The organism is Pseudomonas sp. Sample_20 (assembly GCF_004307585.1).
GTDB lineage: Bacteria > Pseudomonadota > Gammaproteobacteria > Pseudomonadales > Pseudomonadaceae > Aquipseudomonas > Aquipseudomonas atacamensis.
In genome coordinates, this window is the sequence record NZ_RCOA01000122.1 from 1 (window position 1) to 103,047 (window position 103,047).

The window sequence follows — 103,047 nt, forward strand, 5'->3', positions numbered from 1 at the left end:
GCTGAGGCGAGGGTTTCGCAGGCGTTGGCCAGCAGGTCTTCGTTTTTGGTGTCGGCGGTGACGGCGTACATGGCGCGGGGGCTGAACGGCGGTGGGGTTGAGCCGGGTGGGCAGAGGTAGTGGTCGAGGGCGCGGTCGGCGGCTTGGTGAAGTTTTTTTGAGTCGAGGGATTCGTAAGGTGAGATAGGGTCGGATTCGGGTGGGTTGGGTGTTGGTTTGATCATGGTGAAGCTCCTAGAGTCGACGGAGCTGCCAACTTTCGCTGCGATACGAAATGGTTGGTGGCAGCTGTACGCGGGTCGCAGACCGGGACTCTAGAACCGGCAGACCCTAAGGTCTCCCACGTACAGCCGCCATAAAAACAGCGGGTGTTGTGCGTCCAGAGATCGACGGGCTGCGAGACCCGATCGCTGATTCGTCAGCGACCGCACCACAATAGAATCCGCCCCCTAGGCGTACAAGCCGGCGGATTCTGGCGTAGCTGTAGGCAATGGCGCAAGAATTTGTAGCCTGGAAGGCGTGTCTGGAGGTGTCTTTTAAACAGCGGCGTTTAAAAGGCAAAAATTGGCGACAGCACGGTAGAGCCGGAAAGCAGGTGCTGGCTGTGAGGTCGCTTTCGCGAGCAGGCTCGCTCCCAAAATTACATCTCGCCAGATTCCAGATCAGCGGTTTAGAGTGACCAGCCACACGCTGATCACGGACCGATCCCATGTCAGACCCAACCTCCACGATCCATCTCGAACGCTCCAACGAATCCCACCTCGAAGGTATCACTGCGCTTTACAACGACCCCGTCGTTGCACGGCAAGTGCTGCAAATGCCGTTTCAATCCACCGAGGTCTGGCGCCAGCGACTTCAGGCTGATAACGAACGTGCGCTGAAACTGGTGGCCCTGCACCAAGGCGTGGTGATCGGCAATCTGGGCCTGGAAGCTTATTCACGCATGCGCCGCGCCCACGCCGGCAGTTTCGGCATGGCGGTCGCGGTAGCCTGGCAGGGCAAAGGCGTGGGATCGATGTTGTTGGCAGCGGCGCTGGACGTGGCCGACAACTGGATGAATCTGCACCGCGTCGAACTCACGGTTTACGCCGACAACGAGGCGGCCATCGGCCTTTACCGCAAGTTCGGTTTCGAGGCCGAAGGGCTGTTGCGTGACTACGCGGTGCGCGACGGGCAGTGGGTCGATACGTTGAGCATGGCCCGTCTACGCAATAGCCCGAAACCCTGAGTCATTCGCCCAGTGCAAACGCCACCGCCGACTGCGCATGCAGCTCGGTGGTGTCAAGCAGGGGCAGGGCGCTGTGTTCGGGTTTGATCAGCAGGCCGATTTCGGTGCAGCCGAGGATGATTGCCTGGGCGCCACGGGCGGTCAGGGATTCGATGACGCCTTGGTAGATTTCTCGCGATTGTTCGCTGATCACGCCCACGCAGAGTTCGTCGTAGATGATCCGGTGCACCTCTTTGCGCTCGGCATCATCCGGCACCAGTACGGTCAGGCCTTGGGCGATCAGACGCTGCTTGAGGAAGTCCTGCTCCATGGTGAACGCGGTGCCGAGCAACCCGACCGTGCGCGCGTCGATTTCCAATGCAGCTTGGGCGGCGGGTTCGGCGATGTGCAGGAACGGAATGCTGATCGCGGCCTGAATCTGCTCGGCGACCTTGTGCATGGTGTTGGTACACAGCACCACGCAATCGGCGCCGCCAGCTTCAAGCCTGCGTGCGGCATCCACCAGAATCGCCGCTGCATCGTCCCAGCGCCCGGCGTGCTGGGCCTGTTCGACCGGGCCGAAGTCGACGCTGAACATCAGCAACTGCGCCGAACGCAAAGGGCCGAGGCGCTCGCGGACCTGTTGGTTGATCAGGCGATAGTATTCGGCGCTGGACTCCCAGCTCATGCCGCCGATAAGGCCGATGGTGCGCATTGGATTTCCTCAAGCAAATGTCAGTGTCGAGCATTCAGGTCTGCCCGAAGTTACCTTCTGTTCGAGACTCGACGCCAGTACCGACTGACTGTACCGCCGATCTTTCGCGCAACTGTGCATCTGCAAGAACTAAACGTACGCCGCGCCGGGGATCTGCCACTATCACCCTTCGCAGGTCCTTTCCGAGGAACACCGCAATGAACGACGTACAGCAACTGGGCGAGATGCTTCGCCACTATGCCGAAAGCGAAGCGCACAAGAAGCAACTGTTCACTACGCAATCAGCTGAATGGGCAAGACGGATTGGCGCGCTGTTCGACCAGATCGAGCAATGGCTTGAACCGGTCAAGGCGCCGAATCTGCTGGAGGTGAGTCGCGAGGCGTATGTCGCGTTCGGGCCGAGCGTGCCGGTGGAGACCTCGACGTTCAAGACTGAGAAGTTGAGCATTGTGATTGCCGGCAAACCGGTGGAGTTTGTGCCGGATGTGATGGGCAGCGGCGGGCAGATTTCCCTGGCAGTGATGGGGCTGACGGCAGCGCGGTACGGGAGTATTTCCCTGGTTGGCCTGGCGGATGGTGCGTGGCAGTGGCGCAAGACCAATGGCTTGAAGGATCCGGATACGTTTGCGTTTGATGCGGATTTTCTGGCGCAGCAACTGCAGAGCCTGATTCCTCGCGATCGCACCTAGATTGGGACGCAGAGCGTCCCGGGCTGCATTCCCACGCAGAGCGTGGGAACGATCAAACACCGCTATCGCGAGCAGGCTCGCTCCTTGGGGGGGTGAGGCGAGTACCGGGGAAACCCTTAGGTCCGGTGCCAATCCGGCATTTTCCCTTGGGTCACTGATGGCCTTTTGGTAGAGTCGCCGTCGCCAGCGGGTTTTCGGCTGGACGATGGAACCGAAGAAGGGAGTCTTATCAGTGAGTCCGGGCAAAAAAATCCTCGGTCTCACGGCGTCGCTTTTGCTGCTGACGCTGTGGGCCAGTTACTTTTATGTATTCAAGGAAAACCGCGACGGCCAGCTCGGCGGCGTCGGCGAAAGCACCGCATGGTGCGGCACGCCACCGACCACGGAAGCGGCGTTGCTGGGCAAGGATCAACTGACCTTGCGCGTCACCAACAACCTGCGCGGCGAGTTCATGGTCGGCGGTTCGCTGGTGGTTTCCGAACGCACCTTCAACCGCTACGACCTGGGCCGCAACGAACTGCGCCTGCGTCTGGAACCGTTGCAGTGGTCTTTCGGCGTGACGCCGATCTTCCTCGAGCAGGTCAAGGTGCAGCCGCTGAGCCGCAACCTCTCGTCGACCAATAAAAGCGCCTTCGCCGAACTTGAGCCTCGCGCAATCGGCGTGCACGCTCAGACTGCCGCGTTCCCCTTCGATACCTATCGCTACGGCTACAAACCGGTGCTGTATTACCTCAAGGGCAGCGAGCGCATCGACTTGCGCTTCAAGAACATCACCACGCTGATGGAGATGTCCAACACCTTCACGCCGATCCAGAAGTACAACCGCGCCGACTACATCAACGAGAAAAACTCGATGATTCGCGATGAGGACTACAAGCCTTACGGCGCGCATGAGTGCGCGTTCAGCGTCGAGCGCAAAGGCTCGTTCAAGGTGGTGGTGCTGTTGCTTCTGCTGGTGCTGTGCCTGCCGCTGATGCTGGTGTTCTACCGCGATGAACCGGGGATCGACTTTCTCGCGACGCTGGTGGGGATTGCGGTGGTGCGCACATTGCTGATCGGGCCGGTGGAAGATTTCCAGCTGTACAACATCGACTTTTTGTTTGGTGCGGCGATTCTGCTGGTGGGAACGGTATCACTGATCAAGGCGATGCGCGCCAATAGCCGGCGAGAGATGGCGTTGCGCAGTGGCGAGACATCGTCCTGGTAATACCGGTTGGCGAGGCACACGCGCTGTCGGATGTGAACTTTGCAATTGGCCATCGCATTTGCCGGGGTTTTGGCTATACCTGTATCTCCCCTATGCAAAATGTCTTGGCCTTCTCAAAGGAATTACAGCATGAAGCTAGCCGTCGTGATGGGCACGCTGTGCATTGCCACCCTTGGCGTGGTGGGTTGTTCCAGCAAAACCGTCGAGCCTGACCAGTATTCCGGCTTTCTCAAGGATTACAGCCAGTTGAAGGAGGCCAAGTCACCCTCTGGTGCCGAGGTGATGCGCTGGATGGACCCGAAACTCGACATCAATAAATTCACCAGCGTTTACGTAGAGCCAAGCCAGCTCTACCCGAAGCCGCAAGCCACCGAGAAAATCCCCCAGCAGACTCTCAATGGCATCACCAGCTATTACGATCAGGCGCTCAAGCGCGAACTCGGCAAATCGCTGCCGTTGGCCGCAGGTCCCGGGCCGGGCGTAATTGTGGTGCGTCCGGCGATTACCGCAGTCAGCAGCAAGACCGAAGGCCTGCAAGTCTATGAAGTGATCCCGATCGCACTGGTCGCCGCAGCGGTAAGTACGGCCTCTGGCATCCGCGACCAGGAAACCACGCTGGCCACCGAAGCGGTATTCATGGACGGCGCGACCAATCATGTCATCGCGCAGGTAGTGCGCAAAGGTACCGGCAAACCGCTGGAAAACTCTTCCCAGGTGATGAAAGCCGACGACATGAAAGCGGTGATCGATGGCTGGGCAAGCGATCTGCATCAGTCGTATCTGAAACTCAAATCTGAAGCCAAATGATGCAGTAAGGCCGGTTGCCTTTTCGCGAGCAGGCTCGCTGCCACACTGGACTCGTATTCAGTATGGGAGTGAGCCTGCTCGCATTTCGCTGTATCAGTTTCGAATGTGCTGCCTGACACAACGCTTTTGCTAGCGGGCTCACCCCCTACAGGGAAGCTGCGGTGGGTTGTATACAATGTCACCGCTCAGCACCCAACAATTTCAAACAGGGCATAGGTCGTCAGCCGATTTCGTGGTTAACTTCCGCCTCTTGCATGCTTTCCAATCAAAAAACAGAAGGACTCAAGTCATGGCTCAAGTCACCCTCAAAGGCAATCCGGTTCAAGTCAACGGCCAGTTGCCACAAGCCGGTTCCAAGGCGCCAGCCTTTTCCCTGGTAGCCGGCAATCTGTCCGACGTCACCTTGAAAGACTTCGCCGGCAAGCGCAAAGTCCTCAACATCTTCCCAAGCGTCGACACCCCGACCTGCGCCACCTCCGTGCGCAAGTTCAACGCCCAGGCCAACGACATCAGCAACACCGTGGTGCTGTGCATCTCCGCTGACCTGCCGTTCGCCCAGGCGCGCTTCTGCGGCGCCGAAGGTCTGGAAAACGTACAGAACCTGTCGACCCTGCGCGGCAGCGAGTTCATCGAAAACTACGGCGTGGCCATCGCTGACGGCCCGCTGAAAGGCCTGACCGCTCGCGCCGTTGTGGTGCTGGACGAAAACGACACCGTCCTGCACAGCGAACTGGTCAAGGAAATCGCCGAAGAGCCTAACTACGAAGCGGCACTGTCCGTTCTCAAGTAAGGCTTTTACAATTGTTAACGGCCTGGCCCTGTCCAGGCCGTTTTCATTTGTGTATCAGGGTTTTGCCTCACACCTTGAAACGTAAGTGGAAGGTAAATTGCCGGTAAAGCTGCTTTGCTTAAATCCACTCAGTGCTTATCGTTCAGCCTCCCGTAATAGAAGCCCACGCGCCCAATGGTCAATAACTCCATGCAATCGTCCCCCCGCAAATCCCGTCGCTGGCTGATCAGCCTGCTGGTCCTGTTGGTCATCGCTGTCCTGTGCTGGAAATTCTGGCCCGCCGGCTCTGCTGACAAGGCGGGCGGCGACAAAGCGGCCGCTGGGCATACCGGGCGCTCGGGAATGATGCGGCCGGGCTTCGGCGGCGGTACCGGGCCGATTCCGGTGCGTGTGGCGCCGGCGGTGAAGGGCGACTTCCCGCTGTATTACAAGGCGCTGGGCACGGTCACCGCGCTGAACACCATCAATGTTCGCAGCCGCGTGGGCGGCGAACTGATAAAGATTCATTTCGAAGAAGGGCAGATGGTCAAGGCGGGCGACCTGTTGGCCGAGATCGATCCGCGTCCTTACCAGAATGCTTTGCTCCAGGCCGAAGGCACGCTGCTGCAGAATCAGGCGCAACTGAAAAACGCCCAGGTCGACGTCGAGCGTTATCGTGGGCTGTATAAAGAAGACAGCATCGCCAAACAGACCCTCGACACCGCCGAAGCGCTGGTCGGCCAATACTTGGGCACGGTCAAGACCAATCAGGCAGCGGTCAACGATGCCAAGCTCAATCTCGAATTCACCAAGATCCGCGCGCCGATTGCCGGTCGCGTCGGTCTGCGTCAGGTCGACGTCGGCAACCTCGTCGCCGCCAACGACACCACGTTCCTCGCGGTGATCACCCAGACGCAACCGATCAGCGTGGCCTTCACCTTGCCGGAGAACAGCCTCGACACCGTGCTCGCCCGTTACCGCAGCGGCGCCAAGTTGCCTGCCGAAGCGTGGGATCGCGGCGACACCAAGCTGCAGGCCACTGGCGTGCTGCAAAGCCTCGACAACCAGATCGACGTCGCTACCGGCACTTTGAAATTCAAGGCTCGCTACGACAATCGCGACCAGTCCCTGTTTCCCAACCAGTTCGTCAACGTCCATTTGCTGGCAGACACGCTCAAAGGTGTAGTGCTGGCGCCGTCGGCTGCGATCCAGTTCGGCACCAATGGCACCTTTGTCTATGCGCTGGACGGCGACAAGAAAGTCACCATTCGCCAACTGAAAATCGGTGCCAGCGACGGTGACAACACCGTGGTCACCGAAGGTCTCGCCGCGGGTGATCGCGTGGTGCTCGAAGGCACCGATCGCCTGAAGGAGGGCAGCGAAGTCGAAGTTGTCAATGACAGCAGCGAAGTGCCGACCTCGCCGACCGAACACCTGCAAGGCAAATCTGCCGCCAATCCCGATGCGACCATCGCTGACAAGGCCAAGAAGGGCGCATGAACATTTCGCGGCTGTTCATCCTCCGTCCGGTAGCCACCACCCTGAGCATGCTGGCCATTGTCCTGGCCGGCCTGATCGCTTATCGCCTGCTGCCGGTTTCGGCCTTGCCGCAGGTCGATTACCCGACCATCCGCGTCATGACCCTGTACCCCGGCGCCAGTCCGGACGTGATGACCAGCGCCGTCACCGCGCCGCTTGAACGCCAGTTCGGGCAGATGCCGGGCCTGACGCAAATGGCCTCGACCAGCTCCGGCGGCGCTTCGGTGCTGACCCTGCGTTTCAGCCTCGACATCAACATGGACGTCGCCGAACAGCAGGTGCAGGCCGCGATCAACGCCGCGACCAACCTGCTGCCCACCGACCTGCCGGCGCCGCCGGTGTACAACAAGGTCAATCCGGCGGACACCCCGGTGCTGACCCTGGCCATCACTTCGAAAACCATGCTGCTGCCCAAGCTCAATGACTTGGTCGATACGCGCATGGCGCAGAAGATCGCCCAGATCAGCGGCGTCGGCATGGTCAGCATCGCTGGTGGCCAGCGTCAGGCCGTGAGGATCAAGGTCAACCCCGAAGCGCTCGCGGCCAACAGCCTTAACCTGTCGGACGTGCGCACGCTGATCGGCGCCTCCAACGTCAACCAGCCGAAAGGCAACTTCGATGGCCCGACCCGGGTGTCGATGCTCGATGCCAACGACCAACTGACCTCGCCCGAGGACTACGCGAATCTGATCCTGACCTACAAGAACGGCGCGCCGTTGCGGCTCAAGGACGTCGCGGAAATCGTCGATGGCGCCGAGAACGAGCGTCTGGCCGCGTGGGCCAACCAGAATCAGGCGGTGTTGCTGAATATCCAGCGTCAGCCGGGCGCCAACGTTATCGAAGTGGTCGACCGTATCAAGGCCTTGCTGCCAAGTATCACCGACAACCTGCCGGCCGGCCTCGACGTCACGGTGCTGACGGATCGCACCCAGACCATCCGTGCCTCGGTCACCGACGTGCAACACGAATTGCTGATCGCCATCGCACTGGTGGTCATGGTCACGTTCCTGTTTCTGCGTCGCGCCAGTGCGACGATCATTCCGTCCGTAGCCGTGCCGCTGTCGCTGATCGGCACCTTTGGCGTGATGTACCTCGCCGGGTTCTCGGTGAACAACCTGACGCTGATGGCGCTGACCATTGCCACCGGTTTCGTGGTCGACGACGCCATCGTCATGCTCGAGAACATTTCGCGCTTCATCGAAGAGGGTGACAGCCCGATGCAGGCCGCGCTCAAGGGCGCGAAACAGATCGGCTTCACCCTGATTTCCCTGACCCTGTCGCTGATCGCCGTCCTGATTCCGCTGCTGTTCATGGCCGACGTGGTGGGGCGCCTGTTCCGCGAATTCGCCATCACCCTGGCGGTGGCGATCCTGATTTCCCTGGTGGTGTCGCTGACCCTGACGCCGATGATGTGCGCGCGCCTGCTCAAGCGTGAACCGCAGGAGCACGAGCAAGGCCGTTTCTACCGCGCCAGCGGTGCGTTCATCGACTGGATGATCAACGAATACGGGCGGATGCTGCGCTGGGTGCTCAAGCATCAGCCGCTGACCTTGCTGGTCGCCATCGGCACGCTGGCGTTGACCGTATTCCTTTACGTCATCGTGCCGAAGGGTTTCTTTCCGGTGCAGGACACCGGCGTGATTCAGGGCATTTCCGAAGCGCCGCAGTCGATCTCCTTCGCGGCGATGGGCGAGCGGCAGCAGCAACTGGCGAAGATCATTCTCGAAGATCCGGCGGTGCAGAGCCTGTCGTCCTACATTGGCGTCGACGGCGACAACGCCACGCTCAACAGCGGCCGCTTGCTGATCAACCTCAAGCCCCACGGCGAGCGCGATCTGACGGCCAGCGAAGTGATCGCGCGCCTGCAACCGCAACTGGACAAACTGGTCGGCATTCGACTGTTCATGCAGCCGGTGCAGGACCTGACCATCGAGGATCGGGTCAGTCGCACGCAGTATCAGTTCAGCATGTCTTCGCCGGACTCCGAATTGCTCAGCCAGTGGAGCGGACGTCTGGTCGAAGCCCTGGCGCAGCGTCCGGAGTTGACCGACGTTGCCAGTGATTTGCAGGACAAGGGCTTGCAGGTCTATCTGGTGATCGACCGCGACGCCGCATCGCGCCTTGGCGTGTCGGTGGCGAATATCACCGATGCGCTATATGACGCGTTCGGCCAGCGGCAGATTTCGACCATTTATACTCAGGCCAGCCAGTATCGCGTGGTGCTGCAAGCCCAGGCCGGGGAGAAGATCGGCCCGCAGGCGCTGGATCAGATTCACGTCAAGACCACCGACGGCGCGCAGGTACGCCTGTCGAGTCTGGCGCATGTCGAAGAACGTCAGGCGCAATTGGCGATCACCCACATCGGCCAGTTTCCGGCAGTGATGATGTCGTTCAACCTCGCGCCGGGCGTGGCGTTGGGGCATGCCGTGGACATCATCGAGCAAGTGCAGCAGGACATCGGCATGCCGGTCGGCGTGCAGACCCAGTTCCAGGGCGCGGCGCAAGCGTTCCAGGCTTCGCTGTCGAGTACCTTGCTGCTGATTCTGGCGGCGGTGGTGACCATGTATATCGTGCTGGGCGTGCTCTACGAGAGCTACATCCATCCGATCACCATTCTCTCGACCTTGCCATCGGCAGCGGTCGGCGCCTTGCTGGCGTTGCTGCTCAGTGGCAACGATTTGGGCATGATCGCGATCATCGGCATCATCCTGCTGATCGGTATCGTCAAGAAGAACGCGATCATGATGATCGACTTCGCCCTCGACGCTGAACGCACCCAGGGCATGGCCCCGGCGGAGGCGATCTATCAAGCGGCGTTGCTGCGCTTCCGGCCGATTCTGATGACCACACTGGCAGCGTTGTTCGGCGCGGTACCGCTGATGCTGGCCACTGGGTCTGGTGCTGAATTGCGTCAGCCGTTGGGTCTGGTGATGGTCGGCGGTTTGCTGGTGAGCCAGGTGTTGACGCTGTTCACCACGCCGGTGATTTACCTGTACTTCGACCGCCTCGGAAGGCGCTTTGGCAAAGCCAAAGCCGAAGGTGAAGAGGTCGCGGTATGACCCCGCAATCAGCACATATCCCTTGTGGGAGCGAGCTTGCTCGCGAAAGCGGTGGGTCAGTCACTTTCAATGTTGAATGTAATACCGCATTCGCGAGCAAGCTCGCTCCCACAGGGTTCGGCGGTAGGGGCTGGAGCGCATGAATCTTTCAGGTCCCTTCATCAAACGCCCCGTGGCAACCATGCTGCTCTCGCTGGCAATCATGTTGCTCGGTGGGGTCAGTTTCGGTCTGCTACCAGTATCGCCATTGCCGCAGATGGACTTCCCGGTGATCGTGGTTCAGGCCAGTCTGCCGGGCGCCAGTCCCGAGGTGATGGCTTCGACGGTGGCGACGCCGCTGGAGCGTTCGTTCGGTGCGATTGCCGGCGTCAATACCATGAGCAGCCGCTCCAGTCAGGGTTCGACGCGGGTGATTCTGCAATTTGACCTCGACCGCGACATCAACGGCGCGGCGCGGGAAGTGCAGGCGGCGATCAACGCCTCGCGCAATCTGCTGCCGAGTGGGATGCGCAGCATGCCGACCTATAAAAAGGTCAACCCGTCGCAGGCGCCGATCATGGTGCTGTCGCTGACTTCGGATGTGCTGGAAAAAGGCCAGCTCTACGACTTGGCCTCGACCATCCTCTCGCAAAGCCTGTCGCAGGTGCAGGGCGTCGGTGAAGTGCAGATCGGTGGCAGTTCGCTGCCGGCGGTGCGCATCGAGCTCGAACCGCAGGCGCTGAACCAGTACGGCGTGGCCCTCGACGATGTGCGCAAGACCATTGCCGACGCCAACGTACGCCGGCCCAAGGGTTCGGTCGAGGACGGCGAGCGCTTGTGGCAGATCCAGGCCAACGACCAGTTGGAGAAAGCCAAGGATTATGAGTCGCTGATCATTCACTACGCCGACGGCGCCGCGTTGCGTCTCAAGGACGTGGCGAAAGTCAGCGATGGCGTCGAAGACCGTTACAACAGCGGTTTCTTCAATGACGACGCGGCGGTATTGCTGGTGATCAACCGTCAGGCCGGCGCCAACATCATCGAGACGGTCAACGAGATCAAGGCGCAGTTGCCCGCGCTGCAAGCGGTGCTGCCGGCCAGCGTCAAACTAAATCTGGCCATGGATCGCTCGCCGGTAATCAAGGCCACGCTGCACGAAGCCGAGATGACCTTGCTGATCGCCGTCGCCCTGGTGGTGCTGGTGGTTTACCTGTTTCTGGGTAACTTCCGCGCCTCGCTGATCCCGACCCTGGCGGTGCCGGTGTCGCTGGTCGGTACCTTTGCGGTGATGTACCTCTACGGGTTCTCGCTGAACAACCTGTCGCTGATGGCGCTGATTCTCGCCACCGGACTGGTGGTGGATGACGCCATCGTGGTGTTGGAGAACATTTCCCGGCATATCGACGAAGGCGTCAAGCCGATGCAGGCCGCGTACCTCGGGGCCAAGGAAGTCGGCTTTACCCTGCTGTCGATGAACGTCTCGCTGGTGGCGGTGTTCCTGTCGATCCTGTTCATGGGCGGGCTGGTCGAGAGCTTGTTTCGCGAATTTTCCATTACCCTGGCGGCGGCAATCGTGGTGTCGCTGGTGGTGTCCCTGACGCTGACACCGATGCTCTGCGCGCGCTGGCTCAAGCCGCACACCCCAGGCCAGGAAAACCGCTTGCAACGCTGGAGCCACAAGACCAACGACTGGATGGTCGGCAAATACGCCACCAGCCTCGACTGGGTATTGCGTCATCGGCGTCTGACCTTGTTCAGTCTGCTGCTCACCGTTGGTGTCAACATCGCGCTTTATGTGGTGGTGCCGAAAACCTTCCTGCCGCAGCAGGACACCGGCCAGTTGATTGGTTTCGTGCGTGGCGACGACGGTCTGTCGTTCAACGTCATGCAGCCGAAAATGGAAACCTTCCGCCGCGCCGTGCTCAAGGATGAAGCGGTGGAAAGCGTGGCCGGGTTCATCGGCGGCAACAACGGCACCAACAACGCGTTCATGATCGTGCGCCTGAAACCGATCAAGGAGCGCCAGCTGTCGGCACAGAAAGTCATCGAACGTCTGCGCAAGGAAATGCCCAAGGTGCCCGGGGCGCAGTTGATGCTCATGGCCGACCAGGATCTGCAGTTTGGTGGCGGCCGCGAGCAGACCAGTTCGCAGTACACCTACATCCTGCAAAGCGGCGACCTCGCTGAATTGCGCAAGTGGTTCCCGAAAGTGGTCACCGCGTTGCGTGCCTTGCCCGAGCTGACCGCCATCGATGCCCGCGAAGGTGCCGGGGCACAGCAGGTGACACTGATCGTCGACCGGGATCAGGCCAAGCGCCTGGGCGTCGACATGAACATGGTCACCGCGGTGCTCAATAACGCCTACAGCCAGCGGCAGATTTCGACGATCTACGACAGCCTCAACCAGTATCAGGTGGTGATGGAGGTCAATCCGAAATACGCCCAGGATCCGGTGACACTCAAGCAGGTCGAGGTGATTACCGCTGACGGTGCGCGCGTGCCGCTGTCGACGTTCGCCCATTACGAAAACAGCCTGGAAAACGACCGCGTCAGTCATGAAGGCCAGTTCGCGTCCGAAAGCATTTCATTTGATATGGCCGAAGGCGTGACCGTAGAGCAGGGCAGTGCCGCCATTGAACGGGCGATCGCCAAGGTCGGTTTGCCGGAGGATGTGATTGCGAAAATGGCCGGCACCGCTGATGCTTTCGCGGCCACACAGAAGAGCCAGCCGTTCATGATCCTCGGTGCATTGCTGGCGGTGTATCTGGTGCTCGGTGTGCTGTATGAAAGCTACATCCACCCGCTGACCATTCTCTCGACCTTGCCCTCGGCCGGGGTTGGCGCGTTGCTGTCGATTTATGCACTGGGAGGCGAGTTCAGCCTGATTTCCCTGCTGGGGATATTCCTGCTGATCGGCGTGGTGAAGAAAAACGCCATCCTGATGATCGATCTGGCGCTGCAATTGGAGCGGCATGAGGGCCTGTCGCCGCTGGAGTCGATCCGCAGCGCCTGCCTGCAACGCTTGCGGCCGATCCTGATGACCACGCTGGCGGCGATCCTCGGCGCCTTGCCCTTGCTGCTCGGCCGTGCCGAGGGTGCGGAAATGCGCCAGCCGCTGGGCCTGACCATCATTGGCGGTCTGGTGTTCAGCCAGGTCCTGACCCTCTACACCACCCCGGTGGTTTATCTCTATCTCGACAAGCTGCGCCATCGCTTCAACAAATGGCGTGGCGTGCGCACTGACGCCGCTCTGGAAACTCCGCTATGACTGACCGTTCGCTTCTCCAATTGGCCACCGTTCGCGGCTCGCGCCTGTTGAGCCTGTCACTGTGCGTGGCGCTGCTCAGCGCTTGCGCAGTCGGCCCGGACTACCAGCGCCCGCAAACTGCCGAAATCGCTCAGTTCAAGGAAGCCGAGGGCTGGCGTCAGGCCAATCCCAGCGACTCGCTGGCCCGTGGCGCCTGGTGGGAGTTGTACGGCGACCAACAGCTCAACGCCTTGATCGAAAAACTCAACAGCTCCAACCAGACCGTCGCCCAGTCCGAAGCGCAGTTTCGGCAGGCGCAGGCTTTGGTGCGCAGCGCGCGTGGGGCGTTTTACCCCAGCGTCGACCTGAGTCTGGGCAAGAACCGCTCCAGTCAGGGCACCGGCAGCAGCAGTTCGAGCCTGAGCAGTTCCTCAAGCGGTATTCGTGATACCTACACCGCGCAACTGGGCGTCAGTTGGGAAGCCGATGTCTGGGGCAAGCTGCGCCGTGGGCTGGAGGCGGATGAGGCCAACGCCCAGGCGAGTTTTGCCGATCTGGCAGCGATGCGTCTGAGTCAGCAATCGGAACTGGTGCAGAACTACCTGCAACTGCGCGTGATCGATCAGCAGAAGCGTTTGCTTGAGGCCACCGTTGCCGCTTATGAGCGTTCGCTGAAAATGACCCAGAACCAGTACCGCGCCGGGGTTTCCGGGCGCGATGCGGTGGCGCAGGCGCAAACCCAGTTGAAAAGCACCCAGGCCGATCTCGTCGACCTGATCTGGCAGCGCGCACAGTTCGAAAACGCTATTGCCGTACTGACCGGCGAAGCACCGGCCAACTTCAGCATTGCCGAAAGCCAGAGCATCCCGAATCTGCCGCAAGTACCGCTGAGCTTGCCTTCACAACTGCTGGAACGCCGTCCTGACATCGCTTCGGCAGAGCGCTCGGTGATCGCCGCCAACGCCAATATCGGCGTGGCGAAAGCCGCGTATTACCCGGACCTGACCCTGAGCCTGAGCGGCGGCTACAGCAGCAGTACCTCGAAAAACCTGATCAGCCTGCCGAACCGTTTCTGGTCGGTCGGCCCGCAGCTTTCTCTGCCGCTGTTCGACGGCGGCATTCGTTCGGCCGAGGTCGACCGCAGCGAGGCGGCCTATGACGAAACCGTCGCCCGCTACCGGCAGACCGTGCTCGACGGTTTCCGCGAGGTGGAAAACTACCTGGTCCAGCTCAAGGTGTATGAAGACGAAGCGGCGGTACGCCAGGAAGCGCTGGATGCCGCTCGCGATTCCCTGCGCCTGACGGAAAACCAGTACAAGGCCGGACTGATTGCCTATATCGATGTGGTAGTGGTGCAGGCCACGGCGCTGAGTAACGAACGTAGTGTGCTGAATATTCTGCAGAGTCGATTGATTGCCAGCGTGCAACTGATCGCCGCACTGGGCGGCGGCTGGGACGGCCAACTGGATGTCAGCGACAACACCCGATGATCATTCCCACGCTCTGCGTGGGAATGCCTCACCGGACGCTCCGCGTTCAGCTTTGAAAGGGACGCGGAGCGTCCCCGGCTGCATTCCCACGCAGAGCGTGGGAACGATCGTCATCAGCCAGTTCTGCTTAGGTTAAAGCCCGCCACAGAGTCTTGTAGGACGATCGAACAAGCGTTTCATCGGCTTGATGGCATTTTGGTTACTTTGTCAGTGCGTTATTTCGCGCAATCAGTACAATCGCCGCATTTGCCCGACCGAGAATGGAAGCAGTACGGTTTCGGCTTGTCACGAGAACGTCCATGCTCATCGGCAGCTATTCCTTCACTTTGGTTTTCATCTCGCTGTGCGTGGCCATTCTGGCTTCCTACACGGCGCTCGACCTGACTGGGCGCATCGCCACGGCGAAAGGCCGGGCCGTGCATTTCTGGACGGCGGGCGGGGCGTTGGCGATGGGCGTTGGCGTCTGGTCGATGCATTTCATCGGCATGCTCGCCTTCAAATTGCCGATCGACCTGGGCTATGACTTCGCCCTCACTGCGCTGTCGCTGCTGATCGCGGTGCTGTCCTGCGGTTTCGCCTTGTGGCTGGTCAGCCAGCCGAAGCTGCCCCTGGCGCAACTGGCCTTCGGTGCGTTGATCATGGGGGCGGGCATCAGCGCCATGCATTACACCGGTATGGCCGCGCTGCGCATGACCCCGGGCATCGATTACGACCCGACATTGTTCAGCGCCTCCCTGCTGATTGCCGTCGGCGCCTCGGCAGCGGCGTTGTGGATTGCCTTTCGCCTGCGCCAGCAATCGCCCTATGTGCGGCTGATTCGTGCCGGCGCGGCGGTGATCATGGGTGTGGCGATTGTTGGCATGCATTACACCGGCATGGCGGCGGCGCAGTTTCCTGACGGCAGTTTCTGCGGCGCGACACTCAATGGCTTGAAGGGCAATGGCCTCGACAGTCTGGTCGTGGTCACCACGCTGGCGGTGTTGTCGATTGCCCTGTTGACCTCGATTCTCGATGCCCGCCTCGAAGCGCGCACGGCTGATCTGGCGCACTCGCTGACGGTGGCCAACCGCGAGCTCACCCAACTGGCCTTGCACGATCCGCTGACCAGTCTGCCCAACCGCATGCTGCTCGACGACCGCATCAATCAGGCGATCAAAAAGGTGCAAGAGCAGGGTGGCTGCTTCGCCTTGATGTTCATCGACCTCGACGGCTTCAAACCGGTCAACGACGCATTCGGCCATCACATGGGCGACCAATTGCTGCGCGAGGTCGGCGCGCGTCTGCGTGAAGACTTGCGCAGCCAGGACACGCTGGCGCGGATCGGTGGCGATGAATTCGTTTTGCTGGTGCGCTTGAGCGAGCCCAATGACGCCTTGAGCCTGGCCGCGCGTCAGGTCGGCCTGATCGGTCGCACGTTCCGCGTCGCCGAGCATGATCTGCAGATTTCCGCCAGTGTCGGCATTGCCCTGTATCCGGGCAACGGCGCCAACGCCCAGGAACTGCTGATGAACGCCGACGCCGCGATGTACCACGCCAAGGGTGGCGGCAAGAACGGCTACAGCTTCTTCGATGCGTCGATGAACACCAACGCGCGCAAACAACTGCAACTGTTGCAGGACCTGCGCGCGGCCATCGAGCACAACCAGTTCTGCCTGCATTACCAGCCCAAATTCGACGCCGCCAACGGTCGCCCCGTCGGTGCCGAAGCGCTGCTGCGCTGGAAGCATCCGCTGCATGGCATGTTGATGCCGGACAAGTTCATTGATCTGGCGGAGAAAACCGGGCTGATCATTCCAATGGGTGAATGGGTGCTCAACGAAGCCTGCCGGCAGATGCGCGAATGGTACGTGCTCGGTTACACCGACTGGCGCATTGCCGTGAACCTCTCGGCCTTGCAGTTCTGCCATGCCGGGCTGGTGCAAAGCGTGGCCAAGGCGCTGGCGACCCACCATTTGCCGGCCAACAGCCTGACCCTGGAAATCACTGAAACCACAGCGATGAGCGACGCTGACGCGAGCATGACCGTGCTGCAAGAGCTGTCGGACATGGGCGTCGACCTGTCGATCGACGACTTCGGCACCGGTTATTCCAGCCTGATGTACCTCAAGCGCCTGCCGGCCAATGAGCTGAAGATCGACCGTGGTTTCGTCCGTGATCTGGAGCACGACAGCGATGATGCGGCGATCGTCTCGGCGATTGTTGCGCTGGGGCAGGCCCTGGATCTGCGGATTGTCGCCGAGGGTGTCGAGACCGGCGCGCAACAGGATTTTCTGACCAAACTGGGCTGTGATTCGCTGCAGGGCTATCTGCTTGGCCACCCGATGCCGGCGGAGCGTTTCATGCAGGACATCGTGCGCGGGCAACGGCTGGCGGTGGTCTGAGAGACCCTGTTGGAGCGAGCTTGCTCGCGAAGGCGCCCGAATAGGCGCCACATGCAAAACCCGCCAATCGCAGTTATTCTTCCCCCGACTGTTACGTGTGCACGTGAGGGAAGGCCAGCATGGATAAAGTCATTGTCATCACCGGTGGCGGGCGCGGAATCGGCGCGGCTACGGCATTGCTGGCAGCCGAACAGGGCTACCGGATCTGCATCAACTATCAGTCGGATGAACAGGCCGCACACAGCGTGCTCGAGCAGGTTCGCGCCTTGGGCGCCCAGGCCATCGCGGTTCGCGCCGATGTCAGCATCGAAGACGAAGTGATCGCGATGTTTCATCGCGTCGACACCGAACTGGGCCGCGTCACCGCGCTGGTCAACAACGCCGGCACCGTTGGGCAGAAATCGCGGGTCGATGAGATGTCCGAATTCCGCATCCTCAAAATCATGAAAACCAACGTGCTGGCGCCGATCCTCTGCGCCAAACACGCGATCCTGCGCATGTCGCCCAAACACGGCGGGCAGGGCGGCAGCATCGTCAACGTCTCCTCGGTCGCGGCACGCCTCGGTTCGCCGAACGAGTACGTTGATTACGCCGCATCCAAGGGTGCGCTCGACACCTTCACTATCGGTCTGTCGAAAGAGGTCGCAGGCGAGGGCATTCGCGTCAATGCCGTGCGTCCGGGCTACATCTATACCGACTTCCATGCGCTGAGCGGCGACCCGGATCGAGTCAGCAAGCTTGAGTCGGCGATTCCCATGGCCCGGGGCGGGCGGCCGGATGAAGTGGCGGAGGCGATTGTCTGGTTGCTGTCGGACAAGGCGTCGTATGCGACCGGGACGTTTGTTGATTTGGGGGGCGGGCGGTAGGGCTTTGAGCTTTTTGTCGTTAATACCGGCCTCTTCGCGAGCAAGCTCGCTCCCACAGTGGATTTGTGAATACAGACCCCATGTGGGAGCGAGCCTGCTCGCGAAGGGGCCAGTCCAGACAACATCTATCCCTCAGAACGACCGCACAATCCGCCCCAACGTCTCCATGGCCTTTTCCGATTCCTCGGTCCACGGGCTGCCGTAATTCAAGCGAATGCAATTTCTGAAGCGCTGGGTCGGTGAGAAGATCGGCCCCGGCGCGATGCTGATGCCTTGTGCCAATGCCATTTGAAATAATTTCAGCGAATCCATCTGCTCCGGCAATTCCAGCCACAGAAAGTAGCCGCCCGCCGGCTGGCTGACCCGGGTCTGCGCCGGAAAATACCGAGCAATCGCCGCGAGCATCGCGCTCTGCTGTTCTTCCAGGGCATAACGCAGTTTGCGCAGATGCCGATCGTAGCCGCCGTGTTGCAGATAATCGGCAATTGCCGCTTGCGCCGGCATCGAAGCGCACAGCGAGGTCATCAGCTTCAGTCGCTCGATCTTCTGCGCGAAACGCCCGGCCGCCACCCAGCCGATGCGATAACCGGGGGCGAGACTTTTGGCGAACGAGCCGCAATGCATGACCAATCCTTCAGTATCAAAAGCCTTGGCCGGTTTTGGCGCCTGTTGCCCGTAATAAAGCTCGGCGTAGACGTCGTCCTCGATCAGCGGCACCTGATGCTGACGCAGCAGTTCGACCAGTTCCTGTTTCTTCGCCTCGGGCACGGTCGCGCCCATCGGGTTCTGGAAACTGGTCATGCACCAGCAGGCCTTGATCGGATGGCGTTCCAGAGTCTGCGCGAGCACGCCGAGGTCGATGCCGTCACGCGGGTGCACGGGGATTTCGACAGCCTTGAGCTTCAGGCGCTCCAGCACTTGCAGGCAGGCATAAAACGCCGGGGCCTCGATGGCCACCAGATCGCCGGGCTCGGTCACTGCTTGCAGGCACAGGTTCAGCGCTTCGAGAGCGCCGTTGGTGATCAGTAGCTCTTCCATCGGCAGCATCAGCCCGCCGACCATGTAGCGCAGGGCAATCTGTCGGCGCAGTTGCGGGTTGCCCGGCGACATATCGGTGACGACCATGCGCGGATCCATCTCCCGCGCGGCGCTGGCCAGGGAGCGCGACAGGCGTTGCAGCGGGAACAGCGTCGGGCTGGGGAAGGCCGAGCCGAACGGTACGGTATTGGGATCTTTGATCGAATCGAGTACCGAGAACACCAGTTCGCTGACGTCAACCTCGGTGGATTCGTTGACCTGGCTGCTGATCACCGGCTCGGAAAATGTGCTCGGCGTATGGGCGTTGACGAAGTAACCGGAGCGCGGCCGGGCGCGGATCAGGCCGCGGCGTTCGAGCAGGTAATAGGCCTGGAACACGGTCGACGGGCTGACCCCGTAAGCCTGGCTGGCATAGCGCACCGACGGTACCCGCTGGCCAGGGCCGAGGACGCCGGAGCGGATCAGTTCAGCGATGTCGTCGGCGAATTTTTCGTAGCGTTTCATCGGTGGGCCTTGGTGGACTTGATTTTGTGGGGTGTCAGGGAAGGAGCCCTCACCCTAGCCCTCTCCCAGAGGGAGAGGGGACTGATTGGGGGATGCTGATGAAATATGCCGACCTGACAGTGCTTTGCCGAATCCATAATCGACTCGGTCTTTCAGGTCGATGCATAGCGACAGACACCTCGGTCGGCTCCCTCTCCCTCCGGGAGAGGGCTGGGGTGAGGGCAGCAATGCCAGCTCCTCAACGATTCATCGGCGCCACAAACCGGCTGTTCGCCACGCTGTATACCTGCGGCTCGTCACTGTCTTCAATCCTGAAACTCAATGTCTGCGAACTGCTCGCCGGGCGCTCGGTGGTCATCGCCACCGACACCGGCACATCGACAATCTCCCCGGGCGCCAGGCTCAATGCCGTTTTGCCCTGCAACTCAAACCCGTCGCCATCAACCAGACTCAACCGGTAATCCTGCCGTTGCTGAGTCTTGTTGATCACTTTCAGCGAATAAATATTCTCGATCTGCCCCTGGGCGTTCTCGCGGAACAGCCCGCGATCCTTGGTCACGTCCAGCGACACCATCGGCCGCTCGATGAGTGCGAGTGCCAACGCTCCGATCATCACCAGCAACACCGCCGTGTAGCCAATCAAACGCGGACGCAGCAGGTGGGTCTTGCCGCCCTGCAATTCGCGCTCGGAACTGTAGCGGATCAGGCCACGCGGGTAATGCATTTTGTCCATGATCGAATCGCAGGCGTCGATGCATGCTGCGCAGCCGATGCATTCCATTTGCAAGCCATCGCGGATATCGATGCCGGTCGGGCAGACCTGCACGCACAACTGGCAGTCGATGCAATCACCCAGGCCGGCTTCGACCGGGCGCACGTCACGCTTGCGCGGGCCGCGGTTTTCGCCGCGGGCGGCGTCGTAGGCAATGGTCAGCGTGTCTTTGTCGAACATCACACTCTGGAAGCGCGCATACGGGCACATGTGCATGCACACCGCCTCACGCAACCAACCGGCGTTGATGTACGTGGCGGCGGCGAAAAACAGCACCCAGAACAGGCTGACGCCACCGATCTGCAGGGTCAGCAGTTCTTCGGCCAGCGGCCGGATCGGGGTGAAATAGCCGACGAAGGTCAGGCCGGTGATCACGCTGATTGCCAGCCACAGCGTGTGCTTGGCGGCACGCCGCGCCAGTTTGTTCAGGCTCCACGGCGCCGCTTGCAGTTTGATGCGCTGGTTGCGCTCGCCTTCGGTGATCTTCTCGCACCACATGAAGATCCACGTCCACGAACTCTGCGGGCAGGTGTAACCGCACCAGACGCGACCGGCAAACACGGTGATGGCGAAGAGTCCGAACGCAGCAATGATCAATAGCGCCGAAAGCAGAATGAAATCCTGCGGCCAGAACGTCGCGCCAAAGATGTGGAATTTGCTTTCCGCCAGATCCCACAGCACCGCTTGCCGACCGCCCCAGTTCAGCCACACGGTGCCGAAGAACAGCACAAACAGAAGTCCGGCACCGCTCATACGCAGGTTGCGGAACAGGCCGGTGAAACTGCGAGTGTGGATCTGCTTGTCGGTGGAGCCGGCAGTCGCCTTCAGTGGGCGCGCGGGTACGCTTTTTATCGTTGGCGATGCTTCTACGGTTCGGACGGGGATTTGCTCGCTCATGTTCGTTCGCTCATCAGCCTCCATCAGGCCGATGCACTATGAGCGCCGATCTGTTTGCAGAACAGACTCAGGTTTGGCAATAAAAAGCGGATCAGATGAGGTTTGGCGCAGTGCCTGCGACAACTTGAAGCAACCTGCCAGGCGCGGCGCAAACGCCTATTGCAGGCGTCTGCGGCGGATGTTGATCGAGGTCAATCAAACCACCGAATCACTGTCATCGGCCTTCAGATGTTTGCGCCCGTCCTTGGCCCCAGCGACGGTCAAGGCATCGGCTTCTGCTTCAGTGATGTAAGTACGTTTGCCTTCGATTTCCACGAACGACATGGCTTTGTCGCTATCGGTCATGACTTCCAGGGTGTCGCAGATGCGAATTTCCTCACCATGCTCGACGGTAAAAAAACACACTTTCTGCTCGGGGTTGGATTCATCGATTCGCACGGGCATGGCGGCAGTCCTTGTTCCAGGGAGGTGTGCACATTAGGAAGCGCAGCGCGCCGATCGTTCTGCGCAACCGATTAATGGTCGCTGTTGTCCATCGCTTATCAAGCCAATAACAAGGGAGGCACGATGGAAGACTGGTGGGATGAAGTGTGGGCCACGATGCAAGCCGAGTTCGCCGATATCGGTGATGCCTCGCAAATGACCCGGATCACCGTACGCCTGGTGATGGCGGCGATTCTCGGCGGGATACTCGGTTTCGAGCGCGAGCATAAAGGCAAGGCAGCGGGCGTGCGCACGCACATGCTGGTGGCGCTGGGCGCGGCGTTGTTTGTATTGGTGCCACAGACCTCGGGAGCGGAATCCGATGCGATGAGTCGGGTCTTGCAGGGCGTGATTGCCGGGATCGGCTTTCTCGGCGCCGGCACCATACTGAAAAATCAGCAGGGCGACGAGGCGCATGTCAAAGGCCTGACCACAGCGGCGGGCTTATGGATGACGGCGGCGATCGGCGTGGCGGCGGGGCTGGGCAAGGAAGCGACGGCATTGCTCAGTACCATTCTGGCACTGGCGATCTTCAGCGTGATGCCGTACGTGGTGAGAGTGTTCGAAAAGGATGTCGACAAGAACGACCACCTCTGACTTCCCGCCGGCAGATGATCGTTCCCACGCTCTGCCGTCAACGGACGCTCCGCGTTCGGCTCTGGATGGGACGCAGAGCGTCCCGGGCTGCATTCCTTTGCTGCGCGTGGGAACGATCAGGAGGCAGGGGTCAGACGATCACCGGCGGCATCGTGCTCGGTGGCTCTTCTTTCGGCGGTGGCGTGGTGCCGGGTGGCTCTTGCTCGGGCACCGGTGGCGGTTCGGTGTCCGGCAGGGTGGGTTTGTCGATGTTCGGATCGGGCGTTTCCGCCGGGATCGGGATGCTCATCAGGTGACCTCCGTATGGCACATGGCGTGGGACGTGCTTAAGTGAGTTGACCCGGCCACGACAAATTCGATCCGCAGGTTTGTCTTGTTAATTTCATCTGAACTTTTCCCCGCGCCGGTTGCTCGGAACCTAAGTGAGTTCATGACAGGGCCGGCGCTTTGTCGCGAATACTGTTCCGGCACAAGAGCGTCCTTGGGGCGTTAAGGAGAGATGCTCAATGACTGCTGAAAGACCTTCAGAGCTGAGTTACAACCCGCACATGCCGCTGTCGCAGGCGTTGCTGCTGCCACGCATCGTCATCGAAAACACCATGCCGACTCTCGACGGCGGCCAGTTCGCCGCCAAATCGATTGCCGGGCGCGAAGTGGTGGTGACTAGCAAGGTGTTTGCCGACGGCCATGACAAGCTCGCCGTGCGCATTCGCTGGCGCGAGGAAGGCCAGGAAACCTGGCAGACCGAGGTCATGTCCGATCAGGGCAACAACACCTGGCAAGGCCAGTTCCGCCCCGAGGAACAGGGCCGCTACCTGTATTGCATCGAAGCGTGGATCGACCATTTCGCCAGCTTCCAGTACGAACTGGAAAAGAAGCACAGCGCGGCGGTGCCGGTTTCTCTGGAGCTGCAGGAAGGCCGGACGATGGTGCAACAGGCCGCCGAACGCAGCGAAGGCCAGCTCAGCGAGCAGCTCGCGGCGCTGCACCATGAATTGTCGGGCCTGCTCGAAACCGAGCAGGTCGCCCTGTTTCTGCACTCGCGCAGTGCAGAGCTGATGGCCCAGGCCGATCACCGTGCCTATCTGAGCATCAGCGCCGAATTCCCCATGGACGTCGAGCGCGAACTCGCCGAGTTCGCCAGTTGGTACGAGCTGTTTCCGCGCTCGATCACCGACGATCCCCAGCGTCACGGCACTTTCAACGATGTGCATTCGCGTCTGCCGATGATTCAGGACATGGGCTTCGACGTGCTGTACTTCACGCCGATCCATCCAATCGGCCGCGCCCACCGCAAGGGCCGCAACAATTCCCTGACTGCCGGCCCGGACGATCCCGGCAGTCCGTACGCGATCGGCAGCGAGGAGGGTGGCCACGAAGCGATTCACTCGCAACTCGGCACCCGTGAAGATTTCCGCCGTTTGGTGGCCGCCGCCGCCGATCACGGTCTGGAAATCGCTCTCGACTTCGCCATCCAGTGCTCCCAGGACCACCCGTGGCTCAAGGAGCATCCGGGCTGGTTCAACTGGCGCCCGGACGGCACGATCAAATATGCCGAAAATCCGCCGAAGAAATACCAGGACATCGTCAACGTCGACTTCTATGCGCCGGACGCGATTCCGAGCCTCTGGGTCGAGTTGCGCGACATCGTCGTCGGCTGGGTCAAGGAAGGCGTGAAAATCTTCCGCGTCGACAACCCGCACACCAAACCGCTGCCGTTCTGGCAATGGCTGATCGCCGATGTGCGCACGCTGTATCCGGAAGTGATCTTCCTCGCCGAGGCCTTCACCACGCCGGCGATGATGGCGCGTCTGGGCAAGGTCGGGTATTCGCAGAGCTACACCTATTTCACCTGGCGCAATACCAAGGCCGAGCTGGCGGAATATTTCACCGAGCTGAATCAGTCGCCGTGGCGCGAATGCTACCGGCCGAATTTCTTCGTCAATACCCCGGACATCAACCCGGCGTTTTTGCATGAGTCGGGGCGTCCCGGTTTCCTCATTCGCGCGGCGTTGGCGACTATGGGCTCGGGGCTGTGGGGCATGTATTCCGGTTTCGAATTGTGCGAATCGGCGCCGGTGCCGGGCAAAGAGGAATACCTGGATTCGGAGAAATACGAGATCCGTGTCCGCGATTTCACCGCGCCCGGCAACATCATTGCCGAGATCGCTCAGCTCAATCGCATTCGCCGGCAGAATCCGGCGCTGCACACGCATCTGGGGCTGAAAATCTACAACGCCTGGAACGACAACATTCTGTACTTCGGCAAGCGCAGCGCCGATGGCAGCAATTTCATTCTGGTCGCGGTCAGCCTCGATCCGCATAACGTGCAGGAAGCGAATTTCGAACTGCCGCTGTGGGAAATGGGCCTGCCGGACGACGCCACCACCCATGGCGAAGATTTGATGAATGGCCATCGCTGGGACTGGCACGGCAAATATCAGTTCATGCGCATCGATCCGGCGTATCAGCCGTTCGGGATTTGGCGGATCAGCGCCACGTAATGATCGTTCCCACGCTCTGCGTGGGAATGCATCCCGGGACGCTCCGCGTCCCAAAGCGGACGCAGAGCGTCCATGGCGGCATTCCCACGCAGAGCATGGGAACGATCGTCGTGGGACGCCCATAAAGTATTCAACAGGAGTTCCACATGGCGAAGAAACCCAAGGCAGCCGCCTTCATCAAAGACCCGCTCTGGTACAAGGACGCGGTGATCTATCAGGTTCACGTCAAATCGTTTTTCGACTCCAACAATGACGGGATCGGCGACTTTCCCGGGCTTATCGCCAAACTCGATTACATTGCCGACCTCGGCGTCAACACCATCTGGCTGCTGCCGTTCTATCCCTCGCCACGTCGCGACGACGGTTACGACATCGCCGAATACCGTGGCGTGCACAGCGACTACGGGACCATGGCCGACGCCAAGCGCTTCATTGCCGAAGCGCACAAGCGCGGGCTGCGGGTGATTACCGAACTGGTCATCAACCACACGTCCGACCAGCACCCGTGGTTCCAGCGTGCACGTAAAGCCAAGCCGGGTTCGGCGGCGCGGGATTTCTACGTCTGGTCCGATGACGACCAGAAATACGACGGCACGCGGATCATCTTCCTCGACACCGAGAAATCCAACTGGACTTGGGACCCGGTCGCCGGTCAGTACTTCTGGCACCGCTTCTATTCGCACCAGCCGGATCTGAACTTCGATAACCCGCAAGTCATGAAAGCCGTGTTGTCGGTGATGCGCTACTGGCTGGACATGGGCATCGACGGCCTGCGCCTTGACGCGATCCCGTACCTGATCGAGCGCGACGGCACCAACAACGAAAACCTGCCCGAGACCCACGACGTCCTCAAGCAAATCCGTGCCGAGATCGACGCCAACTACCCCGACCGGATGCTGCTGGCCGAGGCCAATCAGTGGCCGGAAGACACTCAGCTGTATTTCGGTGACACCGATGCCGCTGGCGTCAATGGCGACGAATGCCACATGGCCTTCCACTTCCCGCTGATGCCGCGCATGTACATGGCGCTGGCGCAGGAAGATCGCTTCCCGATTACCGACATTCTCCGGCAGACCCCGGAAATTCCGGCGAATTGCCAGTGGGCGATTTTCCTGCGCAACCACGATGAGCTGACCCTGGAAATGGTCACCGACCGCGAGCGCGATTACCTGTGGAACTACTACGCGGCTGACCGTCGCGCGCGGATCAACCTCGGTATTCGCCGTCGTCTCGCACCGTTGATGGAACGCGACCGTCGCCGCATCGAACTGCTCAACAGCCTGCTGCTGTCGATGCCCGGCACGCCGACCCTGTATTACGGCGACGAAATCGGCATGGGCGACAATATCTACCTCGGCGACCGCGACGGCGTGCGTACGCCGATGCAGTGGTCGATCGACCGCAACGGCGGTTTCTCCCGCGCCGATCCGGCCAGTCTGGTACTGCCGCCGATCATGGATCCGCAGTATGGCTATCAGTCGGTCAACGTCGAAACCCAGTCCGGCGATCCGCATTCGCTGTTGAACTGGACGCGGCGCCTGCTGGCCGTGCGCAAGCAATCGAAAGCGTTCGGCCGTGGCACGTTGAAAATGCTCTCGCCGGCCAACCGTCGCGTGCTGGCTTATACCCGCGAATACACCGATGTCGATGGCAAGCACGAAATCATCCTGTGCGTGGCCAACGTCTCGCGAAGTGCGCAAGCAGTGGAGCTGGATCTGTCGGCGTACGTCGGCATGGTGCCGGTGGAAATGCTCGGCGGTAACGCGTTCCCGCCGATCGGTCAGTTGAATTTCCTTCTGACCCTGGCGCCCTATGGCTTCTATTGGTTCGCACTGGCGGCGGAAAACCAGATGCCGAGCTGGCACGTCGAGCCGGCGCAGAGCCTGCCGGACTTCACCACGCTGGTACTGAAAAAACGCATGGAAGAGCTGCTCGAAGCACCGTCGCGTACGACGCTGGAGCAAAGCATCCTGCCGAGCTGGCTGCAGAACCGTCGCTGGTTCGCCGGCAAGGACGCGGCGATCGAAAAGGTCAATCTGGCCTATGGCGTGCGCTTCGGCGATGCCCAGCATCCAGTGCTGCTCAGCGAAATCGAAGTCACCAGCGGTGGCCAGACCAACCGTTATCAACTGCCGTTCGGCTTCATTGGCGAAGACCATGTCGGCCCGCCGTTGCCGCAGCAATTGGCGCTATCGCGTGTACGCCGTGTGCGTCAGGTCGGCCTGATTACCGATGCGTTCAGTCTGGAAACCTTCGTCCGCGCCGTTCTGCAAGGCATGCAGAACAACACCGTACTGGAGTCGATCGAAGGCGAAATCCGCTTCGAACAGACAGATCATCTGGAAAAGCTCGGCCTCGGCGCCGAGTCGGATGTGCGCTACCTGTCGGCCGAGCAATCGAACAGCTCCGTGGTTGTCGGCAACAGCCTGGTGCTTAAGCTGATACGCAAAGTGGCTTCTGGCGTACACCCGGAACTGGAGATGAGCGCTTACCTGACCGAGGCCGGGTTTGCCAATATCTCGCCACTGCTGGGTTCGGTGATTCGCCGCGATGCGCAGGGTGAAGACAATCTGCTGATGATCGCTCAGGGCTATCTGAGCAATCAGGGCGATGCATGGGAATGGACGCAGAACAACCTTGAACGGGCGCTGCGTGATGAACTGGCCGACGCCATGTCCGAGCAGGAGCAGCATTACAACGCCTTGGGCGAGCTGAAGGACTTCGCCGGCATGCTCGGCCAACGTCTTGGCGAGATGCATCAGGTGCTCGCTGCGCCAACCGAGAACGCCGACTTTGCGCCGCAAGTGTCGTCGAGCAAGGACATGGCCGCGACGGCCAAGGATGTCACCGCCCAGGTCGAACATGCCTTGAAACTGCTCAAGCAGCATCAAGGCGAGTTGAACGTGGCGGACCAGAAACTGGTCAAGCGTCTGCTCGACGAGAAGAAAACCATTCTTGCCCATGTGCAGGATCTGGCGAAGAAAGCCACCGGCGGCTTGCGCATCCGGGTGCATGGCGACTTGCATTTGGGTCAGGTGCTGGTGATCAAGGGCGATGCCTACTTGATTGACTTCGAGGGCGAACCGGCGCGGCCATTGAGCGAGCGTCGCGGCAAGCACAGCCCGTACAAGGATGTCAGCGGCGTACTGCGTTCGTTCGATTACGCAGCGGCGATGACCATCAATGTGCACAACGTTGATAACAGCGCCGAAGCCGAAGCGGCACGTAAACGTGTCGCCGAGCGTTATCTGCGCGAAGCACGCGAGGCATTTGTCCAGGCATACCGCGAGGCAGCAGCTAGTCTTGAGCATGCCTGGCAGGATCCTCAGGGTGCCGACGCCGCGCTGGCGTTGTTCGGCCTGGAAAAAGCCGCTTATGAAGTGGCCTACGAGGCGGAAAACCGCCCAACGTGGCTGCCCGTGCCATTGCACGGCTTGTATGGATTATTGACAGGGCTTAAACCCTTTTCCGATCTTGGTGGAGAGTAGTCATGAGTTTCTCGAACAAGGAACAGGGTGTGGTAAAGGAAGCATTGTTACCCTCGGCACGCGACATTGATGCCTTGGTACGCGCCGAACATCAGGACCCGTTTTCCATTCTCGGCCCGCACGGCGATGGCGCTGGCGGGCAGTTCATCCGCGCTTATCTGCCGGGTGCGCTGAGTGTGGCGGTGCTGGACAAGGACAGCGGCGAAGAGCTTGGCCCGCTGGAGATGACCGAGACGCCGGGGTTGTTTGTCGGCCATTTCGATCAGGCGCGACCGTACCTGTTGCGCACGCGCTGGGCTGGTGGCGAGCAGGTCGCCGAAGATCCGTACAGCTTTGGTCAGTTGCTCGGCGAAATGGATTTGTATCTGTTCGCCGAAGGCAATCACCGTGACCTCAGCGCTTGCCTCGGTGCACAGCTGAAAACCGTTGATGGCGTGGACGGCGTGCGCTTTGCCGTGTGGGCACCGAATGCCCGCCGTGTCTCGGTGGTTGGCGATTTCAACGTCTGGGACGGTCGTCGTCACCCGATGCGCCTGCGCCATCCTTCGGGCGTGTGGGAGTTGTTCATTCCGCGTTTGCAAGCGGGGGAGTTGTACAAGTACGAAATCCTCGGCGCTCACGGCATTCTGCCGCTCAAGGCCGACCCGATGGCGCTGGCCACCAGCCTGCCGCCGGATACCGCCTCGAAAGTCGCCTCGCCGTTGCAAATCGACTGGCAGGATCACGAGTGGATGAATTCCCGTCAGGATCGCCAGCAGCGCTCCAAGCCTCTGTCGATCTATGAGTTGCACGCCGGCTCCTGGCAGTGCGAGCTGGATGATCTCGGCGAAGTCGCGCGCCAGTACACCTGGCCGGAACTGGCCGAGCGGCTGATTCCTTATGTCAAAGAGCTGGGATTCACCCATATCGAATTGATGCCGATCATGGAGCACCCGTTCGGTGGTTCCTGGGGTTATCAGTTGCTTTCGCAATTCGCGCCGAGCGCGCGTTATGGCACGCCGGATCAGTTCGCCGCGTTCGTCAATGCCTGTCACCAAGCCGACATCGGTGTGATCCTCGACTGGGTACCGGCGCATTTCCCCACCGATACCCATGGTCTGGCGCAGTTCGACGGCACCGCGCTGTACGAGTACGGCAATCCGCTGGAAGGCTTCCATCAGGATTGGGACACGCTGATCTACAACCTTGGTCGCACCGAAGTGCACGGTTACATGTTGGCCTCGGCGCTGCACTGGCTGAAACACTTCCACATCGACGGCCTGCGTGTCGATGCGGTGGCCTCGATGCTGTACCGCGACTATTCACGCAAGGCTGGCGAATGGGTGCCGAACCGCCACGGTGGTCGCGAGAACCTGGAGGCCATCGACTTCCTGCGTCATTTGAACGACGTGGTTGAACTGGAAGCACCGGGTGCGCTGGTGATTGCCGAAGAATCCACCGCATGGCCGGGCGTCAGCCAGAGCACCCAGCAGGGCGGCCTGGGCTTTTCCTACAAATGGAACATGGGATGGATGCACGATTCGCTGCACTACATCCAGCAGGACCCGGTGTACCGCGCCCATCACCACAACGAGTTGAGCTTTGGTCTGGTCTACGCCTGGTCCGAGCGCTTCATCCTGCCGATTTCCCACGACGAAGTGGTGCACGGCAAGCACTCGCTGATCGACAAGATGCCCGGCGACCGCTGGCAGAAATTTGCCAACTTGCGCGCCTATCTGAGCTTCATGTGGACGCATCCGGGCAAGAAGCTGTTGTTCATGGGCTGCGAGTTTGGCCAGTGGCGCGAGTGGAACCACGATCAGCAACTGGACTGGTACCTGCTGCAGTACTCCGAGCACAAAGGCGTGCAGAAACTGGTGGGCGATCTCAATCGGCTGTATCGCGAAGAGCCGGCACTGCACGATCAGGACGACGCGCCGCAAGGCTTCCAGTGGTTGATTGGCGATGATGCGATCAACAGCGTTTACGCATGGCTACGCTGGAGCAAGGACGGCTCGCCGGTTTTGGTCGTCGCCAACTTCACACCGGTACCGCGCCAGTCGTATCGGGTCGGCGTGCCGTTTGCCGGGCGCTGGACCGAGCTGTTCAACAGTGACGCCGACATTTACGCCGGCTCCAACTATGGCAATGGCGGCGGGGCATTGACCGATGAAGTACCGAGTCACGGTCAATCCTTGTCGCTGGAACTGAATCTTCCGCCGTTGGCGGTGTTGATTCTCAAGCCGCAGGGCTGATCCAGGAACAGTAAAACTGTGGGAGCGGGCTTGCCCGCGATGAGGCCGTCATATTCAGCATTTTTGTTGACTGACACGCCGCCATCGCTGGCAAGCCAGCTCCCACAGGGTTTTCGGTAGTCTGGAGATCACCAGCGCATCCGCACGCCGAGGCTGCCGATAATGCCGTTCAGGTCATTGTCATCCACATCGCTGCTGTAGTCGGCGCTCATGTACAGGCTTACCGCCGGTGTGACCCGCGCCACCAGGCCCAAACCCAATTCCACTGTTGAAGACTTGCGGCTGCTGCTGATCTTGTCGACCTGATCGAGCGTCACCGTGCTGCCGGTGTAAACGGTGTGCCAAAGGTTGGTGCGCACGTAGGGTTCGACAGGCAACCCGTTCAAGTCATAACTGCCTTTCAATCGCGCACCGACACGGCCACTCCACGCGGTCAGGTCGGTGGAAGAGGCATTGCCCGAGCCGGCGTACGGAGCGTCGAGACTGATGCGCTGGTTGATCAGTTGTGCCTGCGGCTCGACCACCCAGTTTTCACTCAAGCCGATCGGGTAACCGCCTTCGACGGAAAAGGTCATCGCATTGCCTTCGGTGGCTTGCCGGTTACCTTGCGCGGTCCGACTGAAACCGCTGACCCGACCGCCACTGGCCGACAGGTCGACGTGCCAGCCTTGCGCACCCACCAGACTGTAATAGGCGCCGAGGCTCTGGCCTTGCAGGTTGAGGCTGTCAGTGTTGCGGTCGGCGAGAGCGCGTCGGGTCAGCGCACCATCGGCATTCAGCTGGACCTGACTGACGCCACCTATAAGACCAAGGGTCTGGGTAGTCCCGTTAGCGCTTTTCAACGTGACCACGGCCGGACCTTTGAACTCGCCACCGATCGCATAACCGGAAGACAGTGCGTCGGTCTGTGCTTGCCGGGCGCTTTTGCCGTATAGCTCGTCCCATGCGGAGGGCGCAAGATCTTCGGTGATCAGGCGCGAACTCTGCTGACTCAATGGCAGCGGTCCGGGCGTTATCACGGTCACTGGCAAGGTCATCACAGGGACATCGGCGCGATACCACGCGGGTTCATCCGCCGAAAATTCCGCATGCGCCTCCATGGACGAGCACAGCAACAGTGAACCTGACACTGTGCAAAGGGTGATTTTCAATTCATGTGGGGTCAGTGAAGTTTTCATGGAGGTCTACCTTGCAAGCGCATGCGTCATCTCGTGTTTGGCGTCTCTCCTACCCCGAACGAGGGGCGACCGAATAGAGCGGGGCGAACCGCGGCTGCTCGATTTCGCGAGTGCCGGAAGGTCAGCCCCAGTAGTGATTCCGGGGGTAGTAAGGTAGAGATAAGAAGAGTGACGCCTGCGCGTCAAGAAAATGCACGATGAATGGCGCGCTTAAATCAGCCTTTGCAAGCGTTTGTTTTTCCGCGCATAACTAAGTGTTTGTTTGCATGGAAAAACGCTTGCGAAGCAGGCGGCTGACGGTTTTTTGCCGCCGACGAAAGGTCCTCCCGAGCGTCAGTTGCCGGGAAGGCCTGTCATTTAATTGCTGTCAAAAACGCAGCTACAGGTGTACTTCAACTGCTAACGGCAAGTGATCGGAAAGATGCGTCCACGGCTTGTTGCCAAGAATCCTTGGATCGTGGCTACTGGCATTGCGCAGGTAGATCCGGTCAAGCCTCAGCAAGGGAAACCGCGCGGGATAGGTTTTCGCCGGGCGTCCATGATGGCGCTCAAAGGCTTCATGCAGATAATCGCGACGGGCGAGGGCGGCGTTGCCTTGCAACTGCCAGTCATTGAAATCGCCGGCAATAATCACTGGCGCATCGTCGGGCAGTGATTCAAGCAACTGGCAAAGCAGCTGCAACTGCAATTGCCGATGGCTTTCCAGCAGACTCAAATGCACACAGATTGCATGCACCTCGGCATGCCCAGGCACATCAAGAATGCAGTGCAACAGCCCGCGCCGTTCAGGCCCGGTGATCGACACGTCGAGGTTGCGATATTCGCGGATCGGGTATTTCGACAGCAGCGCGTTGCCGTGGTGGCCATCCGGGTAAACGGCGTTGCGCCCGTAGGCAAAATCGCTCCACATGCTGTCGGCGAGGAATTCGTACTGTGAGGTCTGCGGCCAGTCGTTGTAGCGACTGGAATGGCGTTCGTGCTCACCCACCACTTCCTGCAGGAACACCAGATCGGCCGAGGTACTGCGCATCGCTTCGCGCAGCTCCGGTAGAACGAACCGCCGATTCAGTGCGGTGAAGCCCTTGTGGGTGTTGACCGTGAGTACCCGCAGGCGATGAATGACTGGCGCGTCGACCGCTTGACGCTTGGGATCGCTGGACACGTTCACTCCTCTGAATTGGGCCATGCCTGTTCATGCGACTGGTTTGAGGGGGTGGCAGTTCCTTCCGATGATTTACTGCTGGGCCAATGTGGGAGCGAGCCTGCTCGCGAAGACTTCATCACATTCAATACATCTGACACATGACACACCGCTTTCGCGAGCAGGCTCGCTCCCACAGGTATGGTGAGCTTCCGCCGTTCAGAAGAAGACGATTTCATACGGCAAGCGCATCCGCTCCAGCAGCACCGGTGGCAGCAGCGGGGCGATGCCGATGGCCGGTTCGCCCTTGAGCTGGCTGGCGTAAGCGTGGGTGGCGTGGCTCTTGCGCGCGACTGTCCAGGTGTCGAGACGCAGCTTGCGCGCGCGTTCCCAGGGAATCATTTGCTGCTCGCGCTCCGGCCAATGCCAGGCCCACACCGGCACATCGTGGTAGGTCGCCCCGGCCTTCTGCGCCGCGTCGAAACTGGCCCGGCCAACCACTTCATGATCCGGCGGGCCATCCTTGCGCCAGGTACTGAACACCACGTCGCCCGGCCGCAGGTAACGGCCGATGAACTCGGTGAGCTGGCTTTGCTGATCACTCAGTGCGTTGTCGGTAAAGCCGCCGCGCACCCACTTCAAGCTGTGCATGGGCAGGCCGAGGCGGCGCAGGGCTTCGACGCTTTCCTGCGGACGGAATACGCTCAGGCGCTGTTCCGACCACTGCCGCGAGCCAGGGTGGCTGGCGCTACCGTCGGTAATCGAGAGCAATTGCAGGGGATGGCCAAGGCTGGAGAGCAATTGCAGCAGACCGCCGCAAGTGACCACTTCGTCGCCCGGATGCGGGGCGATGACCACGGCGCGGGCGCCGGCGGGTACCAGGCTGTGGGTGTTGATGACGGGAATATTGTCGAGTTGCGGCGCGCTGTTCCAGATCTGTGCCGGCAGGCCGTGTTCGTTGAGCAATGACGATTTCATGAGTGCGACATCCTTGTGGTATCTCGCCCTCAGTCGTGAGCAGCCAATGCTGATCGCGGCCCGTGAAGGCAAATGAATAGCAACGGTGCAGTGCTCCAACCCTTGGATTACTGCGAGGCAGAGTATTGCTCAAGACAGCCGATTCGTCGCGTCACAGATCAATCTGATCCGTAATTTTTTATTCCAGCTGTGCCAGATTGCGCAGAAAGTCACCGAACCCGCCCTTGGCCCGACTGTCGAGACGGGCGCTGGTGTGCACTTGCGGACGGTGACTCCAGGCGATATTGGCGCCGCTGCGCTCCAGTGCACGCACCAGTTGCACGTCCTCGTCACAGGTCAGCGGCTTGAAACCGCCGGCCAGACGATAAGCCTCGGCGCTGACACCGAGGTTGGCGCCATGAATGTGTCGATGGCCATCGCGAGCCTGATAGTGATGGTGATAGCGAATCTGCGCCGCTTCATCGATCGATTCGTGCCAGTGCTCGACGGTCACCGTGCCGCACACTGCGTCCGCCTCCAGTCCCAGTTGCGCCGCCAGCCAGTCATCGGCGACGCGGCTGTCGGCGTCGGTGCAGGCGATCCAGCGGGCACCACGCTCGAGCAACAGGCGCGCACCGGCGGCGCGGGCTTCGCCAACATTGCGCGCATCGATCTGCAAGCTGAGCACCGGATAAGCGCTGACGATCTGCGCCGAGCCATCGCTGCAACTGTCGAGCACCACCAGTATTTCCACCGGCTCGCCGGCCAGTTGTGCATGCTGGCTGGCGCGCAACGCTGCACGCAGGCATTCATCAAGCAGCGCCTCTTCGTTGTGCGCGGGAATCACGATACCGATCAACGCAAGCCCTCCAGGGCCGCCACCGAGCGTGGCTCGCGGCTCCACAGTTCGAGAATGAAATCCGCCTCCTGATGCAAGACTAGACGCGGCAAAGCCAATTGATCGTGGATCTGATCGTGGACCTGACGTGCATTCAGGGGGCAGCCCTCGATCGGCGGGCGCCAGTGGCAGGCCAGCAATTGGCCGTCGGCGGTCAGTGACTCACTGATCCGGCGGATCATTTCTGTCAGATCTTTTTCGTCGAGGTAGTAGCCGACTTCGCTAAACACGATCAGGTCGAATTTTTCCTCCGGCCAGTCAACTGGAAGGCGGCCCTGGCGGACTTCGGCATGCCCGAACACGCTCAAGCGCGTCCGCGCCAGCTTCACCGCCGCGCTCGCCGTGTCACAACACAACAGGTGGTCGCAGCGCGGAGCCAGTTCTGCACTCAGTTCGCCGTTGGCGCAACCCGGTTCGAACACCGACCTGTAGCGCGGACGCGGCAGGGCGGCGAGGGTGATTGCGCGCTTGCGCTGTTCGTACCAGCGCTGGCGGAACGCCCATGGGTCGTCATTGCCCGCGAACAGGCCGTCGAAATAGCGGTCATCGACGCTCACAGGAACACCACTTCAAAAGGTTGCAGCAAACGATCGAGCACATAGGGCGCGAGCACCGGCCCGAGGCCGACGTCGCGGTCGCCTTCCAACTGGCTGGCGAACGCGTGCGCGGCGTGGCGTTTACGTGCTATGTGCGTCGGTGAAAGGAGGATCTTGCGCGCCCGCTCCCATGGCACCGTGGCGTCTTCCGGGGTTGCCCAGTGCCATGTCCAGACCGGAAGTTCATGGCAGGTCGCACCAACGCGTCGCGCCGCTTCGACACTGGCGCGGCCGACGGCCTCGTGATCGCTGTGACCGTCCTGGCGCCAGGTAGTGAAAACCACATCACTGGCATGCAGATAACCGGCGATGAATTCGCTCAACTCGGTTTCCTGCGCCGCCACTTGGGTATCGGTAAAACCGCCGCGCAGCCATTTCAGACTATGCATCGGCAAGCCGAGGCGCCGCAGGGCTTCGGCTGATTCCTGCGGACGCACCACGCTCAATCGCTCGACTGTCCAGCGCTGCGAGCCGGGGTGACTGGCGCTGCCATCGGTGACCGAGATCAACTGCAACGGCCGTCCGGCTGCCGCCAGCAACTGCATGATGCCGCCGCAACCGAGCACTTCGTCATCCGGGTGCGGTGCGATGATCACCGCTCGCGAACCCAGCGGTACCAAGTCAAGAATGTCGATGGCCGGCAGCTCGGCCAGACGCCGCGAAGCCTGCCATTGCTGCAATGAAGTGCCCTGGCCAACGATCGGGTTGTCCTTCATAACGCCCAGACCTCGCAGGACTGACCAGCAATCTGCTGGCCCAATGCAGCAAGGTCGCGTTCGGCATGACTCTGGCGCAGAAACACCGGCAGGTCGGCACTCAACCTGGCGAAATGCCGATCCTGACAGAACGGCCCGGCACCCAGCGCCCGGCCGACTTCGCGCATCACCTGTTCGGCAGACTGTTCGACCACCGCGCGGGCGCGACGAGCAAGCAATTCAGCGTCGGCCTCGGGCTGCGCATCGATTTGCAGCGCGCTGAAGCGCAACACATCGGCTGCCGCTTGCAGTGCTGTGTCAGTCGCACCGAGATGGGCGAGGGCGTGCGGTTCATCGCGTTGCGCGCAATGCTGACGCAGCCCTTCGGCAATCCGCCGTGAAGCGCCATACCAGCAAGCCGCGATACCGATCCCGCCCTGCCAGAACCCCGGTCGTTGCAGGTAATCACCGGGGTTGCCAATGGCCTGCGCTTCAGCGTTGTCGAACAGCACTTCAACGCTACCGGTCGCCGCCATGCCCACCGCTTGCCAGCCTTGATCGGTGATGGTCACGCCAGGTTGATCGAGTGCGACTGCAACCAATTGCTGCTGACCGTCCGCGTCCCATGCGGTAAGCAAGGCGTGGCTGAGCACCGCAGCGCCAGAGCACCAGGCCTTGCGCCCGTTCAGCGTCACCATATGCCCGGCCGGCGTGACTTTCACCCGCGCCTGCGGCGGTTCCGCAGCCCACATGCCCCACGTGCTGCCCGGGGTTGGCGTACCGCCCAATTGCTCGATGATCGCCAGCGCATCCGTGTGGCCTTCATAGAGTTTGCACAGGCCTAAATCATGTCCGCCGACTTCCGAAAGACGCTGAAAGCGCTCCAGCGTGTGACCGCTGCCGGGTAACGGCAAGCGGTCGAGGCCGGCCTCGACCATCGCCCTCAGGCAACGGCCGAGGGCGTTGGTGTCGGCGTAATCTGGCGGACGGCGGGCCAGATAATGTTGAAAGTCCATATCAATCTTCTTCGTCACGTTGCAGTTCGAACAACAGCAACGAACGCCCGGTCACCGAATATTCATGGCCGAATTCAAAGCGCTCCTGGCCGCGAATCGACGGCTGATTGGTGTCGATCATGCAGGTCCAGAAGCCGCCATCCGGCACTTCCGGCAGGGTGAAGTTGACGATGTCGTGATGGGCGTTGACCACCAGCAGCAGGGTCGCGTCGGCACCTTTGCGGCGGATGCCGGTTTCCTGCGCGCGACCGTCGAGCAGCATGCCGAGGCAGCGATTGTGCGCATCGTGCCAGTGCTCGGTGGTCATCTCGGTGGCGTCCGGTGCCAGCCAGGTCACGTCCTTGACGCCGATGTCTTCGTTGTACTCGCCGACCAGGAAGCGTCCGCGACGCAGGATCGGATAAGTCAGGCGCAGCTTGATCAGGCGTTTGACGAACTTGAGCAGGGCCTTGCCGTCCTCGCTCAGGTCCCAGTTGACCCAACCGATCTCGCTGTCCTGGCAATAGGCGTTGTTGTTACCGTCCTGGGTGCGGGCGAACTCGTCACCGGCGACTATCATCGGCGTACCTTGGGCGAGCAGCAGAGTGGCGAAGAAATTACGCATCTGCCGGTGGCGCAGAGCGTTGATTTCCGGATCGTCGGTCGGGCCTTCGACGCCGTGGTTCCACGACAGGTTGTTGTTGCTGCCGTCCTGATTGTTTTCGTCGTTGGCTTCGTTGTGCTTGTCGTTGTACGACACCAGATCGTTGAGAGTGAAACCGTCGTGGGCGGTGATGAAGTTCACCGACGAATACGGCCGGCGCCCGCGCTGGTTGAACATCTCCCCGGAAGCGGTCATGCGGCTGGCGAAATCGGCAAGCTGAGCGTCGTCACCTTTCCAGAACGCACGCACGGTGTCGCGGAACTTGTCGTTCCACTCGACCCAGCCCGGCGGAAAGTTGCCCACCTGATAGCCGCCGGGACCGCAGTCCCACGGCTCAGCGATCATTTTCACCTGACGCAGCACCGGGTCCTGACGGCAGGCGACGAGGAAGCTGTGGCGCTCGTCGAAACCATCGTGGTAACGGCCAAGAATGGTTGCCAGGTCGAAGCGGAAGCCATCGACGTGCATCTCACTGGCCCAGTAGCGCAGAGAGTCGGTGACCATTTGCAGCACGCATGGGTGACTCAGGTCCAGCGTGTTACCGGTGCCGGAATCGTTGATGTAGTAGCGCTTGTCGTCGGGCATCAAGCGGTAGTAGGAGGCGTTGTCGATACCGCGCATCGACAGCGTCGGGCCTTGCTCGTTGCCTTCGGCGGTGTGGTTGTACACCACGTCGAGAATGACCTCGAGATTGGCATCGTGCAGATGCGCCACCATTTCCTTGAATTCGGCAATCTTGCCACTGGCCAGATAACGCGGGTCCGGGGCGAAGAACGCGATGCTGTTGTAGCCCCAGTAGTTGGTCATGCCTTTTTGCAGCAGATGCTGATCGTTGACGAAGGCGTGAATCGGCAGCAGTTCGACAGACGAAACACCGAGCTTGCGAATGTGCTCGAGCACGTCGTCGACCATCAGACCGCCGAAGGTGCCACGCAGGTTTTCCGGCACCGACGGGTGACGCATGCTGATGCCGCGCACGTGGGTTTCATAGATGATGGTCTTGTCCCACGGCACGCTGACGCGATGGTCGTTGCCCCAGGTGTGCGCCGGGTCGATGACCTTGCACTTGGGCACGAATGGCGCGCTGTCGCGCTCGTCGAAACTGAGGTCGGCGTCGGGGTGGCCGATGGTGTAGCCGAACAGCGCCTCCGACCATTTCAGCTCACCGACCAATTGCTTGGCGTACGGGTCGATCAGCAGTTTGTTGTGGTTGAAGCGGTGACCATTGGCCGGGTCATAAGGACCATAAACGCGGTAGCCGTAGATCAAGCCAGGATGCGCATCCGGCAGGTAGCCGTGGTAGATCTCATCGGTGTATTCCGGCAGCTCGATGCGTTCGAGTTCGACCTCGCCGGCATCGTCGAAAATGCACAGCTCGACCTTGGTGGCGTTGGCGGAAAACAGAGCAAAGTTCACCCCCAGACCATCCCAGGTCGCACCGAGCGGGAAGGGCAGGCCTTCACGGATTCTCGACGGCTCGGCGTGCGCAGCGGGTTCGGCTTTCTTTGGACGGGTCATGATTGCTCCTGCAAAAAAACGGGACAGTTCAGGCAATGAGATTTCCTGGTGGGAGCGAGCCTGCTCGCGAAAGCGTCGGCATATCCGACATCTTCGCGAACTGACCTAGCGCTTTCGCGAGCAAGCTCGCTCCCACAGGATCGTGTGTTTTTCCCAATAAGGGACTTTCTTCGGGGCGCAAGAACCCCTTGTGGCGAGCACGCTCGCCACACAGTCATTCAGTTCAAAAATGGATCGGGTCAGTTCGCCGGAGGCTTCTTCGCGGCTCGCGGCTTTTTCTCGGCAGCCTTTTCGCCCGGCGGGACTACTTTGGGCGTGGCCGCCGGCTTGGCTTTCGTTGCCGGTTTGGCTTTGGCGGTTGCCGGAGTCTTGCCGTCGGTGCTTTTCGCTGCTGCGGCTGTAGTCTTGCCAGCCACTTTGCTGCCCGCCGCTTTCGGTGGCTTCTTCGGTGCCAGCGCTTCGGCCTCGGCCAGCTTGCGCGCCATTTCCCAATGACGTTCTTCGTGGCCTTCAGGTTTCCCTTCCGACTCCCAGATCTGATAGGCGAATTCGCGAATGCGTTTATCGTCGGTGCTCATCGCAATGCTCCTGAACTGAACTCATGCTTGTGTTAAGTGTTGGATAAAGAGATTGACCGGGACATCCCCCAGCGCTTCGCTGACATTCAGCTCCCTGTTTTGTGTGACTACGCTGCTTGCAAAAAGTCCCTTCAGGTTTGCATCCGAAGCGGCAGACGGTAAAACCACCCGCGTATCGCCCCAGCGCAGCGCATCGACCTGCGGGATGGCACTGTTTTCCAGCAACGTCGCGCAACGCACCGGCACTACGACAATGGCCCGCACGCCTTCGTGTTCACGCGCGAATGCCAAGACGTTGTGCGCCTGACTGCCCAGCACTTCCAATGGCTGGTAATCGCCACGACGGAACAACTCGCTGTGTTCCTTGCGCAGGTTCAACACCTCACTGATCAGCGCCTGTTTGATGCGCCCGTCACGCCAATCCTTGAGCAGTTCGGTACCCGGCACGGATGCCTGCAACGCTTGCTCGCGAGCGGCGTAATCCACCGGGCGGCGGTTGTCCGGGTCGACCAGACTGAAGTCCCAGTACTCGTTGCCCTGGTACAGATCCGGCACACCCGGTACGGTCATGCGCAGCAAGGTTTGCGCCAGCCCGTTGAGCGCGCCGGCAGCGGCGATGCTGTTGACGGTCTTGCTCAGCGCCGCACGCAGCAACTCGCCTTCTTCACCGGTCAGCAGCTTTTCCGTGAACGCCTGTGCTGCGTTTTCATAAGCTTCGTTCGGCGCGCTCCAGCTGCTCTGCAGCTTGGCTTCGCGCAGGGCTTTCTGTTGCCACTGCCAGATGCGCTTGGCGTAATCGGCGAAACCGGCCTGGTCATCGTCCTGCAGGTCCAGCGGCCAACTGCCGAGCAATGCCTGATAGAGGATCAGTTCGTCGCCAGCGGAAGGCGCGTCATCTTCGATGCGCACCGGGCGGGCGAGGGCGCGCCACAGTTCGACCTGATCGGCGTACCAATGGCTGCGCTCGCTGAGTACGGCCAACCGGGCGCGGGTGTCTTCGCCGCGCTTGTGGTCATGGGTGGCAGTCGCGAGCAGGTTGTCAGGAAACTCGGCCATGCGCTGTTGATTGACTTCGTGGAACTCGCTGACCGGCGCGCTGAACTGCTCGGTGTTGTAACCGACATCATTGCGCGACAGCAGCACCGCCGAGCGATACAGCGCGGTATCTTCCACGGCCTTGGCCGCCGCCGGCGAAGTCAGTTGCTGGAAACGCACGCAGGCATGCTTGAGGATCTTGCGCGAGCGCCCACGCGGCTTGCGGCGCCATGGCGTGCCGCCGAGCCAGCTGGCGACCGAGTCGAGCACCGGCCAGTCGGCTTCGCTGAAGGTTTGCCGCGCACCGTCCATGGCATGCTGAAAAATCGCTTCGTCCTGCTCGGACCGGCCCATGGCGCTGATGTAAGTGCGATAAACCGGGAAGTGCACGATCAGCGCATGCAGCACGCGGCGAATCGCGCCCAAGGTCAGGTCGCGGGTCATCAAGTCATCCCGTGCGACTTGATGCAGGGCTTGCGCGACACTTTCAAAGTCGCTGGCCAGCGAGCCGTTGAGGATCTGCTGACGGGCCAGTTGCGCTTCTTCCATGAACGCAGCCGGGCGCTCAGTGCGGCGCTGCCAGAGTTCGCCGAGCACGTGTTCGCCGTCCGGGTCGTGTTGCAGCAGCGACAGCTGATTCATGAACTCGTAGCCGGTGGTGCCGTCGACGCTCCAGTCGCGGCGCAGGGTTTCGCCCTCGCCGAGGATCTTCTCGACATAGATCGGCAGATGACGCCCCGGCGCCAAGTGATCAAGGCGACGGCGCAATTTGCGGCAGTAGCCACGCGGGTCGGCGAGGCCGTCGATGTGGTCGATGCGCAAGCCGTCGACCAGACCTTCTTCGACTAATTGGAAGATTTTGCCGTGGGTCGCTTCGAACACCGCCGGACGCTCGACGCGCAGGCCGCCAAGCTCGTTGATATCGAAGAAGCGCCGCCAGTTGATGTCGTCCGCCGCCGTGCGCCAACTGGCCAGGCGATAGCTTTGCCGCTCGAGCAACTCATGGAGCTTGTGGAAGCCCTCGTCGGTGGTCGAATCGTATTGAGCAACATTGCTTTCGATGGTGGCCAAAACACGCGGATCGCTTGCCAGCTCGCGCAGCTCCTGCTTGAGCGGCATCGCCAGCGAATGTGCGTCGGTCTGGTAGCTGAGTGTGCTGAAGCGATCTGCCAGAGACTTCAGCGTGTCGTCGGACTTGAGCAGCTCGCCATAGTTGTTCGGGCAGATCGGGAAATGGTGGTCGTAATGCTCGACGTAAAAAGTCCCGGTCTGCGCGTTGAATTTCAGCTTCAGCGTGCCTTCCTGCAACGCCACGCCGTAATCACTGCCAAGGAACGGCAGCAGCAACTGGCCTTCCATCAACGGGTCCGGCGAGTGCCACTGAATGTCGAAGAATTCGCCGTACGGGCTCAGGCGTCCCCATTCCAGCAGGTCGAGCCACCACGGGTTGTCATTGCCGCCCACGGCCATGTGGTTGGAAACGATGTCGAGGATCAGGCCCATGTTGTGTTCACGCAGGGTGCTGACCAGTCGGCGCAATGCCGGCTCGCCGCCCAGCTCAGGGTTGACCTGGGTCGGGTCGACTACATCGTAGCCATGCATGGAACCGGCGCGCGCCGCCAGCAGGGGCGAGGCGTAGATATGGCTGATGCCGAGGCGGGCAAAGTACGGCACCAGTGGCACCGCTTGTTCGAGGGTAAAACCCTTATGAAATTGCAGGCGCAAGGTGGCGCGCAGTGGCTGGATTTGCTGTTGATTCATTGGTCACGCTCAGAGGCTTGAAGGCGCGCGCAGGCCAGCAGTTCCAGGCGGCGGGCGGCATCGGGGCCGTCCAGCAACGCTTCGCTGGGACCGGGCAAACGTCGCGACCAGTTCGGATGTGAATCGGTGGTGCCAGGCAGATTCGGCTGTTCATCGATACCCAAGGCATCTTCCAGCGGCAGCAGGACCAGCGGCGCGCGGGTGTGGCCGAGGAAACGCACACTGGCATCGACCACTTGATCGGCTTCGTGGGACTCTTCGCGGAAGTTCTGCGGATCCTGGCGCAGCGCATCGCGCAGGCCTTCGCGTTCACGCTCACGATGCCGACGCCAGTCGATTTCGCCGTTGGCATCGACCAGACCCAGGCGTGCATTCCAGTCGATGTCACGACCATGCCACCAACCATTAAGTGTCGGCAGGTCATGGGTGCTGGTGGTCGCCAAGGCATCATCCGGCCAGTCAAGAATCGGTTTGAAACGGGTGTTGTCCTGTTCGAACAACAACACGCGCATGCCCAGAATCGAACGCGCGGCGAGTTTTTCCCGCAGGCCTTCCGGTACCGTGCCGAGGTCTTCGCCGAGCACAATGGCCTGATGCCGATGGGATTCCAGGGTCAGCAGGCGCAACATGTCGTCGAACGGGTAATACAGATAGGCGCCATCCGCCGGAGCGGCGCCGTTGGGAATCACCCACAGGCGTTGCAGGCCCATGACATGGTCGATACGCAAGCCACCGGCGTGGGCGAAGTTGGCGCGCAGCATGTCGATGAAGGCGCGGAAACCGTTGCGGATCAGCCCTTCCGGCGAGAACGCGGAAATGCCCCAGCCCTGGCCGCTGCGATTGAGGATGTCCGGCGGTGCGCCTACGGTCAGCGAGGCGAGCAATTCGTCCTGGAAACTCCAGGCCTGACTGCCAGCACCGTCAGCACCGACCGCGAGGTCGGCGATCAGACCGATCCCCATGCCAGCACTGCGCGCAGCAGTTTGGGCGCGTTCGAGGCAGCGATGGATCAGCCATTGGCAGAAGGCGAAATAACCGATGCGCTCGGCATATTCCTCGGCAAACGCGCCGAGCGCCGCGCCGCGTGGGTCGTGCCAGTGCTCTGGCCATTGGCGCCAGTCGAGGCTTTCGCCACGAGCAGCGCGCATTTCCTGAATCGCTTCGAAGCGGCAATGGTTCTCCAGCGCTTCGCCACCGGCATGGCGGAAACTGGCGAAGTCGGCGTGCAGCGGATGCTCGCCAGCGACGAAACCGTCATACAAGGCTTGCAGCAGTTTCTGCTTGGCTTCGGCAGCGGTCGGCCAGTCGATCAGCTTGAGATTTTCCAGCTGCTCGAACTGCGCGGCCAGGCCACTGGCATCAATTGCATCACGCAACGCGCGTTCGCCGAGAATGCTCCCCGGCGCGGCATACAGTGAATTGAGAAACAAACGACTGGACGGCGAATAGGGGCTGTAGCGGCCATTGTCGGCGCTGAACATCGCGTGCATCGGACTGATCGCCAGCGCATCGGCGCCACGTTCGCCCGCTACACGAACCAGTTCCTCCAGCGCCTGGGTGTCGCCAAAACCACCGTCACCCGGACGGCGCAGCGAATACAACTGGGCGCTCAGACCCCAGGCGCGCGGGATCGGGCTATCGACCGCATCGGCGACGCTGAAGCAGCGTTCAGGCGCCACGGCGAGCGTGAAATACTGATCGGCGATATGCACTTGCTGGTAACCGACCGGAATCAAGCCGGGCAACATGGCTTCGTTGTCCAGCTTCAGGTTCATCTGCGAGCCGTCTTCAAGATGGATTTCGCAGGGGGTTTCCGGTGAGAAGTAGCGACTCAGGTCGAGGGCAACGCCCACGTCGCAGGTCAGCAGGGGTGGCAAATGGCGGTCTTGCTGGACTTCTTGCAATTCCAGCAGGCTGGCATCGATTTCTTGCGCGGTGCTGGCGGGGTGGCCGAGTCCGATCAGGACATTGCGCAACACAGCGGGAGCGACTTTTTGCTGACGCCCGTTGGCGTCGATCCAGTCGACGGCAAGGCCGGCTCGACTGGCGAGTATTTCCAGTTGCGCATCGCTCATAGGCGCTCTCCATCCAGGGGGTGCATAACGGGTGCGGCCGTGAGGCTGACGAGCGCGGTGTACGCCGGCAGTTGGTTCGGGTCCGACAGTTCGATCGCGGCTGGCTGTTGAAACAGCCACTCGGTATCGGTCTGTGCAGGGTTGACCACTGGCGTGTCACTGAGGTTCAGGTCAATTCGCAGCTCACTGCCGTTGCCCAGTCGCCAGCGTGCGCTGACCGCGCCATGGCCGAGCATCTGCGCGCCCAGAGCCTGGGTCCCGGAGAGGTTGGGAATGATGTATTGGTGCCGCAACTTGAGCAGTTGCCGATAGAGCTCTTGGGTCTGCTGTTGCAATGGCGTGCCGCTGCCGGACAATCGCGGCTGCGAAGCGTGGAAAGTGCTTTCGGCATTCGGATCGGGGATCTGTTCGCGCTTGTGCGGATCGGTAAAGGCACTGAATGCGGCGAACTCGTTGCGCCGACCTTCACGCACCAGTTCCGCCAGTTCACCGTGGTGACTGGTGAAAAACAGGAACGGTTGCTCGGCGGCAAACTCGTCGCCCATGAACATCAGTGGAATCATCGGCGACAGCAGCAACAACACCGTCGCCGCTTGTACCGCACGCGGGTCGGCGAGCTGATGCAGGCGTTCGCCAAAGGCACGGTTGCCGATCTGGTCATGGTTCTGCAGGAACAGCACGAAAGCAGTGGAGGGCAGATGTTCGCTCGGCTCGCCGCGAGGTTCGCCATGGCGAGTGATGTGGCCCTGGAACACGAAGCCCTGACTCAGGCAGCGCACCAGTTGCTCGGTGGGCTGCGCAGCATAGTCAGCGTAATAGGCGTCGGTTTCGCCGGTCAGCAGCACGTGCAACGCGTTATGACCGTCGTCGTTCCACTGCGCGTCGTAATCGTTTTCCAGCAGACTCGACTGGTTCAGCTCGTTCTCGACGGTCAGCCAGACGTGCCGGGTCGGGTCTATCTGCTGGCGAATGCGTCGGGCCAGATCGCTGAGGAAGTCGGGATCTTCAATCGCGTGCACCGCATCCAGACGCAGGCCGTCGAAGCGGTATTCGAGCAGCCACATCAATGCGTTTTCGATGAAGAACTCACGCACTTCCGGACGGCGGAAATCGATCGCCGCGCCCCATGGCGTGTGCTTGTCCTCGCGGAAAAAGCCTTTGGCGTAACGATGCAGGTAGTTGCCATCGGGACCGAAGTGGTTGTAGACGACGTCGAGAATCACCGCCAGGCCATGGCCGTGGGCGGTGTCGATCAGGTGTTTGAGTTGTTCCGGTGTGCCGTAGGAGGCTTGCGGTGCATAGGGCAGCACCCCGTCATAGCCCCAGTTGCGATCACCGGGGAATTGCGCCAGCGGCATCAGTTCGATGGCGGTGATGCCCAGCGCCACCAGCCGCGCCAGATGCTGTTCGACTTCGGCAAATCCACCGAGCGCACCGACGTGCAGCTCGTAAATGACCGCCTCACTCCACGGCCGACCATTCCAGGTCGTGTGCCGCCATTGATAGGCATGGGGGTCGACCACCACGCTGTGGCGGTCAAGGTCACCATCCTGCGCTCTGGAGGCCGGGTCCGGCACCTCCAGTTCGCCATCGATGCAGTAACGGTAGCGACTGCCCGCCGGGCAATTGGCCTTGATTACAAACCAACCGTCGCCCTGAGGCAGCATGGGCAACGATTTTCCATCCTCCAGTTCCACACTGACGTAGAACGCGTCAGGCGCCCACAACGCAAATTGCGTGTGCTCGGCATCCAGCATGATCGCGCCGTGGGGCCAGGTTTCTTGGGTCCTTGACGGCATTTTCTGCAACTCCCTGGTTATTTGTGGCTGGCTTTACCCAACGCCTTGGCGACCAGTTGTTCGTAAAGTTCGGCGTACGGTTCAACCGCTTTGCTCCAGTTGAACGGTGCAGCCATGGCGCGGCAGCGCATGGCATTGAGCAGTTCCGGGAAGGCGAAGACCTTGAACGCGCGGCTCAGGGCTTCTTTATAGCTATCAACGGTGGACTCATCGAAGAGGAAACCGGTGACGCCGTTTTCGATGGTGTCGGCCAGACCGCCGGTGTTGCGCGCGACCGGCAGCGAGCCGAAACGCTGGGCGTACATCTGGCTCAGGCCGCATGGTTCGTAACGCGACGGCATCAGCAGGAAATCGCTGCCGGCGAACATGCGTCGGGCATCGGTCTCGTTGAAGCCGATGCGCACGCCGATCTGGCCAGGAAAACGCAGGGCCAGTTCACGCATGGCTTGTTCTTCTTCCGGCTCGCCGCGACCGATGATCGCGATCTGACCACCGTTCTGCACGATGAACTCGGACACCGCTTCGGTGAGGTCGAGACCTTTCTGATAGACCAGGCGCGAAACCACGGCGAACAGCGGGCCGGTAGAGTCATTCAGGCCGAACAGCTCACGGACGTGGGCGGCGTTGACCGCTTTGCCTTCCCAGTCGCCGATGGCGAACGGGGCAAACAGGTGCGGGTCGGTCGCCGAATCCCAGCTCTCGTCGATGCCGTTCGGGATACCGCTGAGCAGGCCTTGCTGGGTCTTGGCGGCAAGGAAACCGTCGAGGCCGCAGCCGAAGTCCGGGGTGGTGATCTCTTGCGCATACGTCGCGCTGACGGTGGTGATGTGGCTCGAATAGGCCATGCCGGCCTTGAGGAACGACATCTTGCCGTAGAACTCCATGCCTTCCTGTTGCAGGGCATGGGTGGGAATCCCCAGCTCCGGGCAGGAACCGAGGCTGGTCACGCCCTGGTAGGCGAGGTTGTGAATGGTGAACAGCGTTGGCGTGCGCTGCCCGCGCCAGTGCATGTAAGCGGGCGCGAGGCCAGCCGGCCAGTCATGGGCGTGCACCAGATCCGGGCGCCAGTGAATTTGCGCAAGATTGGCGGCGATGTCGGCAGCGGCCAGGCCGAGGCGGGCGAAGCGGATATGGTTGTCCGGCCAGTCGCGACCGTTGTTGGCACCATATGGGCCGCCTTCACGCTCGTAGAGTTCAGGGCAGATCAACACGTAGATCACCAGGCCATCGGGCATGTCCATGCGTCCGATCTTGCAAGGTGGCAGCGCGGCGTGGCCACCCAGCTCGCCGATGATGTGAATCGGGTTTTCGCTGTGCACCACCTGCGGATAACCGGGGATCAGCACCCGCACATCATGCAGATGGGCCATGGCCCGGGGCAGGGCGGCGGAGACGTCACCGAGGCCGCCGGTCTTGACCAGATCGGCGATTTCCGAAGTCACAAACAACACTTTTTTCTTGTTGGGATTCTGGCTTGCTACCGGAGCAAGCGTCTTGGTGCCGGGTACGTTGATCTGTCGGCTGCCGGGAACACTGATGGTGCTCGATTCTCCAAGCGACTGGTGAGCACGCTCTCCCTGAATATCCAATGCCGCACTGATCATATGTATCTCCCGTGTGTGATCTGATTCTTGTCTCGAACAAGCTGTTTCGTGGCCAAGTCCTGTGGCCGGGCGCAAAGGCGCCACGCATCGGTGAGCAAATGCTGACCCAACACGCGCAAGCAGAATGGGTGGTGAGGCCGTTGCAAGGATTACACCAGTCGCTTTCGCCCAGTTGTTCTGATGACCTGTGGCGTGAAGCAAAAGTTTCGACTTTTTTTCGTCGGTATGACCGAGTGGTTTGGCCACTGAAAAATGAGTCTAGGCCAGATCCTAGAGCGGGTCGGGGCAAATGGGTAAATTGTTCGACAATCGGTTGTGTCGGGATGTTAGCGAGGGTTCAGGAGGGGAAACGCTCCGACGAAGGGCATGTTTTTCGGTCGAAGTGGGCCAAAACGGTGACTGGGTAGTCACGGTTTTGTGCTAGGGGATGGGCCGGTTGCACCGTTGTGGTGCGAGGGTATTTCAGAGCGGTATCTGAGATGAGACCTTCGCGAGCAGGCTCGCTCCCACATTGGAACGCGTACAACCTGTGGGAGCGAGCCTGCTCGCGAAGAGGCCTGTTGGAGCAACTCAACTTTAAAGTGATGGAATCAATTCAACAGACGCACCGGCTCCCCAGCTGCCCAACCCTGAATATCCTCGATCATCTGCCGGAAGAACTGTTCGTAATTCTGCCGACTGACATAGCCCACATGGGGGGTAGCGAGGACATTGTCCAGCGTGCGAAACGGGTGCAGGGCCGGCAAAGGCTCTTGTTCGAACACGTCCAGCGCCGCCCCGGCAATGCGCCGTTTCTGTAGCGCCTTGATCAACGCCGCTTCATCGACGATCGGCCCGCGAGCAGTGTTAACCAGCAGCGCGCTCGGTTTCATCCACTCCAGCGCTTGCGCATCAACCAGACCGCGACTGCGTTCGCTGAGCACCAGATGCACCGACAGCACGTCGGCCTGCTCGAACAATTGCTGCTTGCTGACGTACGTCACGCCGGCCTGTTCAGCGCGTTCGGCCGTGAGGTTTTCGCTCCAGGCAATCACCCGCATGCCGAACACCTGACCGAATTGCGCGACCCGCTGGCCGATGCTGCCCAAACCGAGAATACCCAGGGTCTTGCCGTGCAGATCCCCGCCGAGGCCCTGTTGCCAATGGCCGGCGCGCAGGGCATTGGCTTCCTTCACCAGATCACGGGTGGCCGCCATGATCAGCGCCCAGGTCAGTTCCGGCGCGGCGTGTTTGTAACTGTCGGTGCCGCAGACCTTGATGCCCAGCGCTGCAGCGGCCGGCATGTCCAGCGCGGCATTGCGCATGCCGCCGGTGACCAGCAACTTCAGATTGGGCAAGCGCCCGAGCAAGTCGGCGTCGAAGCGCGTGCGTTCGCGCATGACGCAGATCACCTCGTACTTGCCGAGGCGCTCGGCCAGTGCCGCGTTGTCGGCCGGGTAATCATGCACAAAGGTCACTTCACCAATGCTCTCCAGCACGGACCAGTCGACCACATCGCGTGCCACGTCCTGCCAGTCATCGATCACTGCAATCTGCACCGTCATCGGCTTACCTCATCATGGAGCGGAAGGAGTCTTGCCCAGCCAGCCGAGCAGCGCCTGATGGAATTTTTCCGGTTCCTCCATTTGTGGCGCATGACCCATGCCCGGGAATTCGATCAGCGTCGACTGCGGAATCAGCTTGGCGACCTGTTTGCCGAGCACCTCGTAGTGGCCGATTTTCGCTTTCACTTCCGGCGGTGCGAGGTCCTTGCCGATGGCGGTGGTGTCTGAGGTGCCGATCAGCAACAGGGTCGGCATCTTCAGGTCCTTGAACTCGTAGTACACCGGCTGGGTGAAGATCATGTCGTAGATCAGCGCCGAGTTCCACGCGACCTGGGTCTTGCCCGGACCTTTGCTCAGACCGGCGAGCATGTCGACCCAGCGATCGAATTCCGGCTTCCAGCGGCCGTCGTAATAAGTGGTGCGCTCATAGTCGCGAATGCCCTTGGCCGTGACTTTCAACTCACGCTGATACCACTGATCGACGGTGCGATAGGGAACGCCGAGGGCTTTCCAGTCTTCCAGACCGATCGGGTTGACCATCGCCAATTGATCGACCTGCTCCGGGAACAGCAGCGCATAACGGGTGGCGAGCATGCCGCCGGTGGAGTGGCCGAGCACAGTGGCTTTCTGAATGCCCAACGCCTTGAGCAATTGCTGGGTGTTGGTCGCCAGTTGCTGGAAGCTGTACTGATAGTGCTCAGGTTTGCTGGATGTGCAGAAGCCGATCTGGTCCGGCGCAATCACGCGGTAGCCGGCATCGCTCAGGGCTTTGATCGAACTGTCCCAGGTCGCTGCGCAGAAATTCTTGCCGTGCATCAGCACCACGGTGCGGCCGTTGGCCTTGCCATTGGCGGCGACGTCCATGTAACCCATTTGCAGTTTCTGGCCCTGGGATTCGAAGGCGAAGTGTTTAAGCGTGTAGGGGTATTGGAAGCCTTGCAGCTCCGGGCCGTAGGCAGGCCCTTCGGCGGGGACGGTTTCAGTGGCCGCTTGCGCCATTAGTGGCAGGGCAGCGCTGAGGACGAGGCCGGGCAGCCAGCGGGAAAGCGTGACGGACATAAGCACTAACTCCTTGAAAATTGGCCGACTCTGGAAGGTCGGGATTACGCCGACGTTAAACAAAGGCAATCACAGGAAGGGTTGGTTCAACCGAGCCAGCCCAGTGTCAGCAAGGCCAGCACGCCATAGCGCGCGCCTTTGGCCAGGGTGACGATCAACAGAAAGCGCCCGAGCGGTTCGCGCATGACGCCGGCAATCAAGGTCAGCGGATCGCCAATCACCGGCAGCCAACTGAGCAGCAGCGACCAATGCCCATAGCGCTCATAGTGCTTGCGCGCCTTGGCCATATGCCGCGGACTGACCGGGAACCAGCGTCGATCCTGAAACCGCTCGATGCCCCGTCCCAGCCACCAGTTGACCAGCGAACCGAGCACGTTGCCCAGCGTCGCTACCGCGAGCAAACCCCACAGCCAGTAACGCTCGCTGACGATCAGGCCGACCAGCAGCGCCTCGGACTGCAACGGCAACAATGTCGCCGCGCCAAACGCAGCAAAGAACAGGCCGAAGTAGGCTGCCCCCATCAACGTGCCGGGTAGTCCGCCACTACCACATCAGCGCCGTCCTTCTTCAGGCCGATGACCTGATACGCGTCGCTCATGCCGTCCATTTCCATGCCCGGTGAGCCCATTGGCATGCCCGGTGCAGCCACACCCAGCAGATCGTCGCGCTTGCTCAACGCAAGCACCTGATCGGCCGGCACATGGCCTTCAACGAATTTGCCATTGATGATCGCCGTGTGGCAGGACGCCAGACGCGGTGGTACGCCGTGCTGCTGTTTAAAGCTGCTCATGTCGCTTTCGACGTGGTCTTCGACTTTGAAGCCATTGGCTTCGAGATGGCTGATCCACTTTTTGCAGCAGCCGCAATTGGCATCGCGGTGCACTTCGATCGGGATCAGTTCGGCGGCTTGCGCCAGTGAGGAGATGAACAGGGCGCTCAGGGCGAGCAGACGCAGTGGGCTTCGCATGGGAATGGGCTCTCGACTCGGTGAAGGTCAGCAAGAGCGCATTTTGACCGGTTTTTCCATCCCGGCATCAACTGAGTGTTTCCAGTTGCTACAAAACACCCGGACCAGTGTAGGAGTGAGCCTGCTCGCGATTGCGGTTGACCAGCCGCAGATACAGTGACTGAAAAATCGCTTTCGCGAGCAGGCTCGCTCCCACAGGGGATTGGTGTAAAGGCCAAAATCCCCGTGGTCGCGGTTGGCTTAACTGACCTTGAACCGCCCCATGATTGCGCTCACGCGGCTATTGGCTTCGAGCAACTGGCGGGTATTCAGCTCGCTGGCCTGGCCGCTCTGCACCAGTTCATCGACCATGTGGCGGATCTGCACCATGCTGCGGTTGATCTCTTCGGTCACTGCGCTTTGCTGTTCGGCGGCGGTGGCGATCTGCGTGCTGAGGCTGTTGATGTGGCTGACCGAGCCGGCCATTTCGTCCAGCCCCGAGTTGACTCGGGCGGTGGCGTCAGCGGCGGACTGGCAACTGGCCTGGGTGTTTTCCATGGCACTGACCGAGGAACTCACGCCTTGGGTCAGGCGGGTCAACATTTCGTTGATTTCCGAGGTGCTGGCCTGTGTGCGGGCAGCGAGGGCGCGGACTTCATCCGCCACCACCGCAAAGCCGCGACCCTGTTCACCGGCCCGCGCCGCTTCGATCGCGGCGTTGAGGGCGAGCAGGTTGGTTTGCCCGGCAATCGCACCGATTACGCCGAGGATCTCGGTGATGCGCTGGGCGTCCTGCTGCATGTTTTCAACTTTGTGTGTAGCGCTGGCCACTTCGTCGATCAGCGCGACCACGCTGTTGGTCGCTTCACCCACCACGACGCGCGAGCGATCGGCGTTTTCATTGGCGCGCTGAGTGAACGCAGCGGTTTCAGCGGCATTCTGCGCCACGCTTTCAGCGGTGGAGCTCATTTCGGTAATGGCGGTGACAGTCTGGTCGGTTTCCGAGGCGTGACGCAGCAGAATCTGGCTGGTGTGCGCCGAAGTGCGCTGCAGATTATGGAGGCTGGACGCCATGGCACCGGTGGCCTGGGTGACTTCGCCGATCATGTTCTGCAAATAGACGATGAAGGTGTTGACCGAATGGCCGATGGCGCCCAGTTCGTCCTCAGCGCGAATGGTGATGCGACGGGTCAGGTCGGCGTCACCGCTGGACAGTGAATCGATGTTGGCTTTCAGAGCCTTCATGCGCTGTACCAGTTTGCGAATCGCGTAAACCTGCAACAGCACCAGCAGGATCACCAGCGGAATCTGGATCAGGCTGAGACTGTTGAGCACATCGTCACGCTGGGCGGTGAGCATTTTGGTCGGCAGGGCGGTGGCGAGGAACCACGGTGTGCCCTCGATAGGGCGCATGAAGAAGGTGGCGTCTTCACCGTTGTTGTCGAACTCGACGCGTTGCGCTTTATCGCGGTTCTGCAGGCCGGTCTTGATCTGATTGACGAAGGTGGAGCTGGCCGCCAGTTCGCTGATGTTCTTCAACACGATCGGGCCGCTGATGCGCGAGCTGTTGCTGATGATCTTGCCGTCAGCCTCGACGATGAGCATTTCGGCGTTGAGGTCTTTTTCCTTGCGCGCCACCAGGTCGTTGAAGAAGCCCAGGGTCACGTCGATGGTTGAAACGCCCCAGGCACTGCCGTTCTTGTAGATCGCCATGGCGCAGTTGGTGCGCGGCTCGGCACTGGCGTCGTCCTTATAGGCAGCGGCCCACGCGCACTGGCCGCGCGGGGTGGCCATGCCGCCCTTGTGCCAGCTCTGGTCGTAGTAGTTCGGTGCGGCGTCGCTGTTCCAGAAGGTATTGACCTTGAGCTGACCCGAGGCATCGCGGTGCCAGAAGGTGCTGAACTTGTTGCGACCGGCTTCGCGCTGGCCCGGCAACGGCCAGATACCGCCGCCAAAGACTTTCAGTTCGCCGTACTGATCCACCAGCCCTGGCAGCACCACGTCGATGGCGGCGCTGTCGAGCAGGGGGATGGTCTGGGTGATGCTGCGTTGCTGCGCCTGCACCTTGTTCAGTTCGCCCTGAATCTGCACGGCGACTTCGGCGATGCGGTTGAGCACGACCTTCTCTTCCGTATCGCGCAGGGTCGGTGCGACCAGTTGGCTGATGCCGACCACGGTCAGCACGGACAACAACAGGATGAACAGAATCAGAAACAGCGTGTAGCGAGCCTGAATAGTGCGCAGTGCGGGCATGGAACTGATCCTTGAGCGGCTTTTTGTTGGAGGGCAGGAATAAAACAGGGCGGGTATCACAGCGTATCGTCGTTCCGGGCGGAAGCTTTAGGTACTTGCGTGCCGAAAGAACTCAGGGCGATGACCGGTTGGTATCGGGATTGGTACATCCCCAGCAATCGCCACAGTTGTTACATCCTGATGACGGCTCTGAAGCAATGTTTGCGGGCCTTAAGCTCAGTGTCATGAATGTACGAGATTTGTAAAAAAACGCACAAAAGGGTTGGTTGGATCAGGCGAAGCGGCCGATACTCGCGCCCATTCAATTGGTTGGAACAAGGACATTTCATGCTCATTGCACAAGGAATCCTCGCATGACGATCGGCTATACCGGCGCCTGGGAAAGCAAGGCGGGCGTAATGGTCCGTGATACCGGCGCGAAAAAGCAGGTTTCGCAGAGCGTCAAGGTGCAGCAGATGCTGACCCTGGTCGGCAACGATCCGAATGCGCTTAACGTCGCGGAGATGGACAAACAGGGTTTGCGCAAGCAGATCAAGGGCTTTGATCCAGCCAACGTCTCCGTAAAGCAGTTGGGCAACCTCAGCGAATTCCTGCGCGGGCGCGGCCTGATTTCCGAGATCACCTCGATCACCTTGCTCAATGCCGGCGACAAATTCGACCGCTTCGGCGTGCAGAAAGACCCCGACGCCAAGTTCAACGCGCTGGAATATTTCGCCACGCAGCTCGATGCCATCCAGACCAACAGTCTCAATGGCAATTACTACGGCAAGAGCCTGATTCCCGAATTCAAGAAAGCCATTTACGTCCTGCAGAATCTCAAGACCTATGGTGAAGGCAATGCGGCAGTTCCGTCCGACAAAGGCCTGACAGCCAAGGCCTGACATCGGCTGGTGAAGCCCGCTCATCCGTGTGCGGGCTCGGGCTGTTTACACCGCAGCCATTGCTCGCCCGGTGGTTTGACGTTGTGCCTGGTCGTGTAACTGCTGCATGTGCGGGCAATGCAATGTCAGCTTGCGCGTGCGGTAGCCGCGATGAAACAACGTCAGCCAGCCTCCTCGATTGTCTTGCGCAGGCGCCAGACCGGTGAAGGCAAAACCGATGGCGTTAAGACTGTGCAGATCCACGGCAAACTGTCGGGACAGCTGCAAACGAATCGAAATCAGCCAATGCCCGGGCAGCGTTCGCAACTGATCGAGCAGTTCCGGTTCGAGTTTTTCCACGAGCATTTCATGGCGATCGCCGTGTTGTTGAACCTGAACCGAGGGCCCGCGCCAGCATGCTGCGCTGGGCGAACAGCCAAACGCCGCCGTCAAACGCTCCATGAACGCACGGTAGCGGGTTGGCCACGGCTGCTCCGGCAGCGGACGCTGATAGCCGTCTATGGCGCGGACACCCAAGACGATCGACTCCGGTGTTTTGCCGCCAAAGGGTGAGCGGACATAGTCCGGCAACAGTCCGGTGTTATGAAAACCGAGACTGATAGCCATGCGTTGGGTATAGGGGTGGTGGGTGACCTGTTTGATCGAAACGCTGCGACAACCCAACGCCTGTGCATGAGTCAGCAGTTGCGCGCCCAGCCGCGTGGCAATGTTCTTTCCGCGGGTATCGGGATGTACGACGCTCAAGGCCAGTTCGGCATCGTGCGAGTCATCGGTTTGCCGGTACAGCGTGGCATGGCCACGAATCCGTTCACCCTCGACCGCAACCAGTGAGTGCCAGCGCTTGGCTGCGTGGTTCTGATTGATCAGGCAGGGCAGGTAGACGTCGCTTTGCACGTAATGATCGCCATAGACCTCGCGAAACAGCTGGCTGACTGCCGTGGCGTCGGTGTCACGGTAATTGCGCAGGATCAACGTATCCATCACGCACCTCCCCCTCGTCCGGGCCATAGCAGCGCAAGTCAACAATTCGCAGGCTTTTCCCCGCGCGAGGATGGCGCGCCAAGTCCTCGAACCGGCAACTCTGTATACGCAGCTGCAATAACCCGGCGCCTCGCAGTTGTGGTATCTGCGGATACAGTTCGATCAAGCGGGCCTCGAGTCTGTCCTCGATGCGGGTCGATCCTTCGTTGACTACGTATTTCACCGTCAATAGATCCCTGCCGTCGTCGTGCTCGATCAATAACTGCCAATCGTTGCTGCCACTGATGCTCCGGACGCTTTCGCTGATTTCATCGGTCATCAGCGACAGAATGCCGACCCGCACACGCTGGCTGCTGCCGCTGCGCCCGCGCAGGGCGAATTTGCGTTGTGCAGTGCCCGACGGCTCTCGCCAGCACGCGAGATCTCCGACGGGATAGCGGATCAGCGGCATCAAGCGGCGATGGAGATTGGTCAGCACCAGCAGACCGGTTTGATTGCAGGCCTCGATCGTTGCGCCGCTGTGCTGATCGACAATCTCCAGCAGTGCGTGACCGTCAGGTGTGCGATGTTCTCCTTCGATGCAGTCACGATGACTGGCACCAATGAATCCGCCATCGACACTGGCGTAGCCGATCGAGGCAATGCGCGCGTTGGGCAGCACTTGCTCAAGGAGCTGGCGTTGTGAGGCAAACAGACTCTCCCCGCCATAAAGCACGGTATCAACCAAGGGCAGGGCAAGGCCGCGTTGGTCGAGCCAACTGGCGAAGGTCAAAAGTTGCGCAGGCACGCCAGCCAACACGTTGATCCGGTGTTGCACGATGGCATCGGCCAGCATTGGCGGGTCGACTTCGCCGGTAAACGGAAACTCGGTGATAGGCGTTTCCACATGGGCCAGTGAATCGTGGATAAACAGAAAACTGGCATAGAGGTCGCCAGCGAAGAACAGGTTGGCGACACGGTCGCGGGAGCTGAATTGCTCGCTCAGACTGCGCCCGAAAGCTTCCACTATGCGTTGCCATTCCGTGCGGGCATATACGGAGAGCCTGCCGCCGCCGGTTGAGCCACCGGTCTTGAAGACCAGGGCGTGGGCCAGGGGGGCAGTCAGAACCGGCCATTGCGCCAGATCCGCGCTGTCTTTCCAGAAGTCTGCCGGATCAAGTAGTGGCAGTTCGCACAGCGAGCTTATTGCCTCGGGAATATCGGCGAGGCTGTTCCTGTAGAAGGGCGAATGCTTGCGGGCAAAACCCATCAATTCGCTAATCGGGTCGGTTGTTTTCACGGTGTATTCTTCTTGATTCGAATGAGCCAGCTCACGGCAAGCGTCAGCGGCGGGAGTCAATGACCAGCGGCGTCTTGCCGCTGTGTTTGTTTTGAACGAAGTGCTCGGGCGGGCATTGTTCGATCTGCAGCACCAGCAATCCGCTGTCGACCACGGTCATCAGGGTCAGGTAATCGGCGAGACGGTGTTTAGCGATGTCGGCTGCAAGTTCACAGTGCAGTTGCATGCGCTCGACGCCCTCGGCGCTGTGGTCCAGCTGCAACTGAAACGGCACTTGCAGCCGCGACGCCAATTCGCTCAGGGAGATGAAGTCAGTGCCGATGCGCAACAGCTTGCCGTGGCGTTGCAACAGCTCGAAGCGTGGCGACGTCAGCCCGCAGGCGCAGACGCCCGGCAGCCAGCGCCCGGTGTCGCCAATCTCATAACGCTGCACGCGCTGGCCCCCTTCACGGGCGAGCGAGGTCACCAGCAGCCGACCCACCTGATCGCCGATCACCGGCACATCCTCATCGAACGCGACGATTTCCAGGTGCTGGATCGCGTTCATCAGATGGAAAACCCCATCCGCCGAAGCCTTGCAGGCATGGCCCAGCGGGCCGGCATCGACGCTGCCGTAGATCGCCGAGCGAATGCTCGAGACGCCACAACTGCGCAGCAATGCACGGTTCTGCTCGCTCAGGTGCTCGCCACCGAGAAAGACTTTTTCGACCCCGCCATAAGCGCGCAGCCGCTGCTGCTCATTCAAAAACAGGCGATGCACTGTGGCGGGCATTCCCACCAGGACGTTGACCCGTTGGTCGATGATCAGTTGGGCAATCTCCCGGTAGTCGTCATCGGTAGGCGCGGCCATGGGCAGGTGCGTCACCTCGAGCAATTCCAGCGCTTTGCTGAAACTTAGAAAACCGCCGTACAGCCCGCCACAGAAGAACAGGTTCATGACCCGATCCCGCGCCGGATCAAGACCAGCGGCGAACAGACCGTCAGCGGTTGCGCGCATCTGTCGATCGAAATCGCGATAGCTGTAGCCGGCCAGAGCAGGGGTGCCGCTGCTGCCTCCGGAGCGGAAATACAACTGCGCCTGATCGTTGATGGGCTGGGCGACGAACGCCTCTTTGTTCATGATCGCAGCGCACGACTTCGCCGCGAGTGGCGGTGAATCGAGACTGGCCTGATTCGGCAGTTGCGTGGCCGCCAGACTCACCGATACCCGCCGACTCAAGCGTTGCAGCGCATAGACGCCATCATGGGGTTCGCCTGCGTAACCGTCGTGAATGCTGCCGATCGGTGCGATACGCGTGACCCCGGCGGCGATCAACGCATGGGTAAGCTCGGCAATGCGCGGTTGCGCACACATCAGCGCGCAGCTTTGCAGGACGTTGCGCCACGGCAGCAGGGTGGCGGTCAGCAGCGCTTGCGGCAGCGGGTGCAGCAGTACGCTGCGAAACAGCGGTGAAGGCGCGAGTTGCCGATCATGGCTCCATATCACCCGCCAGCCCGGGGCGCTCCACACTTGCCCGGTATGACCGGCGAAACTCTGGCCGAGGCGGGCCATCTGCGTGTGCGTGGTAATTTGCGAGGCTTCCTGAATTGTCGGTACCAGAGCCGGCCATTGCGTGGCGCGTCGTTGCAGGGCCTGCGCCAGGCGTTCACCGATATCGCGCAAAACCTGCGGATCATCGCTGTCCACCAGCAGCCATTGCGGGCTGGAGCAGGCCTGCTGATCCAGTCGGCAGACTTCGTCGGCGACGGCATCAAGCGCCTCCGGCGTAGACGATTCCGGGGTGAGATAGACGAAGCTGATGCGGTGCCCCCAATCGATCCAGCGACAACCCGGCACCAACTGTTGCCGAATCGCTTGCAGGGCCGCTTCGCCACCCCACGCTGCAACCCCGTTGGCGGGTTTACACAGCTTGCCGATCTGCTCGGTGCTCGCTGGAATCACCGCCACATGTCCGGCCAGTTGTCCGCTTGCATCGCAGTCGACCAACGCGCGCAGCAGTTGCGCCGTCAGGCCTTGATCGCTGCGGCTGGGGCGCAACCAGTTGACGTTGCCGGCGAGCAGACTTTCCACCACCGCGCAAAAGGCCAGCAGCGGCGCGTTGGCCGGAGTGATGTGCACCACCAGGCCGAGTGGACGCCAGGCTTCGAAGCGTGGCTGGCGATAATCGAAACGACGCAGGCAATTGGCCTCGGCGCCCAATTCACGCTGGCGTTTGTAGGCTAGCGCTTCGGGCTGGCAGAAATCGATCAGAGCCTGCCGCTGCTCGTTGTCGAGGCGCAGATCCGAGTGCGCGTCATGCAGTTGCCGGGCAAATTCCGCGACTGCGTCGATGACTGTGCGGCTGTCGAGCGCCCTCGCCAAGTGTTGCGGCAACGCCTGTTGCAGGTCTTGCAGCGCTTGGTCGAGGTTATAAGCGTGGTGCAGTTGTCCATTGATCAAATACATATCAGTGACTTCCCAGTAATTCGGCGGCGGCCATTGCGCAGCTTCTGCCCGCTGTGGTCCCGGCGCGGCCGTGCAGTTCGAACCAGTCGCTGGTCAGCCCGCAGCCGCAACTTGCGCCCGGGTGCAGCGTGGCAAGGTCGCTCATGACCACGGCGTGGGCCGGGCTGGAGGAGATGTAAGGCGAGACGAAGCCGAGCAGGCCTTGTTGGCCATAGGGCAGCAGGGAAAAATCCGCCGGATCGCGAATCAGCACTCGCGAATAAACCGGCACATGAAAGCGGTGACGGGCGCATTCGATGTAAGGCACGGCGTGCTCGACAGCACCGTAACCGTCGCGGCAGCGGGCCGGTTCGATGCCCAGTTGCCGATGGATATGGGCGTAAAACTGTTGTTTGGGAATTTCCTCCGCGGCCTGGGTTTTCCAGCCACCGCCAAAAAACGCCAGCGAACCGGCGGGCAATTGCACATCCTGCACAGCGGTAGCCTGCATGCGTTGCAGGGTCTGCCAGAGAAACGCCGGGAAGCCGAAAATCCGTACCGGCAAGCCTTCTTCAGCGAATGACTGCAAGGCGGCGATCACGCCGAATACATCGAACTGATGGCCGCGACCAGTGTTACGCAAGGCGTAGACCACGCGATTGACCGGGGCAAACCGACAGAGAAACTGGTCGGTAAACGAGGTGCCCAAGGTAATGCGTCCTTCGGGTTCGTAGCTCAACAGCAGGTAGTTGCACGGACTATCGGGAGTGTCCCAGGCGTAATGGCGGAAGATCTGCGCAACCATGAACTGCGCGCGAGCCAGGCTGCGTTCGTCGTAACGCATCCGGCTTTTCTGCCCGCTGGTGCCCGACGAAGTCAGTTCCAGGGCGTCTGCGCCGGTGCTGCTCAGCAGCAGATGTTGCTTGAAGAAACTGGCAAAGATCGGCGGCAGACGCGACCAGTCATTGAGATTGTCGAGGTCCTGCGGCGTCAGTCCATGGGCGTTTAGCCAATGGGCGTAACCCGGAGTGTGCTCGCAGTGAAAGCGGCTGATTTCAGTCATCGCCCGATCAAACAGAGCGGGCGCGGCTGAATCCGCGCAATAGGGTTGCTTCAACGCGCACAGCGCGTCGGCATAGGGTAGGTGAGTCATCAGTGTTCCTTACTGAGGCGAGGCCACATCAGATGTGGTGGTTTGCAGGAGCCGGTAAACCATGGGCAGGCACATCAGCCCGCCGAATGCGGCCCAGAGAGCGAAGTATTCAAGACGGCTGCCGCCACCGATGGCAGCAATCAGCGAACCGCCAAGGCCCATGACGGCGATCGAAATCATGCCGGTCAGCGCCGACACCAGACCTTTGCTGTCGTCACTGGCAAACAGTGCCAGGCGATACACCGCCGCATTGCTCATGCCCAGCCCGACGGCGTACAGCGACAGACTCGCCACCACCGGTCCAAGCCCCGCACCGAGCAATGCGCACGCGGCCAGAAACAGAAGGCCCAGACAGAACGGCCAGAGCGCCAGTTGAATCAATTGCGTCAGCGAATGAGTCTGCAGCAAGCGGTCAAGAATCAGATTGCCGGCGATGACTGCCGAGAACACCGGTATCTGCCACAGGCCATATTCCAGCGGCGGCATGTCAAGCACCCGCACCAGCAGCAATGGCGCCAGGCCTATCCAGGCGATCAGCGGCAGACTCATCAGGCCGAGCGCCAGGCTGGCACAGAGGAAACGCGGATTGCCCAACAGCGCACCGTAGCGCCGACAAGTGAGGCGCCAGGAGAAGGGCACTGGGCGAGTTTGATGACCGTCGCGGCGCTCGACGCCCACGGTTTCCGGCATCCACAGCAACAGGCCGAGCCAGACCAGCGCTGCTGTGCATCCCAGCAGCAAGAAAATTTCCCGCCAGCTCAGCCATTCCAGCAGCAGGATGCCAAGCAGCGGCCCGAGCAACGGCGATAACAACGCAACATTGCCGAGCAACGCCATCAGCCTGACGGCGTCGGCTTCGCAAAAAACCTCCTGCAATGCCGGGTAGCTCACGGCGACGACGAATCCCAGCCCCATGCCCTGCAACAGACGCAACAGGTTGAACGCTTCAATGCTGTCAGTGCTGAAAGCTGCCGCGCACGACACACCGAACAGTGCACTGCCGATCAACAACAGTGGCCTGCGCCCGAATTGATCGGACAAGGGACCCAGTAGCCATTGCAGGCAGACGCCACCCAACAGATACAGATTGAATGCATGGGGTACATGCCGCGCGTCCGCTTCGAGGTCGGTAGTGACGTCCAGCATCGCTGGCATGATCACGTCGCTGGCCATGTAAGTGAGCAGTTCGAAAGCGGTCAGCGCGAGACAGAAACCGGCAACCTGTCTGGGGCCGATATTGATAAGTGTTCTCTGCATGAACATCCCTGTTTTATGAGTGGTAGGAAGTTCGCAGAGCCTAGGTGCAGACGCACAGCCGACCTAGCCGTTTGCTGCGTCAGCAGATTTCAAAAACTTACGGCATGTTTATAGGGCGGGCGGAACGCAAACATGTTCAGCTGGATGCCATTGCGGCAGAAACAACAATGCCCGCGACAGGGCGGGCATTGTTTGCGGTAAATCGACCGGGCGTGCCGCGCTTCCAGGTTGGGCGGCGATGCAGCGAAAAATCTTCCGCGGCTGTAACATGGCACTCCGTTTGCCCCGGCACGCCCCCGTAATTCGGCAAGCGTATGGCTTGCAAACGCATACATACCAACGTTTCAGGAAACCGCAATGACCCAGAAGCAACGCTTGATTTATTCGATTCTGATCGCTCTGTCGGTACTGGCGATCATGCTGGGCCTGTCCTGGCTGCAAAACGCCGGCATGATCACCGAGAAAACTTTCCAGTACGTCGCGATCGGCGTGGCCGTGGTTGTGGTGGTGATCAATGGCATGATGCGCCGCAAGGTTAAGCCGTAAAGGCGAGCACCCGTTGCCTCATTCGTGGTTGAGGACCGCTGCAGCCTGCGGGTGCAGGCTGTAACTCTTGTCGGCGTTGAAGGTGATCACGCCTTCGGCGCACAAGCGTTTCAGCACTTCGCGCACGCTGAGAAAGGACAACGGCACGTCCAGATCGAGCAACTGGCTATGCACGCCACGGACGCCCAGGCGACGATTGCTCTGTGCCGCCACCAGCAGGGCGTCGATGACTTTCAGACGAATCAGGCTGGTGCGCAGGCCAAAACTTTTCAGTAGCACGCGGATGCGCTCATTGCCCGGACGCTCGCCACGCTGGGTGAAATTGCCGGTGTGCGAACCCATGGAAACGCCCTGTGGCGTCTGGCTACCGTCCGATGGTAGTTGCGAGTTGTACATGCGATTACTCCTTTTCAGAGCCAGATCGGGAAAGGTTTTGTTGCGCTCTCTAAACAAGACGTTTCAGCACGACAAATCATGAAAGAAAAGATGTAGAAATTTCGTCGCAAATTCGTATCGGCCTTGTGATGCCGGCCTCGTCCCGAAGAATTGCCCGCTAAATTTTTTTCCTCAGCTTCGTTTCTTCGTCAGGCTCATTGCGCGTGGACGCAGGGGCAATCGACCTTTCGATCAGGAGCAAGCGTGATTATTTCCAGGCAACTCACCGGGCTGGCCCTCGCCAGCACCTTGTTCGGACTGAGCCTGTCGGCCCATGCACTGAGCCCGTCTGCACAAACCAGCGCCGATATTCGCCGCACCAGTTTCGGCGTGCCGCACATTCGTGCGGAGAACGAACGCGGGCTGGGCTTCGGCATCGGTTACGCCTATGCCCAGGACAACCTGTGTTTGCTGGCCAACGAGATTGTGACGGTCAACGGCGAGCGCTCACGCTACTTCGGCCCGGAGCAGTTCACTGTCGAACAACGGGAAAACCGCGTCAGTGATGTGTTCTTCACCTGGCTCAATACTCCAGAAGCGGTCGAAATCTTCTGGCAGGCGCAACCGACGCAGGTCCGCGACCTGGTCGAGGGTTATGCCGCCGGATACAACCGCTATCTGGCCGAACGGCGCCAGCAAGGATTGTTGCAGCAATGCCAGGGCGAGTGGGTACGTGATATCAGTGCCGAGGATCTGGTCAAACTGACACGGCGCCTGTTGGTGGAAGGCGGGGTCGGGCAGTTCGCCGAGGCTCTGGCCGGCGCCACGCCGCCGCAAGCCACCGCGCAGGTCAAGCACGATGCCGAGGCGTTCCAGTTGGCCGACGCCCGTCAGCAACGTTTCGCCCTGGATCGCGGCAGCAACGCCGTGGCAGTCGGCAGCGAGCGTTCGTTCAACGGCCGTGGCATGTTGCTGGCCAACCCGCATTTCCCATGGGTCGGCGGCATGCGTTTCTATCAGATGCACCTGACCATCCCCGGCAAGCTCGATGTCATGGGCGCGGCTTTGCCGGGTCTACCGATGATCAACATCGGTTTCAACCAGCATCTGGCCTGGACCCACACTGTCGACTCGTCGAAACACTTCACCTTGTATCGCCTGCAACTCGATCCAAAGGATCCGACCCGGTATTTGCTCGATGGCAAGTCGCTGCCGCTGAACAAACAGACGGTTACCGTGCAGGTCAAGCAGGCTGACGGCCAGGTCGTGCCGGTGAAACGCGATATCTACAGTTCGCAGTTCGGCCCGATCGTGCAATGGCCGGGCAAGCTCGACTGGGACAAGCAGTACGCCTACAGCTTGCGCGATGCCAACCTCGACAACGATCGCGTGCTCAAGCAGTGGTACGCGATGAACCAGGCCAGCAATCTCAAGGATCTGCAAGACGCCGTGCACACGATTCAGGGCATCCCGTGGGTCAACACTCTGGCGGTGGATGACAAGGGTCAGACGCTGTACATGAACCTGTCGGTGGTGCCGAATGTCAGCGCGGAAAAACTGGCCAAGTGCAGCGATCCACGCCTCGGTCTGCGCATGATTGTCCTGGACGGTGCCAACAGCGGCTGTGCCTGGGATGTCGATCCGCAAGCGGCGCAGCAGGGCATCTTCGCCTCCAGCCAGTTACCGCAATTGCTGCGCAAGGATTTCGTTCAGCACTCCAACGATTCAGCGTGGCTGGCCAACCCGGCGCAACCGCTCACTGGCTATTCACCGCTGATCAGTCAGGACGGACAACCGCTGGGCCTGCGCTCGCGATTTGCGCTTGATCGTTTGGCTGAGCTGAGCAAAAAAGGCCCGTTGGCGGTCAAGGATCTGCAGCACATGGTCATGGACGATCAGGTCTATCTGGCCGCGCAGGTCATGCCCGATCTGCTGAAATTCTGCGGCGCCGATCTGGGCAGCGATGCGGCCACGCTGAAGCCGGTCTGCGCCAGCCTCAAAGCCTGGGATGGTCGTGCCAGTCTGGATTCCGGGATCGGTCTGGTGCACTTCCAGAACATCATGCAGGCGCTGCTTGAATCACCGGATATCTGGCGTGTTGCATTCAATCCGGCCGATGCGCAACACACTCCGCACGGCCTGGCGCTCGAACAACCGGCCGTGGCCAAGGCGCTGCGTGAAGCGATGCTGGCGTCGGTCGAGCGGGTCGCAAAAATGGGCCTGAAACCTGAAACGCGCTGGGGTGACATCCAGGTGGTCAGCAGTGGCGGGCGGCAAACGCCGATTCATGGCGGGCCGGGTACGCTGGGCATCTACAACGCGATGCAAAGCGTGCCCCGTGATGACGGCAAACTTGAGGTGGTCAGCGGCACCAGCTATCTGCAAGTGGTGAGCTTCGACGAAAAAGGCCCGCACGCCCAAGGGCTGCTGGCGTTCTCGTTATCCAGTGATCCGGCGTCGAAATATTCACGCGATCAGACCGAGGCGTTTTCGAAGAAACAGTGGAGTGTCCTGCCATTCACTGAGCAGCAGATCCAGGCGGATCCGCAATATCAGGTGCAGACGATCAAGCAGGATCAGGCAGGGAAGGTGGCAGCGCAGTAAACAGTCGTCGCCTGAAACAAACGAAGGCCGCCTCCCGCAAGGGACGCGGCCTTCAGCTTTTCGGCGGGCGCTGCGGCATCGAATTGATTACCGGGTTGCCTTCCTTGTTGCGGGTCAGGTAGACCGGCAGCACTTTTGGCAGGCTGTTGGCGAGGTTGTTCATCTCTTTGATGTTGTAGACACCGCCCACGCGGATCGCGCCGGTACTGGTGTCGGCCAGCATCAACGGCTTGTCCAGGTAACGGTTGATCAGCGGCAGGGCGTCGTGCAGCGCAAGGTTGTCCAGTATCAGTCGGCCGCTGCGCCACGCCAGCGAGGTATCGCCGGGGTAGGTCTGACTGATTTGCGGGGTGTAATCGCCATGTCGGTAGCGTGCCTGCATCGATGGACTCAGACGCAGGCCGTCGCCCGGCAGATCGCGATTGCTGCTCACCAACACCGAACCTTCGATCAGATTGACCCGAACCTGATCTTCATACATCCACACGTTGAATCGGGTACCGGTCACGCGGATCTTGCCATCGCCGGCGCGCACCACGAACGGATGAGACGCGTCATGGCTGACATTAAAAAACGCCTCGCCCTTGTTCAGAGTGGCGCGACGTTCATGTTTGTAATTGCTGAAAGTCAGGTCGGTGTTCAGGTTGAGTTCCAGCTGGCTGCCGTCACTCAGAGTGATCTGACGCACACTGTCGGTGGCAGCGTAATGCTGATAACTGTTGGGTACCCAGCCCAGATTCCAGCCGCTGTAGGCCGCGAGCGGCAAGCCGACAGCGCAGGCGCCGGCGATGACCGCGAACTTGCGCCACGAACGCAAGGGTTTGCGCTGCGCGGCGAGCGCCTCGGGTTCGGTTCGAGGCAGATCTCCGGCGACTTCCCAGATTTCCTGCATGGCTTCGTATTCAAAGGCATGCAGCGGATGGGCTTCGTGCCAGGCTTCAAATGCGCGACGCTCCTCGTCCGTGCAGTCAGCGGCGTGCAGACGCATGCACCAGTGCGCGGCGGCATCGGTGATCGCATCGTATTCGGCTTCCGAGAGAGTGTCTTGGGTCATTGACTCGTCCTGATTTCGCTCATTCTAACCTCGCCGGCAGGCTGCCGAGAACATCCGTCATGGCATTTACCCATCAACGTGGAACTTATTTTTCCCTGTGGCGCCCAAAAAAACAGGAAGCAACTGCCTACTATCCATAAATGGAGTGAAAAAATGATCAAAAAGACATTCGCAGCCCTGATTGCCACCGCCGGTTTGCTCAGCGCCGGTGCCGCTCTGGCGGACAAGCCAGGCGCAGGCTGGATCACCATCGAAAAGGCCATCGAGGTCGCCAAGACCAAGGCCGGTTATGTCGAGGTCTATGAGATCGGCGCCGACAATGACGGCTACTGGGAAGGCGAAGGGCGCAAGGCCGATGGCAGTGTCTATGAGTTCCGCATCGACGGCGCCTCGGGCAATGTACTGCGGGACCAGAAGGATTAACCCAGCATAAGCACCCCTGATTCTTGTGTTGAGCAATGCGCTGGCGCGACGTCAGCGCATTTTTTGTCTTCACGGCAGCGCTTGCGAGGTTCCTGCCTGATCCGACCCCGGCGCAGCTGACGATAGAGGGGCGGGAAGCGGGTCGAGCTGGCGGCCCAGTTCACTGATGAGCAACGCGATCGAATCGGCGTTGGCGAGCATGACGTCAATCCTTGCATCTGCAGAATCAGGGCGGCAAAACGCCAGGCGTGCATCTGCAAGGTTTGTGGTGTTGGTAAGGCTGAGGATTTTTTGGTAATTGCCGGCATGCGCCGGCATTTTGTCCAGGTCGGTCCAGACCTGTTTGCCGGTCTTCACCGCAAACAAGTGCTTGCCGTAGCGCGACAATAAGCTGCGATGACGTTCAATAGATTCCTTGGCATGTTTGCCCGAGGTCGTCCTCGTGTCGATGAGGTCCAGATAAGGCGCCATGGCCTGCACGGCGACAAGATCGTCGCTGTCGCAAACCAGATGCGAGAGCTCATGGATCAGCGTTACAGCGCGGGCATGGGAATCAACATTGAACCGAGGAGGCAAATGCGCAGTGTATTTATCCAGTCCCGGGTTGAAAAACAGCTCAGTGAGATGAATGATTTTTCTCTTATCCTGTTTGAATACGAATGCCACGGTATTGCCGCTGCCAGGTCCGTTCAGACCAGTAAAAAAGCGTTCGGTGTAGAGCAGATCGTCTTTCGGATTCGTCAGTTCTCGGCAAACAGGAATAATCACCTTCTCGAATTTCCTGAGCAGCGTGGGCGTTATCAGCGACACCTCGAAGAACTTCTTCAAAACCGTCTCTAACCGCGTGCCCGTAAGGTTGTCGCGCTGCGTAACGTAGTTATGCAGACAATTGACTGCGTATTCTCTTGCACGATTTACCGCTTGCTGTATCACGAACGCCCTGGCCGGATAGCGACGGTTGATCTGGGCCATGCCTCTGGCCTGGATATACATTTCTACGGAACGGTTTTCCTCGACTTCGTGTTGCACAGGGTCACGTTTTTTTGACCGGCAGCGATACACCTGCTGGCTGGTGCTTGCGACGACCAGACGGGAGTTTTTCTCCTCGAGTGCCGGCCCCTGGCTGCCGTCTTTTTTGCGCAAATACCAGGTCTTTTCGACCTGGACCGTCGGATACACCTTGCCGGCAATGGCGGCGTATTTCTGCGTCGTCGACGAATCGCCATAGACCAGCTTATTGGCATCGAGCTTGAGGCTTTCCAGCGCCGTGCTGCTTTCGAAGGGCTGCAGATCCACGCGGGCGGGCGTTACCGGTGACACTTTTGCCCAGCGAGAGGCTGCTTGCACCGTCGTGGCTGTACCCTCAGGTGCGTGCGCCTCTGCGGCGAATTCGGTACTGACCGTTTCTGCCTCGCTTTCCCACGACAGACGTCCCAGGCTGAAGAGGGTAATCGCCCCTGCAATGAAGCTTTTCAGGGCGTTCGCCCAGTGGTGATCCTGCAGGCCTTCAGCGGAGGCCTTGAAATCCTGATAGCTGCGCCAAAGGAAAAATCCGCAGGCGAGTTTGCCCGGCAACACGTGCGGCACCAGGCGGACGCCGTGGCTGAACAGAAACTTCACTGCTTCCCAATCTGCCTGGGCGTTGATCTGTGGTTGGCTGCGCAGCATTTGTGGCAGAAGACTCAGGGTGTCTTTGTGCAACCGCTCGAGCACGTTGCCCTTTATGGGGGAGTCATGAAGGGTGATTTCACTGTTTTTGCCGATCGTTGTTTTCAACAGGCTCTTGAATACGGCCTGCTGCGCGTCAGGCAGACGCCGGATGAGCAAGTCCTGAAAGTGGCCGGGGGTATTGAGTGCTTCGATCAACTGTGCTTCGTTCTCGAACTCGCGAAATACCCATCTTGAGTAAGGCGCATAGAGGACCCGGGGACCTGTTTGCCCTGCGCCCGGACCGAAGACATACAGTCCGAGCGCATCTACGCAATCAGCGCCTGAAGTCTTGATCAACGATAGCGGACAAGCGATGGCGTGAGCACCGTCGACCATCGCCCGCGCTATCCCGTCCGGCATATCGAGGACCTGGCAGATATAGTCGTAGCCGGTATCGGAGAGTTGCTGTTGCAACTTCATCGAGTGGGCGTGCTGCATCAATTGCCAGGGCAGCTGGCGCAAGAATCGTTCTTTGCTGAGGCGTGCTGACGCGCTATCAGCTGTCAGCGCTTCCGTCACTTTCGCGGTGTAGGTAGTGGCAACGTCGAGAGATTGCAGCAGTTGCCGTACGGCGGACTGGCCAAAATCCTTCGGTAGTGCCGTCGCGGTTGTCGATGCCACTTTGAAACCGCTGTCCTGCACGACGTTGTAGTGATGCAAGCTAAACTCCAGCAAGTCACAGGCAGGGCCGGCCAGTGTCAGGTTGGGGGTGATCCGGATGTCCTGTGGCTTGAGGCCGTTGCCTGGAAATCGCGCATCGAGCAGTGTCTTGAGTGTCTGCTCGATATGAGTGGCCAGCGCCGGGACCTCATCGAGGAAATCCTTGCCGTCGATGAACGCGCGGCGCAGTTCATCCAGCAACGCCAGTTGCGTGCGCTGCTCGGTCGCCGAGGCCATGCGCAACCAGTCGGGATAATCCAGATGACTGGCAAGGGTTCGTGCAAGGTCAACGGCGCGGCGCAGATTGGTATCGATCACCGCGCTTTTCATTTGCTCAAGGTAAGTCTGCAACCTGTCCTGGTCCTTGATACAAACGCGCAGCTCTTCTGAATCGGCCAGGAAGTGTTCAATGCCCGATTGCATGCGATTACTGGAAACCCGGTCTTCAATCAATTGAAAACTGCCCAGGGTGTATTGCTGGTCCAGTCGACGTTGAGCTCTTGGCAGATTTTCCAGCAGCGTGTGACTCTGGTTGTTGTCATCCAGGCGTTGTTGCAATTGCTTCTGCGCGACGGCGATATTCTCGAACTGTTCCAGCCCCGTGGCCGGTGTCCACAGGATGGCGCGTCCGGAATGCTTGTCATCCATGCCGCCGCGCTCGGTCAGGAGCACGCAGTGAGCGAGCGGCAGCGCACCTTTGAACTCGGCACAGGTGAGGGTGAGCGACCATGCATCGGGGCGAAAACCATTGAGTGACTGGCGCTCCCTGCGTGTCGGATGCGTGGCATCGAACACGGTGTCGACGATCTTTCGCTCCGCCTCCAGCCATGACCCGCTGAGACTGCGCAGGTAGGCCTCACCGCGCAGGCCATCTTCGAACGCCTGGGCCAGCTTCCAGAGAATGCCCTCGAGAAAGACCCGCTGTTCGCCGCCGTGGCCGGTCGGCTGGTCTTTGAAGTGGCTGGTCAGATTATCCAGCGTCCGTCCCAGACTCGTCGCCTGCTGCGCAGCCTTGTCCGCTTGCACGAGTGACGATGGCGGAGTGCTGGTGAATAACGGACGGGTACTCCAGCGCTGATTGACGTCGAGCTTGAGCAGCCGTTCATGAATCATTGAGCGGATATCCAATGCCTTATCAAAGAGTGCATGGATATCGGTGGTGCGTTTGCTCTGACGAAAGCGCTGCAACACGAATTCAATGTTCTGGCGTTGTTTGGTGATGACGGTCTCGAACAGCGTCGTCATGATCTCACCGCCAATGTTTTCCCCGGATACCTGTGCGTTAGTGAAGCCAAGGTAGCGATTGCGCTCTTGCAGGTTCATCAGCCCGTACAGCTCATCTTCGTGCCCGGCAGCTCGCAGTTTGGCGGTCAGTGTCTGTTTGAGGTCGGCGTAGTCGGTGAGCACCTGCAGGCCCTGGCTGGGCGTATAGAGATAAGCCTTGTCATGATTGATCATCAGCGAACCGGCCAGCTCGACACAGGCTGTCTCTTCGCTCAGGCACACGGTTTCGAACGTTGGCCGCCGCACTGCAACGCTTGGCTCACGGACCAGACAGTGCAGGGCGTCGAATTCGCTGGCAGTGAGGATCTGCGTTTCGCGCTTGATCATCAGATCGGCTCGCGCTTGATCCTGTAGCGTCTGGCTGAAGAAAGTACGTCTGGGCGAGCCCTCGAATGAGGCGCCATTCCAATAGATCTCAAGCTGCCGAAACAACAGCATGGTCAATTTTCCCGATGCGCACTCGATCGCATGGGTCCAGGCAGACTGATCGTCTTCGCTGACCGAACGAGCGGGATGGGTAAATTCTACGGTCTGACCGTGCGGCCAGCCCTGGCGATGAAAGTGCAGCAGCAGCGCGTCACTCAGCGACAGCGCGTCGACCCACTGTTTGCCCTCAGAGGAGGTCGTCGAATAGAAAACGACCCGGGTAAGCGACTGTTGCAACGCGGCAAAATGCGCTTCGAGCAGTTCGTCGAGAATCTTTTCCAGCAACGTTGCAAGGGATGGCAGGCGTTTGAGCTCGTCCAGCAGGTCACGGGCGCACCTCTCCAGGGATTCGCCGATAGCCGCTTGTTGGTCCTCGAACACATCGCCTTCGATGGTTTCGCAGGTCAGGGTAATCCCGCGTTTTTCCACCAGTTCCTTGCGCAGCGAAACCGAGAGGAAAGCCAGCAGATCATCAGCTTCCCCGGCATTGTCGAGGCGTGTCTGCAGGGCGTCCGTCAGTGCTTGGCGGTCAGCGAATTTTTTCAGGCCATCGTAGGGCGTATAGAGAAACACGCCGTTGTCTTCCGGCCCTGCGCAGAGCATGAAGCTGCCCGCCAGCGGCACGGCCTGTTGCTTGTCGGCGTTGAGCAGGATGCGTTCGGCCAGCATCGGCGGGGTCTGCTTGTTGCGCAGCGATTGCGTCGCCAGTTGCGCATGGGCGAGCCAGTCGAAGTCTTTGCTGTTGAGACCGTGTGCCGGACCCAGGGCAGCATGCAGGCCGGGTGAATCGAATATCACTGGAAACAACAGCGGGGCAGTCGGGGTGAACATCATTGCAACTCTGAACGGGGCGCCATCGGGCTGGAACTCAACAGTAGATGCGCAGACTGGAGCACTTGCGGTAGATAGTTACCGCACACGCTGACCGTGAAATGTGCATCTGGGCGCGCCAGCGGATGCCGATCAATCGAAGGGTTGACAGCTGGCAGCTCGGGCGCGGTTAATCGGTGGGCAAATTCGACCGTACGCTGTTGTTCCCTCCAATAATCATTCTGGAGCTTCAGATGTCTGCGCTACACGATCATGGCTCGTCCACAGTGTCCCTCGAGGCACTGACGCAACTGCTTGAAACGATTTTTCTGCGCCACGGCACTTCCAGCGACGTCGCCCGGGTGCTGGCCGCCAACTGCGCCAACGCCGAACGCGACGGCGCCCACAGTCATGGCGTGTTTCGCATCCCCGGTTATGTCTCGACGCTGAAAAGTGGTTGGGTCAATGGCCATGCGGTGCCCCAGGTTGAAGACGTCGCGCCGGGGTTTGTCCGGGTTGACGCCGGCAACGGTTTTGCCCAGCCAGCGTTGGCAGCGGCCCGACCACTGCTGATCGAGAAGGCGCGTCATGCCGGGATCGCGGTGCTGGCGATTCGCAACTCGCATCATTTCGCTGCTTTGTGGCCGGATGTTGAGCCCTTCGCCGACGAAGGTCTGGTCGCGCTGAGCGTGGTCAACAGCATGACCTGCGTGGTGCCCCATGGCGCTGATCGGCCATTGTTCGGCACCAATCCGATTGCCTTCGCCGCACCAAGAGCCAACGCCGCGCCGATTGTGTTCGACCTTGCCACCAGCGCCATCGCCCATGGCGATGTGCAGATCGCCGCGCGCAAAGGTGAAAAACTCCCGGTCGGCATGGGGGTCGACAGCCTCGGCCAACCGACCCAGGACCCCAAGGCGATTCTCGAAGGCGGCGCGTTGTTGCCGTTCGGCGGGCATAAAGGCTCGGCGCTGTCGATGATGGTCGAGTTGCTGGCGGCGGCATTGACCGGCGGCAATTTCTCATTCGAGTTTGACTGGTCCAACCATCCTGGCGCGAAGACACCATGGACCGGCCAGCTGTTGATCGTCATCGACCCGAGCAAAGCGGCGGGGCAGAGCTTTGCCCAACGCAGCGAGGAACTGGTACGGCAGATGCACGGGGTCGGGCTCAAGCGTTTGCCGGGGGATCGGCGGCATTTGCAGCGTGCCCGCTCATTAGCGCAGGGCATCACGCTGGATGAACAGACGCTGGGGCAGTTGCGGGAGTTGGCGGGGGACTGAGTTTGCACAAGGCATAAAAAAGCGAGCCCCAAGGCTCGCTTTTTTTGTGGCGCTGGAACTCAGCGGCGGCCGAGCAGCAGGCCCACCACCAGGCCGAAACCGGCGGAGATCGCCACGGTTTGCCAAGGGTGGCCACCGATGTAGTTCTCGGTGGCTTCAACAGCGGGTTTGGTGCGGTCGCGCACGCTGGACACCGAATCCAGTGCCAGCTGCAGCTTCTGGGCGATTTGTGCGCGCAGCGTTTCTGCTTCTTCGCCTACCAGTGAAGCGCTGCTCTTGAGCAGTTTGTCCGATTCTTCGATCAGAGCCTGAAGCTCGCTGAAAGCTTGATCCTTGATTTGCTCTTCGGCAGCTTGCGAGGCGGTTTTACGGGCCATTGGGTGACTCCTTGCAGGTGAATGGACAGTGACCAATGGAGTGTAGCGGCAGGCGAAAAGTTGCATGTCATTCGCGGACAAGGGAAAAACCTGCACCGGAGATTTGTGTCGAGCGTGTAAGATGTCGCCATTTTACGCAGCAGGATAAATCCCCATGAGTTTCAATCTGGCCGACAAATCCCTCGCAGAGCGCGCAGCGCTGGAAGATGAGAAATCCCGTCTGTTCGAACTCTGGCAGAACAATCTGGGCAAAGCCAAAGGCGAAGCCGCGCGCCTTTTTGGGGAGCGCTCCAAGCGCAAGGGCAAATGGGCCGAGTGGGTCCGCGCCGAGCTGGACGGCATGTCGCCGCCGGAGTTCGCCAACATGGTGCGCAGTGAAGTCAATCGCCTGATGGCGGCGAACAAATAATTTGTTTCACACCTGGCTGAACGTGGCGGCAATCGCCTCACGAACCTTGACCAGCACCGGATCGATCTGCGTGCTGGTGCGCCAGCCCAGTTCCACCGGATAGCGTGGTAACGCCAGAGGGCAGGGCAGCAACGCCAGCCCGCTCAGCGCCGCGATGCTTGCGGCGGCATGGGCCGGGATCGTCGCCACCGCCTGACTGCCTTTGAGCAAAAAGGGCAGTGCAGCAAAATGCGTGGTCGACGCGCAGACTCGCCGGCTCAAGCCCACTGCCGCCAATCCTTCATCGGTAATGCCGATAAAGCCGCCCGACGACACCAGAATGTGCTCGCGTTCAACGAACTCCTGCAACGCGATCTGCTGTTGGCCTGGCGCGAGACTGGCTGGATCGACGAGGCATGCATAGCCACCTTCGCCCAACACCTGACGGCTGAGCAGGCGCTCGGCAAATCCTCCGGCAGTGATCGCCAGGTCGATGCTGCGCTCCATCAGCGCGCGGGCAACGATCTGGCTGTGGGTCTGGCGAAATATCAACCGCAGCTTCGGCGCACGGAGGGCGATTTCCTCGATCAGGCGGCGGCCGTAGGCAATTTCAAAATCATCTGACAGACCGATCGCCACCGAACGTCCTTCGTACTGATTGGCCGCTGGATCAAGCATGGCCAGACTTTGCCGGCATTTGTTCAGGGCATCGCTGATCACCGGTTTCAGCTGATTGGCTTGCAGGGTCGGCGCCAGTCCGCGCCCGGTGCGCACGAACAACTGATCGCCATACACCTCACGCAAGCGGCGCAATGCCGCGCTGACTGCCGATTGCGTTACGCCCAGGCGCAGAGCGGCGCGGCTGGCGCTGGATTCATCGTGCAGTGCTTCGAAGACTTTCAGCAGGTTCAGGTCGATGTCGACGATATTCATTTGGCTCATATCATTCAGCAGTGGGCAGGGCTTTATTCATGATCGCGTGACGCCGGAGAATCGGCAACACCTGAACCTGATGGAGTAAACACGATGGCTAAATACATAGTGGCGGCGTTGCAGATCGGCGCATTGCCCGGTGGCAAAGACGAAACCCTTGAACAGATCCTTGCTTGGGAAGACGCAATCCGCGAATCCGGCGCTGCGCTGGTGGTAATGCCGGAAGCCCTGCTCGGTGGTTACCCGAAAGGCGAGGGTTTCGGCACCCAGTTGGGTTATCGACTGCCCGAGGGGCGCGAGGCCTTCGCGCGTTATTTTGCTAACGCCATTGATGTGCCCGGCGCCGAAACCGACGCCCTGGCCGGATTGTCAGCGCGCACCGGGGCCAATCTGGTGATCGGCGTGATCGAGCGCGCTGGCAGCACGTTATATTGCACGGTGCTGTATTTCGATCCGCAGGCCGGGCTGATCGGCAAACACCGCAAGCTCATGCCCACCGGCACCGAGCGACTGATCTGGGGCAAGGGTGATGGCTCGACGCTGCCGGTGTTCGACACCCAGGTCGGCAAGCTTGGCGCGGTGGTGTGCTGGGAAAACATGATGCCGCTGCTGCGCACGGCGATGTATGCCAAAGGCGTTGAGGTCTGGTGCGCGCCGACCGTTGACGAGCGCGAGATGTGGCAGGTCAGCATGCGCCACATCGCCCATGAAGGCCGCTGTTTCGTGGTCAGCGCCTGTCAGGTGCAGGCCTCTCCGAATGCCTTGGGGGTGGAGATTGCCAACTGGCCGAGTGATCGACCGTTGATTGCCGGTGGCAGCGTGATCGTCGGACCGATGGGCGATGTGCTGGCGGGGCCGTTGCGCGGGGAAGCGGGCTTGCTTACGGCGCAGATCGACACCGATGAACTGATCCGCGCGCGGTATGACTACGATGTGGTCGGCCACTATGCGCGGCCGGATGTGTTCGAGTTGAGCGTTGATGAGCGTGCGAAGCCGGGGGTGCGGTTCAACTCCTGACCTTGAAACTTGTTTTGAACCTGTGGGAGCTGGCTTGCCAGCGATGGGGCCATGTCAGTCAGCATCTTTTTGGCAGATGCACCGCTATCGCTGGCAGGCCAGCTCCCACAGGGATCGGTGCCCGATCAGAAAACGTTTTACCACGTCGCCGCACTCGCTTTAGGCAGGCTCAACTTGCCGCTGTCGGTAAAGCGCATCGTGCCAAACAAACCGCCCGCCAGTTTGCCGCGCAGTACGTAGGGCAGGTTATCGAGGCTTTGCGTCTGGCTCAGGCCCAATGTCTGGCGCAGGAACGAGAACGCCGAGACGCTGACCGGTACCGTGACAATGGCTTCAGAGAAACGCGGGATCGAGCCGCTCTGATCGCTCACACCCGAAGCCAGCGAATGACCATTGACCTCCAGATCCAGGGCGATGCCGTTGTAATCGATCGCCGTTTCATTGGGGTTCTGTACGCGCAGCTTGATCGCGAAGCGCACTTCCAGTTCCTGGCTGGGCAAGGGTTCGAGGCCGACCACGTTGATGTTCACCGGGTCGCGATTGGGAAACAGTGCGCAGGCACTGAGCGACAACAGCAGAAGCGACAGGATGACGGCGTGGACGCGGCGCATAAAAATCTCTCGACAAAAAAAGGGCTGAACCGTCGCCGGTGCAGCCCTTGTTTTCGAGGTGCGACGTCAGCGGTTCAACTGTGCGACAGCCGCCACTTGGCCGGGTTCACCTTTGGCGGCGACGTCGGGGTTTTCCATGACCTGCAGGATCGAAGCTTCCGGGTCGAAATCGTCTTCTTCCAGCTCGATGAATTCTTCCGGCAGGAAGATGTTCAGCACGATAGCGCACAACGCGCCAACGGTGATCGGCGATTCGAAGATATTGCGCAGCGCTTGCGGCAGTTCGCGCAGGACTTCCGGCACCGCCGCAATACCCAGGCCCATGCCCAGCGAGATCGCCACGATCAGCATGTTGCGTCGATGCAGGCCGGCCTCGGCGAGGATCTTGATCCCGGCCACGGCGACGGTGCCGAACATCACCAGCTCGGCGCCGCCCAGCACCGGTTTCGGCATCAATTGCAGCACCGCGCCGATCATCGGGAACAAACCGAGCAACACCAGCAGCCCGGCGATAAAAAACGCCACGTAGCGGCTGGCCACGCCGGTCAATTGGATCACGCCGTTGTTCTGCGCAAAGGTCACCATCGGCATGCTGTTGAACACTGCCGCCATGGCCGAGTTGAGACCATCGGCGAGCAGGCCGGATTTGATGCGACGGATGTACAGCGGGCCTTTCACCGGTTGCCGCGAGATCATCGAGTTGGCGGTCAGGTCACCGGCCGCTTCCAGCGGCGACACGAGGAAAATCACTGCCACCGGCACGAACGCCACCCAATCGAAGTTGAAACCGTACTTGAACGGCACCGGCACGCTGACCAGCGGCACCTCGGGCATCGAAGCGAAATCCACCGTGCCCATCAGCCATGCCACTACGTAGCCGAGGGTCAGGCCAATAACGATCGCGCCCAGGCGCAGAAACGGCACGTCGACACGGTTCAGCACAACGATGGTGCCGATCACCAGCGCCGCCAGAAATACGTGACTGGCCGCGCCCAGGTCAGGGGCGCCGAAGCCGCCAGCGATGTCGGTCATCGCCACTTTGATCAGCGACAGGCCCATCAGCGTGATGATCGTGCCGGTCACCACCGGCGTGATCAGCATGCGCAGTTTGCCGATGAACTGGCTGAGCACCACTTCGATGAACGCGGCGAAGAAGCACACGCCGAAGATCGTCGAGAGGATTTCATCAGTGCCGCCGCCGCGCGCCTTGACCATGAACCCGGCGCTGAGAATCACACTGATAAACGAGAAACTGGTGCCTTGCAGGCAGAGCAGACCGGAACCCACCGGGCCGAATCGCTTGGCCTGGACAAAGGTGCCGAGGCCGGAGACGAACAGCGCCATGCTGATCAGGTAGGGGATTTCACTGTGCAGACCGAGGGCGCCGCCCATGATCAGGGTCGGGGTGATGATGCCGACGAAACTCGCCAGCACGTGTTGCAGCGCGGCGAACACCGTGGCGGTCAGGTGCGGACGGTCGTTGAGGCCGTAGATCAGGTCGTTGTTGCGCGGGGTTTTGTCAGAGGCGGTCATGGTGATGTGCGCGCCGCAAGGCGGGGCCGGGTCAGAAAATGGGTGCGCAGAATGCCGGAAGAGGGCGGCGAGGGCAACGAGCAATAACTGCCTGAAAGGTCAGGTTTTACTGCCTCTCCCTTGTTCTGATCGTTCCCATGCTCCGCGTGGGAATGCAGCCCGGGAACGATCAAACGTGCCTCGACCGGCAATGGAAAGGCGCCCGTGGCATACTCCCGCGTATGACTTTCGACTCCCCCCTCAGTGCCTGGCAATACGCGGTCGACCACAAGGGTTTCATCCAGGATGAAGCCCAGGAGCACGCGGTCTGGGCCTTGCAAAAATGCCATGAAGCCTTGCACGCCGGCGCCCGCTCGGTCGACGGCGTGTACCTGTGGGGGCCGGTCGGGCGCGGCAAGACCTGGCTGATGGATCAGTTCTATCAGAGCTTGCGGGTGCCGGCGCGGCGTCAACACTTTCATCACTTCATGGGCTGGGTGCATCAGCGTTCGTTTCAACTCAGTGGCATCGCCGATCCGTTGCGCGCTTTGGCCAAAGAGCTGGCCGGCGAAGTGCGCGTGCTGTGCTTCGATGAGCTGTTCGTCAATGACATCGGCGACGCGATCATTCTCGGCCGGCTGTTTCAGGTGATGTTCGATGAAGGTGTGGTGATCGTCTGCACCTCCAATCTGCCGCCCGATGATCTGTACGCGGACGGCTTCAACCGCGACCGTTTCACGCCGGCGATTGCGGCGATCAAGGCGCATATGACCGTGGTCGCGGTGAATGGCGCCGAGGATCATCGCTTGCATCCGGGGACGATCGAGCAGCGTTATTTTGTTCGCGCGGATGTTTTACCGAGCGCACTGGAGGCCGTGTTCAAATCGCTGGCTGCAGATGAGACTGTCAGCGAGGAACCCGTCGCCGTGGGCCATCGCACACTCAACGTGGTGCAAGCCAGCGAATCCGTGCTGTGGTGCCGCTACAGCGATTTGTGCGAGCAACCTTTCGCCGCCATGGACTTCATTGCCCTGTGCGATCGCTACCGGGCTATTCTGTTGAGCGAAGTACCGAACCTCAGCGCACAAAAACGCGAAGGACGTATTGCACGCGGTACCGAAGACGGCGCTGAGCGCGTGGTCACCGGCGACCGGGAATTGCCACAGTTGTCGGTACATGACGACGGCGTGCGCCGCTTTATCGCTCTGGTCGACGAATGCTACGACCGCAAGGTGCCGCTGTACGTCGAGGCAAGCGTACCGATGGACGCGCTGTACACCGAGGGCTATCTGGAATTCCCGTTCCGCCGCACCCTCAGCCGTTTGCAGGAGATGCAATTGCAGCGCTTCGCCGAAGCTTGAAAGAAGAGGGCGCCGACATGAGTCAACCGCTGTCCCATCATTTGCTGACCATGGCCTACCAGAATGCCTGGGCCAATCATCGTCTGGCCAAGGCCTGGACCCAGCTCGATGCCACTGAACTGGCGGAGCTACGGGTGAGCTTCTTCCCCGGCATCCGCCTCACGCTTAATCACATCCTCACTTGCGATTGGTTCTACGTCGACGCGCTGGAGCGTGAATTGCGCGGGGACGAGCCGCACCCGGATTGCTATGTTTTCTTCAATGCAGACGAGCCGTTTACTGAGGCTGCGGCGCTGCGTGCAGAGCAGGCCCGCGTCGATCGCCGGCTGATCGCCTATTGCGAGCAACTGCGCGATGCCGATCTGCCAAGAATCGTCACTATCGCTCGCGACGAACCGCAACATGACAGCCGCCTGCGCATGCTTTCGCACCTGTTCGAACACCAGATCCATCATCGCGGCCAAGTGCACGCCATGCTCAGCGGCACGACGGTGAAGCCACCGCAACTGGATGAATTTTTCTGTGTCGGCGAAAGCGCATTGCGCGCCGAAGACTTCGCCGAACTGGGCTGGACTGAAGAGCTTATCTGGGGCCACTGACCGCGAAAGATCGCAGCTTTTCAAGTTGCTCACTCCACCTCACCCAAGCTAATGTCCAAAAGCCTTCCAGCAAGCACCTTGCGCGCCGGGGCTTTTTGCTTATCGGGGATGGAAATGGATTCCGCAGAAATACTCGTACTTCAGGCCAGCTACAGCAACCCGGTGCACGCCGAAGCCATCGGCATCGTGCTCAACCACTACGCCGAAGATCCCATGGGCGGCGGTCATCCGATCGCGCCCGAACTGCTGCAACGCCTGCCCGAAGAACTCGCCCGCCGCCCGCATGCCTTCAGCGTGCTGGCCTTCGTCGGCGGCGAACCGGCCGGGCTGGTCAACTGTTTCGAAGGCTTCTCGACATTCGCCTGTAAACCACTGGTCAACGTCCACGACGTCGCCGTGGTCGGCAAATTTCGCGGCTTGGGGCTCAGTCAGAAAATGCTGCAGAAGGTAGAAGAAATCGCCCGTCAGCGCGGTTGCTGCAAGATCACCCTGGAAGTGCTGGAAGGCAATGCGGTGGCGCAGGGTTCATATCGCAAATTCGGCTTTGCACCGGGGATGTTCAATCCGGATCACGGGCGGATGCTGTTCTGGATAAAGGACTTGCAGGCCTGAAGGCGCCTCACCGCAAATCACCAACATAAAAAAAGGCGCCCCGATCAGGGCGCCTGAACTGTCATCTCCCGGGCCAGAGCGGAGCCACGGAAGGTCCATCGGTTGCTCGGTGAAGCTCAGTCGCGATAAGACTCGGTCACCTGCGCCGTCTGGTCAGCAGGGACGCGAATTTCTTTCGCACTGGCGTCGGCCTTTTGCTCGCTTTGCGCGTGCTGGACCGGGAAATTGTCGTAGTAATAACGCATGCGTTCGGCACCGCCTTCAGCGAAGGCGCTGGTGGAGCCGAGGGCGAGCAGGGTGGTGAGGATGATAGTGGTGGTTTTCATGGTGCCTCCTACTGAACAAGTGGGAGTCGGTTCGTCCGTGAAGCAGACCGCGAAAGAAGTCTGCGTCGCGGCCATTAACAATGGGTTAACGCTGGTTCAGCGCAAATATTGCGGCGTATTACAGAAACAACGCGGTGGATAGGCACAAAAAAGGGCCTTCTCGGCCCTTTGTCGTTTTACTTCTGCGCAACTTCCGCCGGATCCGGGTGCTTTGGCTTCATCAAACTGAAGTCAATCAACGCCCGCCGCGGTGCCTGGTACGGGTCGCCAATCAGCAGCTTGCGCGGTACGAAGCTGTCGCTGACCAGGCTTTTACTGCGATCCAGTTCATCGGAACTCAACCCGGCCAGATCCGCCCAAGTGTGAATGAGTTGCGAGCTGCTGTACGGGCGGCTGAGGTCGCCGGCGAAGTTCCAGTCATGGTTTTCCTTCCACTTTGGCGAGGCCCAGGCCATGAACGGGATGGTGTACATCGGCGCGGTCGGTTTGTTTTCGTTGCGGCCCAGCGTGCCGTGGCCGGCGGAGTCGAAGACATCTTCACCGTGGTCGGACAGGTACAGCAGGAAGCCATTCGGGTCGGTTTTGGCGTAGTCCTTGATCAGGCTCGAGACCACGAAGTCGTTGTACAGCACGGCATTGTCATAGCTGTTGTAAGTCGGTACCTGATCGTCACGCACGCCAGCCGGAACGCCTTGGCGATCCTTGAACTTGTCGAACGTCGGCGGATAACGGTACTGATAGCTCATGTGCGTGCCGAGCAGATGCACGACGATCAGCTTGCGCGGCGCGGCATCGGCCAGCGCCTTGTTGAACGGCTCGATGACGTCGCCATCGTATTGCGCCGAGTTCTGGTTGCGGTTGTTGTTCAGGTACACCTGCTCGTCAGCCTGTTCGGAGAAGGTCGTGAGCATGGTGTTGCGCTTGGTCATGGTCTGCTGGTTGGTGATCCAGAAGGTCTTGTAACCGGCCTGTTTCATCACGCTGACCAGCGATGGCGTCGACAGGTACAGATCCGGGTTCTGCTCATCGGCGAAGGTCAGCACTTGCTGCAGCGCTTCGATGGTGTAAGGGCGCGGGGTGATGACGTTGTCGAAAACCGCCAGTTGATCCTTGAGCTTGTCCAGTTCCGGCGTGGTGTTGCGCGGGTATCCGTAAAGACTCATGCGCTGACGGTTGGTCGATTCGCCGATCACCAGCACCAAAGTCGCCGGTTGCCCGGCCGAGGCGTCCTTGAGGTTTTTCAGCGGCGGGATCTTGCTGGCACTGTCGAGCATGCCTTGCATATCCCCCAGCGTTTCCAGATAGCGGTGATACGCCACGGCCATCTGCCACGGCACGGCAGGCTCGATGCGGGTTTCGAATTTCTCGAAGCCTTCAGTGAAATTGCCCATGCGCATGGTTTGCTTGACCAGCGGGTAGCCGACCACTGCGATGACAATCGCCGTCGCCGCTACCAGCGCGCGACCACGCGGCATGTACACCGGACGCAGGCGCGTCCACAGAAAGTAGGCAAACGCGGTATGGACGAGGAACGCCGGGATCATCCACCAGGCGAAATACTGCGTCATGTACTCGCCGGCTTCCGACACGTTCGACTCGAACATGATGAAGATGACGCTCTGCGAGAATTCCTGCTGATAAATGAAGAAGTAACCCAGGCTGGCCATCGAGCAGGCCCACAGCACCACACCGATCATCGCCGCAAGCACGCGGGTCTGTTTGGGGAACAGCAGCATCGGCGCCAGCCACAGCGCGCTCATCACGAATGCCTGACGAAATCCGGTGAAGCCGGACGTGCCAGTCAGCTGGATCAGCAGTTGGGTTATACCCGAGAAATACCAGAAGAAGACGAACAGCCAGATGAATCCGGCCCAGTCGAAACCGGCCGCAGTCGTTTTGCTGCGTTTGAACAATGCCATTCAGCGCTCCAGCTCAATCATCAGACCCACGCCGGAAACGCTTCCATGACACCGACGAACAGAGGCCGTACACGCAGGCACGGCCAGAATGGGGCGGAGTATCCCCAAGGGCTTGTGAAAGATTTGTTAAGCGCCGCTGTTGGTGTGTATCAAGCGGTCAGAGGTGCAACGTGTCGGGAACGACGAGGGCCGTTCCCGAAGCAGGCGAGGATCAGGCGTGGGGTGCGCGCTGCACAACCGGACGCGGTTGCGGCTGCGAGCCCTGGGTCAGTGCGCGCAATTGCGCCAATTCGTGCTTCAACTGGTCGCGCTCGTCTTTCAACTGGCGCAATTCATCGCGACGGATCGTAACGTAGAGGGTTTGTGGCGGCATTGCTGTATGTACTGTGCCCATTGCTCACCTCGCAAATGGCGTGCATCAACTGTAAGTCACTCCTCGTTTTGAGGCGCTTGACTTACTATCGGCGCCAATTTTGATTTCTTTTGCCCTGGAAGGGAACTTTTTTATTTTTCATGGTCGGTGTGTCTTCGGCAGGATTCGGGGCGTTATCACTCTGGATCGGGCACAATGCCCGGAAACTTCATCGCAACGCTCTGGACTAACCTCCATCAGTCGCGTTGGGCTATAACCAATGACACACATTTATTTGTAGTAAGGAGCATCAGCACATGCAACTCGGGATTATTGGACTGGGCCGCATGGGCGGCAATATTGCGCGACGTCTGATGCTCAACGGGCACACCACCGTTGTTTACGACCGCAATACCGCTTTCATCGATAACCTGGTCGCCGAGGGCTCCACTGGCGTCGCCGACTTGCCAGCACTGGTTGCCGGCCTCGACAAGCCGCGCGCGGTCTGGGTCATGCTGCCGGCGGGCGCACCGACCGAAGACACCATCAACACCCTGAGCGAACTGCTTGAGCCCGGCGATACGATCATCGACGGCGGCAACACCAACTACAAGGACGACATTCGTCGCGCCAAGACGCTGAACGAGAAGGGCCTGCACTACATCGACGTCGGCACCTCCGGCGGCGTCTGGGGCCTGGAACGCGGCTATTGCATGATGATTGGCGGCGACGCCGAGACGGTCAAACGTCTGGATCCGCTGTTCGCCGCACTGGCGCCGGGCATGGGCGACATCCCGCGCACCAAGGATCGCAAGTCCGATGACCACCGTGCCGAGCACGGTTACATCCACGCCGGTCCCGCCGGTGCCGGGCACTTCGTGAAGATGATCCACAACGGCATCGAGTACGGCATGATGGCCGCGTTCGCCGAGGGCTTCGACATCCTCAAGACCAAATCCAGCGAACGCCTGCCGGAAGATCAGCGATTTGATCTGAACGTGGCTGATATCGCTGAAGTCTGGCGTCGTGGCAGCGTGGTTTCGTCGTGGCTGCTGGACCTGACTGCCGATGCGCTGGCCAGCGATCCGAAGCTTGACGGCTTCTCCGGCTCGGTCGCCGACAGTGGCGAAGGCCAATGGACCATCGAGGCGGCCATGGAGCAAGCGGTGCCGGTACCGGTGCTGTCCAATTCGCTTTTCTCCCGTTACCGCTCGCGCGGGCAGGGCACCTTCGGTGACAAAATCCTGTCGGCACAACGCTTCGGCTTCGGCGGCCACGTGGAGATTGCCAAGAAATGACCCGTACGATCCGCAGAAAATCCAAGGCAGAACCCGCACCACCGACCACGCTGTTCCTGTTCGGTGCCCACGGCGACCTGGTCAAGCGCTTGCTCATGCCGGCGCTGTACAACCTCAGTCGCGACGGCCTGCTCGACGAGAATCTGCGGATCGTCGGCGTTGATCACAACGCCATTACCGATGAAGCCTTCGCGCAAAAGCTCGAAGACTTCATCCGTACCGAAGTGGCAGCGAAGGTCGGCAAGGGCGATCAGATGCTTGATCCGGCCTTGTGGGCCAAGCTCGCCAAGGGCATCAGCTACGTCCAGGGCGATTTCCTCGACGACAGCACTTATTCAGCCCTGGCGGCGAAAATCGCCGACAGCGGCACTGGCAATGCGGTGTTCTACCTGGCCACCGCGCCGCGCTTCTTCAGTGAAGTGGTGCGCCGTCTCGGCAGCGCCGGTTTGCTTGAAGAAACGCCCGAAGCGTTCAGAAGGGTGGTGATCGAGAAGCCGTTCGGCTCCGATCTGCACACTGCCGAAGCCTTGAACGCTTGCCTGCTCAAGGTCATGAGCGAAAAGCAGATCTACCGGATCGACCATTACCTGGGCAAGGAAACCGTGCAGAACATCCTGGTCAGCCGGTTCTCCAACAGCCTGTTCGAAGCGTTCTGGAACAACCATTACATCGACCACGTGCAGATCACTGCGGCGGAAACCGTCGGCGTGGAAACCCGTGGCAGTTTTTACGAACACACCGGCGCACTGCGCGACATGGTGCCCAATCACCTGTTCCAGTTGCTGGCCATGGTCGCCATGGAACCGCCGGCTGCTTTCGGCGCTGACGCGGTGCGCGGCGAGAAAGCCAAAGTGGTCGGGGCGATTCGTCCCTGGTCGACGGAGGAAGCCCGGGCCAACTCGGTGCGCGGCCAGTACAGCGCCGGCAAGCGCGATGACCAGCCATTGAAGGGTTATCGCGAAGAAGCCAACGTCTCGCCCGACAGCACCACGGAAACCTACGTGGCGCTCAAGGTGATGATCGATAACTGGCGCTGGGTCGGCGTGCCGTTCTATCTGCGCACCGGCAAGCGCATGAGCGTGCGCGACACCGAGATCGTCATCTGTTTCAAACCGGCGCCGTACGCACAGTTCCGCGACACCGAAGTCGACGAGTTGCAGCCGACTTACCTGCGTATACAGATCCAGCCAAACGAAGGCATGTGGTTCGACCTGCTGGCCAAGCGCCCGGGGCCGGCACTGAACATGGCTAATATCGAGCTGGGTTTTGCGTATAAGGATTTCTTCGAGATGCAGCCGTCGACTGGCTACGAAACCTTGATCTACGACTGCCTGACCGGCGATCAGACGCTGTTCCAGCGTGCCGACAACATTGAGAACGGTTGGCGAGCGGTGCAGCCTTTCCTTGATGCCTGGCAGCAGGATGCGAGCGTCGAGACGTATGCGGCCGGCGAAGATGGCCCGCAAGCCGCCGAAGATCTGCTGACTCGCGATGGTCGCGTCTGGCACAGCCTGGGATGAGTGATTTGTCGAAACAACCGATACGTTTTCTGCTCAGCGACATGGACGGCACACTGTTGCTGCCGGATCACACGCTGAACCAACGCACCATCGAAGCTGTGCGCTCGCTGCGCGATGCCGGCGTGCTGTTCAGCCTCGCCAGCGGCCGCCCGCCGAAAGCCATGTTGCAGCAGATCGAGGCGCTGGGCGTTGATTTGCCGACAGCGGCGTTCAATGGCGGCACCATCGTCAAACCGGACGGCACACTGTTGGCCGCGCATTATCTGCCGGCCACGACCGCGCTGATTGCTCTGGCGCAGTTTGCCGATCAACCGGAGGTGGAAATCTGGGTGTTCAGTGGCGGCGACTGGCTGCTCAAGGACCCGCACGGGCCGATGGTCCCACGTGAACAGAGCGGCCTCGGCTATCCGCCGGTGGTGGTCGAGAGTTTCGAACCGTATCTGGAGCGCATCGACAAGATCGTTGCCACCAGCAACAACACTGAGTTGCTGATTGAGCTGGAGGCGCAGCTGTTGCCCAAGGTCAACGGCATGGCGCAAGTGTCGCGCTCGCAGCCGGTGTATCTGGACGTCACTGCGCTTGAGGCCAACAAAGGCACCGCGCTGACAACCATTGCCGAATACCTCGGCGTGCCGCTGGAGCAAACCGCTGTCATCGGCGACGGCGGCAACGACCCGGCGATGTTCAAATGCGCCGGCTTGTCGATTGCCATGGGGCAGGCGGAAGAGGCGGTGAAGCGTCAGGCGGATGTCGTCACCGCTGCCAACACCGCAGACGGCGTGGCTTTGGCGATCGAGCAGTACATCCTCCCGCGCTGATCCACTCCTACATGGGTTTTGCGGTGTTTGATCGTTCCCACGCTCTGCGTGGGAATGCAGCCCGGGACGCTCTGCGTCCCAATCAAAAGATCGCAGCCTTCGGCAGCTCCTACACATCGCTAGTCGTTATAGCCAATAGCTCACCGCATACCAGCCCAGCAGTCCCATCACCACGGTATACGGCACCGCCATCCACACCATGCGCCCGTACGACAGACGTACCAGCGGCGCGATCGCCGAGGTCAGCAGGAACAGAAACGCTGCCTGACCATTCGGTGTCGCCACACTCGGCAGATTGGTGCCGGTGTTGATCGCAATCGCCAACGTTTCGAAGTGCTCGCGAGTCATGTGCCCGGCAAGAAAAGCCTGTTTCACCTCAGTGATGTAAATGGTCGCGACAAATACGTTGTCGCTGATCGCCGAGAGCAGGCCATTGGCGATGAACAACATGCCCGGCTGTTGATCCATCGGCAACGCCAAGACCCACTCGATGAGTGGGACGAACAGATGCTGATCGTGAATGACTGCCACCACGGCAAAAAATACCACCAGCAGCGCGGTAAACGGCATGGCGTCCTTGAATGCGCTGCCCAGGCGATGCTCGTCGGTGATGCCGGTAAATGCAGTGATCAACACAATCACCATCAAACCGATCAGGCCGACTTCAGCCAGGTGAAACGCCAGGCAACCAATCAGAATCAACGCCGCCGCGCCTTGCACCAGCAGCGCCGCCGTCTGACGAGGCGTGCGTTTGGCGTTGTCCTCGGCAGCGTAGTTGGCCAACACGGCGCGGACGTTGTCCGGCAGCAGTGTGCCGTACCCGAACCAGCGCAGCTTCTCCAGCAGCACGCAAGTGACCAGACCCGCCACCAGTACCGGCAGCGACACCGGGGCTACCTTCTGGAAGAACTCGCCGAAATGCCAGCCCATCTCATGGCCAATCAACAGGTTCTGCGGCTCACCGACCAAGGTGCAGACGCCACCGAGCGCTGTGCCGACCGCGCCGTGCATCAACAGGCTGCGCAGGAAAGCGCGGAATTGATTCAGGTCCTCATGGTGTCGCGACGGTAAATGCTCATCGTCACCGAATTCGCTGTCCTTACGTGGATCGTTGCCCGACGCGACCCGGTGATACACCGAGTAGAAGCCGACAGCCGCACTGATGATCACCGCCGTCACGGTCAACGCATCAAGAAACGCCGAAAGAAATGCCGACAAGAAGCAGAACATCAGCGCCAGAATGGCTTTTGAACGCACGCCCAACAGGAGCCGCGAGAAGAGAAACAGCAGCAGATCTTTCATGAAGTAGATGCCGGCAACCATGAACATCAGCAGCAGGATCACCGGAAAGTTGTGCAGCAACTCATCGTAGAGCGCTTGCGGCGTGGTCATCTTCAACAGCAACGCTTCAATCAACAGCAGGCCGCCGGGCATCAACGGATAACACTTGAGCGCCATGGCCAGGGTGAAGATGAATTCGATCACCAGCAACCAGCCTGCGGCGACCGGGCCGATGGTGAATAGCACCACGGCGTTGAGAATGAGAAAACCGACGATGGTCGCCTTGTACCAGCGTGGCGATTGCCCGAGGAAGTTGTGCGCGAACGCCTGGGCGATTGAACCGGACATCGGCTGCTCCTTTTATTTAGAAGCGCGAAAGTTGCCGGATGTTTCAAGGAAGATCAAGTCGCCGATAATCTCGATCCTGTTGAATGCTCTATGGATTCAGATAACGCGCAACCATTGCCCGGTAGTTGCCATCCAGCGAATAGCCACCAACCACAATTGCGCCGTCAGTTTGTACGGCCAGAGAATTGGCTGTATCGAGACTTCGCCCCAGTCGCGTGCGCAACCAACCGTGGCCCTGGCCGAACGCTGGATCGAGACTGCCGTCAGCTTGATAACGGGCGACCATGAAGTCGGCTTCAACCCCGCCGATGGTCGCGCCCACGGCAACGATGCGGCCATCGCTCATCAACCGGGCGGCGTTCCATTGGCATCCGCTGGGACCGATGTCCACCACCTGTGGTTGGCCATGATGACAGTGCAGATCCGGTCGACCGTTGGCGTGCAGGACAAACGTCAAACAGCGGATTGGATCGCGGCTGCTGCCGAAGCAATAAAGCCTGTCGTCGGATTCAATGATCTGGCTGACCTGAGCGCTATTGCCGTGGGCCTTGAAGGCCATGAAGCCATCGACGGCGAAGCGCTCATCCAGGCTGCCATCGGGCCGGTACACCGCCAGCAGGCCTTGCTGAGGAAAGTCGATGGAGCCTGCGACCACGACGCGCCCATCCTTCTTCAACAGCAGCGTACTCAGCCAGGTATTGAGCAGCAGGTGGCGGACCACGACGAATCCGCGTCCATTGAAGGATTCGTCGAGCCGGCCATCGGCATGCAGGCGAATCAGCATCCCGGCGTGGTCGGCAAGGCTGAAATGATGGTTGGCGATCAGCAGAATACGGCCGTCTTCCTGCACCACAAAGTCACAGGCTTCGACGCCCGGCACGCCCGGCGGCAACCAGTTGTCGCGGGTGCCCATGGACAGCTCGCCGGGCAGTCGCACCACCTGGAAACCGTCATCGCCGAAGAATCGGTCTGGCTGGCCGTTGGCATCGAACAGGGCGAGGGCGGGCAGGGTGCGTCGGGTATCTTCATAATGCAGGCCGGCCAGCAGAATCTTGCCGTCGGCTAACACCTGAACCTTGCCGGCCTTGGCTTCGAAACCCTCGACAAAGCTGCCGATCACGCTGCCCTGAATGCCGAACGACAAATCCGCCGACCCATCGGCCAGCAGCCGCGCCAGGCCAAAACGGCTTCCCTTGGATGTACCGACCTTGGCCGCGACCAGAATCCGACCCTGTGCATCGAGCGTGACATGTTGAGTCTGGCTGGACAAACTGCCGGCAAAGTACACCTGCGCAACACCGCCAATGGCGAATGTCGGGTCGAGCGAACCGGGGGCGGTCCATGCAGTAGGCAGCGCATAAGGGCTCAGGGTGGACATGCACGCGTCTCCTTGTGCCTGAGCCGATACCCAGTGGTTGGGCGGCTGACTGCACGAGCGAAACATTCAATCCCCGAAACGCGATAAGTACAACTGGGTGAACTAACAGAAGGACGGTCGCACTGTGCCAGAACAGTGTCTTGTTGAACCACTCGCAAGCGAGCCAAGTACTTTGGATGAAACGGCACTGCAACTACGTTAATTGTTCGGCTACGCATACAACAAGGGCGGATGACTTTAACGTCATCCGCCCTTGTTCGGTTATCAGTGTGGCATCGACCAGGATTGCAACTTGTGGCCGTCTTCGCTCAGCTCGGCGCGGGCCTGCTGCAGCAGTTGTTCGAGTTGCGCCGGGTCAGAGTAGGCGCTGCTCGGGATCTGTTTGCGACCGATGTGGGAGTTGGTGCGGTCGACGACGGTCAGGCTCAGTTCGCCATTGCCGTCTTGTGGCGCCCAGGCCACGCACTGGAAAGGCTTGAAGGCGTGGTTGGCAATCAAAAGTGCTTCGTTGATACGCAGCGGGGCAGTCATGGGGTCTTCTCTCTATTCGCGCCCAATCAAGTGATGTGCCGTCGGTTGGGCTTACCGTGCGGCGGGTTACTTGTACTGATGCACGCAACCGGGGGGCGGGTCACACATGAAACAAAGAAATTTCAGGTTCTTTACATAACGTAAGTTCGTTTCGTTAATCCTGCACCCGTCCCAACACCGCGCTGAATTCACCCCTCACCCCAGCCCTCTCCCCGAGGAGAGGGAGCCGATTTGTGGGCTTTTCAAACTCGAGTTCGGCTTGGTCTTTCGGATCGGCGTACCTCGCGTAAACACCTCGGTCAGTTCCCTCTCCCTTGGGAGAGGGGCTAGGTTGAGGGGCCACTCTTTGACTCACCGCAAATAGTCGATAGCTAACTAACAACCAACTTTCTTATAACTCTTTTAATACCTGCCCTATAAGCAATCGGTACAAGCCGCCGTCAAAATCTTGCTAGTGTTACAACCGGGTCTGCCAAATGACTGTTTTTACGATCATTTATCAAATTTGGCGCCAAGGAACAGTCATGAGCGAAGCGCCTGCGTCGAGACGTTTACTGGTGGTCGATCCGTGTGACGACTGCTATCGCCTGTTGCCCGGATTGCGCGCCATAGGCTGGGATGTCGACAGTTGTAATCTGGAAAACGCCGCATCCCGCGCCTGTGACGTCGGCCTGCTGCGCTTGCAGCCTTACCACCTGGAACGTCCAGAAGCGGTCAAAGAACTGATCAGCCGCAGCGGCACCGAATGGATTGCCGTGCTCAATCAGGAAGTCCTGCGCTTACAGAACGTCGGCGATTTCGTTTGTGAATGGTTCTTCGACTTCCACACCTTGCCCTTCGATGTCTCCCGCGTCCAAGTCACACTCGGCCGCGCGTTCGGCATGGCGCGCCTGCGCGGGCAGGGCACGATTCACGTCGATCAGCCGGAGCACGAACTGCTCGGCGACAGCAAGCCGATCCGCGAACTGCGCAAACTGTTGAGCAAACTGGCCCCGACCGAATCGCCCGTGCTGATTCGCGGCGAAAGCGGCACCGGCAAAGAGCTGGTCGCGCGCACCCTGCACCGACAATCCCAGCGTCACAACAAACCGTTTGTAGCGATCAACTGCGGGGCGATTCCCGAGCATTTGATTCAGTCAGAATTGTTCGGCCACGAGAAAGGCGCGTTCACCGGCGCACACCAGCGCAAGGTCGGACGCATCGAAGCGGCCAATGGCGGCACGTTGTTCCTCGATGAAATCGGCGACCTGCCGCTGGAATTGCAGGCCAATCTGCTGCGCTTTCTCCAGGAGAAGCACATCGAGCGGGTTGGCGGCAGTCAGCCGATACCGGTGGACGTTCGCGTGCTGGCCGCAACCCACGTTGACCTGGAAGCGGCGATCGAGAAAAAGCGCTTTCGTGAAGACCTTTATTACCGGCTCAATGTCCTGCAAGTGGTCACCGCACCGCTACGCGAGCGCCATGGCGATCTGTCGATGCTGGCCAACCATTTTTCGCACTTCTACAGCCACGAAACCGGGCGGCGGCCACGCAGCTTCAGCGAAGATGCATTGATTGCCATGGGCAAGCATGACTGGCCGGGTAACGTGCGCGAGCTGGCGAACCGGGTACGGCGGGGGCTGGTGTTGGCGGAGGGGCGGCAAATCGAGGCGCGGGATTTGGGGTTGATCAGTCAGCACTCTGTCGCAACGCCGATGGGCACGCTTGAGGATTACAAGACCAGGGCGGAACGGCAGGCGTTGTGTGATGTGTTGAATCGGCACAGTGATAATTTGAGTGTGGCCGCGAAAGTTTTAGGGGTTTCGCGGCCAACTTTTTATCGGTTGTTGCATAAGCATCAGATTAGGTGAATGCGGCAAGCTCCCGCCAATACCTAGCTAAAATGCTTCATCATATGTTTTTAGTCTAAGGTTTTTTATGGATAAAATTTGGGAGGAAAACGCATACAGAATCAACATAAGTGTATTCGGTGTAGAGGACGCCTCCGAGCGAAAGCGGACTATCATTGGTTGCCATGACCCACTAGCACGTAAATCTAAATTTTCTCTTGCATTGTTTTGGGCAAGAAAAGACGTTGTCGGAGCTGCGGATCTATAGTCGAAACTGAATTCAAGTTGAGTGCCCGTTTGGATGTTTTGGAAGCATTTGGAAAGGTAAATGCCGTGCGAGGCCCCAGATATAGATCTTGTTTCCAAGAAATATTCGCTCGAAGAGAAAACAATATTTGATAGCGCGTTGGTAGTAGACTGTGCCCAACGATTCCAATTGTAATTTTCAAACGTAGTCAAATCATCCAGAAAAACCCCGAACTTCGGTATTGGCATGCTCGACTGCAGCAACTCACCAATCACCAGCGTCATACTCTGCACTGGCGTCGGCTGTCCATCGACAATCAGGCTGTATATCAACTCCACACTGCGCTGCAGATTTGCCCCGGTGACGGAGAAATCAATGTCGAATTGCACTTTCGATTGTCCCGCCACCGGCTTCTGCTGGGGAGGTACTGAGCCGGCGCCGGGTGTGCCGGCGATTTCCAGTTTTACCTCGTGATTTGCGTCAAACGCGGCGGTGTCAAATACCACGGTAAAGCCATTCTGATGCCGGTTCGGGTCAAGTTTGTAATCCGGCGCCTCGACAACCGTTGGCGGTTTCAACTGACTGACTTCGCCAGTGATTGGAACAACAACGTCATTGGACGGACGCGCAGGTACATTAGCGCGGAGTAACTTGTAGTTGGTCGTGGCCGAGCCATTGACCATGGCCCTGATCGAGGCATTGGCCAGCTTGAAATCGAAGTGCCCAGGCACGGCGCCGACCGTGTGTACCAATGGTCCGATCGTGACAGGTACTCCCTCAGGTGTCTGGCCGGTGCACCTTAGTTCGATCTCCTCTCCAATCTGGAAATCCGGCGGGGTGAAATAAACCCGTGCATCGGCGTCGCTCGTACCCAGAACCTTCAGGTCGATGGTGGTGACGTTCTGGTTGTTGACCCAGATTGTTGCCGCCGGCAAGCGGCTGATGGTCAGGGGATCAGGGCTCAGCGTGTAGAGCAGGCCGGAATGGCCGTCCTCGCTGTCGCGATCCAGGCCGCCTGGCCGTGTGAGCTGGACCCACATACGCAACACCGGCTCGGAGCTCACTGGCTCCTGACCCAAGCGTTTCACCGTGTAAAAGACGAGTGCTGCGCCATTGGTGACCTGGGCCCTGGGGATTTTGAATTCCAGCCGTTGATTCAGATTGTTTTCATCGACCGGTATTGTCCCGACATTGACGCCGTTATAAGACATTTGGCATTTGTCTTTCAATGCCATGCCTATCCACGGATCTACGAAAATCCGCAAATCATCCTTGTCGGTATCCAGCGATATGCCTGCGTGATAGTTCTCCGGCGTCTGCAAGTCGACCTTACCCTGTATGAAGGGAGGGCTCAGGGCAAGAATGCGGTTTTCATCCAGCGGCTGGCTCATGGCAGTGCTCCGTTATGGGCCCGGTTGCAAGGTGCCAGGCGCTGGAGTCATGAAAGCGGATTTGTGGGCAGGGCGCACCTGTCAGATCTGACAGGTGCGGGTCTGTTTCCGATGAGTGGTCGATTTTTGGACTGGCGATAATAATCGTAAAGATGAAAAGTTCGCCCGCCGATTAGCTGAGCGAGGATTACGAAACCCGGGCGAAGCGGCAGGCGATCGTGATGGATTGAATCGGCATAGCAATAATTTTGAGTATGGTCGCGAAATCCTGGGAGTTTCGCGGCCTACTCATTATAGATTGATGCATAGGCCTGGTGTTAGATGAGTACCGCAATCCCCGCTAACTGAAATTAAAGTGCTATTCATGTTTTTTCAGTCGAAGGTTCTTTATAGAAAAACTTTGTATAGTGTTCACGTACAAAAGCAGCATAAGTGTTTTCGGCGTGGAGTACGCCGCCGAGCGAAAGGGGATAACAAATGATTGCCATGATTCGCTAGCAGGAAAGTCGTGATACGTACGAACATTATTTTGAACAAGAAAAGCCGTCATTGACGTTGCGGATCGGAATTCGAAACTTAACTCAAACTGTGTGTCCGTCTCGACTTCTTGATAAGACTTGCAAAGATAAACTCCGAATTGGTAGCCCTGTGCAAATATTGCTTTCAAGAAGTACTCGTTCGAAGAAAGAACGATGTTGGATGGCTGGTAAGTCGTAGCTTGAGCCCAATGATTCCAGTTGTAGTTATCAAACGTAGTCAAATCATCCAACCCAGCCTTGACCCCATAACTTCTCACCCGACACTCCACCGCCTCACCCTCAACCGCCCCCTCATACAACCCAACCTTCAAAACAACAGCCAACCTCGAATCCGCCTTACACCCCCGCAACCACTCCACCTCAGCCAGATAACTTAACCCCACCCCCTGATCATGCGCTGCCCCCACAAACTGCTGCTTGACCCGCTCACCACCCCCCGCAAACGTCTCCACATACTCCAACCAAATCGGACACCCGGCGCACTGGAACGGCCAAGCCTCACACAAAACCTTGGTGTCATCCTTGATCAACCCAACATCCAGCACTTCACCATCAAACCCTTCGAGCTTCGGTATTGGCATACTCGACTGCAGCAACTCACCAATCACCAGCGTCACGCTCTGCACAGGTGTCGGCTGTCCATTAACTATCAGGCTGTATATCAACTCCACACTGCGCTGCAGATTTGCCCCGGTGACAGAGAAATCAATGTCGAATTGCACTTTCGACTGTCCCGCCACCGGCTTTTGCTGGGGAGGTACTGAGCCGGCGCCGGGTGTGCCGGCGATTTCCAGTTTTACCTCGTGATTTGCGTCAAACGCGGCGGTGTCAAATACCACGGTAAAGCCATTCTGATGCCGGTTCGGGTCAAGTTTGTAATCCGGCGCCTCGACAACCGTTGGCGGTTTCAACTGACTGACTTCGCCAGTGATTGGAACAACAACGTCATTGGACGGACGCGCAGGTACATTAGCGCGGAGTAACTTGTAGTTGGTCGTGGCCGAGCCATTGACCATGGCCCTGATCGAGGCATTGGCCAGCTTGAAATCGAAGTGCCCAGGCACGGCGCCGACCGTGTGTACCAACGGTCCGATCGTGACAGGTACTCCCTCAGGTGTCTGGCCGGTACACCTTAGCTCGACCTCGTCTCCAATCTGGAAATCCGGCGGGGTGAAATACACCCGGGCATCGGCGTCGCTCGTACCCAGTACCTTCAGGTCGATAGTGGTGACGTTCTGGTTGTTGACCCAGATTGTTGCCGCCGGCAAGCGGCTGATGCTCAGGTCTACATTCACATAGGTGACTTTCGACCATGGCGCGTTCGGATCCGGCAGATTGCCGACCCGGTCGAACACCTGATAACTCACTTCGATGTTCCTGCCGTTGCCTTCGTCTCTGATGACTTTTTCGGTGAAGGTGAGAAAGATCGGATTATTGACCGGATCTTCGACTTGCTCTCTGGTGACTGGATAGTAGGACACCAACTGGTCACCCCAGCGCCCGATAATTCGGTCGAATGTGGCGCAGTTTACGTAGCTCGCCAACAGCTTGACGCCCAGCTTGGCCATTTCGGCATCCACCCCCTTCGACGGGTCCGGATCCAGCGTGTACACGAGACCGGAATTCCCCGGTTCACTGTCGCTGTCATCGCCGCCGGGCCGGGTGAATTTGACCAGCATCAGTATTTCCTGGGATTTCACAGGCTGCTGATGTGGCCGGGTTACTTTGTAAAACGCGTAAGCGTCGCCGTTGGTGATTTGACCTGCCGGGATCTGGAACAGCAGCTGTTTATTGAGATTGGTGTCATCAATTTCTATCGTTCGAACCGGCAAGAGCGAGTTATCCCAGTAGAAGGCGCTCTTGTCTCCAATACTCTGGTTGACCCAAGGATCGACGACAGCTGTCAGGTAACCCGTTCTCACGGCTTCCAGTGAAATACCGCCGTGATACGCCTCTGGTGTTTCCAGATCAGTTGCCATGGGAATTTTTGGAGGAAACAAATCTGCAGCGAGAAGAATGGTCATGGCAAATCTCCTGAGCCCGGGCTGGTCACGGGCGACCAGACGCTGGAGCTATCAGAAGTTATTTCTGCGAAAAGCGCACCTGTCAGATCTGACAGGTGCGGACGTGTTTCCGATGAGTGGTCACCAGCAAGAGCCTGAGAATCAAAATATCGCAGCCTTCGGCGGCTCCTGCAGGGATTACTCGAATCCCAATGCAGGAGCCGCCAAAGGCTGCGATCTTTTGCTTTTGCCTAGAAGTAATACGGGAATTTCAGGCTGAACGAAAAGTCCGGCGCATCATCGGTCATGCCGATCGACAAGTTCGGCACGATCGTCAGGTTGTCGGTCGCCGCAATCGTCATGCCGACGTTGAAGTAACCAGCGTTCGCGTCACTGGAAACCACCGATTCCCAATCGCCGCCGTCCTGTTTCAGCTTGCTCTTGCGTTGCACCAGGTCGGAGACCGAGAACGACATACTCATCTTCTCGTTGAGCGCGAAGGCGATACCGGCGCCGATCTGGAAGCTGTCGCCGATGCGCACTTTGCCCGGGTTTTTCTGATTGACCGTGGAGCTGATGTCGTCGAACGACTCCTCGAGGTTGTGGGTGTAGGAAAGGCTGCCGAACAGCACCGCCGGGTCGAACGTCTTGACCAGCGAGATACCCGGCGTGATCGACCAGACGCCGTTGCCGGTGGGCAGGGTGTCGGGGACGAACAGGTTGGAGTTGGCGTCGGTCTGGCGCAGTTTGATGCCGAACGGGTCTTTGCCGGTCGGCGCCTTGACGCGCAAGGTGACGACGGCGTCCGGGGTGTTGACCGACTCGTCGAGGAACTTGTAGGCGATACCGAAGTTGACGTCGCCAATGGTTGGATCCTTGGTCACGGTTTCTTCGGTTGTTACGCCAGCCGCGCCCTCGTTGCCGCCGCCGGATTGATACGTCGACTCGCGATAGATCACCGGCACGTTCAGGTCGAACTGCCAGCGGTTATCGAAGTTGTAGCGGCCGGTGAGGTCCAGGGTCCAGGTGTCGGCCTTGATCCGGTCGAGGTTGATGTTGCCGAGGAAAATCGAATCCAGCGCAAGGAAACCGTTGAGGATCAACTGGCGGGTGTCGTAGCGCGAATAGGTCAGGCCGGTTTCCACGCTGAACTTGCCGCCGCCAAAGAAACCGCTGGCTTCGTCATACAGGTTGGAAACGCTCTGCGCCGGTTGTGAATCATCGGCCAGCGATTGACCGTAGGAAGCGCCGCTGCCCCCGGCGGCGCCTCCCGATGCAGCGGCCGCTCCGGTGCCTGTGGCGGCTCCGGCGACGCGATTGCCTTTCATGTCGGACGGCGATTTGGCCAGCCGTTTTGGCGGTGGGGCGGCGGGTGTTTCTTCTACCTGGCGGACCCGTTGTTCAAGTACCGCCAGCGCTTGTTGTTGTTGTTCGTATCGTTGTCTCAGTTCCAGAAGTTCCCGTTTCAGGACTTCTACATCGGCGTCGGGTGCTGCTTGCAGCATTGCCGCCGGGAGAAGGGTACTCAAACACACTGCGGCACGCAGTGATACTGATCGATACATGAATAAGCCGTCCCTTTAAGCCCAATGATCGAGACTCAGCGTAGTTCAATATCCGATATTGCGTAGGGCCCCGAGTTGGGTCAGGTTGCAATCCAGTGCACCGGCGCTTCTGCCGTTATTGTTAAGTACGACGTTGAGTTGCGTAAGGTTGTTGACCACGTTGGCGCTGCCCAGCAAACGGGTGTTCTGCAGCAGCCCGCCCTGGGCGACTTGTTGCAGTGCTGTGCCTTGATTGCCGCTGGCCTGAATGGCCATTTGCACGCCACCGCCATTGGCCGAAACCGCGACACTGCCGGCGCCGTTGCTGCCAGTAATGGTTTGTCCGGCGATGAGGGCCTGGCCCTGCGACGGCACCAGTGCCGGGGCCTGGCTGGCTTCGCTGACGTTGATCGCGACGTTGTTGCTGGCGGTGTTGCCATCGCCGGCGGCGCGTACGCTTTGCGTCACACCCTGGCTGCTATTGAGGCCGGCGCCGCCGATGACAGTGCCGGTGCCCAAGGTGGGGGTGCTGCCGTTGCCCGACTCCTTGATGGTCGAGACATAGAATTCCGGTTTGACGGTTGCAGCCTGGATCTGCATCGAGGTCGCGGCCCCGATCAAGTCGCCGCTGGCATTGCGCCAGGTGCTGCTCATGACGATGCCGAAGCTGATGATCCGCCCCGGCATGACGTAACGACCGCGCAGCTCGGCGAGCTCCTGGTCCTTGATTTCGATGGGTTTGAATCCGGCATGGGCTAAACCTGACGCACTCGCTGCCAGGCAGGCGGCGGCCAGCCAGTATGAGCTTTTCATCTGCTGCTCCCGGGACATCCAGTCCCATTCTCTAACTCGGCGATTAAAAGAAGTCGCTCTGAATGAACCCGAAATCCATCAATTCCGCATCTTTGACCGGGTTGAAACTGTCCAGCGAGTTCTTCGCCGTCAGCGGCACGGGAGGGCTGCGCAAGGCGTTGGCCTTGTCGTAACCGGGGCCGACGATGGCAAAGACAATGCCGTTCCAACCTTTGACAAAGTCGTCGTGCTTGTAGCGCTTGTGGCCGAGAACCGGGTCACCGATGTAGACCCAATCCTTGTCCGAGCGCTGCAGGACGACGAAATGCTTGTAGCCACGAATGTCCATCAGAACCACCACCGGAATGGTCACCGCTTCGAGTTTCTCGGGCGGGATCCGGTAGCCACGGGCACGCATGCCGATGCTTTCTACGTAGCGCTTCATGTCGAGCATGGAGAAACCCTGGGTTCGCACCAGGTCCTGGTCAGCGTTGACCAGCATGCCTTTGATGATTTGCTCCTCATCGACGTCGAGCCAATAGGCCTGGCGCAGGACCGTTGCCAGTGCAGCAGCGCCGCAGCTGAAGTCGGTTTTCTGTTCGACGATGTCGGCAAACTTGCGCTCACGAATGCTTTGCACGTCCTTGTAGACCAGCACGCCACCCGGCAGGGCAGCCACGGGCATCTGGGCCGCCTGAGTCAGGCCGCACAGACAAAGCAGAGCGAGGAGGGCAGGAGTCCGCATGATCGAATACGCCTTGTGGAACCGAGGAAAAGCCCCGTTGCCGGGGCTTTCGTTTCGATCGCGATTACATGCAGGCTTTGCAACCTGCGGCGATGGACAGCGAGTTGCTTTGTTGGTTGCCCACACCCGCCGAGACGTTGGCTCCGCCGTTGCCGGAGAAGTTGTTCATCGAGTTGGTCATGTTGGCGTTGTTGACGACTGGAGTTTTCCAGCCATCTTTGGTCAACACTTGTTGGGTGGTGACGCCAGCGAGGCCAAAAGTACCCACGGCTTCGAACTTGGCTTTCTGATCATCGTTGCCGCCATGGCCGCCGCCACGGTTGCCCCAACCGCCGTGGTTGTCGTCTTCGATGGTCGCAGTGCCTTTGGCTTTGAATACGCCAGCGGCTGCATAAGTACCGGTGAGGGTGTCGGTTTTGTAAGCCTGCACGCCTTTGTTTTCCACGACCAGGCCAGTCGAGGACTGGTTGGCAGAGGCAGCGGCCTGCGCTACACGACCACCGGAAACGGCGATGGCGAGGTTGTTTTTCTGTTGGTTGAAGTTGCCCGAGCTCACGTTGATGCCGATGTTGCCGGAACCATTGTTGCCTGCATTGCTGAGCGTGGCGTTGTTGAAGGTGGACGAGTTTTTCACGTAGTTGTTGTTGTTCACCTGAGTCGCGCTCGAGGCGGCAACAGCATTGCCGAAGATGAAGCTTTCGTCAGCGGTGGCCAGTGCAGCAGCGTTGTCCTGCTGGTTGCCGTCGCCAGCGGCGACGTTGGCGCCCATGTTGCCGTTGGAGCCGTTGAGCGAGTCGCTGGCATTGGCGTTGTTCAGGGTGCCCTGGTTTTTCACCACGTTGCCGTCGCTGTTTTGTGCGTCGAGTACAGCGGCGCCGGCGCCTGCGGTGATCTGCAGCAGTTGTTCAAGATTCGGACCTTGTGGCTGGCCGTGACCATTGCCATGTCCATTGCCGTGCCCGTTACCATGATCATTGTCACCACGGCCGCCAGCCTGTGCTGCCATTGCCATCACTGCTGCGAGTGCGAAAACCAGTGGTTTGAGAGCCATTGTAGGTTTCATGGTTGTTTCTCCGTCGTGCTTATTAGTTGGTTAAGTGTTGGGACTTTTCTAATTGCACTGCTTTTTGTTTGGGTCAGTCTGCGACCCGGATGCTCAGGGTGTTAGCCATGCGGTTCCCCACCCCGGCACTCTGGTTCACCTGGATTACCCCACGGCTGCCGGTGAAGGCCTGATCACTGGTCGTGACCTGGCGACTGCCGATTGCGGTACCAGTTGCTCCTGAGCTCGGTAAAAACGCCACGTTCTGTTGCGAAAGGGCGCTGTCGTCAACGCTCTGCGGGCCGGCACTGATGCTGACGCGCGTAACGTTGGCCATTTGATTGTTGGCACCGGCGCCCTGGTTCACACCGAGGATGCCGTTGCCATTGCTGAAAGAGTTGCCGCCAATGTTGGCGCTCGCGTCGATGGCGCGGCTGGCGGGCGTGTCGATGGTTTGCCTGACGTTGGTGGTGGCATGGGCTTCGGTGCCGATGGCAATCGCCTTGGTGTTGGCTTGTTGCATCTGGTCACCGGCGGCCTGGTTGACGTTGAAGTTGCCGCGATACTGTGCGCCGGAATCCTGAATATTGGCCTTGTTCACTGAAGCCGAATCGGCCATGGCGCTGGTGCAGCCGAGCAGGGCGAGAAGCAGCAGGGTGCGATTCATGTCATTGGCCTCCGGCCATGCGAGTCAGAGGCGCCAGCCCGGTGCTCATCGCCCGGTTGACCGTGTTCGAGATAGACGCCCCGGAGCCGCCGCCGCTGCCCGTGCGCATACCGGGCAGGCCGTTCTGGTTGGTCAGGGTGTTCATGCCGGGCAGGTTGGAGCTGGGCGTGGTCATGTTGCCGCGAATCGATGAGCCGCTGGCGACACTGGCGAAATCACCGTCAGTGAGTTCGGTACTGCTGAGGGTCTGGTTGATCCGCGCCGAAGGGTTGGCGTTGACCGTGGTCGGATAGGGGTCTTTGCCGCCATTGCGACCGATCGCGATGGGTTGAACGTCGCGGTTGAGGACGATCACTCCATTGCCTTCGGCCTGGGCGCTGGCACTGATCAATGCGCTGGCGGCTGATCCGATCAGCAGGAGGCAGGTCAGGCTTTTATTGAAATTCCCCACGGCTGCAATTCCTTCTTCAGTGGGCTGGGTTATTCAGCGTTGTGAAGGAGAGAGCGAAAGCTGTGCCGGTTTTGAGTTGTTCAGTTATTTCAATGGCTTAGGTGTTTTCGAGGAGTGCTCGAAGCGAGTACTGTTTCAGCGCTGAGACACATGTAGGGGCGCTTGAAAGGTACTTGACGTCGGAAAGCTCTGGAACAAGGGTTTGCGCCGATGTGTTTCATCGGCGTAACAGGTGACGTGACGGAGTGATGAACAGCGTTTGGACGGGGGCTTTGCGCGGTGAGGAGTGTTTCAAAAACGGACAGTTTCGTCCCAAGGCGGCTCAGCTGGACAGCAAAAGCTCGACCGCGGCAAAGGCCTGGGCATGCCGCTCGGCCCAATTGCCCTCGATAACTTGCAATGGCTGTTGATGCTCAATCAACCAGGCGCGGGTGGCTTCGAAAAAGGCCATGCGATCCGCAAGATCCGGTTGGCAGCGCTGGCCGTCTTCGGCCCAGTCGACTTGTTGCGGCGACAGCAGCAGGTGCAGGTCGTAATGGCGCGTGAGCAGTTCTTTTTCCAGCCAGTTCGGGCAATCGCCGAACAGGGTCTGGCTCCAGAGGATGTTGCTGAGCAGATGGGTGTCGAGAATCAGCAGTTCGGGTTGTTTCGCGCGCGCCTGATCTTCCCATTGCAACTGGCCCCTGGCGATATCAGGGATATCCGCGAGGCAAGTGTCGCGCGGGTTGTCTTCGATGAACCGACGAACATATTCATCAACGCGCACGCCGCCGAAACGCTGCTCCAACCCTGCCGCCAGCCAACTCTTGCCGGTGGATTCCGGGCCGGTGAGAACAACGACTTTCATGTGCGCAACGCCGGATCGGCGCGCCATTCCCGCCAGCCTTGCACCGCGAGCAAGGTAAACAGCGCATACAGGCCAGCAGTCAGATAGAGGCCTTTATAGATGAACAGGCCGACAAAGATCACATCGAGGACGAACCACAACGCCCAGCATTGCAGGCGTTTTTGCGCCATCCACAGTTGCGCCACCAGACTGAAACCGGTGAGCGCGGCATCGAGCCACGGCTGTGCGGCGTCGGTCCAGTGCGCCATCGCCGCGCCCAGCAACACACTGCCGATCGCCCCAACGCCGAGGCCGAGCACCATCGAGCGTGCATCGAGGCGGGTAACCTGGCGACCGTCATGCAGCGTCCCGGCGCGGGTCCATTGCCACCAGCCGTAGATTTGCAGCGCGGCATAGATCACTTGCAGCAACATGTCCGAATACAGCTTCACCTCAAAGAAGATCCAGCTGTAGAGCAACACCATGACCAGCCCGATCGGCCAGCACCACGGATTCTGCTTGACCGTCAGCCACACGGCGATGACACCGAGGGCAGCGGCAAACAGTTCAAGCCCGGACATGGCGGATCCTTGGGGGAGTTGAGAAGGGGGCGGATTGTACTGCATTAGTCAGGTCAAAAGCCCCTCACCCTAACCCTCTCCCGGAGGGAGAGGGAACTGATCGCGTTGTTTGGTCGAGGTACGCCGACCTGGAATATCGCGTCGAACGCAGATCATGAAAAGCGCAGTGATCTGCGATCAAAAGCCCCTCACCCTAACCCTCTCCCAGAGGGAGAGGGAACTGACCGCGTTGTTTGGTCGAGGTACGCCGACCTGGAATATCGCGTCGAACGCAGATCATGAAAAGCGCA

At 60.0% G+C, this 103,047-nt stretch carries 80 protein-coding genes and 1 pseudogene; 29 read left to right on the plus strand and 52 right to left on the minus strand.

The features are described 5' to 3' along the window. Nucleotides 1-224 (minus strand): annotated as a pseudogene (locus D8U70_RS23615) (hypothetical protein); the annotation flags it as partial. Nucleotides 225-709: 485 nt separating this feature from the next. Here D8U70_RS23615 and D8U70_RS23620 point away from each other — a divergent pair. Beyond that, nucleotides 710-1,228, plus strand: coding sequence for a GNAT family N-acetyltransferase (locus tag D8U70_RS23620; protein WP_130929869.1), 519 nt, complete (start codon nucleotides 710-712; stop codon nucleotides 1,226-1,228). 1 nt (nucleotide 1,229) lies between these two features. On the opposite strand, the gene D8U70_RS23625 is transcribed toward D8U70_RS23620, so the two are convergent. Continuing rightward, nucleotides 1,230-1,922 carry an aspartate/glutamate racemase family protein gene (locus D8U70_RS23625; protein WP_130929870.1) on the minus strand — a complete coding sequence of 231 codons (693 nt, stop codon included), beginning with the start codon at nucleotides 1,920-1,922 and terminating at the stop codon, nucleotides 1,230-1,232. A 197-nt stretch (nucleotides 1,923-2,119) separates the two neighbouring features. Between D8U70_RS23625 and D8U70_RS23630 the strand changes: the two genes are divergently transcribed. From D8U70_RS23630 to D8U70_RS23680, 10 genes are all read left to right on the plus strand, one after another. Further along, on the plus strand, nucleotides 2,120-2,611 hold the full coding sequence (locus D8U70_RS23630; RefSeq protein WP_122704438.1) for a hypothetical protein: 492 nt from the start codon (nucleotides 2,120-2,122) through the stop codon (nucleotides 2,609-2,611). A gap of 232 nt (nucleotides 2,612-2,843) precedes the next feature. After that, entirely contained in the window at nucleotides 2,844-3,818 is a 975-nt protein-coding gene (locus tag D8U70_RS23640) for a hypothetical protein (protein ID WP_130929871.1), read from the plus strand. A 129-nt stretch (nucleotides 3,819-3,947) separates the two neighbouring features. Next, the gene (locus D8U70_RS23645) at nucleotides 3,948-4,625 is read left to right on the plus strand and encodes a DUF3313 domain-containing protein (RefSeq protein WP_071172345.1); all 678 of its coding nucleotides are present in this window, start codon (nucleotides 3,948-3,950) and stop codon (nucleotides 4,623-4,625) included. A 289-nt stretch (nucleotides 4,626-4,914) separates the two neighbouring features. After that, nucleotides 4,915-5,415: a thiol peroxidase gene (gene tpx, locus D8U70_RS23650; RefSeq protein ID WP_016774621.1), complete on the plus strand. Its 501-nt coding sequence runs from the start codon at nucleotides 4,915-4,917 to the stop codon at nucleotides 5,413-5,415. Between the two features lie 174 nt (nucleotides 5,416-5,589). Beyond that, entirely contained in the window at nucleotides 5,590-6,894 is a 1,305-nt protein-coding gene (locus D8U70_RS23655; RefSeq protein WP_130929872.1) for an MdtA/MuxA family multidrug efflux RND transporter periplasmic adaptor subunit, read from the plus strand. Beyond that, nucleotides 6,891-9,992, plus strand: a complete 3,102-nt coding sequence (locus D8U70_RS23660; RefSeq protein ID WP_130929873.1) for an MdtB/MuxB family multidrug efflux RND transporter permease subunit — start codon at nucleotides 6,891-6,893, stop codon at nucleotides 9,990-9,992. Before D8U70_RS23655 ends, D8U70_RS23660 begins: the two co-directional genes overlap by 4 nt. A gap of 139 nt (nucleotides 9,993-10,131) precedes the next feature. Next, on the plus strand, nucleotides 10,132-13,239 hold the full coding sequence (locus D8U70_RS23665; protein WP_041480999.1) for an efflux RND transporter permease subunit: 3,108 nt from the start codon (nucleotides 10,132-10,134) through the stop codon (nucleotides 13,237-13,239). After that, complete coding sequence (locus D8U70_RS23670; RefSeq protein ID WP_130929874.1) at nucleotides 13,236-14,708, plus strand: efflux transporter outer membrane subunit; 1,473 nt, start codon at nucleotides 13,236-13,238, stop codon at nucleotides 14,706-14,708. Before D8U70_RS23665 ends, D8U70_RS23670 begins: the two co-directional genes overlap by 4 nt. A gap of 299 nt (nucleotides 14,709-15,007) precedes the next feature. Beyond that, nucleotides 15,008-17,089, plus strand: coding sequence for an EAL domain-containing protein (locus D8U70_RS23675; protein WP_130929875.1), 2,082 nt, complete (start codon nucleotides 15,008-15,010; stop codon nucleotides 17,087-17,089). 119 nt (nucleotides 17,090-17,208) lie between these two features. Next, nucleotides 17,209-17,955, plus strand: a complete 747-nt coding sequence (locus tag D8U70_RS23680; RefSeq protein WP_041480996.1) for an SDR family oxidoreductase — start codon at nucleotides 17,209-17,211, stop codon at nucleotides 17,953-17,955. Nucleotides 17,956-18,087: 132 nt separating this feature from the next. On the opposite strand, the gene mapR is transcribed toward D8U70_RS23680, so the two are convergent. The 3 genes from mapR to D8U70_RS23700 form a co-directional block, all read right to left on the minus strand. Then, complete coding sequence (gene mapR, locus D8U70_RS23690) at nucleotides 18,088-19,497, minus strand: GntR family transcriptional regulator MpaR (protein ID WP_071172353.1); 1,410 nt, start codon at nucleotides 19,495-19,497, stop codon at nucleotides 18,088-18,090. Nucleotides 19,498-19,735: 238 nt separating this feature from the next. Continuing rightward, complete coding sequence (gene ccoG, locus D8U70_RS23695; RefSeq protein ID WP_122507281.1) at nucleotides 19,736-21,166, minus strand: cytochrome c oxidase accessory protein CcoG; 1,431 nt, start codon at nucleotides 21,164-21,166, stop codon at nucleotides 19,736-19,738. Between the two features lie 195 nt (nucleotides 21,167-21,361). Then, the gene (locus tag D8U70_RS23700; RefSeq protein WP_024012873.1) at nucleotides 21,362-21,610 is read right to left on the minus strand and encodes a DUF3203 family protein; all 249 of its coding nucleotides are present in this window, start codon (nucleotides 21,608-21,610) and stop codon (nucleotides 21,362-21,364) included. A 123-nt stretch (nucleotides 21,611-21,733) separates the two neighbouring features. On the opposite strand from D8U70_RS23700, the gene D8U70_RS23705 reads away from it, so the two are divergent. Continuing rightward, the gene (locus D8U70_RS23705) at nucleotides 21,734-22,246 is read left to right on the plus strand and encodes an MgtC/SapB family protein (protein WP_016774631.1); all 513 of its coding nucleotides are present in this window, start codon (nucleotides 21,734-21,736) and stop codon (nucleotides 22,244-22,246) included. 130 nt (nucleotides 22,247-22,376) lie between these two features. Here the strand turns inward: D8U70_RS23705 and D8U70_RS27825 are convergent, their stop codons facing one another. Next, the gene (locus D8U70_RS27825; RefSeq protein ID WP_163012245.1) at nucleotides 22,377-22,535 is read right to left on the minus strand and encodes a hypothetical protein; all 159 of its coding nucleotides are present in this window, start codon (nucleotides 22,533-22,535) and stop codon (nucleotides 22,377-22,379) included. A 217-nt stretch (nucleotides 22,536-22,752) separates the two neighbouring features. Here D8U70_RS27825 and D8U70_RS23710 point away from each other — a divergent pair, with 217 nt between their 5' ends. The 3 genes from D8U70_RS23710 to glgB all read left to right on the plus strand — a co-directional run bounded on the left by D8U70_RS23710 (nucleotide 22,753) and on the right by glgB (nucleotide 30,472). Beyond that, entirely contained in the window at nucleotides 22,753-24,750 is a 1,998-nt protein-coding gene (locus D8U70_RS23710; RefSeq protein WP_016774633.1) for an alpha-1,4-glucan--maltose-1-phosphate maltosyltransferase, read from the plus strand. 146 nt (nucleotides 24,751-24,896) lie between these two features. Beyond that, nucleotides 24,897-28,238, plus strand: coding sequence for a maltose alpha-D-glucosyltransferase (treS, locus tag D8U70_RS23715; RefSeq protein ID WP_122704402.1), 3,342 nt, complete (start codon nucleotides 24,897-24,899; stop codon nucleotides 28,236-28,238). Nucleotides 28,239-28,240: 2 nt separating this feature from the next. Further along, nucleotides 28,241-30,472 carry a 1,4-alpha-glucan branching protein GlgB gene (gene glgB / locus D8U70_RS23720; RefSeq protein ID WP_016774635.1) on the plus strand — a complete coding sequence of 744 codons (2,232 nt, stop codon included), beginning with the start codon at nucleotides 28,241-28,243 and terminating at the stop codon, nucleotides 30,470-30,472. Nucleotides 30,473-30,600: 128 nt separating this feature from the next. Here the strand turns inward: glgB and D8U70_RS23730 are convergent, their stop codons facing one another. From D8U70_RS23730 to D8U70_RS23820, 18 genes are all read right to left on the minus strand, one after another. Further along, entirely contained in the window at nucleotides 30,601-31,650 is a 1,050-nt protein-coding gene (locus D8U70_RS23730; protein WP_130929876.1) for an autotransporter outer membrane beta-barrel domain-containing protein, read from the minus strand. Between the two features lie 379 nt (nucleotides 31,651-32,029). Beyond that, nucleotides 32,030-32,812, minus strand: coding sequence for an endonuclease/exonuclease/phosphatase family protein (locus tag D8U70_RS23735; RefSeq protein WP_016774637.1), 783 nt, complete (start codon nucleotides 32,810-32,812; stop codon nucleotides 32,030-32,032). Between the two features lie 198 nt (nucleotides 32,813-33,010). Further along, complete coding sequence (locus tag D8U70_RS23740) at nucleotides 33,011-33,769, minus strand: PIG-L family deacetylase (protein ID WP_016774638.1); 759 nt, start codon at nucleotides 33,767-33,769, stop codon at nucleotides 33,011-33,013. A 178-nt stretch (nucleotides 33,770-33,947) separates the two neighbouring features. Further along, complete coding sequence (locus D8U70_RS23745) at nucleotides 33,948-34,607, minus strand: glycosyltransferase (protein ID WP_130929877.1); 660 nt, start codon at nucleotides 34,605-34,607, stop codon at nucleotides 33,948-33,950. Beyond that, complete coding sequence (locus tag D8U70_RS23750; RefSeq protein ID WP_130929878.1) at nucleotides 34,604-35,203, minus strand: SAM-dependent methyltransferase; 600 nt, start codon at nucleotides 35,201-35,203, stop codon at nucleotides 34,604-34,606. Before D8U70_RS23750 ends, D8U70_RS23745 begins: the two co-directional genes overlap by 4 nt. Next, on the minus strand, nucleotides 35,200-35,958 hold the full coding sequence (locus tag D8U70_RS23755; RefSeq protein WP_130929879.1) for a PIG-L family deacetylase: 759 nt from the start codon (nucleotides 35,956-35,958) through the stop codon (nucleotides 35,200-35,202). Before D8U70_RS23755 ends, D8U70_RS23750 begins: the two co-directional genes overlap by 4 nt. Further along, nucleotides 35,955-36,953, minus strand: a complete 999-nt coding sequence (locus D8U70_RS23760; RefSeq protein WP_024012877.1) for an acyl-CoA dehydrogenase — start codon at nucleotides 36,951-36,953, stop codon at nucleotides 35,955-35,957. Before D8U70_RS23760 ends, D8U70_RS23755 begins: the two co-directional genes overlap by 4 nt. A 1-nt stretch (nucleotide 36,954) precedes the next feature. Beyond that, nucleotides 36,955-39,114, minus strand: a complete 2,160-nt coding sequence (gene glgX / locus D8U70_RS23765; protein WP_041480983.1) for a glycogen debranching protein GlgX — start codon at nucleotides 39,112-39,114, stop codon at nucleotides 36,955-36,957. A 239-nt stretch (nucleotides 39,115-39,353) separates the two neighbouring features. Further along, the gene (locus tag D8U70_RS23775; protein WP_130929880.1) at nucleotides 39,354-39,692 is read right to left on the minus strand and encodes a DUF2934 domain-containing protein; all 339 of its coding nucleotides are present in this window, start codon (nucleotides 39,690-39,692) and stop codon (nucleotides 39,354-39,356) included. Nucleotides 39,693-39,713: 21 nt separating this feature from the next. Next, entirely contained in the window at nucleotides 39,714-42,488 is a 2,775-nt protein-coding gene (locus tag D8U70_RS23780; RefSeq protein WP_130929881.1) for a malto-oligosyltrehalose synthase, read from the minus strand. Then, nucleotides 42,485-44,563 carry a 4-alpha-glucanotransferase gene (gene malQ, locus D8U70_RS23785; protein WP_122698339.1) on the minus strand — a complete coding sequence of 693 codons (2,079 nt, stop codon included), beginning with the start codon at nucleotides 44,561-44,563 and terminating at the stop codon, nucleotides 42,485-42,487. The genes D8U70_RS23780 and malQ overlap by 4 nt, the downstream gene beginning before the upstream one ends. Beyond that, a complete protein-coding gene (gene treZ, locus D8U70_RS23790) occupies nucleotides 44,560-46,362 on the minus strand; it encodes a malto-oligosyltrehalose trehalohydrolase (RefSeq protein WP_130929882.1) in 1,803 nt (600 codons plus the stop codon). Before treZ ends, malQ begins: the two co-directional genes overlap by 4 nt. Nucleotides 46,363-46,379: 17 nt before the next feature. Next, nucleotides 46,380-47,966, minus strand: coding sequence for a glycogen synthase GlgA (gene glgA / locus D8U70_RS23795; protein ID WP_016774645.1), 1,587 nt, complete (start codon nucleotides 47,964-47,966; stop codon nucleotides 46,380-46,382). Nucleotides 47,967-48,556: 590 nt separating this feature from the next. After that, on the minus strand, nucleotides 48,557-49,510 hold the full coding sequence (locus D8U70_RS23800) for a D-2-hydroxyacid dehydrogenase family protein (RefSeq protein WP_130929883.1): 954 nt from the start codon (nucleotides 49,508-49,510) through the stop codon (nucleotides 48,557-48,559). 12 nt (nucleotides 49,511-49,522) lie between these two features. After that, a complete protein-coding gene (locus D8U70_RS23805; protein ID WP_130929884.1) occupies nucleotides 49,523-50,569 on the minus strand; it encodes an alpha/beta hydrolase in 1,047 nt (348 codons plus the stop codon). A gap of 86 nt (nucleotides 50,570-50,655) precedes the next feature. After that, the gene (locus D8U70_RS23810; RefSeq protein ID WP_041480976.1) at nucleotides 50,656-51,090 is read right to left on the minus strand and encodes a YqaA family protein; all 435 of its coding nucleotides are present in this window, start codon (nucleotides 51,088-51,090) and stop codon (nucleotides 50,656-50,658) included. Then, on the minus strand, nucleotides 51,090-51,536 hold the full coding sequence (locus D8U70_RS23815; protein ID WP_130929885.1) for a DUF411 domain-containing protein: 447 nt from the start codon (nucleotides 51,534-51,536) through the stop codon (nucleotides 51,090-51,092). The genes D8U70_RS23810 and D8U70_RS23815 overlap by 1 nt, the downstream gene beginning before the upstream one ends. Nucleotides 51,537-51,776: 240 nt before the next feature. Next, nucleotides 51,777-53,768, minus strand: coding sequence for a methyl-accepting chemotaxis protein (locus tag D8U70_RS23820; RefSeq protein ID WP_130929886.1), 1,992 nt, complete (start codon nucleotides 53,766-53,768; stop codon nucleotides 51,777-51,779). A 353-nt stretch (nucleotides 53,769-54,121) separates the two neighbouring features. Here D8U70_RS23820 and D8U70_RS23825 point away from each other — a divergent pair, with 353 nt between their 5' ends. After that, nucleotides 54,122-54,649, plus strand: a complete 528-nt coding sequence (locus D8U70_RS23825) for a hypothetical protein (protein WP_071172374.1) — start codon at nucleotides 54,122-54,124, stop codon at nucleotides 54,647-54,649. A 45-nt stretch (nucleotides 54,650-54,694) separates the two neighbouring features. Here the strand turns inward: D8U70_RS23825 and D8U70_RS23830 are convergent, their stop codons facing one another. From D8U70_RS23830 to D8U70_RS23850, 5 genes are read right to left on the minus strand one after another with little or no spacing between them, the layout of a single operon-like run. Further along, the gene (locus D8U70_RS23830) at nucleotides 54,695-55,630 is read right to left on the minus strand and encodes a GNAT family N-acetyltransferase (protein ID WP_130929887.1); all 936 of its coding nucleotides are present in this window, start codon (nucleotides 55,628-55,630) and stop codon (nucleotides 54,695-54,697) included. Beyond that, the gene (locus D8U70_RS23835; RefSeq protein WP_130929912.1) at nucleotides 55,599-56,909 is read right to left on the minus strand and encodes a phenylacetate--CoA ligase family protein; all 1,311 of its coding nucleotides are present in this window, start codon (nucleotides 56,907-56,909) and stop codon (nucleotides 55,599-55,601) included. Before D8U70_RS23835 ends, D8U70_RS23830 begins: the two co-directional genes overlap by 32 nt. Nucleotides 56,910-56,952: 43 nt before the next feature. Beyond that, on the minus strand, nucleotides 56,953-59,355 hold the full coding sequence (locus D8U70_RS23840) for an acyl-CoA reductase (RefSeq protein WP_130929888.1): 2,403 nt from the start codon (nucleotides 59,353-59,355) through the stop codon (nucleotides 56,953-56,955). 1 nt (nucleotide 59,356) lies between these two features. After that, a complete protein-coding gene (locus D8U70_RS23845) occupies nucleotides 59,357-60,487 on the minus strand; it encodes an acyl-protein synthase (protein ID WP_130929889.1) in 1,131 nt (376 codons plus the stop codon). Nucleotides 60,488-60,496: 9 nt separating this feature from the next. After that, nucleotides 60,497-61,744 (minus strand): MFS transporter, encoded by a 1,248-nt coding sequence (locus D8U70_RS23850; protein ID WP_130929890.1) that lies wholly within the window; start codon nucleotides 61,742-61,744, stop codon nucleotides 60,497-60,499. 357 nt (nucleotides 61,745-62,101) lie between these two features. On the opposite strand from D8U70_RS23850, the gene D8U70_RS23855 reads away from it, so the two are divergent. Continuing rightward, a complete protein-coding gene (locus D8U70_RS23855; RefSeq protein WP_130929891.1) occupies nucleotides 62,102-62,290 on the plus strand; it encodes a hypothetical protein in 189 nt (62 codons plus the stop codon). A gap of 18 nt (nucleotides 62,291-62,308) precedes the next feature. Here the strand turns inward: D8U70_RS23855 and D8U70_RS23860 are convergent, their stop codons facing one another. After that, nucleotides 62,309-62,686 (minus strand): fe2+ zn2+ uptake regulation protein, encoded by a 378-nt coding sequence (locus D8U70_RS23860; RefSeq protein WP_071172379.1) that lies wholly within the window; start codon nucleotides 62,684-62,686, stop codon nucleotides 62,309-62,311. 243 nt (nucleotides 62,687-62,929) lie between these two features. Between D8U70_RS23860 and D8U70_RS23865 the strand changes: the two genes are divergently transcribed. After that, a complete protein-coding gene (locus D8U70_RS23865) occupies nucleotides 62,930-65,269 on the plus strand; it encodes an acylase (RefSeq protein WP_130929892.1) in 2,340 nt (779 codons plus the stop codon). Nucleotides 65,270-65,321: 52 nt separating this feature from the next. On the opposite strand, the gene D8U70_RS23870 is transcribed toward D8U70_RS23865, so the two are convergent. Continuing rightward, nucleotides 65,322-66,323 (minus strand): FecR family protein, encoded by a 1,002-nt coding sequence (locus tag D8U70_RS23870; RefSeq protein ID WP_130929893.1) that lies wholly within the window; start codon nucleotides 66,321-66,323, stop codon nucleotides 65,322-65,324. A gap of 153 nt (nucleotides 66,324-66,476) precedes the next feature. Here D8U70_RS23870 and D8U70_RS23875 point away from each other — a divergent pair, with 153 nt between their 5' ends. Then, nucleotides 66,477-66,746, plus strand: a complete 270-nt coding sequence (locus D8U70_RS23875) for a PepSY domain-containing protein (protein WP_071172382.1) — start codon at nucleotides 66,477-66,479, stop codon at nucleotides 66,744-66,746. Between the two features lie 69 nt (nucleotides 66,747-66,815). On the opposite strand, the gene D8U70_RS23880 is transcribed toward D8U70_RS23875, so the two are convergent. After that, a complete protein-coding gene (locus D8U70_RS23880) occupies nucleotides 66,816-71,660 on the minus strand; it encodes a DUF6543 domain-containing protein (protein ID WP_241664687.1) in 4,845 nt (1,614 codons plus the stop codon). A 230-nt stretch (nucleotides 71,661-71,890) separates the two neighbouring features. Between D8U70_RS23880 and D8U70_RS23885 the strand changes: the two genes are divergently transcribed. Further along, nucleotides 71,891-72,919 carry an Ldh family oxidoreductase gene (locus D8U70_RS23885; protein WP_130929894.1) on the plus strand — a complete coding sequence of 343 codons (1,029 nt, stop codon included), beginning with the start codon at nucleotides 71,891-71,893 and terminating at the stop codon, nucleotides 72,917-72,919. A gap of 59 nt (nucleotides 72,920-72,978) precedes the next feature. On the opposite strand, the gene D8U70_RS23890 is transcribed toward D8U70_RS23885, so the two are convergent. Beyond that, on the minus strand, nucleotides 72,979-73,296 hold the full coding sequence (locus D8U70_RS23890) for a DUF883 family protein (protein ID WP_016774661.1): 318 nt from the start codon (nucleotides 73,294-73,296) through the stop codon (nucleotides 72,979-72,981). A 154-nt stretch (nucleotides 73,297-73,450) separates the two neighbouring features. On the opposite strand from D8U70_RS23890, the gene D8U70_RS23895 reads away from it, so the two are divergent. Next, entirely contained in the window at nucleotides 73,451-73,705 is a 255-nt protein-coding gene (locus D8U70_RS23895; protein ID WP_003224595.1) for a hypothetical protein, read from the plus strand. 6 nt (nucleotides 73,706-73,711) lie between these two features. Here D8U70_RS23895 and D8U70_RS23900 read toward each other — a convergent pair whose 3' ends face one another. Continuing rightward, nucleotides 73,712-74,626, minus strand: a complete 915-nt coding sequence (locus D8U70_RS23900) for a LysR family transcriptional regulator (protein ID WP_130929895.1) — start codon at nucleotides 74,624-74,626, stop codon at nucleotides 73,712-73,714. 84 nt (nucleotides 74,627-74,710) lie between these two features. On the opposite strand from D8U70_RS23900, the gene D8U70_RS23905 reads away from it, so the two are divergent. Continuing rightward, nucleotides 74,711-75,634, plus strand: coding sequence for a carbon-nitrogen hydrolase family protein (locus D8U70_RS23905; RefSeq protein ID WP_130929896.1), 924 nt, complete (start codon nucleotides 74,711-74,713; stop codon nucleotides 75,632-75,634). Between the two features lie 137 nt (nucleotides 75,635-75,771). Here D8U70_RS23905 and D8U70_RS23910 read toward each other — a convergent pair whose 3' ends face one another. Then, the gene (locus tag D8U70_RS23910; protein WP_073474543.1) at nucleotides 75,772-76,245 is read right to left on the minus strand and encodes an LEA type 2 family protein; all 474 of its coding nucleotides are present in this window, start codon (nucleotides 76,243-76,245) and stop codon (nucleotides 75,772-75,774) included. A gap of 66 nt (nucleotides 76,246-76,311) precedes the next feature. Beyond that, nucleotides 76,312-77,778 carry a nucleobase:cation symporter-2 family protein gene (locus tag D8U70_RS23915; protein WP_130929897.1) on the minus strand — a complete coding sequence of 489 codons (1,467 nt, stop codon included), beginning with the start codon at nucleotides 77,776-77,778 and terminating at the stop codon, nucleotides 76,312-76,314. A gap of 221 nt (nucleotides 77,779-77,999) precedes the next feature. Here D8U70_RS23915 and zapE point away from each other — a divergent pair, with 221 nt between their 5' ends. From zapE to D8U70_RS23930, 3 genes are all read left to right on the plus strand, one after another. Beyond that, nucleotides 78,000-79,118 (plus strand): cell division protein ZapE, encoded by a 1,119-nt coding sequence (zapE, locus tag D8U70_RS23920; RefSeq protein WP_130929898.1) that lies wholly within the window; start codon nucleotides 78,000-78,002, stop codon nucleotides 79,116-79,118. A gap of 17 nt (nucleotides 79,119-79,135) precedes the next feature. Beyond that, nucleotides 79,136-79,717, plus strand: coding sequence for a DinB family protein (locus tag D8U70_RS23925; RefSeq protein WP_130929899.1), 582 nt, complete (start codon nucleotides 79,136-79,138; stop codon nucleotides 79,715-79,717). Between the two features lie 114 nt (nucleotides 79,718-79,831). Then, a complete protein-coding gene (locus D8U70_RS23930) occupies nucleotides 79,832-80,329 on the plus strand; it encodes a GNAT family N-acetyltransferase (protein WP_024012903.1) in 498 nt (165 codons plus the stop codon). A 116-nt stretch (nucleotides 80,330-80,445) separates the two neighbouring features. Here D8U70_RS23930 and D8U70_RS23935 read toward each other — a convergent pair whose 3' ends face one another. The 3 genes from D8U70_RS23935 to D8U70_RS23945 form a co-directional block, all read right to left on the minus strand. Further along, nucleotides 80,446-80,655: a hypothetical protein gene (locus D8U70_RS23935; RefSeq protein WP_130929900.1), complete on the minus strand. Its 210-nt coding sequence runs from the start codon at nucleotides 80,653-80,655 to the stop codon at nucleotides 80,446-80,448. Between the two features lie 176 nt (nucleotides 80,656-80,831). Continuing rightward, nucleotides 80,832-82,574 (minus strand): phosphoethanolamine transferase CptA, encoded by a 1,743-nt coding sequence (locus D8U70_RS23940; protein ID WP_130929901.1) that lies wholly within the window; start codon nucleotides 82,572-82,574, stop codon nucleotides 80,832-80,834. A 211-nt stretch (nucleotides 82,575-82,785) separates the two neighbouring features. Beyond that, nucleotides 82,786-82,968, minus strand: a complete 183-nt coding sequence (locus D8U70_RS23945; protein ID WP_016774671.1) for a DUF6026 family protein — start codon at nucleotides 82,966-82,968, stop codon at nucleotides 82,786-82,788. 275 nt (nucleotides 82,969-83,243) lie between these two features. Between D8U70_RS23945 and gnd the strand changes: the two genes are divergently transcribed. The 3 genes from gnd to D8U70_RS23960 are packed head-to-tail and all read left to right on the plus strand — an operon-like array spanning nucleotide 83,244 to nucleotide 86,562. Next, a complete protein-coding gene (gene gnd / locus D8U70_RS23950; protein WP_016774672.1) occupies nucleotides 83,244-84,224 on the plus strand; it encodes a phosphogluconate dehydrogenase (NAD(+)-dependent, decarboxylating) in 981 nt (326 codons plus the stop codon). Beyond that, nucleotides 84,221-85,744, plus strand: a complete 1,524-nt coding sequence (gene zwf / locus D8U70_RS23955; protein WP_122704360.1) for a glucose-6-phosphate dehydrogenase — start codon at nucleotides 84,221-84,223, stop codon at nucleotides 85,742-85,744. Before gnd ends, zwf begins: the two co-directional genes overlap by 4 nt. Further along, the gene (locus D8U70_RS23960; protein ID WP_130929902.1) at nucleotides 85,741-86,562 is read left to right on the plus strand and encodes an HAD family hydrolase; all 822 of its coding nucleotides are present in this window, start codon (nucleotides 85,741-85,743) and stop codon (nucleotides 86,560-86,562) included. Before zwf ends, D8U70_RS23960 begins: the two co-directional genes overlap by 4 nt. A 126-nt stretch (nucleotides 86,563-86,688) precedes the next feature. Here D8U70_RS23960 and nhaB read toward each other — a convergent pair whose 3' ends face one another. From nhaB to D8U70_RS23975, 3 genes are all read right to left on the minus strand, one after another. Beyond that, nucleotides 86,689-88,191 (minus strand): sodium/proton antiporter NhaB, encoded by a 1,503-nt coding sequence (gene nhaB / locus D8U70_RS23965; RefSeq protein WP_122612227.1) that lies wholly within the window; start codon nucleotides 88,189-88,191, stop codon nucleotides 86,689-86,691. An 88-nt stretch (nucleotides 88,192-88,279) separates the two neighbouring features. Further along, nucleotides 88,280-89,569, minus strand: coding sequence for a hypothetical protein (locus tag D8U70_RS23970; protein ID WP_130929903.1), 1,290 nt, complete (start codon nucleotides 89,567-89,569; stop codon nucleotides 88,280-88,282). A gap of 264 nt (nucleotides 89,570-89,833) precedes the next feature. Beyond that, the gene (locus D8U70_RS23975) at nucleotides 89,834-90,100 is read right to left on the minus strand and encodes a hypothetical protein (protein ID WP_016774677.1); all 267 of its coding nucleotides are present in this window, start codon (nucleotides 90,098-90,100) and stop codon (nucleotides 89,834-89,836) included. 524 nt (nucleotides 90,101-90,624) lie between these two features. Here D8U70_RS23975 and D8U70_RS23980 point away from each other — a divergent pair. After that, nucleotides 90,625-91,950, plus strand: coding sequence for a sigma-54 dependent transcriptional regulator (locus tag D8U70_RS23980; protein WP_130929904.1), 1,326 nt, complete (start codon nucleotides 90,625-90,627; stop codon nucleotides 91,948-91,950). Between the two features lie 27 nt (nucleotides 91,951-91,977). Here the strand turns inward: D8U70_RS23980 and D8U70_RS23985 are convergent, their stop codons facing one another. From D8U70_RS23985 to pnuC, 10 genes are all read right to left on the minus strand, one after another. Next, nucleotides 91,978-93,567: a hypothetical protein gene (locus D8U70_RS23985; RefSeq protein WP_130929905.1), complete on the minus strand. Its 1,590-nt coding sequence runs from the start codon at nucleotides 93,565-93,567 to the stop codon at nucleotides 91,978-91,980. Between the two features lie 358 nt (nucleotides 93,568-93,925). Continuing rightward, nucleotides 93,926-96,130 carry a hypothetical protein gene (locus tag D8U70_RS23990; RefSeq protein WP_130929906.1) on the minus strand — a complete coding sequence of 735 codons (2,205 nt, stop codon included), beginning with the start codon at nucleotides 96,128-96,130 and terminating at the stop codon, nucleotides 93,926-93,928. Nucleotides 96,131-96,360: 230 nt separating this feature from the next. Beyond that, nucleotides 96,361-97,674, minus strand: coding sequence for a hypothetical protein (locus D8U70_RS23995; RefSeq protein ID WP_130929907.1), 1,314 nt, complete (start codon nucleotides 97,672-97,674; stop codon nucleotides 96,361-96,363). Nucleotides 97,675-97,719: 45 nt separating this feature from the next. Beyond that, nucleotides 97,720-98,466 (minus strand): hypothetical protein, encoded by a 747-nt coding sequence (locus D8U70_RS24000; RefSeq protein ID WP_122746305.1) that lies wholly within the window; start codon nucleotides 98,464-98,466, stop codon nucleotides 97,720-97,722. Between the two features lie 43 nt (nucleotides 98,467-98,509). After that, on the minus strand, nucleotides 98,510-99,190 hold the full coding sequence (locus D8U70_RS24005; protein ID WP_130929908.1) for a C39 family peptidase: 681 nt from the start codon (nucleotides 99,188-99,190) through the stop codon (nucleotides 98,510-98,512). 64 nt (nucleotides 99,191-99,254) lie between these two features. Further along, nucleotides 99,255-100,253 carry a heme utilization protein gene (locus D8U70_RS24010; protein WP_122704344.1) on the minus strand — a complete coding sequence of 333 codons (999 nt, stop codon included), beginning with the start codon at nucleotides 100,251-100,253 and terminating at the stop codon, nucleotides 99,255-99,257. 73 nt (nucleotides 100,254-100,326) lie between these two features. Further along, a complete protein-coding gene (locus D8U70_RS24015) occupies nucleotides 100,327-100,899 on the minus strand; it encodes an adhesin (RefSeq protein WP_073474513.1) in 573 nt (190 codons plus the stop codon). A 1-nt stretch (nucleotide 100,900) separates the two neighbouring features. Then, entirely contained in the window at nucleotides 100,901-101,350 is a 450-nt protein-coding gene (locus D8U70_RS24020) for a hypothetical protein (RefSeq protein ID WP_073474511.1), read from the minus strand. 322 nt (nucleotides 101,351-101,672) lie between these two features. Beyond that, complete coding sequence (locus D8U70_RS24025; RefSeq protein ID WP_130929909.1) at nucleotides 101,673-102,197, minus strand: AAA family ATPase; 525 nt, start codon at nucleotides 102,195-102,197, stop codon at nucleotides 101,673-101,675. Next, a complete protein-coding gene (gene pnuC, locus D8U70_RS24030) occupies nucleotides 102,194-102,757 on the minus strand; it encodes a nicotinamide riboside transporter PnuC (RefSeq protein WP_130929910.1) in 564 nt (187 codons plus the stop codon). The genes D8U70_RS24025 and pnuC overlap by 4 nt, the downstream gene beginning before the upstream one ends. Nucleotides 102,758-103,047: the final 290 nt, after the last annotated feature.

Bases quoted from the DNA above. Each gene is read 5' to 3' on its own strand.
- D8U70_RS23620 (WP_130929869.1), top strand. From the start codon at position 710: ATGTCAGACCCAACCTCCACGATCCATCTCGAACGCTCCAACGAATCC.
- D8U70_RS23625 (WP_130929870.1), bottom strand. From the start codon at position 1,922: ATGCGCACCATCGGCCTTATCGGCGGCATGAGCTGGGAGTCCAGCGCC.
- D8U70_RS23630 (WP_122704438.1), top strand. From the start codon at position 2,120: ATGAACGACGTACAGCAACTGGGCGAGATGCTTCGCCACTATGCCGAA.
- D8U70_RS23645 (WP_071172345.1), top strand. From the start codon at position 3,948: ATGAAGCTAGCCGTCGTGATGGGCACGCTGTGCATTGCCACCCTTGGC.
- tpx (WP_016774621.1), top strand. From the start codon at position 4,915: ATGGCTCAAGTCACCCTCAAAGGCAATCCGGTTCAAGTCAACGGCCAG.
- D8U70_RS23655 (WP_130929872.1), top strand. From the start codon at position 5,590: ATGGTCAATAACTCCATGCAATCGTCCCCCCGCAAATCCCGTCGCTGG.
- D8U70_RS23660 (WP_130929873.1), top strand. From the start codon at position 6,891: ATGAACATTTCGCGGCTGTTCATCCTCCGTCCGGTAGCCACCACCCTG.
- D8U70_RS23665 (WP_041480999.1), top strand. From the start codon at position 10,132: ATGAATCTTTCAGGTCCCTTCATCAAACGCCCCGTGGCAACCATGCTG.
- D8U70_RS23670 (WP_130929874.1), top strand. From the start codon at position 13,236: ATGACTGACCGTTCGCTTCTCCAATTGGCCACCGTTCGCGGCTCGCGC.
- D8U70_RS23675 (WP_130929875.1), top strand. From the start codon at position 15,008: ATGCTCATCGGCAGCTATTCCTTCACTTTGGTTTTCATCTCGCTGTGC.
- D8U70_RS23680 (WP_041480996.1), top strand. From the start codon at position 17,209: ATGGATAAAGTCATTGTCATCACCGGTGGCGGGCGCGGAATCGGCGCG.
- mapR (WP_071172353.1), bottom strand. From the start codon at position 19,497: ATGAAACGCTACGAAAAATTCGCCGACGACATCGCTGAACTGATCCGC.
- ccoG (WP_122507281.1), bottom strand. From the start codon at position 21,166: ATGAGCGAGCAAATCCCCGTCCGAACCGTAGAAGCATCGCCAACGATA.
- D8U70_RS23700 (WP_024012873.1), bottom strand. From the start codon at position 21,610: ATGCCCGTGCGAATCGATGAATCCAACCCCGAGCAGAAAGTGTGTTTT.
- D8U70_RS23705 (WP_016774631.1), top strand. From the start codon at position 21,734: ATGGAAGACTGGTGGGATGAAGTGTGGGCCACGATGCAAGCCGAGTTC.
- D8U70_RS27825 (WP_163012245.1), bottom strand. From the start codon at position 22,535: ATGAGCATCCCGATCCCGGCGGAAACGCCCGATCCGAACATCGACAAA.
- D8U70_RS23710 (WP_016774633.1), top strand. From the start codon at position 22,753: ATGACTGCTGAAAGACCTTCAGAGCTGAGTTACAACCCGCACATGCCG.
- treS (WP_122704402.1), top strand. From the start codon at position 24,897: ATGGCGAAGAAACCCAAGGCAGCCGCCTTCATCAAAGACCCGCTCTGG.
- glgB (WP_016774635.1), top strand. From the start codon at position 28,241: ATGAGTTTCTCGAACAAGGAACAGGGTGTGGTAAAGGAAGCATTGTTA.
- D8U70_RS23730 (WP_130929876.1), bottom strand. From the start codon at position 31,650: ATGAAAACTTCACTGACCCCACATGAATTGAAAATCACCCTTTGCACA.
- D8U70_RS23740 (WP_016774638.1), bottom strand. From the start codon at position 33,769: ATGAAATCGTCATTGCTCAACGAACACGGCCTGCCGGCACAGATCTGG.
- D8U70_RS23755 (WP_130929879.1), bottom strand. From the start codon at position 35,958: ATGAAGGACAACCCGATCGTTGGCCAGGGCACTTCATTGCAGCAATGG.
- D8U70_RS23760 (WP_024012877.1), bottom strand. From the start codon at position 36,953: ATGGACTTTCAACATTATCTGGCCCGCCGTCCGCCAGATTACGCCGAC.
- glgX (WP_041480983.1), bottom strand. From the start codon at position 39,114: ATGACCCGTCCAAAGAAAGCCGAACCCGCTGCGCACGCCGAGCCGTCG.
- D8U70_RS23775 (WP_130929880.1), bottom strand. From the start codon at position 39,692: ATGAGCACCGACGATAAACGCATTCGCGAATTCGCCTATCAGATCTGG.
- D8U70_RS23780 (WP_130929881.1), bottom strand. From the start codon at position 42,488: ATGAATCAACAGCAAATCCAGCCACTGCGCGCCACCTTGCGCCTGCAA.
- malQ (WP_122698339.1), bottom strand. From the start codon at position 44,563: ATGAGCGATGCGCAACTGGAAATACTCGCCAGTCGAGCCGGCCTTGCC.
- treZ (WP_130929882.1), bottom strand. From the start codon at position 46,362: ATGCCGTCAAGGACCCAAGAAACCTGGCCCCACGGCGCGATCATGCTG.
- glgA (WP_016774645.1), bottom strand. From the start codon at position 47,966: ATGATCAGTGCGGCATTGGATATTCAGGGAGAGCGTGCTCACCAGTCG.
- D8U70_RS23800 (WP_130929883.1), bottom strand. From the start codon at position 49,510: ATGACGGTGCAGATTGCAGTGATCGATGACTGGCAGGACGTGGCACGC.
- D8U70_RS23805 (WP_130929884.1), bottom strand. From the start codon at position 50,569: ATGTCCGTCACGCTTTCCCGCTGGCTGCCCGGCCTCGTCCTCAGCGCT.
- D8U70_RS23810 (WP_041480976.1), bottom strand. From the start codon at position 51,090: ATGGGGGCAGCCTACTTCGGCCTGTTCTTTGCTGCGTTTGGCGCGGCG.
- D8U70_RS23815 (WP_130929885.1), bottom strand. From the start codon at position 51,536: ATGCGAAGCCCACTGCGTCTGCTCGCCCTGAGCGCCCTGTTCATCTCC.
- D8U70_RS23820 (WP_130929886.1), bottom strand. From the start codon at position 53,768: ATGCCCGCACTGCGCACTATTCAGGCTCGCTACACGCTGTTTCTGATT.
- D8U70_RS23825 (WP_071172374.1), top strand. From the start codon at position 54,122: ATGACGATCGGCTATACCGGCGCCTGGGAAAGCAAGGCGGGCGTAATG.
- D8U70_RS23830 (WP_130929887.1), bottom strand. From the start codon at position 55,630: ATGGATACGTTGATCCTGCGCAATTACCGTGACACCGACGCCACGGCA.
- D8U70_RS23840 (WP_130929888.1), bottom strand. From the start codon at position 59,355: ATGTATTTGATCAATGGACAACTGCACCACGCTTATAACCTCGACCAA.
- D8U70_RS23845 (WP_130929889.1), bottom strand. From the start codon at position 60,487: ATGACTCACCTACCCTATGCCGACGCGCTGTGCGCGTTGAAGCAACCC.
- D8U70_RS23850 (WP_130929890.1), bottom strand. From the start codon at position 61,744: ATGCAGAGAACACTTATCAATATCGGCCCCAGACAGGTTGCCGGTTTC.
- D8U70_RS23855 (WP_130929891.1), top strand. From the start codon at position 62,102: ATGACCCAGAAGCAACGCTTGATTTATTCGATTCTGATCGCTCTGTCG.
- D8U70_RS23860 (WP_071172379.1), bottom strand. From the start codon at position 62,686: ATGTACAACTCGCAACTACCATCGGACGGTAGCCAGACGCCACAGGGC.
- D8U70_RS23870 (WP_130929893.1), bottom strand. From the start codon at position 66,323: ATGACCCAAGACACTCTCTCGGAAGCCGAATACGATGCGATCACCGAT.
- D8U70_RS23875 (WP_071172382.1), top strand. From the start codon at position 66,477: ATGATCAAAAAGACATTCGCAGCCCTGATTGCCACCGCCGGTTTGCTC.
- D8U70_RS23880 (WP_241664687.1), bottom strand. From the start codon at position 71,660: ATGATGTTCACCCCGACTGCCCCGCTGTTGTTTCCAGTGATATTCGAT.
- D8U70_RS23885 (WP_130929894.1), top strand. From the start codon at position 71,891: ATGTCTGCGCTACACGATCATGGCTCGTCCACAGTGTCCCTCGAGGCA.
- D8U70_RS23890 (WP_016774661.1), bottom strand. From the start codon at position 73,296: ATGGCCCGTAAAACCGCCTCGCAAGCTGCCGAAGAGCAAATCAAGGAT.
- D8U70_RS23895 (WP_003224595.1), top strand. From the start codon at position 73,451: ATGAGTTTCAATCTGGCCGACAAATCCCTCGCAGAGCGCGCAGCGCTG.
- D8U70_RS23900 (WP_130929895.1), bottom strand. From the start codon at position 74,626: ATGAGCCAAATGAATATCGTCGACATCGACCTGAACCTGCTGAAAGTC.
- D8U70_RS23905 (WP_130929896.1), top strand. From the start codon at position 74,711: ATGGCTAAATACATAGTGGCGGCGTTGCAGATCGGCGCATTGCCCGGT.
- D8U70_RS23910 (WP_073474543.1), bottom strand. From the start codon at position 76,245: ATGCGCCGCGTCCACGCCGTCATCCTGTCGCTTCTGCTGTTGTCGCTC.
- D8U70_RS23915 (WP_130929897.1), bottom strand. From the start codon at position 77,778: ATGACCGCCTCTGACAAAACCCCGCGCAACAACGACCTGATCTACGGC.
- zapE (WP_130929898.1), top strand. From the start codon at position 78,000: ATGACTTTCGACTCCCCCCTCAGTGCCTGGCAATACGCGGTCGACCAC.
- D8U70_RS23925 (WP_130929899.1), top strand. From the start codon at position 79,136: ATGAGTCAACCGCTGTCCCATCATTTGCTGACCATGGCCTACCAGAAT.
- D8U70_RS23930 (WP_024012903.1), top strand. From the start codon at position 79,832: ATGGATTCCGCAGAAATACTCGTACTTCAGGCCAGCTACAGCAACCCG.
- D8U70_RS23935 (WP_130929900.1), bottom strand. From the start codon at position 80,655: ATGAAAACCACCACTATCATCCTCACCACCCTGCTCGCCCTCGGCTCC.
- D8U70_RS23940 (WP_130929901.1), bottom strand. From the start codon at position 82,574: ATGGCATTGTTCAAACGCAGCAAAACGACTGCGGCCGGTTTCGACTGG.
- D8U70_RS23945 (WP_016774671.1), bottom strand. From the start codon at position 82,968: ATGGGCACAGTACATACAGCAATGCCGCCACAAACCCTCTACGTTACG.
- gnd (WP_016774672.1), top strand. From the start codon at position 83,244: ATGCAACTCGGGATTATTGGACTGGGCCGCATGGGCGGCAATATTGCG.
- zwf (WP_122704360.1), top strand. From the start codon at position 84,221: ATGACCCGTACGATCCGCAGAAAATCCAAGGCAGAACCCGCACCACCG.
- D8U70_RS23960 (WP_130929902.1), top strand. From the start codon at position 85,741: ATGAGTGATTTGTCGAAACAACCGATACGTTTTCTGCTCAGCGACATG.
- nhaB (WP_122612227.1), bottom strand. From the start codon at position 88,191: ATGTCCGGTTCAATCGCCCAGGCGTTCGCGCACAACTTCCTCGGGCAA.
- D8U70_RS23970 (WP_130929903.1), bottom strand. From the start codon at position 89,569: ATGTCCACCCTGAGCCCTTATGCGCTGCCTACTGCATGGACCGCCCCC.
- D8U70_RS23975 (WP_016774677.1), bottom strand. From the start codon at position 90,100: ATGACTGCCCCGCTGCGTATCAACGAAGCACTTTTGATTGCCAACCAC.
- D8U70_RS23980 (WP_130929904.1), top strand. From the start codon at position 90,625: ATGAGCGAAGCGCCTGCGTCGAGACGTTTACTGGTGGTCGATCCGTGT.
- D8U70_RS23985 (WP_130929905.1), bottom strand. From the start codon at position 93,567: ATGAGCCAGCCGCTGGATGAAAACCGCATTCTTGCCCTGAGCCCTCCC.
- D8U70_RS23990 (WP_130929906.1), bottom strand. From the start codon at position 96,130: ATGACCATTCTTCTCGCTGCAGATTTGTTTCCTCCAAAAATTCCCATG.
- D8U70_RS23995 (WP_130929907.1), bottom strand. From the start codon at position 97,674: ATGTATCGATCAGTATCACTGCGTGCCGCAGTGTGTTTGAGTACCCTT.
- D8U70_RS24000 (WP_122746305.1), bottom strand. From the start codon at position 98,466: ATGAAAAGCTCATACTGGCTGGCCGCCGCCTGCCTGGCAGCGAGTGCG.
- D8U70_RS24005 (WP_130929908.1), bottom strand. From the start codon at position 99,190: ATGCGGACTCCTGCCCTCCTCGCTCTGCTTTGTCTGTGCGGCCTGACT.
- D8U70_RS24010 (WP_122704344.1), bottom strand. From the start codon at position 100,253: ATGAAACCTACAATGGCTCTCAAACCACTGGTTTTCGCACTCGCAGCA.
- D8U70_RS24015 (WP_073474513.1), bottom strand. From the start codon at position 100,899: ATGAATCGCACCCTGCTGCTTCTCGCCCTGCTCGGCTGCACCAGCGCC.
- D8U70_RS24025 (WP_130929909.1), bottom strand. From the start codon at position 102,197: ATGAAAGTCGTTGTTCTCACCGGCCCGGAATCCACCGGCAAGAGTTGG.
- pnuC (WP_130929910.1), bottom strand. From the start codon at position 102,757: ATGTCCGGGCTTGAACTGTTTGCCGCTGCCCTCGGTGTCATCGCCGTG.